The organism is Salana multivorans (assembly GCF_003751805.1).
Lineage (GTDB): Bacteria > Actinomycetota > Actinomycetes > Actinomycetales > Beutenbergiaceae > Salana > Salana multivorans.
In genome coordinates this window covers 687,352-800,914 of record NZ_RKHQ01000001.1, presented here as the reverse complement: position 1 = coordinate 800,914, position 113,563 = coordinate 687,352, and the positions used below count along the sequence as shown (strand labels likewise).

General features: G+C 74.0%; 101 protein-coding genes and 1 pseudogene (2 of these 102 running past the window's edge). 69 read left to right on the top strand and 33 right to left on the bottom strand.

Going from position 1 to position 113,563, the window contains the following annotated elements; all coding sequences use genetic code 11:
• Together metX and EDD28_RS03685 are read right to left on the bottom strand one after the other, a co-directional pair.
• On the bottom strand, positions 1-477 hold the 5' portion of the coding sequence (gene metX / locus EDD28_RS03690; protein ID WP_425469961.1) for a homoserine O-acetyltransferase MetX. The gene continues 762 nt to the left of window position 1, outside the view; the window shows 477 of its 1,239 coding nt (coding positions 1-477); the start codon lies at positions 475-477; its stop codon lies off the left edge, out of view.
• A 196-nt stretch (positions 478-673) separates the two neighbouring features.
• Positions 674-2,047, bottom strand: a pseudogene (locus EDD28_RS03685) (bifunctional o-acetylhomoserine/o-acetylserine sulfhydrylase); the annotation flags it as partial.
• Positions 2,048-2,370: 323 nt separating this feature from the next.
• Here EDD28_RS03685 and EDD28_RS03680 point away from each other — a divergent pair.
• On the top strand, positions 2,371-3,795 hold the full coding sequence (locus EDD28_RS03680) for a C40 family peptidase (protein WP_123738386.1): 1,425 nt from the start codon (positions 2,371-2,373) through the stop codon (positions 3,793-3,795).
• Positions 3,796-3,882: 87 nt separating this feature from the next.
• On the top strand, positions 3,883-4,320 hold the full coding sequence (locus EDD28_RS03675) for a DUF6918 family protein (RefSeq protein ID WP_123738385.1): 438 nt from the start codon (positions 3,883-3,885) through the stop codon (positions 4,318-4,320).
• Positions 4,321-4,406: 86 nt separating this feature from the next.
• Here EDD28_RS03675 and EDD28_RS03670 read toward each other — a convergent pair whose 3' ends face one another.
• Complete coding sequence (locus EDD28_RS03670; RefSeq protein WP_123738384.1) at positions 4,407-4,928, bottom strand: inorganic diphosphatase; 522 nt, start codon at positions 4,926-4,928, stop codon at positions 4,407-4,409.
• Between the two features lie 140 nt (positions 4,929-5,068).
• Between EDD28_RS03670 and dacB the strand changes: the two genes are divergently transcribed.
• The 4 genes from dacB to hpt all read left to right on the top strand — a co-directional run bounded on the left by dacB (position 5,069) and on the right by hpt (position 9,366).
• Positions 5,069-6,460, top strand: a complete 1,392-nt coding sequence (gene dacB, locus EDD28_RS03665) for a D-alanyl-D-alanine carboxypeptidase/D-alanyl-D-alanine endopeptidase (protein WP_123738383.1) — start codon at positions 5,069-5,071, stop codon at positions 6,458-6,460.
• A gap of 62 nt (positions 6,461-6,522) precedes the next feature.
• Positions 6,523-7,623 (top strand): zinc-dependent metalloprotease, encoded by a 1,101-nt coding sequence (locus tag EDD28_RS03660; RefSeq protein ID WP_123738382.1) that lies wholly within the window; start codon positions 6,523-6,525, stop codon positions 7,621-7,623.
• An 8-nt stretch (positions 7,624-7,631) separates the two neighbouring features.
• Positions 7,632-8,786 carry a tRNA lysidine(34) synthetase TilS gene (gene tilS / locus EDD28_RS03655; protein WP_123738381.1) on the top strand — a complete coding sequence of 385 codons (1,155 nt, stop codon included), beginning with the start codon at positions 7,632-7,634 and terminating at the stop codon, positions 8,784-8,786.
• A 1-nt stretch (position 8,787) separates the two neighbouring features.
• On the top strand, positions 8,788-9,366 hold the full coding sequence (gene hpt / locus EDD28_RS03650; RefSeq protein WP_123738380.1) for a hypoxanthine phosphoribosyltransferase: 579 nt from the start codon (positions 8,788-8,790) through the stop codon (positions 9,364-9,366).
• A gap of 45 nt (positions 9,367-9,411) precedes the next feature.
• Here hpt and EDD28_RS03645 read toward each other — a convergent pair whose 3' ends face one another.
• Positions 9,412-11,118 carry a DUF4265 domain-containing protein gene (locus tag EDD28_RS03645; RefSeq protein WP_123738379.1) on the bottom strand — a complete coding sequence of 569 codons (1,707 nt, stop codon included), beginning with the start codon at positions 11,116-11,118 and terminating at the stop codon, positions 9,412-9,414.
• A gap of 221 nt (positions 11,119-11,339) precedes the next feature.
• On the opposite strand from EDD28_RS03645, the gene ftsH reads away from it, so the two are divergent.
• The 5 genes from ftsH (at position 11,340) to EDD28_RS03620 (ending at position 18,019) form a co-directional block, all read left to right on the top strand.
• Entirely contained in the window at positions 11,340-13,394 is a 2,055-nt protein-coding gene (gene ftsH / locus EDD28_RS03640) for an ATP-dependent zinc metalloprotease FtsH (RefSeq protein WP_123738378.1), read from the top strand.
• Between the two features lie 113 nt (positions 13,395-13,507).
• The gene (locus EDD28_RS03635; protein WP_123738377.1) at positions 13,508-15,322 is read left to right on the top strand and encodes a hypothetical protein; all 1,815 of its coding nucleotides are present in this window, start codon (positions 13,508-13,510) and stop codon (positions 15,320-15,322) included.
• Between the two features lie 28 nt (positions 15,323-15,350).
• Positions 15,351-15,815: a DUF3180 domain-containing protein gene (locus tag EDD28_RS03630; protein WP_170169339.1), complete on the top strand. Its 465-nt coding sequence runs from the start codon at positions 15,351-15,353 to the stop codon at positions 15,813-15,815.
• Between the two features lie 30 nt (positions 15,816-15,845).
• Positions 15,846-16,358, top strand: coding sequence for a PH domain-containing protein (locus EDD28_RS03625; protein ID WP_123738375.1), 513 nt, complete (start codon positions 15,846-15,848; stop codon positions 16,356-16,358).
• A gap of 95 nt (positions 16,359-16,453) precedes the next feature.
• Positions 16,454-18,019, top strand: a complete 1,566-nt coding sequence (locus EDD28_RS03620; RefSeq protein WP_148059536.1) for a PH domain-containing protein — start codon at positions 16,454-16,456, stop codon at positions 18,017-18,019.
• A gap of 757 nt (positions 18,020-18,776) precedes the next feature.
• Here EDD28_RS03620 and EDD28_RS03615 read toward each other — a convergent pair.
• Positions 18,777-19,793, bottom strand: coding sequence for a LacI family DNA-binding transcriptional regulator (locus tag EDD28_RS03615; protein ID WP_245967899.1), 1,017 nt, complete (start codon positions 19,791-19,793; stop codon positions 18,777-18,779).
• Positions 19,794-20,016: 223 nt separating this feature from the next.
• On the opposite strand from EDD28_RS03615, the gene EDD28_RS03610 reads away from it, so the two are divergent.
• The 13 genes from EDD28_RS03610 to EDD28_RS03550 all read left to right on the top strand — a co-directional run bounded on the left by EDD28_RS03610 (position 20,017) and on the right by EDD28_RS03550 (position 39,388).
• A complete protein-coding gene (locus EDD28_RS03610) occupies positions 20,017-21,333 on the top strand; it encodes an extracellular solute-binding protein (RefSeq protein ID WP_123738372.1) in 1,317 nt (438 codons plus the stop codon).
• Positions 21,334-21,404: 71 nt separating this feature from the next.
• Entirely contained in the window at positions 21,405-22,283 is an 879-nt protein-coding gene (locus tag EDD28_RS03605; RefSeq protein ID WP_123738371.1) for a carbohydrate ABC transporter permease, read from the top strand.
• Positions 22,280-23,203: a carbohydrate ABC transporter permease gene (locus EDD28_RS03600; protein WP_123738370.1), complete on the top strand. Its 924-nt coding sequence runs from the start codon at positions 22,280-22,282 to the stop codon at positions 23,201-23,203. The genes EDD28_RS03605 and EDD28_RS03600 overlap by 4 nt, the downstream gene beginning before the upstream one ends.
• Positions 23,200-24,495 carry a glycoside hydrolase 5 family protein gene (locus EDD28_RS03595; protein WP_123738369.1) on the top strand — a complete coding sequence of 432 codons (1,296 nt, stop codon included), beginning with the start codon at positions 23,200-23,202 and terminating at the stop codon, positions 24,493-24,495. The genes EDD28_RS03600 and EDD28_RS03595 overlap by 4 nt, the downstream gene beginning before the upstream one ends.
• Before the next feature lie 162 nt (positions 24,496-24,657).
• On the top strand, positions 24,658-27,714 hold the full coding sequence (locus EDD28_RS03590; protein WP_123738368.1) for an alpha-mannosidase: 3,057 nt from the start codon (positions 24,658-24,660) through the stop codon (positions 27,712-27,714).
• A 13-nt stretch (positions 27,715-27,727) separates the two neighbouring features.
• Complete coding sequence (locus EDD28_RS03585; RefSeq protein WP_123738367.1) at positions 27,728-31,009, top strand: GH92 family glycosyl hydrolase; 3,282 nt, start codon at positions 27,728-27,730, stop codon at positions 31,007-31,009.
• A 564-nt stretch (positions 31,010-31,573) separates the two neighbouring features.
• Positions 31,574-32,314, top strand: coding sequence for a response regulator transcription factor (locus EDD28_RS03580; protein WP_123738366.1), 741 nt, complete (start codon positions 31,574-31,576; stop codon positions 32,312-32,314).
• Positions 32,311-34,023, top strand: coding sequence for a sensor histidine kinase (locus EDD28_RS03575; protein ID WP_123738365.1), 1,713 nt, complete (start codon positions 32,311-32,313; stop codon positions 34,021-34,023). The genes EDD28_RS03580 and EDD28_RS03575 overlap by 4 nt, the downstream gene beginning before the upstream one ends.
• A gap of 31 nt (positions 34,024-34,054) precedes the next feature.
• Entirely contained in the window at positions 34,055-35,953 is a 1,899-nt protein-coding gene (panC, locus tag EDD28_RS18190) for a pantoate--beta-alanine ligase (protein WP_123738364.1), read from the top strand.
• Positions 35,946-37,499, top strand: a complete 1,554-nt coding sequence (gene lysS / locus EDD28_RS03565) for a lysine--tRNA ligase (protein WP_170169338.1) — start codon at positions 35,946-35,948, stop codon at positions 37,497-37,499. Before panC ends, lysS begins: the two co-directional genes overlap by 8 nt.
• Positions 37,500-37,665: 166 nt before the next feature.
• Entirely contained in the window at positions 37,666-38,040 is a 375-nt protein-coding gene (locus EDD28_RS03560; RefSeq protein ID WP_123738363.1) for a hypothetical protein, read from the top strand.
• Between the two features lie 126 nt (positions 38,041-38,166).
• Complete coding sequence (locus EDD28_RS03555) at positions 38,167-38,496, top strand: histone-like nucleoid-structuring protein Lsr2 (protein WP_123738362.1); 330 nt, start codon at positions 38,167-38,169, stop codon at positions 38,494-38,496.
• Between the two features lie 154 nt (positions 38,497-38,650).
• Complete coding sequence (locus EDD28_RS03550; protein ID WP_123739904.1) at positions 38,651-39,388, top strand: phosphoglyceromutase; 738 nt, start codon at positions 38,651-38,653, stop codon at positions 39,386-39,388.
• 143 nt (positions 39,389-39,531) lie between these two features.
• Here the strand turns inward: EDD28_RS03550 and EDD28_RS03545 are convergent, their stop codons facing one another.
• The 4 genes from EDD28_RS03545 to EDD28_RS03530 form a co-directional block, all read right to left on the bottom strand.
• Positions 39,532-40,572: a Gfo/Idh/MocA family protein gene (locus EDD28_RS03545; RefSeq protein WP_123738361.1), complete on the bottom strand. Its 1,041-nt coding sequence runs from the start codon at positions 40,570-40,572 to the stop codon at positions 39,532-39,534.
• A complete protein-coding gene (locus EDD28_RS03540) occupies positions 40,565-41,383 on the bottom strand; it encodes an IclR family transcriptional regulator (protein ID WP_123738360.1) in 819 nt (272 codons plus the stop codon). The genes EDD28_RS03545 and EDD28_RS03540 overlap by 8 nt, the downstream gene beginning before the upstream one ends.
• 109 nt (positions 41,384-41,492) lie before the next feature.
• On the bottom strand, positions 41,493-42,254 hold the full coding sequence (locus tag EDD28_RS03535) for an MBL fold metallo-hydrolase (RefSeq protein ID WP_170169337.1): 762 nt from the start codon (positions 42,252-42,254) through the stop codon (positions 41,493-41,495).
• Positions 42,251-43,450 (bottom strand): M20 family metallopeptidase, encoded by a 1,200-nt coding sequence (locus tag EDD28_RS03530; RefSeq protein WP_170169336.1) that lies wholly within the window; start codon positions 43,448-43,450, stop codon positions 42,251-42,253. Before EDD28_RS03530 ends, EDD28_RS03535 begins: the two co-directional genes overlap by 4 nt.
• Before the next feature lie 118 nt (positions 43,451-43,568).
• Here EDD28_RS03530 and EDD28_RS03525 point away from each other — a divergent pair, with 118 nt between their 5' ends.
• Complete coding sequence (locus tag EDD28_RS03525) at positions 43,569-44,696, top strand: threonine synthase (RefSeq protein WP_170169335.1); 1,128 nt, start codon at positions 43,569-43,571, stop codon at positions 44,694-44,696.
• Positions 44,697-44,713: 17 nt separating this feature from the next.
• On the opposite strand, the gene EDD28_RS03520 is transcribed toward EDD28_RS03525, so the two are convergent.
• Positions 44,714-45,436, bottom strand: a complete 723-nt coding sequence (locus EDD28_RS03520) for a GntR family transcriptional regulator (protein WP_170169334.1) — start codon at positions 45,434-45,436, stop codon at positions 44,714-44,716.
• 190 nt (positions 45,437-45,626) lie between these two features.
• Between EDD28_RS03520 and EDD28_RS03515 the strand changes: the two genes are divergently transcribed.
• The 6 genes from EDD28_RS03515 (at position 45,627) to EDD28_RS03490 (ending at position 52,021) form a co-directional block, all read left to right on the top strand.
• Positions 45,627-46,985, top strand: a complete 1,359-nt coding sequence (locus tag EDD28_RS03515) for an ABC transporter substrate-binding protein (RefSeq protein ID WP_123738356.1) — start codon at positions 45,627-45,629, stop codon at positions 46,983-46,985.
• A gap of 92 nt (positions 46,986-47,077) precedes the next feature.
• Positions 47,078-47,929 (top strand): carbohydrate ABC transporter permease, encoded by an 852-nt coding sequence (locus EDD28_RS03510; protein WP_123738355.1) that lies wholly within the window; start codon positions 47,078-47,080, stop codon positions 47,927-47,929.
• Positions 47,929-48,771 carry a carbohydrate ABC transporter permease gene (locus tag EDD28_RS03505; RefSeq protein WP_123738354.1) on the top strand — a complete coding sequence of 281 codons (843 nt, stop codon included), beginning with the start codon at positions 47,929-47,931 and terminating at the stop codon, positions 48,769-48,771. Before EDD28_RS03510 ends, EDD28_RS03505 begins: the two co-directional genes overlap by 1 nt.
• Positions 48,768-49,517, top strand: a complete 750-nt coding sequence (locus tag EDD28_RS03500) for a sugar isomerase domain-containing protein (RefSeq protein WP_170169333.1) — start codon at positions 48,768-48,770, stop codon at positions 49,515-49,517. Before EDD28_RS03505 ends, EDD28_RS03500 begins: the two co-directional genes overlap by 4 nt.
• Positions 49,518-49,614: 97 nt before the next feature.
• Positions 49,615-50,559, top strand: coding sequence for a sugar phosphate isomerase/epimerase family protein (locus EDD28_RS03495; RefSeq protein ID WP_123738353.1), 945 nt, complete (start codon positions 49,615-49,617; stop codon positions 50,557-50,559).
• Positions 50,552-52,021 carry an FGGY family carbohydrate kinase gene (locus EDD28_RS03490; RefSeq protein WP_123738352.1) on the top strand — a complete coding sequence of 490 codons (1,470 nt, stop codon included), beginning with the start codon at positions 50,552-50,554 and terminating at the stop codon, positions 52,019-52,021. Before EDD28_RS03495 ends, EDD28_RS03490 begins: the two co-directional genes overlap by 8 nt.
• A gap of 123 nt (positions 52,022-52,144) precedes the next feature.
• On the opposite strand, the gene phoU is transcribed toward EDD28_RS03490, so the two are convergent.
• A complete protein-coding gene (gene phoU, locus EDD28_RS03485) occupies positions 52,145-52,816 on the bottom strand; it encodes a phosphate signaling complex protein PhoU (protein WP_123739901.1) in 672 nt (223 codons plus the stop codon).
• A 202-nt stretch (positions 52,817-53,018) separates the two neighbouring features.
• On the opposite strand from phoU, the gene EDD28_RS03480 reads away from it, so the two are divergent.
• Positions 53,019-54,284, top strand: a complete 1,266-nt coding sequence (locus EDD28_RS03480; RefSeq protein WP_245967898.1) for a sensor histidine kinase — start codon at positions 53,019-53,021, stop codon at positions 54,282-54,284.
• Positions 54,281-54,994, top strand: a complete 714-nt coding sequence (locus EDD28_RS03475; protein ID WP_123738350.1) for a response regulator — start codon at positions 54,281-54,283, stop codon at positions 54,992-54,994. Before EDD28_RS03480 ends, EDD28_RS03475 begins: the two co-directional genes overlap by 4 nt.
• A gap of 30 nt (positions 54,995-55,024) precedes the next feature.
• On the opposite strand, the gene EDD28_RS03470 is transcribed toward EDD28_RS03475, so the two are convergent.
• Positions 55,025-55,495 (bottom strand): hypothetical protein, encoded by a 471-nt coding sequence (locus EDD28_RS03470; RefSeq protein ID WP_123738349.1) that lies wholly within the window; start codon positions 55,493-55,495, stop codon positions 55,025-55,027.
• Positions 55,496-55,690: 195 nt separating this feature from the next.
• Between EDD28_RS03470 and EDD28_RS03465 the strand changes: the two genes are divergently transcribed.
• The 3 genes from EDD28_RS03465 (at position 55,691) to rlmB (ending at position 58,727) form a co-directional block, all read left to right on the top strand.
• Positions 55,691-56,173 carry a CarD family transcriptional regulator gene (locus EDD28_RS03465; protein ID WP_123738348.1) on the top strand — a complete coding sequence of 161 codons (483 nt, stop codon included), beginning with the start codon at positions 55,691-55,693 and terminating at the stop codon, positions 56,171-56,173.
• Positions 56,174-56,275: 102 nt separating this feature from the next.
• Positions 56,276-57,691 (top strand): cysteine--tRNA ligase, encoded by a 1,416-nt coding sequence (cysS, locus tag EDD28_RS03460; protein ID WP_123738347.1) that lies wholly within the window; start codon positions 56,276-56,278, stop codon positions 57,689-57,691.
• Between the two features lie 58 nt (positions 57,692-57,749).
• Positions 57,750-58,727 (top strand): 23S rRNA (guanosine(2251)-2'-O)-methyltransferase RlmB, encoded by a 978-nt coding sequence (gene rlmB / locus EDD28_RS03455; protein ID WP_123738346.1) that lies wholly within the window; start codon positions 57,750-57,752, stop codon positions 58,725-58,727.
• On the opposite strand, the gene EDD28_RS03450 is transcribed toward rlmB, so the two are convergent.
• On the bottom strand, positions 58,688-59,407 hold the full coding sequence (locus EDD28_RS03450) for a response regulator (RefSeq protein WP_123738345.1): 720 nt from the start codon (positions 59,405-59,407) through the stop codon (positions 58,688-58,690). The two genes, rlmB and EDD28_RS03450, sit on opposite strands and share 40 nt — an antisense overlap.
• Entirely contained in the window at positions 59,404-60,306 is a 903-nt protein-coding gene (locus tag EDD28_RS03445; RefSeq protein ID WP_211339103.1) for a sensor histidine kinase, read from the bottom strand. The genes EDD28_RS03450 and EDD28_RS03445 overlap by 4 nt, the downstream gene beginning before the upstream one ends.
• 131 nt (positions 60,307-60,437) lie before the next feature.
• Between EDD28_RS03445 and EDD28_RS03440 the strand changes: the two genes are divergently transcribed.
• From EDD28_RS03440 to EDD28_RS03430, 3 genes are read left to right on the top strand one after another with little or no spacing between them, the layout of a single operon-like run.
• Positions 60,438-61,142 (top strand): ABC transporter ATP-binding protein, encoded by a 705-nt coding sequence (locus EDD28_RS03440; RefSeq protein WP_123738343.1) that lies wholly within the window; start codon positions 60,438-60,440, stop codon positions 61,140-61,142.
• Positions 61,139-61,927 carry an ABC transporter permease gene (locus EDD28_RS03435; protein WP_123738342.1) on the top strand — a complete coding sequence of 263 codons (789 nt, stop codon included), beginning with the start codon at positions 61,139-61,141 and terminating at the stop codon, positions 61,925-61,927. Before EDD28_RS03440 ends, EDD28_RS03435 begins: the two co-directional genes overlap by 4 nt.
• The gene (locus EDD28_RS03430) at positions 61,924-62,664 is read left to right on the top strand and encodes an ABC transporter permease (RefSeq protein WP_123738341.1); all 741 of its coding nucleotides are present in this window, start codon (positions 61,924-61,926) and stop codon (positions 62,662-62,664) included. The genes EDD28_RS03435 and EDD28_RS03430 overlap by 4 nt, the downstream gene beginning before the upstream one ends.
• Positions 62,665-62,691: 27 nt before the next feature.
• Here the strand turns inward: EDD28_RS03430 and EDD28_RS03425 are convergent, their stop codons facing one another.
• The 5 genes from EDD28_RS03425 to EDD28_RS03405 all read right to left on the bottom strand — a co-directional run bounded on the left by EDD28_RS03425 (position 62,692) and on the right by EDD28_RS03405 (position 68,584).
• Positions 62,692-63,984 (bottom strand): DUF4032 domain-containing protein, encoded by a 1,293-nt coding sequence (locus tag EDD28_RS03425; RefSeq protein WP_123738340.1) that lies wholly within the window; start codon positions 63,982-63,984, stop codon positions 62,692-62,694.
• An 82-nt stretch (positions 63,985-64,066) separates the two neighbouring features.
• Positions 64,067-64,849 carry an ABC transporter ATP-binding protein gene (locus EDD28_RS03420; RefSeq protein WP_123738339.1) on the bottom strand — a complete coding sequence of 261 codons (783 nt, stop codon included), beginning with the start codon at positions 64,847-64,849 and terminating at the stop codon, positions 64,067-64,069.
• Positions 64,850-64,973: 124 nt separating this feature from the next.
• Positions 64,974-66,101 (bottom strand): ABC transporter ATP-binding protein, encoded by a 1,128-nt coding sequence (locus EDD28_RS03415; RefSeq protein WP_123738338.1) that lies wholly within the window; start codon positions 66,099-66,101, stop codon positions 64,974-64,976.
• A gap of 190 nt (positions 66,102-66,291) precedes the next feature.
• On the bottom strand, positions 66,292-67,128 hold the full coding sequence (gene otsB, locus EDD28_RS03410; RefSeq protein WP_123738337.1) for a trehalose-phosphatase: 837 nt from the start codon (positions 67,126-67,128) through the stop codon (positions 66,292-66,294).
• A complete protein-coding gene (locus EDD28_RS03405; RefSeq protein WP_245967897.1) occupies positions 67,121-68,584 on the bottom strand; it encodes an alpha,alpha-trehalose-phosphate synthase (UDP-forming) in 1,464 nt (487 codons plus the stop codon). The genes otsB and EDD28_RS03405 overlap by 8 nt, the downstream gene beginning before the upstream one ends.
• A 37-nt stretch (positions 68,585-68,621) precedes the next feature.
• Here EDD28_RS03405 and EDD28_RS03400 point away from each other — a divergent pair, with 37 nt between their 5' ends.
• Positions 68,622-70,337, top strand: coding sequence for a serine/threonine-protein kinase (locus EDD28_RS03400; protein ID WP_123738335.1), 1,716 nt, complete (start codon positions 68,622-68,624; stop codon positions 70,335-70,337).
• 173 nt (positions 70,338-70,510) lie between these two features.
• Here the strand turns inward: EDD28_RS03400 and EDD28_RS03395 are convergent, their stop codons facing one another.
• From EDD28_RS03395 to EDD28_RS03385, 3 genes are read right to left on the bottom strand one after another with little or no spacing between them, the layout of a single operon-like run.
• The gene (locus EDD28_RS03395; protein ID WP_123738334.1) at positions 70,511-71,173 is read right to left on the bottom strand and encodes a potassium channel family protein; all 663 of its coding nucleotides are present in this window, start codon (positions 71,171-71,173) and stop codon (positions 70,511-70,513) included.
• Positions 71,166-72,536, bottom strand: a complete 1,371-nt coding sequence (locus EDD28_RS03390) for a TrkH family potassium uptake protein (RefSeq protein ID WP_123738333.1) — start codon at positions 72,534-72,536, stop codon at positions 71,166-71,168. The genes EDD28_RS03395 and EDD28_RS03390 overlap by 8 nt, the downstream gene beginning before the upstream one ends.
• A complete protein-coding gene (locus EDD28_RS03385) occupies positions 72,536-73,144 on the bottom strand; it encodes a TetR/AcrR family transcriptional regulator (RefSeq protein ID WP_170169332.1) in 609 nt (202 codons plus the stop codon). The genes EDD28_RS03390 and EDD28_RS03385 overlap by 1 nt, the downstream gene beginning before the upstream one ends.
• 135 nt (positions 73,145-73,279) lie before the next feature.
• Here EDD28_RS03385 and EDD28_RS03380 point away from each other — a divergent pair, with 135 nt between their 5' ends.
• On the top strand, positions 73,280-74,728 hold the full coding sequence (locus tag EDD28_RS03380) for a serine hydrolase (protein ID WP_123738331.1): 1,449 nt from the start codon (positions 73,280-73,282) through the stop codon (positions 74,726-74,728).
• 101 nt (positions 74,729-74,829) lie between these two features.
• Here EDD28_RS03380 and EDD28_RS17240 read toward each other — a convergent pair whose 3' ends face one another.
• A complete protein-coding gene (locus EDD28_RS17240; RefSeq protein WP_170169331.1) occupies positions 74,830-75,123 on the bottom strand; it encodes a Fe-S cluster assembly protein HesB in 294 nt (97 codons plus the stop codon).
• Positions 75,124-75,424: 301 nt separating this feature from the next.
• Between EDD28_RS17240 and EDD28_RS03370 the strand changes: the two genes are divergently transcribed.
• Positions 75,425-76,675, top strand: coding sequence for an alpha-amylase family protein (locus EDD28_RS03370; RefSeq protein WP_245967896.1), 1,251 nt, complete (start codon positions 75,425-75,427; stop codon positions 76,673-76,675).
• On the opposite strand, the gene EDD28_RS03365 is transcribed toward EDD28_RS03370, so the two are convergent.
• On the bottom strand, positions 76,665-77,327 hold the full coding sequence (locus EDD28_RS03365) for a Type 1 glutamine amidotransferase-like domain-containing protein (protein WP_123738330.1): 663 nt from the start codon (positions 77,325-77,327) through the stop codon (positions 76,665-76,667). The two genes, EDD28_RS03370 and EDD28_RS03365, sit on opposite strands and share 11 nt — an antisense overlap.
• Before the next feature lie 143 nt (positions 77,328-77,470).
• Between EDD28_RS03365 and EDD28_RS03360 the strand changes: the two genes are divergently transcribed.
• The gene (locus EDD28_RS03360; protein ID WP_123738329.1) at positions 77,471-78,691 is read left to right on the top strand and encodes an acetoin utilization protein AcuC; all 1,221 of its coding nucleotides are present in this window, start codon (positions 77,471-77,473) and stop codon (positions 78,689-78,691) included.
• A 53-nt stretch (positions 78,692-78,744) separates the two neighbouring features.
• Here EDD28_RS03360 and EDD28_RS03355 read toward each other — a convergent pair whose 3' ends face one another.
• Both EDD28_RS03355 and EDD28_RS03350 read right to left on the bottom strand, forming a co-directional pair.
• Positions 78,745-80,112, bottom strand: a complete 1,368-nt coding sequence (locus tag EDD28_RS03355; RefSeq protein ID WP_123738328.1) for a glycoside hydrolase family 15 protein — start codon at positions 80,110-80,112, stop codon at positions 78,745-78,747.
• Between the two features lie 205 nt (positions 80,113-80,317).
• Complete coding sequence (locus tag EDD28_RS03350; protein WP_003792170.1) at positions 80,318-80,416, bottom strand: 30S ribosomal protein bS22; 99 nt, start codon at positions 80,414-80,416, stop codon at positions 80,318-80,320.
• 127 nt (positions 80,417-80,543) lie between these two features.
• Here EDD28_RS03350 and EDD28_RS03345 point away from each other — a divergent pair, with 127 nt between their 5' ends.
• Positions 80,544-80,939, top strand: a complete 396-nt coding sequence (locus EDD28_RS03345; protein ID WP_123738327.1) for a DUF6578 domain-containing protein — start codon at positions 80,544-80,546, stop codon at positions 80,937-80,939.
• Between the two features lie 5 nt (positions 80,940-80,944).
• Entirely contained in the window at positions 80,945-81,247 is a 303-nt protein-coding gene (locus tag EDD28_RS03340; protein ID WP_123738326.1) for a thiamine-binding protein, read from the top strand.
• Between the two features lie 45 nt (positions 81,248-81,292).
• On the opposite strand, the gene EDD28_RS03335 is transcribed toward EDD28_RS03340, so the two are convergent.
• Positions 81,293-82,840, bottom strand: coding sequence for a helix-turn-helix domain-containing protein (locus EDD28_RS03335; RefSeq protein WP_123738325.1), 1,548 nt, complete (start codon positions 82,838-82,840; stop codon positions 81,293-81,295).
• A gap of 153 nt (positions 82,841-82,993) precedes the next feature.
• Here EDD28_RS03335 and EDD28_RS03330 point away from each other — a divergent pair, with 153 nt between their 5' ends.
• A complete protein-coding gene (locus EDD28_RS03330; protein WP_123738324.1) occupies positions 82,994-83,239 on the top strand; it encodes a glutaredoxin family protein in 246 nt (81 codons plus the stop codon).
• Positions 83,240-83,319: 80 nt separating this feature from the next.
• Here EDD28_RS03330 and EDD28_RS03325 read toward each other — a convergent pair whose 3' ends face one another.
• A complete protein-coding gene (locus tag EDD28_RS03325; RefSeq protein WP_123738323.1) occupies positions 83,320-83,853 on the bottom strand; it encodes a YceI family protein in 534 nt (177 codons plus the stop codon).
• A 258-nt stretch (positions 83,854-84,111) separates the two neighbouring features.
• On the opposite strand from EDD28_RS03325, the gene EDD28_RS03320 reads away from it, so the two are divergent.
• From EDD28_RS03320 to ccsB, 6 genes are all read left to right on the top strand, one after another.
• Positions 84,112-84,645 carry a MarR family winged helix-turn-helix transcriptional regulator gene (locus tag EDD28_RS03320; RefSeq protein WP_123738322.1) on the top strand — a complete coding sequence of 178 codons (534 nt, stop codon included), beginning with the start codon at positions 84,112-84,114 and terminating at the stop codon, positions 84,643-84,645.
• A 94-nt stretch (positions 84,646-84,739) separates the two neighbouring features.
• Positions 84,740-85,405 carry a histidine phosphatase family protein gene (locus EDD28_RS03315; protein WP_123738321.1) on the top strand — a complete coding sequence of 222 codons (666 nt, stop codon included), beginning with the start codon at positions 84,740-84,742 and terminating at the stop codon, positions 85,403-85,405.
• Complete coding sequence (locus EDD28_RS03310; RefSeq protein WP_245967895.1) at positions 85,398-86,009, top strand: TlpA family protein disulfide reductase; 612 nt, start codon at positions 85,398-85,400, stop codon at positions 86,007-86,009. Before EDD28_RS03315 ends, EDD28_RS03310 begins: the two co-directional genes overlap by 8 nt.
• A gap of 2 nt (positions 86,010-86,011) precedes the next feature.
• Positions 86,012-86,785: a cytochrome c biogenesis CcdA family protein gene (locus EDD28_RS03305; RefSeq protein ID WP_123738320.1), complete on the top strand. Its 774-nt coding sequence runs from the start codon at positions 86,012-86,014 to the stop codon at positions 86,783-86,785.
• Positions 86,785-88,569: a cytochrome c biogenesis protein ResB gene (resB, locus tag EDD28_RS03300; RefSeq protein WP_123738319.1), complete on the top strand. Its 1,785-nt coding sequence runs from the start codon at positions 86,785-86,787 to the stop codon at positions 88,567-88,569. The genes EDD28_RS03305 and resB overlap by 1 nt, the downstream gene beginning before the upstream one ends.
• Positions 88,566-89,585: a c-type cytochrome biogenesis protein CcsB gene (ccsB, locus tag EDD28_RS03295; RefSeq protein ID WP_123738318.1), complete on the top strand. Its 1,020-nt coding sequence runs from the start codon at positions 88,566-88,568 to the stop codon at positions 89,583-89,585. The genes resB and ccsB overlap by 4 nt, the downstream gene beginning before the upstream one ends.
• A 697-nt stretch (positions 89,586-90,282) precedes the next feature.
• Here ccsB and EDD28_RS03290 read toward each other — a convergent pair.
• The gene (locus EDD28_RS03290; protein WP_123738317.1) at positions 90,283-90,663 is read right to left on the bottom strand and encodes a hypothetical protein; all 381 of its coding nucleotides are present in this window, start codon (positions 90,661-90,663) and stop codon (positions 90,283-90,285) included.
• Between the two features lie 78 nt (positions 90,664-90,741).
• Between EDD28_RS03290 and EDD28_RS03285 the strand changes: the two genes are divergently transcribed.
• Positions 90,742-91,230 carry a DUF4229 domain-containing protein gene (locus tag EDD28_RS03285; RefSeq protein ID WP_123738316.1) on the top strand — a complete coding sequence of 163 codons (489 nt, stop codon included), beginning with the start codon at positions 90,742-90,744 and terminating at the stop codon, positions 91,228-91,230.
• On the opposite strand, the gene EDD28_RS03280 is transcribed toward EDD28_RS03285, so the two are convergent.
• Both EDD28_RS03280 and EDD28_RS03275 read right to left on the bottom strand, forming a co-directional pair.
• Positions 91,111-92,040, bottom strand: a complete 930-nt coding sequence (locus EDD28_RS03280) for a 1,4-dihydroxy-2-naphthoate polyprenyltransferase (protein WP_123738315.1) — start codon at positions 92,038-92,040, stop codon at positions 91,111-91,113. The two genes, EDD28_RS03285 and EDD28_RS03280, sit on opposite strands and share 120 nt — an antisense overlap.
• Before the next feature lie 2 nt (positions 92,041-92,042).
• The gene (locus tag EDD28_RS03275; RefSeq protein ID WP_123738314.1) at positions 92,043-93,200 is read right to left on the bottom strand and encodes an AMP-binding enzyme; all 1,158 of its coding nucleotides are present in this window, start codon (positions 93,198-93,200) and stop codon (positions 92,043-92,045) included.
• Between the two features lie 32 nt (positions 93,201-93,232).
• Between EDD28_RS03275 and EDD28_RS03270 the strand changes: the two genes are divergently transcribed.
• The gene (locus EDD28_RS03270; RefSeq protein WP_123738313.1) at positions 93,233-94,318 is read left to right on the top strand and encodes a DUF3048 domain-containing protein; all 1,086 of its coding nucleotides are present in this window, start codon (positions 93,233-93,235) and stop codon (positions 94,316-94,318) included.
• Positions 94,319-94,372: 54 nt separating this feature from the next.
• Here EDD28_RS03270 and EDD28_RS03265 read toward each other — a convergent pair whose 3' ends face one another.
• Positions 94,373-95,371, bottom strand: coding sequence for a 1,4-dihydroxy-2-naphthoyl-CoA synthase (locus EDD28_RS03265; RefSeq protein WP_123738312.1), 999 nt, complete (start codon positions 95,369-95,371; stop codon positions 94,373-94,375).
• A gap of 75 nt (positions 95,372-95,446) precedes the next feature.
• Here EDD28_RS03265 and EDD28_RS03260 point away from each other — a divergent pair, with 75 nt between their 5' ends.
• The 5 genes from EDD28_RS03260 (at position 95,447) to EDD28_RS03245 (ending at position 101,081) form a co-directional block, all read left to right on the top strand.
• Positions 95,447-96,412, top strand: a complete 966-nt coding sequence (locus EDD28_RS03260; protein WP_123738311.1) for an o-succinylbenzoate synthase — start codon at positions 95,447-95,449, stop codon at positions 96,410-96,412.
• Positions 96,405-98,168 (top strand): 2-succinyl-5-enolpyruvyl-6-hydroxy-3-cyclohexene-1-carboxylic-acid synthase, encoded by a 1,764-nt coding sequence (menD, locus tag EDD28_RS03255; protein ID WP_123739898.1) that lies wholly within the window; start codon positions 96,405-96,407, stop codon positions 98,166-98,168. Before EDD28_RS03260 ends, menD begins: the two co-directional genes overlap by 8 nt.
• 146 nt (positions 98,169-98,314) lie before the next feature.
• Positions 98,315-98,857 carry a hypothetical protein gene (locus EDD28_RS17125; RefSeq protein ID WP_148059534.1) on the top strand — a complete coding sequence of 181 codons (543 nt, stop codon included), beginning with the start codon at positions 98,315-98,317 and terminating at the stop codon, positions 98,855-98,857.
• A 61-nt stretch (positions 98,858-98,918) separates the two neighbouring features.
• Positions 98,919-99,401, top strand: a complete 483-nt coding sequence (locus EDD28_RS03250) for a hypothetical protein (protein ID WP_148059533.1) — start codon at positions 98,919-98,921, stop codon at positions 99,399-99,401.
• A 114-nt stretch (positions 99,402-99,515) separates the two neighbouring features.
• Positions 99,516-101,081: a S1C family serine protease gene (locus tag EDD28_RS03245; protein WP_245967894.1), complete on the top strand. Its 1,566-nt coding sequence runs from the start codon at positions 99,516-99,518 to the stop codon at positions 101,079-101,081.
• A 180-nt stretch (positions 101,082-101,261) separates the two neighbouring features.
• Here EDD28_RS03245 and EDD28_RS03240 read toward each other — a convergent pair whose 3' ends face one another.
• Positions 101,262-102,623 carry an isochorismate synthase gene (locus EDD28_RS03240; protein ID WP_123738308.1) on the bottom strand — a complete coding sequence of 454 codons (1,362 nt, stop codon included), beginning with the start codon at positions 102,621-102,623 and terminating at the stop codon, positions 101,262-101,264.
• A gap of 39 nt (positions 102,624-102,662) precedes the next feature.
• Here EDD28_RS03240 and EDD28_RS03235 point away from each other — a divergent pair, with 39 nt between their 5' ends.
• From EDD28_RS03235 to nuoH, 10 genes are all read left to right on the top strand, one after another.
• Positions 102,663-103,355 carry a demethylmenaquinone methyltransferase gene (locus tag EDD28_RS03235; RefSeq protein ID WP_123738307.1) on the top strand — a complete coding sequence of 231 codons (693 nt, stop codon included), beginning with the start codon at positions 102,663-102,665 and terminating at the stop codon, positions 103,353-103,355.
• Positions 103,356-103,624: 269 nt separating this feature from the next.
• Positions 103,625-104,929: a geranylgeranyl reductase family protein gene (locus tag EDD28_RS03230; protein ID WP_211339101.1), complete on the top strand. Its 1,305-nt coding sequence runs from the start codon at positions 103,625-103,627 to the stop codon at positions 104,927-104,929.
• Positions 104,926-105,288: an NADH-quinone oxidoreductase subunit A gene (locus EDD28_RS03225; RefSeq protein ID WP_123738306.1), complete on the top strand. Its 363-nt coding sequence runs from the start codon at positions 104,926-104,928 to the stop codon at positions 105,286-105,288. Before EDD28_RS03230 ends, EDD28_RS03225 begins: the two co-directional genes overlap by 4 nt.
• 11 nt (positions 105,289-105,299) lie before the next feature.
• Positions 105,300-105,857 carry an NADH-quinone oxidoreductase subunit B gene (locus EDD28_RS03220; RefSeq protein WP_123738305.1) on the top strand — a complete coding sequence of 186 codons (558 nt, stop codon included), beginning with the start codon at positions 105,300-105,302 and terminating at the stop codon, positions 105,855-105,857.
• Positions 105,854-106,735, top strand: coding sequence for an NADH-quinone oxidoreductase subunit C (locus tag EDD28_RS03215; protein WP_123738304.1), 882 nt, complete (start codon positions 105,854-105,856; stop codon positions 106,733-106,735). The genes EDD28_RS03220 and EDD28_RS03215 overlap by 4 nt, the downstream gene beginning before the upstream one ends.
• Positions 106,732-108,123, top strand: a complete 1,392-nt coding sequence (locus EDD28_RS03210; RefSeq protein ID WP_123738303.1) for an NADH-quinone oxidoreductase subunit D — start codon at positions 106,732-106,734, stop codon at positions 108,121-108,123. The genes EDD28_RS03215 and EDD28_RS03210 overlap by 4 nt, the downstream gene beginning before the upstream one ends.
• A complete protein-coding gene (gene nuoE / locus EDD28_RS03205) occupies positions 108,120-109,061 on the top strand; it encodes an NADH-quinone oxidoreductase subunit NuoE (protein WP_170169330.1) in 942 nt (313 codons plus the stop codon). The genes EDD28_RS03210 and nuoE overlap by 4 nt, the downstream gene beginning before the upstream one ends.
• Positions 109,058-110,371: an NADH-quinone oxidoreductase subunit NuoF gene (gene nuoF / locus EDD28_RS03200; RefSeq protein ID WP_123738302.1), complete on the top strand. Its 1,314-nt coding sequence runs from the start codon at positions 109,058-109,060 to the stop codon at positions 110,369-110,371. The genes nuoE and nuoF overlap by 4 nt, the downstream gene beginning before the upstream one ends.
• Complete coding sequence (locus tag EDD28_RS03195) at positions 110,368-112,821, top strand: NADH-quinone oxidoreductase subunit G (RefSeq protein WP_123738301.1); 2,454 nt, start codon at positions 110,368-110,370, stop codon at positions 112,819-112,821. Before nuoF ends, EDD28_RS03195 begins: the two co-directional genes overlap by 4 nt.
• Positions 112,818-113,563, top strand: the 5' portion of a protein-coding gene (gene nuoH, locus EDD28_RS03190) for an NADH-quinone oxidoreductase subunit NuoH (protein WP_123738300.1). It continues 634 nt past the right edge of the window; 746 of the gene's 1,380 nt are visible here — the first part of the coding sequence; its start codon is at positions 112,818-112,820; its stop codon lies off the right edge, out of view. Before EDD28_RS03195 ends, nuoH begins: the two co-directional genes overlap by 4 nt.

Genomic DNA, 113,563 nt, shown 5'->3' with positions numbered 1-113,563 from the left:
GAGCGCGGGGAAGCGCGAGCCCCAGGCCTCGCCGTCGGACGCGGGTGACGCCGGCCCGGTCGACCCCTGGCACCCGCCGAGGACGTTGGGCGCCACGACGAAGTACCGGTTGGTGTCGATCGGCCGGCCGGGGCCGACCATGGCCTCCCACCAGCCCGGGGTCGGGTGGCCGTCGCCGACGGGACCGATGACGTGCGAGTCGCCGGTGAGGGCGTGCAGCACGAGCACCGCGTTGTCCCGCTCGGCGTTGAGCGTGCCCCACGTCTCGTAGGCGAGCGTCGCGCCGGTCAGCTCACCGCCGGCCTCGAGGTCGAGCGTCCCGACCTCGACGAACCTCCGCGACCCCACCGGGTCGCCCGGGCGCCAGGCGGCGGAGGCGGGCAGCGGTGAGTCGTCGGGCGTGCGCACCTGGCCCCGCGCCGAGGGCGCGAGGGCTCGCGCATCGGGGCGCCGGCGGCGCGCGGGGGGCTCACTCACCCCGGAATCGTACGGGTTCGCGCGGTCGGCACGATAGCCCGGCCCGTCCATCGCCTCCATCGCGCACCTCCGCCCGCGGTCCTCGGTCGTCGTCGCGCCGGGCCGTCGGACGCCGGCCCGGCGCGTGTGGGTCGTGCGTCGGGTCGTGCCGGGCCCGCGTCGAGCGGGCCCGGCACGACCGCGTCGCGATCGGTCCTCAGGCCCCGGCGGCGGCCGCGGCCTGGGAGACGTCGGTGCCGGTGGGCAGCGCCGCGACGGCCGCGAAGCCCTTCTCGAGGTCGGCGAGGATGTCGTCGATGTGCTCGAGGCCGACGGCCAGGCGCACGAGACCGGGCGCGACGCCGGCGGCGACCTGCGCCTCGGGCGAGAGCTGGCTGTGCGTCGTCGAGGCCGGGTGGATGACGAGCGAGCGGACGTCGCCGATGTTCGCGACGTTCGAGTGCAGCTCGAGCGCGGAGACGAACGCCTTGCCGGCCTCGGCCCCGCCGTCGATCTCGAACGCGAGGACCGCGCCGCCGCCCTTGGGGGCGTACTTGAGCTGGTTGGCGTGCCACGGCGAGGACTCGAGCCCGGAGTAGCTGACGGACAGGACGTCGTCCCGGCCCTCGAGCCACGTCGCGACCCGGGTCGCGTTCTCGACGTGCCGCTCCACGCGCAGCGAGAGCGTCTCGATCCCCTGCGCGATGAGGAACGCGTTGAACGGGCTCACGGCCGTGCCGAGGTCGCGCAGGAGCTGGACGCGCGCCTTGAGGATGTAGGAGAGGTTGACGCCGAACGCGCCGCCGACGCCGAGGTCGCGGGCGTAGACGAGGCCGTTGTAGGACGCGTCGGGCGTGTTGAAGCCGGGGAACCGGTCGGGGTGCTGCGCGTAGTCGAACGAGCCGCCGTCGACGATGACGCCGGCGATCGAGGTGCCGTGCCCGCCGAGGTACTTCGTCGCGGAGTGGACGACGACGTCGGCGCCCCACGCGAGCGGGTTCACGAGGTACGGCGTGCCGATGGTGTTGTCGACGACGAGCGGGACGCCGACCTCGTGCGCGACGCGGGCGACGCCCTCGATGTCGAGCACGTCGTTCTTCGGGTTGGGGATGGTCTCGCCGAAGAACAGCTTGGTGTTCTCGCGGGCGGCGGCGCGCCACTGCTCGAGGTCGTGCGGGTCGTCGACGAACGTGGTCTCGATGCCGAACTTCGGCAGCGAGTAGCGCAGCAGGTTGTAGGTGCCGCCGTAGAGCGACGGGCTCGCGACGACGTGGTCACCGGCCTCGGCGATGTTGAGGATCGCGAGCAGCTCGGCGGACTGGCCCGAGGAGAGCAGGAGCGCGCCGACGCCGCCCTCCAGCGCCGCGATGCGGTTCTCGACGGCCTCCTGCGTCGGGTTCGTGATGCGCGTGTAGATCGGGCCGAGCTCGGCGAGCGCGAACCGGTTGGCCGCCTGCTCCGCCGACTCGAACACGAACGAGGTGGTCTGGTAGATCGGCAGCGCGCGTGCGCCGGTGGTCGGGTCCGGCACCTGGCCGGCGTGGATCTGCTGGGTCTCGAACTTCCAGTCCGCGCTCATCGATCGTTCCTTCTGTTGCCTCGTTGCCTGGGCCCGTCGACCGTGTCGCCGGGGATTCCGTGGACGTCCGTCCGTCGGGACTCATCGGGACGGTAGACGACGGCGGGGTCGGGGGGCCGCGTGGGACGACGGTGTCTCGCGGGCTGAGATGAGGGCCTCCGAGAGGCCGAAAACTACACGCGTGTAATTTTTCCTCGGGTGATACTGGGCGTGTCGCGTTGACAAGACGGGCTTTCCGACTCTCAACCTTCACGCTAGAGTCGAAGGCAGATGGGCCGCTCGCGGCGGTCCTGACCGGCCGCCGGAGGCGGCGACCAGCCTCGACGGGAGCATCCATGGCACAGCCAGCCAGCCCGCGCCGCCGCGCGCTCCGGCTCACCGGAGTCGTCATCGCGACGGGGGCGCTCGTCGCCCCCCTCGCCATGAGCGCGGTGGCCGTCCCGGGGATGCCGTCGCAGTCGGAGCGTGACGCGGCGAGCGCCGCGGTCTCCTCCCAGGAGGGTCGCGTCGCGGCGATCGAGGGTCAGCTCGCGGACGCGGACGCCCGCGTCGCGGCGGCCGAGATGGAGGCGTCGATCGCGGCCGAGGCCTACAACACGGCCCAGGTCGAGGCGGACGCCGCGCAGGCGGACTACGACGCGGCCGCGTCGGAGAAGGCCGAGGCCGACGCCGAGCTCGAGGCGGCGCTGGACGACTTCGCCGCGATGGCGCTGGACATGTACCACTCCGGCGGCTCGCTCGCCGCGACCCAGGTGTGGGTCGGCGCGGACGGCTTCGAGGACGTGCTGCGGCGCACCGCCGCCTATGAGATCGCCTCCGTCCAGGTCGACGACGTGGTCGCCGACTCCGACGCCGCCCAGCGGCGCGCGGACCGCGCGTCGGCCGAGGCCGACCGCACGAAGACCGTGCTCGACCAGCGCCTCGCCCGGGCCGACGAGGCGGCGACGGCCGCCGACGCGGCGGTCGCCGAGGCGCTCGACGCCCAGTCCGCGCTGGACTCGCTCATGTCGAGCGCCGTGGTCGAGCTCGCGGCGCTGCGCCAGCACAGCGTCGACGTCGAGCGTCGCTACCAGGAGGGCCTGCTCGAGCAGCGCCGCCAGGCCGAGGCCGCAGCGCAGGAGCAGGCGCGCCAGGACGAGGCGTCGCGCGCCGGCAGCGCCCAGGGCTCGACCGGCGGGAGCTCGAACGGCTCCGGCTCCGGCAACGACGGTGGAACGACGTCGGAGGGCGGCGGCAGCAGCTCGGGTGGCTCGAACCCGGCCCCGGCCCCCACCTCGGACCCGGCGCCCGCGCCGCAGCCGACGAAGACCGCGGCGCCCCAGCCGACCCCCACGCCGACGCAGACCCAGCCGCCGGCCCCCAAGCCGACGCCGCCGCCCGCGCCCCCCGCGCCCAGCCGGACCGGCCAGGCGTTCGTCGACATGGCGCTGTCGCAGGTCGGCAAGCCGTACGTGCTCGGTGCGGCCGGTCCGAACAGCTACGACTGCTCCGGGCTCGTCCAGTGGTCGCTCAAGCAGCTCGGCGTCTCGATCCCGCGCACCTCGCGCGACCAGTGGTGGGCGACCACGCGCGTGAGCGAGGCCGACCTGCAGCCGGGCGACCTCATCTTCTACTCGAGCAACGGCTCGGCGAGCGGGATCTACCACGTCGCGATCTACACGGGCAGCGGGATGCGCGTGCACGCGCCGAGCCCCGGCAAGACCGTCGAGCACGTGAAGATCTGGAACACCAACATCATCGGCTACGGCCGCGTCCTCTAGCCCTCACCGGCGGCGCCCTCGGGGGCGGGCGGTGGGGCGCCGGAGGAGCGCACGTCGCTCCGGGTCGCGCTCGCTTAGCCTGGGGGAATGACCACGCTGCGTGAGGCGCTGACCGCGCCCGAGACCAAGCCCGCCGTCGTCGCCGACCTCGCGACGCTCATCGACTCCGAGATCTCCGGGCTCGGTGGCCTCACCGGGATCGCCATCAAGACGGCCTTCGCCGCCGCGAAGAAGAAGAACCCCGACATCGTCTCCCGGGTGGCGAGCGGCTACGTCGGCACGCTCGGCGACGCGCTCCAGCCCCTGTGGGAGCGGTTCCAGGCCGGCGGCGGTGGCGACTTCGGGGCGTTCCTCGTCGCGAACCAGGCCGAGGCCGAGAAGGCGATCATGACGGCCGTCGACGCGGCGGCCCCGTCCGGTGGCCAGGCCCGGGCGATGTACGACAAGTTCAAGCCGCAGGCCGCCAAGATCATGGTGGGCGCGCTGCCGCGGCTCGGGGCGCTGCTGCAGAAGCACGCCGGCTGACCGGCCGGCCGGCCGACAGCGAGACGGCCCCGGACGCGACGACTCGATCGTCGCGTCCGGGGCCGTTCCTCGTCCGGGAGGGTTGCTCAGTGGCCGGGGGCCTTCGAGCCGTGGTGCCCCTCGAGCCCGGCGGCCTTGGCCCGCTCGAACGAGCGCACGATCTCGGCCTCGGCCTCCTCGCGACCGACCCAGTGGGCGCCCTCGACCGACTTGCCCGGCTCCAGGTCCTTGTAGACCTCGAAGAAGTGCTGGATCTCGAGGCGGTGGAACTCCGAGACGTCGTCGATGTCGTCGCGCCAGGACGCGCGCTGGTCGCCGACCGGCACGCAGACCACCTTGTCGTCGCCGCCCATCTCGTCGCGCATGCGGAACATGCCGAGCGCGCGGCACTCGATGAGGCAGCCGGGGAACGTCGGCTCCTCCAGCAGCACGAGGGCGTCGAGCGGGTCGCCGTCCTCGCCGAGCGTGCCCTCGATGAAGCCGTAGTCGTCGGGGTAGCGCGTCGCGGTGAAGAGCATCCGGTCCAGCCGGATGCGACCGGACTCGTGGTCCACCTCGTACTTGTTGCGCTGTCCCTTGGGGATCTCGATCGTGACGTCGAACTTCACCGGTGCGTCCCATCTGCTCGCGCCCCGCCGCGGCCGGGAGCCGCAGCGCCGAGGCTGGCGTGACTACTGTTGATGACAGTCTGACGCACCCGGCCCCCGGGTACACAACGGCGGCACCGCGACCACACCGAGGAGGACCCATGGGCGCAGCGCGCACGGCGGTCGTGACCGCCTCCTGCGTCGTCCTCGTCGGCGCCCTCGGGGCGGGGTACGTCGCGGCCAACGCGCACGAGCTGGTGCCCGGCCCCTTCACCACGGCCGCGCCGTGGGAGGAGGCCACCCCGTTCCCGACGCCGAGCCTCCCGCCGCCGGCCGTGACGTCCTCCGTCATCCCCGCGTGGGAACCGGCGGCCCCCGTCCCGACCGCCGACGGCCTCACCCCGGCGCTCCAGACGCTGCTGACCTCGACGGAGATCGGGACGCCGCCGGGCGTCCTCGTCGTCGACGTCCTCACGGGCGAGGTGCTCGCGGACGCCGAGGGCAGCGTCCCGCGGCTGCCCGCCTCGACGACCAAGGTGCTGACCGGGGCAGCAGCCGTCGCGACGCTCGACCTCGACGACACGCTGGCGACGTCCGCCGCGCTCGCCGGAGCCGACGAGCTCTACCTGGTCGGCGGCGGCGACATGACACTCGCGGCCGGCACCGGCGACCCGGACGCCGTCGTCGGTCGGGCCGGCCTCGGCGACCTCGCCGAGCGGACCGCGGCCGCCCTGACCACGCGCGGCATCGCGTCGGTGACGCTCGCCTACGACGTCTCGCTGTTCGCCGAGGAGGCGCAGGCGCCCGGCTGGGGGCCGATCGACTTCTCCGGCGGGCACGTCACGACGATCCAGCCGCTCGGCATCGAGATCGGCCGCGTCGAGGGGCAGGTGCAACGCGACCTCAACCCAGCGCGCACCGCGGCCGGCACGTTCGCCGCCGCGCTGCGCGAGCGAGGCATCGAGGTCCGCGACGTCGTCAAGGGGACGACACCCGACGACGCCGCGACGCTCGCCAGCGTGCAGTCGGCTCCGCTCGGGGAGCTGCTCGACCTCACGCTCGCCGACTCCTCCAACACGCTCACCGAGGTGTTCGGACGCCTCGTCGCGATCGAGCGGGGCGAGCCGGCATCGTTCGCCGGGGCCACGGCCGCCGTCCTCGACACGATCGCCAACCTCGGCATCGACGTCTCCGGCACCTCGCTCGGCGACACCTCCGGCCTCTCGACGGAGAACCGCATCTCGCCGCGGCTCCTCGTCGACGTGCTGCGCAGGGCCGCGACCGACCCGGCGCTGAGCCGGCTCTCCGTCGCGCTGCCCGTCTCGGGCCTCGACGGCACGCTCGCCGACCGCTGGCTCGAGCCGGGGGTCGTCCGGGCGAAGACGGGGACGCTCGTCAGCGTCGTCTCGCTCGCCGGCTACGCCCCGACCGCCGACGGCCGGCTGCTCGCGTTCGCCGCGATGGCCGACGGGATCCCATACGCGGGGTCCTACGGCGCGCGCCTGCGCATCGACGAGTGGGTGAACTCGCTGCTCGCCTGCGGCTGTCGGTAGCTGCCGGGCGCAGGGGCCGGGTGCCGGTCGGTCGTGTCGGTGGTCGGTCGTAGGCTGGGCCGATGAAGGACGCCGTCGACTGGGACCTCGCCGTTCGTCGCGCCGGCGGCCTGGCCAAGGCCGGCCCACCGGTGGATGCGACGGGGCTGCGCGCGCTCGTCGCGTCGCTGCGGTCCGCCGCCGTCGACGCCCCCTCCTACGTCGCCGAGGTGACCGGTCTGGACGACGCCGCCGCGACGGCCGCCGACGGCACCGTCCTCGTCGTCGACCGCCCCCGCTGGGCCGAGGCCGCGACCGGCACGTTCCGCGCGATGGCCGGTGACGACCTGCCCGAGCCGCGGATCCCCGGCGCAGCCCGGGTGGCCGGCGAGCAGCTCGGCTGGGCGCTCGCCCTGCTGAGCACGCGCATCCTCGGCCAGTTCGACCCGTACGCGCCGGCGTCCGGACCCGGCACGCCGCCGGGCCGCCTCCTGCTCGTGGCCCCGAACGTCCTCGGGATCCAGCGCCAGATGGACGCCGACGCCGAGGACTTCCACCTCTGGGTCTGCCTGCACGAGCAGACCCACGCGGTCCAGTTCGCGGCCGCCCCCTGGCTCGCCGACCACCTGCGCGGCACGCTCACCTCGGTGCTGCGCTCGCAGATCGGCCGGCCGGGCGAGGACGCGGACGAGGCGACCGTCGTCGACGCCGGGACCGCGGGCGTCGACGAGCCCGCGACCGAGCCGGAGAGCGTGCTCCAGCGCGTGCTCGGCTCGCTCACCCGCCCGGGCTCGCTCCCGGGTCTCCTCGAGGCCGTCCTGCCGCCGGAGCAGCGGGCCGAGCTGGAGCGCGCCGTCGCCATCATGTCGCTGCTCGAGGGGCACGCGGACGTCGTCATGGACGCCGTCGGCCCGCGGGCGATCCCGTCCGTCCGGCAGATCCGCGCAAGCTTCGAGAAGCGCCGCGACGACCGCACCCTGTCCACCGTGCTCCTGCGCCGCGTCCTCGGCATGGACGCGAAGCTCGCGCAGTACCGCGACGGCGCCGCGTTCGTCCGCGGGGTGGTCGACGCCGTGGGCCACCCGGGGCTCAACCACGTCTGGGAGCGGCCGGAGCACCTGCCGCGCCCCGAGGAGATCGCGGACCCGGCCGCGTGGGTCGCCCGCGTCGTCGGGGCCGACTGACCCGAGCGATGCCCCGCCTCGACCCCGACGTCGCCCGCACGCGCTCGGCCGTCCGCGCCTGGCTCGACGCCGCCCCCGCCCACCGCGACGGTCTCGCGCTCGTCGCCTGCTCGGGCGGCCCGGACTCGCTCGCGCTGGCCGCCGCGCTCGCCTTCGAGACGCGGGACGGCGGGACCCCGGCCGGCGCGGTCGTCGTCGACCACGGCCTCCAGGACGGCTCGGCCGGCGTCGCGCAGGAGGCGGCGGCGCGCTGCCGGGCCCTCGGCCTCGACCCGGTGGTCGTGCGGCGCGTGGCCGTCGAGGTCGCCGGCGGACCCGAGGGCGCGGCCCGCTCCGCCCGGTACGCGGCCATCGAGGCGGTCGCGGCGGAGCTGGCGACGCCGGGCCGGCCGGTCCACGTGCTGCTCGCCCACACCGCCGACGACCAGGCCGAGACCGTGCTGCTGCGCCTCGCGCGGGGCAGCGGTGCGCGCTCGCTGGCCGGCATGCCCGCCGCCCGCGGCGTCCTCGTCCGTCCGCTGCTCGGGCTGCGGCGCGCCGAGCTGCGGCGGGCCTGCGTCGCCCAGGGGATCGCGTGGTGGGACGACCCGACCAACGCCGCCGACGGTCCGCTGCGCCGCGCCGACGGCGGGGACCCGCCGCGGGCCGCCGTCCGCCACCGCGTGCTGCCCGCGCTCGCCGACGCCCTCGGCGCCGACCCGGTGCCGGCGCTGGCCCGCACCGCCGACCTGCTCGCGCGGGACGCCGACCTGCTGGACGCGCTCGCCGCCGACGTCCTCGCCGGTGCGCGCGCGAGCGCCCGCGCCGGCGCTCACCGGCGAGCACCAACCGGAGCACCCGCCGGGTCGGGTGGCCCCGGCGGCCTCGATGCCGACGACCTCGACGTCGCCGCCCTCGCGGCGGCCCCCGCCCCGCTGCGCCTGCGGGCGCTGCGCTCGTGGCTCGTGGCGGCGGGCGCGCCGGCCGGCGCCCTCGGGCTCGCGCACGTCGGCGGCGTCGACGGGCTCGTGACCGCCTGGCGCGGCCAGCGCGGCGTCGACGTCCCGGGCGACCTGCGCGTCCAGCGGGTCACGGGCGCCGGCGAGGGCGCGCGTCTGCGGGTCGTGCCGCGCCAGGCTCCTGTGACACGCTTGGGGCGTGACCAACGAGCCGCAGGCCAGTGACATGTCAGCCACGTCCCCCGCCGCCTGGCGTCACCCCGAGGTGGGCGGCGACCTCGTCCGCGTCGTGGTGAGCGAGGAGGAGATCCGCAGCCGCCTCGGTGAGCTGGCCGCGCGGATCGACGAGGACTACGCCGGGAAGGAGCTGCTGCTCGTCGGCGTGCTCAAGGGCGCGGCGTTCGTCATGTCCGACCTCATGCGCCGGCTGACGCTCGACGTGTCGATGGACTGGATGGCCGTGTCCTCCTACGGTGCGAGCACGCAGTCCTCCGGCGTCGTGCGGATCCTCAAGGACCTCGACGCCGACATCACGGACCGGCACGTCCTCATCGTCGAGGACATCATCGACAGCGGCCTCACGCTGTCCTGGCTGGTCGACAACCTCTACTCGCGCGGTCCGGCGAGCATCGAGATCGCCACGCTCCTGCGCAAGCCGGAGGCCGTCAAGGTCGAGGTCGACGTGAAGTACCTCGGCTTCGACATCCCGAACGAGTTCGTCGTCGGCTACGGCCTCGACTACGCCGAGCGGTACCGGCAGCTCCCGTACGTCGCCGTCCTCGCGCCGCACGTCTACGGCGGCTGACGCCGGTCGCCCCCGCGGCGTCCGGCTCTCCCGGGGCGGCCCGCCCTAGGACTCGGGTGCCGAGAACCCGACTGCGCGCAGGGCGCCCTCGCGGACCGCGAGGACGTCGACGACGCTGCCGCGGCGCCGCGGCACGATCGCGTACGCGCGGACGCCGAGGTGGTGCTTGCGCAGGCACGTGAGCACGACGCGGGACGGCAGCGACGCGTCGAACGTGCGGGCCGAGATGCCCCGCGTCACGTACCACTGCACCGTCCGGACCGTCGCGGCGACCGTGTCGGGACGGGCGGCGACGGCGTTGATCGCGTCCGCGACCGTCTGCCGCTGGTCGCGCGGCATGTCCTCGGGCAGCAGGATGGCGATCGCCCCCGACGACGGCTGCTGCTGGTCGGCGACGTCGAGCCCGGTCGGCGAGGCGAGCCAGCCGTCGCTCGCGAACCGGCGACCGGCGCTGGCGCGGCGGAACCGGTTGACGGCGCCGGGGACGATCATCGCCGCGAGCCCGCCGACGAGCAGGACGGTGGTGGCGAACGGCGGGTACTCCTCGATGGTCCCGAGGCCGATCGCCAGCATCGCGATGCCGAGCAGCACGCCGAGGAACAGCTCGTGCCACCGGCGGCGGACCGTGAGGCGGCGCACGCCCCCGGGCGCCGCGAGGAGGTCGTGCAGCCGCTGGGTGCGCTCGGACAGCTTGGCCGTCGCGCTCGCGGACCCGCCCTCGCGGTAGTCGGGCTCGGCCGCCGGCGCGAGCACGAGCGGCCCGGTCGTCACGACCCGACCGCGACGGTGCAGCGGCAGCTCCTCATAGGTGGCCTCGGCGTAGCTGAAGCCGGTGAGCACGAGGTACGGGCCGACGCTCTCGACGCGGGCCGGCCCGACGACGAGCAGGCGGGTGCCGCGCGGCGCGCCGATCGTGAAGCTCTGCGAGTCCGACACCGTTCGGGCGACGTCGAGCGGGAGCCGCCCGAGGCCCGGCCACTGGACGACCGGGTCGGTCGCGTCGGCGAGCGTCGTCGTGAGGTAGGCGAGCACGCTCGCCGGCCAGCCCGGCGGGGCCGTGTCGACGCGGATGCCGTAGGACGCCATGAGGTCGGTCGGCAGCCCCGCCCGGCCCCACAGGTCCATCGTGCGGGCGTGCTCGTCGGTGCTGAGGGGGATGCTGCGCTCGACCAGGGTCGGCAGCAGGTTCTCCAGCGCGAGGGCGAGCTCGCCGCGCCCCACCTGGACGACGACGCGCTCGTGCCCCTCGCCCAGCTCCTCGGCGTGGGCATCGGCCAGCGCGCGGATGCCGGCGCCGAGCGCGGCCGCGTCGGCGGGGTCCGGGGCGACGACGGGCGGCTGCCGGGTGTCCAGCTCGAGCAGCCCGTCCTCCGCCAGCTCGGCCAGGCGGCCCATGACACCGGCGGCGACGGACGGCGCGACGTCGAGCGCGAGCAGGTTCTCCCCCTCGCGCTCGACGACCGCCCCGAGCCCGACGAGCTCCTCGACGAGCTCGGTGCGCGGGAGGTAGGAGCTGCCGAGCCAGACCAGGACCGTCCCGTGCCCGGAGCGCGACCACACCTCGTAGCCGTTCTCGACCGGGCGCAGGACGTCCCCGAGCGCGAGCCGCGGTCGGCGCAGCGGCACGGCGCACACCTCGACCAGCCCGTCGGGCAGCGTGCGGACGGGCAGCAGCTCGTTGCCCGCGAGGTACTCGGCGTCGGCCTTGAACCCCCAGGCGGGCGCCGGGTGGACCGTCGGTCGCTCGCTCATGGGGGTCAACCCTAGGGGGAGCGTCACGAGGTCGCGCTCGGTGGCGGGAACCGGTGGCCGGACCCCGACGTTGACTCACGTGGGCCCTCGTCCGGGTGCTCGCCCGGACGCTCGTCCTGCCCGTGGCGAACAACGGCGCATCGGACGGGGTGCGTGCGGCTGGGTCGTATAGCGTCGCCCCTGGTGTGTCCTACGAGAAGGGTGGGGGAGAGACCCCGCACATGAATGCCAAGAAGTTCGCCCGCGGTCCGCTGCTGTGGATCCTCCTGCCCATCGCCGTCCTCCTCCTCGGTCTGAGCCTCATCCGGCCGGGCGGTTTCGTGACGGTCGACACGTCCGAGGGGATCGCGCTGCTCCAGGGCAAGACCGTCGAGCAGGTCGAGATCACCGAGGGCTACAACCGGGTCCAGCTCACGCTCACGGAACCGTTCAAGGACGCCGACGACCGGGACCGCGGCACGCGCGTCCAGTTCGTCTACGTCGACCAGCAGGGTCAGCAGGTGGTCGACCTCGTCGCCGCCGCCGACCCGGCGAAGGGCTACAACTCGGTCGTCCCCTCGACGCCGTGGTGGTCGTCGCTGCTGTCGAGCTTCCTGTTCCTCGCGCTCGTCATCGGCGTGTTCTGGTTCGTCATGTCCCGCATGCAGGGCGGGAACTCCAAGATGATGAGCTTCGGCAAGTCGAAGGCTCGCCAGGTCAACAAGGAGAACCCGGACGTCACCTTCGCGGACGTCGCCGGGGTCGACGAGGCCGTCGAGGAGATGCAGGAGATCAAGGACTTCCTCTCCGACCCGGCCCGCTACCAGGCGCTCGGCGCGAAGATCCCGAAGGGCGTGCTGCTGTACGGCGCTCCCGGCACCGGCAAGACGCTGCTCGCCAAGGCCGTGGCCGGCGAGGCGGGCGTGCCGTTCTTCTCGATCTCCGGCTCGGACTTCGTCGAGATGTTCGTCGGCGTCGGCGCCTCGCGCGTCCGCGACCTGTTCGAGCAGGCCAAGGCGAACTCCCCGGCGATCATCTTCATCGACGAGATCGACGCGGTCGGGCGCCAGCGCGGCGCCGGCCTCGGCGGCGGGCACGACGAGCGCGAGCAGACGCTCAACCAGCTCCTCGTCGAGATGGACGGGTTCGAGAAGAACACCTCGGTCATCATGATCGCGGCCACCAACCGCCCCGACATCCTCGACCCCGCGCTCCTGCGGCCCGGCCGGTTCGACCGTCAGATCACGGTCGAGGCCCCCGACCTCAAGGGGCGCCTCGCCATCCTCCAGGTCCACGCCAAGGGCAAGCCGATGACGTCGGACGTCGACCTGGCGACCGTCGCGAAGCGCACGCCCGGCTTCTCCGGTGCCGACCTCGCGAACGTCCTCAACGAGGCGGCGCTGCTGACGGCTCGCTCGCACGCGCACCTGGTCGACAACCGCGCGCTCGACGAGGCCATCGACCGCGTCATGGGCGGCCCGCAGAAGCGCACCCGCGTCATGAACGAGTCGGAGCGCAAGGTCACCGCCTACCACGAGGGCGGGCACGCGCTCGTGGCCGCGGCCATGCGCTACACCGACCCCGTGACGAAGGTGACGATCCTGCCGCGCGCCCGCGCGCTGGGCTACACCGTCGTCATGCCGAGCGAGGACCGGTACTCAACGACGCGCAACGAGCTGCTCGACCAGCTCGCCTACGCGCTCGGCGGCCGCGTCGCCGAGGAGCTCGTCTTCCAGGACCCGACGACGGGCGCGTCGAACGACTTCGACAAGGCGACGAACATCGCCCGCAAGATGGTGACGCAGTTCGGGATGAGCGAGCGCGTCGGGACCGTCCGGCTCGGTCAGACCGACGGCGAGGTCTTCCTCGGCCGCGACTACGGCCACCAGCGCGACTACTCCGACGAGCTCGCCGGGATCGTCGACGAGGAGGTGCGCCGCCTCCTCGAGGGCGCGCACGAGGAGGCGTGGCAGGTGCTCACGCAGTACCGCGACGTCCTCGACGCCCTCGTGCTGGAGCTCCTCGAGAAGGAGACGCTCAACGAGAAGGAGCTCGCGGTCATCTTCGAGCCGGTCGTCAAGCGCGAGCCGCGGTCGGTCTGGCAGTCGGTGCCCGGCCGCGACGTGAGCTACCGCCCGCCGGTGCGCACGCCCGCCGAGATCGCGGCCGGCGCTCCGGAGATGCTGCCCCAGGACCAGGCCGCGGCCGCCGAGGACGAGCACCCCGCCGAGGCGATCGGCGAGATCCCGGCCGGTGGCACGGTCGGCTCGGCCGAGGGGCCGGTCGACCTCGACTGACGCCGGTCCACCCGCCGCACCCGCCCGGCGATCCGCCGGACGGGCGGCGGGATCCGGCGATCCCCGTGTGGCGTCCGCCACACGGATCCGCTCCCACGATCTAGGCTGGCGCTGTGACCGACACCTACCGAATCCTCGGCCTCGCGGGGCGCGGCGCACTGGGTGAGCCGGGCGACCACGAGCCCTTCCTCGCCGACATCGTCATCGACTCGGCCCACGAGCCGGACCTGGCCGCCGTCGCCTCGGCCGCGGCCGAGGCGCTCGCCGCGCCGACGTCCTCGCTCGCCGAGCGCGCCGACCGGATCGCCGCGGCGGTGCACGCGACGGACGGCGCTCTCGCCCGGGTCGTCGTGCTGCTCAACCGGCCGGAGGCCTCGCTCGGCGTGCCCGTCCAGGCCGTCGAGGTGTCGATCGAGCGCGCGGGGGCCACGGCGCCGTCGGCGGTCGTCGTGCCGGTGTCCGAGGGTGCTGGTGCTGGTGCTGGTGCGGTCGGGGTGGGCGCGGTCACCGCGGCGGCTCCCGAGCGCGAGGCGCCGGAGCCGGTCCTCGCGCCCGAGCCGCGGCCGGCTGACGCGCCGGAGCCGGTCGCCGAGCCGCCGGCCGTCGCCGCCGCCCTGCCGGCCATCGCGCCGGCCGTTGCCCCCGTCGTCGCTGCCGCCGCCCCCGTCGCCGCGTCGCCGGCCGCCGACTGGATCCCCGAGCCGACGGCGCCCCCCGTCCCCGTCCCGGCGTGGCCGCGGGTGAGCGAGGCGGCGCACCACGAGGCGGCCGCCGCGGGCGTCCCGACGCCGGACCGGACGGTCGAGGCCGACGACGAGGCGTTCGACGACGACGCCGAGGCGGCGCAGGACGACTTCGCCGAGATCGATCACGCCGTCGGCGCGGCGACCGGGCGCGCCGTCGGCGAGGCGGCCGAGGCGGACGACGCGGAGGGTGACGACGTCGCCGTCGGTCACCTCGCGGAGGTCGCGCAGGCCGACGAGGCGAGCGCCTCCGACGTCGAGGGCATCCAGGACGCGGAGCGGCTCGACGAGCACGACGAGGCGGATCGCCTGGCGACCGAGGCCGACGAGGAGATCGCCGCCGAGCCCGCCGTGAGCGCGTCGGCGCAGCACGCGGCGCTCGCCGTCGAGCCCGACGCCGAGCTCGTCGTCCCACCGCTCGTCCCGCCGGCGCTCGGCGTTCCCGCGGACGCCGGCCTCGGGGCGCAGGCCGCCCCGCCGGCGTGGGCGCGGGTCACGGAGGCGTCGCAGGACATCCCGCCCGAGGCGGACGAGGCCGCCGAGCCGACCCCCGACCAGGCGCTCGCGGCCGACGACGAGGCCACCGACGACGAGGCCGAGGCGGCGCAGGACGATCTCGACGCGATCGACGCCGATCTCGAGGTGGACGCCGTCAACCAGGCGCACCTCGGCGAGGTGCCCGTCCAGACCGTCGCCGCTCCCGTGCGGCGACCCTCGCGCAGCGCGCCGCTGCCGGGGCTGCTCGTCCTGTCCTCGACCGTCTCGGACGGCAAGCAGCAGCTCGCCGGTGTCGTCGGGGCGCTCCGGGCGGCCTCGGCGATCACGGTCACCGACGTCTCGCCCCTCGCGCGGACCGTGCGCGGCGGCGGCGAGCTCTACACGGCCATCGTCGCGATCAGCACGACCCAGCCGCCGCTGGAGCTCGAGGCGATGTGCCAGGACGCCGTCGTCGGCCGACAGGCGGAGGTCGAGGTGCTGAGCATCGAGGGGATGGTCGGCGAGTTCAACGGCGTCACCCTCCCGCTCCCCGGCGCGCACCAGAGCGCGGCCGTCCTCGCCCCGTGGGCACAGCTCCAGCCAGCCGCGGTCCTCCCCGGGCTCGGGGGCGGGCCGGTGTCGGTCCTCGCCCAGACGGCCCCCGATGCCGGCGACGTCAAGTGGCTCGCCCTCGACTGGCTCGAGTGAGCCGCGCGGTCACCGGGGTGAACCGGCGATGATCAAGGCGCGAGCGCTTCCCCTCGCCGGGACGGCGGTGAGCGCGTTCGTCGTCGTCCTCCTCGCGCTGCGCTGGCTGCAGTCCAGCGGCATCGTGCTGCCGCCGCCGGCGATCATCCCCGTGCTGGTCGGGGCGTTCGCCCTCGTCCTGCTCGTGCTCGGCTGGCGCGTGCGCTCGTTCGTCGCGGGGAAGTCGTCGATGGATGCGATCGCCGCGTCCCGGGTGGCCGCGCTCGCGGTGTCGGGCGCGTTCGTCGGCGCCGCGATGGTCGGCGCCGGCCTCGCCCAGGTCGTGGCGCTGCTCGACCAGCTCGGCGCCGCCGCGGCGCGGTCGGACGTCGTCGTCGGGGCCGTCACGGCGGCGCTCGCCGTCGGCCTCGTCGTCGTCGCCCTCCTGGTCCAGCACTGGTGCGAGGTGACGGACGACGACGACCCGACGGCTCCGCCCGGCACCGCCGCCTGAGATGTCGGCCGCGCCTGGCACGATGGAGCGATGAGCAACGAACCAGCCCCGCCGGGCGGCTCGGAGGACCCGTTCGCGCCCAGCGGCGTCACGTGGAACCGGGTGTCCCCGAAGCTGACCACCGCCCGCTACGTCACGGGTGCGATCTGGCTCGGCATCCCGTTCGTCGGCGCGGTCGTGCTCGGCGTGATCTTCGGTGGGTGGGTGTGGAGCGCCGCCGCCGTCCTCGCCCTCCTTGGCGCCTGGATCGCCTGGCTCGTGCCGCGACAGGTGCGCGCGTACGGGTACGCCGAGCGGGAGGACGACCTGCTGGTCCGCCGGGGCGTCATGTTCCGCTCGCTGGTCGCCGTGCCGTACGGCCGGATGCAGTTCACGGACGTGTCCTCGGGTCCGCTCACGCGCAAGCTCGGGATCGCCGAGGTCAAGCTCCACACGGCGTCGGCGAGCACGGACGCGACCATCCCCGGGCTGCCGGAGGCCGAGGCCGCGCGCGTGAAGGACCGGCTGACGCAGCTCGGCGAGGCACGACTGGCGGGGCTGTGAGCCGGCGGGAGCCCGAGCCCGGCAAACCGGCGACGGCACCCGGAGCGGCCGGACCGAACGGCGCGGGCGAGTCGGTCGACTCGACCGACCCAGCGATGCCGACCGGGGCGGGCGAGCCGCAGTGGCGGCGCGTCCACCGGATCACGCCGCTGCTCACGGCGTGGAAGTTCGCGGCCGCGCTCTTCGCGATCGTGCTGTTCCAGGTGGCCGACGACCTCGCCCGCGCGCCGCTGCCCGGCCTCACGCTGGTGGGCCTGGTCGCGGCCGGGATCGCGGTCGGCATCCTGATCTCGCTCGCCTACTCCTACGTCGCGTGGCGGCGGCTGTCCTACGCGATCACCGACGACGCGGTCCTCATGCGCAGCGGTGTCCTGTTCCGGCGGGAGCGCGCCTCGCGGCTCACGCGGATCCAGGCCGTCGAGGTGACGCAGCCGATCCTCGGTCGGCTGTTCGGCTTCGCCGCGATCACGATCGAGTCGGCGGGCGGGGCGGAGGCCAACCTGCGGCTCGCCTACCTGACCCACGACGAGGCCCGGGCCGTGCGGAACGAGATCCTCGCGCGCGCCGCGGGGCTCGACGTCTCGGTCCCCGTGGCGGACGACCTCGGCGACGGTGGTGACGGCGGCGGTCCCGAGGACGGTGGCGACGGCAGCGCTGGCGGCCTCGGCGATGACGACCTGGTCGCCGCGGGGGCGTCGGGCGGCGCGGGAGCGAGGAGGCTCGCTGCCGGCGGGCGCGAGGCGCCCGTCCGCGTCGCGCTGGCGCCGGAGGCCCCGGAGCGCGAGGTGCTGTCGGTTCCGCCGGGCCGGCTCGTCGGCTCGCTCGCCCTCAACGGACTGACGCTCGCGTTCGTCGTGTTCGCCGGCGTCCTGACGGGCTTCGCGATCTCGCTGCGGAGCACGGAGTTCCTGTTCGGCTGGCTGTTCGGTCTGCTCGGCGTCCTGTCCTACCTGTGGTCCCGGTTCTCGCGCGAGTTCGGCTTCCGGCTCGCGGTCTCGCCGGACGGGCTGCGGGTCAGGTCCGGGCTGCTCGAGACGCGGGCGCAGACCATTCCGCCGGGCCGGATCCAGGGCATCGGCATCTCCCAGGGGCCGCTGTGGCGCACGCGCGGCTGGTGGCGCGTCTCGCTGTCGCTGGCGACCGGCGGGACGGGGAGCGAGTCCGGCGACGCGTCGGCGGTGCTCCCCGACGTGCTGCTGCCCGTCGGCGGCCGGGAGGAGGTGCTGCGGGTCGTGCGCCTCGCGCTGCCGGGGATCACCGACGACGATGCGCAGACCCTCGTCACGGGCATGGTGGGCAGCGGCTCCGACGACGGCTGGACCATCTCGCCGCGTCGCGCCCGGTGGGTCGACCCGCTGGCCTGGCGTCGCAACGGCTTCCGGGTCGTGCCGTCGCTGCTGGCGATCCGGCGGGGTCGGATCTACCGTCAGCTCGATCTGGTCCCGCACGAGCGGACGCAGTCGCTCGGCATCTCCCAGGGGCCGCTCGAGCGTCGGCTGCGGCTCGTGTCGTTCCACGCCCACAGCTCGGGCGACCTGGAGCCGACGCTGCCGCACGTCGACCCGGCCGTGGCCGCCGACCTGCTGGCGGAGCAGTCGGAGCGCGCCCGCGCCGCGCGTCGCAGCGCCGGCCCCGAGCGCTGGATGCTCCCGACCCCCTGAGGCGGCCCAGACCGCGGCCCGCTGGGGCCCGCAGTTGGCCTCCGACCCCGTCCGGGCGTGGCCCCCGCGCCCGCGATGGCCCCGGTGGGGCCGGGTCCCGGGTGCGACCCGGTCTGGGTGTGGACACGGGCGCCGTGACCCTGGACTGGTTGCTGTGGCGCTGTCGACCCTGCGCCCGCGGTGGCCACCGTGGGGCCGGGTCCCTGGTGTGACCCGGTTCTGGTGTGGTCACCGGGGTGGCGGTGGCCACGGTGGGGCCGGGTCCCGGGTGTGACCCGGTCTGGGTGTGGACATGGGCGCCGTGGCCTCGGAGTGGTTGCTGTGGCGCTATCGACCCTGCCGCGGTGGCCACCGTGGGGCCGGGTCCCTGGTGTGATCCGGTTCTGGTGTGGTCACCGGGGTGGCGGTGGCCCCGGTGGGGCCGGGTCCCGGGTGTGACCCGGTCTGGGTGTGGACATGGGCGTCGTGACCCTGGATCGGTCGCTGTGGCGCTATCGACCCTGCCGCGGTGGCCACCGTGGGGCCGGGTGTCGGGTGTGATCCGGTTGTGGCGCGGGCACCGGGGTGGCGGTGGTCACCGTGGGGCCGGGTCCCGGGTGCGAGCCGGTTGTGGCGTGGTCACCGGGGAGGCGGTGGCCACGGTGGGGCCGGGTCCCGGGTTCGATCCGGTCCGGACGTGGTCACGGCGGTGGCGGTGGCCACGGCCGCGCCGCGTCGGCCGCACAGCACACCGGACCCGCACCCGAACCGTCCGACCTCAGCGCGCCGCCGGCGGGGCCGTCGAGTCGCGGACCGAGAGCGTCACGACCGGCCCGGGCTCCGACGCCACCGGCCCGTCGGCGTCGAGCTGGCGCAGCAGCAGCCGGGCCGCCCGCTCGCCGAACTCGACGGTGTCGCGGCTCATCGTCGTGAGCCGCGGGCGGACCAGCCGCGCCATGGCCGAGTCGTCGAACGACGCGATCGACAGGTCCCGCGGCACGCGGACCCCCATCTCCTGCGCCACCCCGAGCCCGGCGACGGCGAGCACGTCGGAGTCGAACACCACGGCGGTCGGCGGCGCCGGGCGCGAGAGCAGGTAGCGCGCCGCGTGGGCGCCCTCCGACTCGGAGTAGTCGGTCGCGATCACCTCGGCGGGCGCAGCGTCGCGCTCGGCGAGGAACGCGGCCATCGCGTTGGTCCGGCGCAGCGTGTGCTCGTACTTCTCAGGCCCCGAGACCCGCGCGATGCGCCGGTGACCGAGCGCCCACAGGTACTCCAGCAGCGACGTGGTGACGGCGCCGTCGTCGATCCAGACCGTCGGCGCCTGGCCGGGCGGCGAGGGGTGGTTGCCGAGCACGACGGCCGGCAGCCCGAGGGCGGCGAGCAGGTCGAGGCGCGCATCGCCCTGGCGGGGGTCGGTGAGCACGACGCCGTCGACGCGCCGGTCGCGGGTCCACTCGCGGTAGATCGCGAGCTCGTCCTCCAGGTCGGAGGCCACGAGCAGCGAGAGCGCGACGTGCTGCTCCTGCAGCCCGGCCTGGAGCCCGGCGATCAGGTCCGCGTAGAACGCCTCGGTGCCGAGCGAGCGCGCCGGTCGCTTGATGACGAGCCCGACGAGCCCGGCCCGCGCCCCGGTCAGCGCGCGCGCCGCGGAGTTCGGGCGCCAGCCCAGCTCCTTGGCCGCGGCGTGGATGCGGGCCCGCGTCTCGTCCGAGATCCCGGGTCGTCCGTTGAAGGCGTAGGAGACGGCGCTGGTCGAGACGCCGGCGCGATGCGCGACGTCGGCACTGGTCACTCGCGCGGCCTTCCCCACGTCCCGACGATAACGCTTCGGTCACGGTTCCACCGAACGGGCGGTTTCGGTCAACCGGGGTCTCGACTTACGCGGTTAAGTTCGCTAACGTCCCGACGCAGCGGCCGACTCACTACCGTTGGTGGGTCGGGCGTCACCTCAACTGAAGCGCGTCAGTCCTACGGGTAGATCCGCGGGTCCGGCGCCACAAACGAAGGAGTTTGAGATGGTGCAGACGCAGGCTGCTCGCACGCGGATCGGACGCGGCGTCGCCGTGCTCGCTGCCGCGGGCCTCGCGCTCGGAATGGCCGCGTGCGGCGACGGCGGCGGCGGTGGCGGCTCCACGTCCGGCGGCGACGGCGGCGGTGACGGCGAGATCACCGGGTCGATCACGTTCCAGACCTGGTCGCTCACCCCGACCTTCCAGGACTACCTCGACGGCGTCATCGCGGCGTTCGAGGAGGCCCACCCGGGGGCGAAGGTGACGCTCCAGGACCAGCCGGGTGACGGGTACGACCAGAAGGTCCTCACCCAGGCCGCGTCGAACTCGCTGCCCGACGTCATCAACCTGCCCCCCGACTTCGCCCTGCCGCTCGCGAAGGTCGACATGCTCGACAACCTGGCCGAGTCGGACCCCGGCATGGGCGACGTCTACGTGGCCGGCGGTATCGAGGCCTACCAGTTCCCGGGCCTCGACGGCACGTGGGCCTACCCGTGGTACCTCAACACGGACATCAACTACTGGAACACCGAGCTCATGACCGCGTGCGGCCTCGACCCGGCAAAGCTGCCGACGACCGACGCCGAGCTCTTCGACCAGGCGAAGACCTACAGCGAGAACTGCACGGACAGCTACCTCATGAGCCGCGCGCCGGGGGTCGAGGACTTCGCCCGCGCCGGCATCGAGGTCATCAACGCCGAGGGCACCGAGTTCACGTTCGCCACGCCGGAGGCCGCTGAGATCGTCGAGCGCTACGTCACGGCGTACCAGGAGGGCCTGCTGCCGAACTCGGTCCTGAACGACGACTACCTGGGCAACTCGACGATGTTCACCCAGGGCCAGGTCGCGTGGTCGACGGGTGGTGCCCCGGCGTACGCGAACTTCACCAAGGACAACCCCAGCCTGGAGGGCAAGATCGCCATCAACGCGGCGCTCGACGTCCCCTCGCTCTACGTCCAGGGCGTCGGCGTCTCGGCCCAGAGCAAGAACATCGCGACGGCCCGCGCCTTCGCGCAGTTCGTCACCAACGCCGACAACCAGAACGCCTTCGGCAAGATCGTGAGCGTCTTCCCGTCCACGATCGCCTCGGCGGACGACCCGTACTTCTCGGAGTCGGACGGCACGGTGAACGGTGACGCCAAGGTTCTCGCGTTCGAGTCGCTGAGCCGCGCGAAGGCGCTCATCCCGGTGCAGTTCAACTCGTCGATGGGCACGATCCTTCGCCAGCAGATCTCGCTCGCGATGCGCGGCGACATCCCGGCCGCCGACGCGCTCGATGCGGCGCAGAAGGAGATCAACCAGATGCTCGCGGACCAGGCCTGAGCACGTCGTGACCGTCCTGCGGTGACCGCGTCGCGCGGTCACCGCAGGGCCACCACTCGACGGAGAAACCGATGAAAGCACATCGCTGGTATGCGCCGTGGGTGCTCGTGGCGCCCGCGCTCCTGTGGCTGTTCGTCTTCACGATCTGGCCCTCGCTCAACACGATCCGCCTCTCCTTCACCAACGCGAAGCCGCTCGGCGGGAGCTTCAGCTGGGTCGGCGGGGCCAACTTCACCCGTCTGCTCGACGACCCCCAGCTCGGCCGGGCGCTGTTCAACAGCCTCTTCTTCATGGTGGTCTGCCTGCCGCTGCTGACGCTGCTCCCGCTGCTGCTCGCGGTCCTCGTCGAGAAGCCGCTGCGAGGGATCGCGTTCTTCCGCGTGGCCTACTACACGCCCGTCATCGCATCGGCCGTCGTCGTCGGCCTCATCTGGACCTGGCTGCTCAACGACCGAGGGATCTTCAACACGATCCTGCAGTCGATGAGGGTCATCTCCGAGCCGCTGCCGTTCCTGACCGAGCGCTGGCTCATCATCCTGAGCGCGGTCGCGGTGACCGTGTGGAAGGGGCTGGGCTACTACATGATCATCTACCTGGCCGCGCTCGGGAACATCGGCAAGGACCTGCACGAGGCGGCCTCGATGGACGGCGCCAACGCGGTCCGCCGGTTCTTCGCCGTGACCGTCCCCGGCGTGCGCAGCACGATGACGCTCATCGCGATGCTCATCTGCGTCGCGGCGCTGCGGGTGTTCTCCGAGATCTACGTCCTCACCGGCGGGACCGGTGGGGCCGGCGGCGAGGCGATGACGCTCGTCATGCTGATCCAGCGGTACTCCGGCGGGTTCGAGGGCAACCTCGGCTACGCCGCGGCACTGTCGATCGTCCTCTTCCTCGTCACCCTCGTCCCGATGGGGGCCATCGCCATCTACAACAGGAGGCAGGACTCATGAGCGTCCCGACGGCAGACAAGGCCCTCGAGGTCGACCTCCTGGAGACCAGGGCGGTCGGCGACCCCAAGCGCAAGCGGAAGAGCCTGAGCTTCGACTCGGTCTCCACGGGGGAGAAGGTCCTCCGGTACGTCTTCCTCGTCGTCATGCTCGTCGTGGCGGTGGGACCGTTCCTCTGGCAGTTCTCGACCTCGCTCAAGGGACCGCTGGAGGACATCTACTCCGCGAGCCTCTCGCTCATCCCCTCCCAGCCGACCATCGACAACTACATCGCGGTGTGGGACGCGATCCCGGTCTGGAAGTACATCGGGAACTCGCTCCTGGTGGCCGCGCTCGCGGTGGGCGGCAACGTGGTCTTCACCACGATGGCTGGCTTCGCGGTCGCGCGGATGAAGTTCGCCGGGAAGGGCTTCGTGATCGCCTGCTTCATGGGCGTCCTCATCCTCCCGGGCGAGGCGACGATCATCGCCCAGTTCGTGACGATCAAGAACCTCGGTCTCGCCGACCAGCTCCTCGGCGTCGCCCTGCCGGGCATGGTCGGGGCGCTCAACGTGCTCCTCATGTGGAACGCCTTCCGGATCATCCCCAAGGAGATCGACGAGGCGGCCGTCGTCGACGGCGCGACGGTGTGGAGCCGGCTCAAGGACATCCACCTGCCCGCCGTGCGCGGCACGATGGCCGTCATCGCGATCTTCGCGTTCATCGGCGCGTGGGACGACTTCCTGTGGCCCCTCATCGTGCTGACGACGCCGGACCGGTTCACCCTCACCATCGGGCTGCAGTACCTCGCCGGGACGTTCTCCACCAACCAGCGGATCATCGCCGCCGGCACGATGGTCGCGTTCATCCCGATCGCCATCCTGTTCGCCTCCCTCCAGCGCTACTTCTTCATGGGCGTCGAGGAAGGCGGCGTCAAGGGATGAGGTTCGGCGTCAACTACACCCCGTCCCAGGGGTGGTTCCACTCGTGGCTCGATCTCGACCACGCGGCGATCGCGCGCGACTTCGCCCAGATCGCCGGACTCGGCCTCGATCACGTGCGGATCTTCCCGCTGTGGCCGATCGTCCAGCCCAACCGCACGCTCGTGCGGTCGGCGGCCCTGCGGGAGATCCGCGAGGTGGTCGACCTCGCGGGCGAGGCGGGCCTCGACGTGGAGGTTGACGCGATCCAGGGGCACCTGTCCAGCTTCGACTTCCTGCCGAGCTGGCTCGCGACCTGGCACGACCGGAACATGTTCACGTCCCCGGACGTGGTCGGCTCCCTCGCCGACTACGTCCGGGCCGTGAGCTCCAGCGTCGCGGACGCGCCCAACCTGCTCGGGGTCTCGGTGGGCAACGAGGTCAACCAGTTCGCCGCGCGACCTCACCCGCACCCGCACGAGGCCGCTCCCGCGCAGGTCACGCACTGGCTCGACGCCATGATCGGGGCCGCGCGGGAGGGGCTGGGCGGGGCCGCTCCGGCGGCCGGCGTCACGCACTCGATGTACGACGCGTCCTGGTACGACGACCGCCAGCCGTTCCTGCCCGACCACGCCGCCGAGCTGGGCGACCTCACCGTCACCCACTCGTGGGTGTTCAACGGGGCGGCCCAGCGCCACGGCCCGCTCGGCTCCGGCTCGGTCCGGCACGCCGAGTACCTCCTGCGGCTCTCGGCGGCCTGGCACCGCGACCCGGACCGTCGGCTGTGGCTGCAGGAGGTCGGGGCGCCGACCAACGTCGTCCCGGTCGACGACGCGCCCGAGTTCGTCGAGCGCACCGTGCGGAACGCGGCGACCGTCCCCGGGCTGTGGGGCATCACCTGGTGGTGCTCCCACGACGTCGCCGGCTCGCTGGCCGACTTCCCGCCGCTCGAGTACGACCTCGGCCTGCTCACCAGCGACGGCGAGGTCAAGCCGACGGGACGCCGCTTCGCCGAGCTGGCCGAGCGTCGCGACGAGCTCGTCCCGACGACCGGTCCTGGCCCGGCGCTCGTGCTCGACGACTCCGACCCGGCAACCTATCGGGCCCAGCTCGGCCCGGGCGGGAGCTTCTTCGAGGCGTGGAACGCCGCGGCGAGCGAGACGGGCGCCGGGCCCCGCGTCGTCCTGCGCAGCAGACTCGCCGAGGGGCTCGATCTGGACGCCCGGGGGATCGTAGAGTTGCGGCCGGTGGCCGTGGCCGCACCCGAGCCGATCGACGTGCTCCACCCCGCGGTGACCCCGACGCCGGCTCTCTAGCGGCCCACCGGCGGCACGAGCGGTCCGTCCGACCCGTCCCGGCGGCACCGGCCGGCACCACCCCGCCGCAGCACCCCAGCACCACCCGTCCCAGCACCATCCAGCACCACTGCGCACCACCCCGTTCCCGCACCGCCAGCACCACTTTCTCCGGAGGAATCCGTGCACGACGACATCGAGCTCACGCGCGGCCGCGTCCGCCGTGTGCTCACCGAGCGCATCGTCCCCGCCATCCATGGGGCTCGCGCCGAGGTCGAGCTCGCCTGGCACGAGCTGGACGGCGAACCCGTCCCGCCGGCCGACGGCCTCGCCCTCGACTACACGCCAACCGAGGTCGGCACTCCGTGGGGACCGGCGTGGGGCACGACGTGGTTCCGCGTCACGGGGACCGTCCCGCGGGAGTGGGCCGGGCGGCGGGTCGAGCTGCTCGCCGACCTCGGGTTCGACGTCAACATGACGGGGTTCCAGGCCGAGGCGCTCGTCTACCGTCCGGACGGCACCCCGGTGAAGTCGCTCAACCCCCGCAACCAATACGTCACGGTGGCCCGGGAGGCCGAGGGCGGCGAGCGCGTCGAGCTCTACCTCGAGGCGGCGTCCAACCCCGTCCTGCTCGACTACCACCCCTTCCTGCCCACGCGGGAGGGTGATGTCCGCACGTCGTCGCCCCGCCAGCTCTACCGGACCCGGACCATCGAGCTCGGCGTGTTCGAGCCCGAGGTGTTCGAGCTGGCGATGGACCTCGACGTGCTGCTCGAGCTCCAGGCGGAGCTGCCCCAGGGACCGCGCCGCGCCAGGATCCAGCAGGGTCTCGACGACGCGCTCGACGTCCTCGACCTCCAGGACGTCGCCGGGACGGCCGCGCGCTCCCGCGCGGTCCTCGCGCCGGTCCTGGCCGCGAGCGCCGGCGAGTCGGAGCACCGCATCTCGGCGGTCGGGCACGCCCACATCGACTCGGCGTGGCTGTGGCCCGTCCGGGAGACGATCCGCAAGGTGGCCAGGACGTCGTCGTCGATGGCCGAGCTGATCGACGAGACGGACGACTTCGTCTTCGGCATGTCGAGCGCGCAGCAGTACGCGTGGCTCAAGGAGCACCGGCCCGAGGTCTACGCGCGGGTCAAGGACGCCGTGGCCGCCGGTCGGTTCCTCCCGCTGGGCGGCATGTGGGTCGAGAGCGACACCGTCATGCCGAGCGGTGAGGCGCTCGTGCGCCAGCTCGTCTACGGCCAGCAGTTCTTCGAGACCGAGTTCGGCATGCGCTGCAAGGGCGTGTGGCTGCCGGACAGCTTCGGCTACTCCCCGGCCCTGCCGCAGCTCATCGTCCGCGCCGGCTTCGACTGGTTCTTCACGCAGAAGATCTCGTGGAACCAGGTCAACGTCTTCCCGCACCACACCTTCCTGTGGGAGGGGATCGACGGCAGCCGCGTGTTCACGCACTTCCCGCCGATGGACACCTACAACTCCCAGCTCTCGGGGATGGAGGTCGCGAAGGCCTCGCGCCAGTTCCGGGAGTCCCGCGTCGCGACCGGCTCGATCGCCCCGGTCGGCTGGGGCGACGGCGGCGGTGGCACGACGCGTGAGATGGTCGGCCGGGCCGCGCGCCTGCGCGACCTCGAGGGCAGCGCCCGCGTCGCGTGGGAGCACCCCGACGCGTTCTACGAGCGGGCGATGGCCGAGCTGTCCGAGCCGCCGGTGTGGGTCGGGGAGCTCTACCTCGAGCTGCACCGCGCGACGCTCACCTCCCAGCACCGCACGAAGCAGGGCAACCGCCGGTGCGAGTGGCTGCTCGCTGAGGCCGAGCTGTGGTCGACCCAGGCGGCGCTCGAGGCGGACCACGCCTTCCCGCACGACGAGCTCGAGGCGCTGTGGCGCCAGGTGCTGCTCCAGCAGTTCCACGACATCCTCCCGGGCACCTCGATCGCGTGGGTGCACCGCGAGGCCGTCGCCGAGTACGAGCGGATCGAGGCCGCGGCGACCGAGCTGATCGAGCGGGCGCTGGCCGCGCTGGTCGGTGCCGGCGACCGCGAGATCGCCGTCAACCCGGCCGCGTTCGACCGCGGCGCGGTCCCGGCGGGCGGTGCGCTGCCCCGGGAGGAGGTCGCCGCCGCCTCGGGCGACGTCGCGCCCGTCACCCTGGTCGATGACGGGGACGGCGGGTTCGTCCTGGCCAACGGCCTCGTCGAGGTGCGCGTCAGCGCCCAGGGGACGGTCACGTCCGCCCGTGACCTCGCGACCGGCCACGACGTCATCGCGCCGGGCGCCGAGGGCAACCTGTTCCAGCTCCACCAGGACTTCCCCAACATGTGGGACGCCTGGGACGTCGACCGGCACTACCGCAACATGATGACGGTGCTGCGCAAGGACGCGACGCTCACGGGCGAGCTGGTGGACGGACGCGCCGTCCTCACGCTGACGCGCCCGTTCTCGGCCTCCTCGCTCACGCAGGCCATCGTCCTCGAGCCGGGCTCGCGGACCGTGCTGTTCGAGACCGAGGTCGACTGGCACGAGACCGAGAAGTTCCTCAAGGTCGCGTTCCCGCTCGACGTCCGCGCCGCGGAGACGCTCGCCGAGACCCAGTACGGCTACCAGCGGCGCGTCACGCACACGAACACGAGCTGGGAGGCCGCGAAGTTCGAGGCCTCGATGCACCGGTACGTGCTGGCGGCCGAGGAGTCGGCACCGGGCGAGGCCATCGGCGCTGCCCTGGTCAACGACTCGCTCTACGGCCACGACGTCACGCGCGACGCGTCCGGCGCCGACGTGACGACGACGATGCGGCTCTCGCTCCTGCGCGCGCCGCGCTTCCCCGACCCGGAGACGGACCAGGGCGTCCAGACGATGACCTACGGGCTCGTCGTCGGGGCGGACGTCGCGGCGGCGACGTCCGCCGGGGCGCTGCTGAGCTCTCCGGAGCGGGTGGTGCGCGGCGAGCACGGCATCCGCCCGCTGGTCGTCACGACCGGTGACGGCGTCGTCCTGTCGAACGTCACGCTGGCCCACGACCGCTCCGGCGACGTCGTGGTCCGGGTGTACGAGGCGTACGGGCGTCGTGCCCGCGGCACGCTGACGGTCCGCGGCGAGTTCGCCTCGGTCGACGAGGTCTCGTTGCTGGAGGACTCGATCGGCGGGGTCGACGGGGCCGACCTCAGCGGCGGCCACGCGTCGATCGACCTGACGCTGCGGCCGTTCGAGGTCCGCACGCTCCGACTCGCTCGCGCCTGAGCCCCGCGGTCCGATGAGCACCGATCTCGACCCGTCCGCGCACCCGGTCCAGCCGTTCCGGGCGTCGACGCCGACCCTGCTGGACGCCGGGCGGCGCACCGTCACCATCGCCGAGGGCGCCTGGCCCGTCACGCCGTCGACCCGGCTGAGCTACCGGGTGCGGCCCGAGCTGGACGACGACCTCGCCGTCCGCCCGTCGACGTTCGTCGCCGTGGACGCCGAGCTCGACGACGGGACGCTGCTCAGCTCCCTCGGCGCCCGCGACCACCGGGGCTTCGCCCTGACCCCGGCCGGTCAGGGCGAGGCCGAGGTGCTCTACCCGCGGCAGTGGAACCACGTCGAGTGCGCGGTGGGGGCCGTGGCCGCCGGGCGCACCGTCGTCCGGCTGCTCGGCGTGCTCGACCCGCCCGACCCGGCGGCCGGGTCCACCCTCGGCTCGGCCGCCGGGTCGCGGGTGGCGGCGCTGCTCGCCGACGTCCGTCTCGACCCGGAGCCGCCGGCGCGGGTCGGGGACGACGGCCGGGTGGCCGTCGAGGACGTCGTCGACCTCGTCGACACGCGTCGCGGGACGAACGCCGGCCCGGTGTTCTCGCGCGGCAACACGATCCCGGCGGCCGCGGTGCCGAACGGCTTCACGCTCGTCACGCCGATGACCACGTGGTCGTGCGACTGGCCGTACGCGTGGCACGACGACCCGTCCACGCGCCCCGTGCTGCGCGGGATCGCGCTCGCGCACCAGCCGAGCCCGTGGATGGGCGACCGCGACCAGCTCGTGCTCGCACCGTCCTGGGGAGCCGCCGACGACGGGCTGGCCGACGACGGGCTGGCCGACGACGGGCCGGCCGCCGGCACGTTCTCCCACGACGCCGAGGTCGCCCGCCCCCACAGCTACGAGGTCGTCCTCGACTCCGGCGCGCGGGTCACGGCCGTGCCGTCCGACCACGGCGCGCTGCTCCGCCTCGCCCCGCCGGCCGCTGCTGGGGCCGGTGAGACGGAGCTGCGCCTCGAGCTCGGCACCGTCGACCAGGACTGCTCGTTCCAGCTCGACACCGCGACCTCGACCGTGCGCGGCTGGGTCGACGGCGGGAGCCGGCTCAGCGTCGGCGTGAGCCGGATGTTCGTCGTCGCTCGCGTCGAGATCCCCGACGGCGAGCCCGTTCGCGGCGGCGCCCGCGACGGCGGGCCCGGCCGGGCGCCGGGCCACCGCGTCGTCGTCGTGCCGGGCGGCGGTGCGACGGTCCGTGTCGGCACCTCCTTCCTGAGCATCGCGCAGGCCGAGCACGCCCTCGACCTCGAGCTGGGCGATGCCACGCCCCAGGAGCAGGCCGCCCGCGTGCGGGCGGCCTGGACCGAGCGGCTCGGGGTGCTGGAGCTCGCCGGCGCGCGCCGGGAGGAGCTGGTGAGCGCCTACGGCGGGCTCTACCGGGTCAACCTCTACCCGACCGCCCACCACGAGAACGTCGGGACCGCCGAGGCCCCGGAGCACGTCCACGCCAGCCCCGTGCTGCCCGCGGCGTCGGCCTCGACCGATACCGAGACCGGCGCAACGATCCGCCCGGGGCGCGCCTACGTCAACCACGGCTTCTGGGACACCTACCGGACCGTGTGGCCGCTCTACGCGCTCGTGTACCCCGACCTGGCGGCCGAGCTGGCCGACGGGTTCGTCGAGATGTTCCGCTCGGCCGGGTGGACCTCGCGCTGGCCGTCGCCCGGCTACGCGGACCTCATGACGGGGACGAGCTCGGACGTCGCCTTCGCCGACCTCGCCGTCAAGGGCGTGCCGCTGCTCGACCCCGTCGCGACGTACCGCGCGGGGCTGCGCAACGCGACGGCGCTGCCGCCGTCGCCGGCGGTCGGGCGCAAGGACCTGCGCGAGGGTGCCTACCGCGGCTTCCCCTCCTCGGCGCTGCACGAGGCGGTGTCCTGGGCGGTCGAGGCGGCGCTGAACGACGCGGCGCTCGCGGCGCAGGCCGAGCTGCTCGCGGCGGACGCCGACGTGCCGGCGCGCGACGTCGAGCGCCTGCGCACCGAGGCCCGCTACCTGCGGCGACGCTCGCTCGCCTATCGCGCCGGGTTCGACGCGGCCACGGGCTTCTTCCGGTCCCGCGACGCCGGTGGCGCCCTCGCCGACGGGTTCGACCCGCTCTCCTGGGGCGGCGACTACACCGAGACGAACGCCTGGAGCTACGCCTTCCCGGCGCCGCACGACGGTGCCGGCCTCGCCGCCCTGCACGGCGGGCCGGACGGGCTCGGCGCCCGGCTCGACGAGTACCTCGCGACCCCGGAGCTCGCGGACCGGCCGGGCAGCTACGACGACGTCATCCACGAGATGACCGAGGCCCGCGACGTCCGCCGCGGTCAGCTCGGCCTCAGCAACCAGCCGGCGCACCACATCCCGTTCATGTATGCGTTCGCCCGCCGGCCGGGAGACGCGTCGGCGCTCGTCCGCGACGCGCTGCGCCGGCTGTTCGGCGGGTCCGAGCTCGGCCAGGGGTACCCCGGCGACGAGGACGACGGCGAGATGTCCGCCTGGTACCTGTGGGCGCTGACGGGGCTGTACCCGCTGCAGGTCGGGGCGCCGCGGTACGTGCTCACGGCGCCCGGCGTGCCGCGCGTGACGTGGCACCTGCCGGGCGGTGACCTCGTCGTCTCCGCTGAGCCGGGTGAGGCCGGCGACGCGTGCGATGCCGGTGACGCGGGTGATGCCGGCGGCGCGGTCGGCGCCGAGGGCCGGGTCGCGTTCGACGCGGCGACGCGGATCGCCGGGCTGCGGGTGGACGGTCGCGCGCACGACGCGTCGTGGCTCGCGCACGAGGCGGTGGCCAGCGGCGCCCACCTCGACGTCGAGGTGACGGCGGGGCCGTCGGCCTGGGCGACCGGTGCCGACGCCGTCCCGCCGTCCGTCGAGGGCTGGCGGGAGGGACCGTGGCGCGACCTCGCCCGCGGTGGCGGAACGCTCACGGACGACGAGGTCGGCCGGAGCGTGGTCGCGCTCGGACCGGACGGAGCCGGAGGCGTCTGCGAGATCGACGGGGCGGACGGGGCGATGGTCCCGGCGCTGTACACGCTGACGTGCGGGCCGGACCCGACCGCGGCTCCGCGCTCGTGGCGGTGCGAGGCGTCGGTCGACGGTGCGGCGTGGACGGTCCTCGACGAACGGCTCGACGAGGCGTTCGACTGGCCGTGGCAGCTGCGCCCGTTCGCGTTCGGCCGTCCCGTGCCTCCCGGCGCGCGCTGGTTCCGCCTCGTGGCGCTCACACCGGGCGAGGTCGCGCAGCTCCAGCTCCTCGGCTGAGCCGACGGCGGCGATGTGTGCCTCGCGTCCGAGATGCGTCGTGTGCGTCGGACTCGTCGGGGGTCGACGGAGCTCTGACCAGGCGCGACGCTCGAGGTCGGGTGATCGCGATGCGACGTGCACGAATCCACTGCGACTCCATCCGCCCCGGCGCCCCCGGTCGGGCACCCCATCGCCCCTGACGGCCTGACGGCCTGACGGCCCGGCGCCTCGGCGATCCGGAGACCCGGCGACCCAACGCCTCGGCGACCCGGCGGCACTGTGTCGCGCGAGCTCCGCGCCAGCGGTTCGGAGTGCCCTCGGTCCCGCGACCGGCCGAGTTCGCACACGTCGCTTCTCCCGTCGCCGGCCCGGTGCCCTGACCAGGCACGATGCTGAGGGCCGCCCCCTCGCGATCCGACGCCCACGACGCTTCTCGAACACCGACGGTGCCGCCAGGATCGAGCACCGACGGTGCCGCCAGGATCGAGCCCCGACCGCGCTCCAGGATCGGTCCGCCCATCGCACAGCAAGGTCACAGGAACGGCTCAGCCGGCCCAGGGGCTCGGCCTGCATGATGGACGCATGACGAACCCTGACCAGGCCGGCGCGACGGCCGACGTCCTCACGCGCACCGACGGCTCGCCCCTGCGAGTCCTCGTCGTGGACGACGAGGACTCGCTCCGCGAGCTGCTCGCCTCGGTGCTGCGGTACGAGGGCTGGCGGGTCGACACGGCGGCCGACGGTCACCAGGCGCTCCGGATCGCCCGGGAGCTGGACCCGGACGTCGTCGTGCTCGACGTCATGATGCCCGGCATCGACGGCTTCGAGGTCCTGCGTCGGCTCCGCACGACGAGCCGGGTCCCCGTGCTGTTCCTCACGGCGCGCGACGCGCTCGCCGACCGCGTCCACGGGCTCACCGCCGGCGGCGACGACTACGTGACGAAGCCGTTCAGCCTGGAGGAGGTCGTCGCCCGGCTGCGCGCCCTTCTGCGCCGCTCGGGCGCGCTCGCGCAGCGCCCCGACGCCGTCCTGGAGGTCGGCGACCTCACCCTCGACGAGGACTCGCACGAGGTGCGCCGCGGCGGGGATGAGATCACGCTCACCGCGACCGAGTTCGAGCTGCTGCGCTACCTCATGCGCAACCCCCGCCGTGTGCTCAGCAAGGCGCAGATCCTCGACCACGTGTGGCAGTACGACTTCGGCGGGCAGGCGAACATCGTCGAGCTCTACATCTCCTACCTGCGGCGGAAGATCGACGCGGGCCGCGAGCCGATGATCCACACCCTGCGCGGCGCGGGGTACGTCCTCAAGCCGGCGACGTGACCGCGGCCCTGCCCGGTCGTCGGCCACCGCGGCGCCTGCGCACCCAGCTCACGGCCGTCGTCGTGCTGACGGCGCTCGCGCTGGCGCTCGCGCTCGGGCTCGTCTCGACGCTCGCGCTGCGCTCGTCGCTGCTGGAACGGATCGACGCCCAGCTCGTCGCCGCGAGCGACCGCGGACGCGACGTGCTGCCGTCCGGCGGCACGCCCGTCCCGCTCCCCACGCCCGACGCGGCCGGCCCGGCCGGCGACGACCCGACGGGCGACGGCCCGGTCGGTGACGACCCGGCCGCCGGCGACCAGGGCGACGGCCCGACGCCGAACGGCTTCCCGGGCACCGGCATCCCGCCGGGCCTCGCGGTGCGGGGGCAGGCGGCCGGGACCGTCGTCGTCGAGGTCCGCGGCGGTGAGGTGGTCGACGCCGGCTACCTCGACGAGACCGGCGCCGTCGTCGAGCTGACGGCCGAGCAGGCCGACGCGCTGCTCGCGGCCACCGCCCAGCCGGGGTGGGTCGACGTGCCGGGTCTCGGGCGCTACCGCGCCGTCGCCGCCGAGCGGCCGACCCGTCCGGCCGGCGGCGCTGACGACGCGGGCTCGACGGGCGACGTCGCCGTGACCGCGCTGCCCTGGTCGGACGCGGCCGCGACGCTCGAGCGCTACGTCGTCGTCGAGGTGATCGTCGGCTCGCTCGCCGTCGTGCTCGCCGCGCTCGCCGCGACCGCCGTCGTGCGGCGCTCGCTTCGTCCGCTCGACCGCGTCGCCGCCACCGCCCAGCGCGTCTCCGAGCTGCCGCTGGACCGCGGTGCGGCCGAGATCGCCGAGCGCGTCCCCGCCCGCGACACCGACGAGCGCACCGAGATCGGCATGGTCGGCGCCGCGGTCAACCGGATGCTCGGGCACGTCGAGAGCTCGCTCGCCGCGCGGCACGCCTCCGAGCTCAAGGTGCGCGCGTTCGTCGCCGACGCGAGCCACGAGCTGCGCACCCCGCTCGCCTCGATCCGCGGCTACTCCGAGCTCGTGCTGCGCCGCGACCGCTCGGGCCGGGGGACCGACGCCGGAGCCGTCCACCTGGACGACGCCACGCGGCACGCCGTCGAGCGGATCGCGTCCGAGGGCGGGCGGATGCAGGGACTCGTCGAGGACCTGCTCCTCCTCGCGCGCCTCGACGCGGGGCGCGAGCTCGAGCTCGCGCCCGTCGACCTGGTCGCCGTCGTTGCCGAGGTGGTGAGCGACGCGCACGCCGCCGGGCCGCGCCACCTCTGGCAGCTCGACCTGCCCGGCGACGGCGACACCGACGCCGGTGACGACGCCGACGTCGACCGCGACACCGACCCCGACATCGGCGACCTGCCCCTGGTCCTCGCCGACGAGGCGCGGCTGCGCCAGGTGCTCGTCAACCTCACCGCGAACGCGCGCGTGCACACGCCGCCGGGGACCCGGGTCCGCGTCGGCGTCGCGGCGGACCCGGCGGCCCGCGAGGTCCTCGTCTCCGTCCGCGACGACGGCCCCGGCATCCCGCCCGAGCTCGCCGACACGCTGTTCGACCGGTTCACCCGCGGCGAGACTTCCCGCACCCGCGACGCCGACTCGCCGTCGTCGACCGGCCTGGGGCTCGCGATCGCCGAGGCCATCGTCGAGGCGCACGGCGGCAGCATCACGGTGCGCTCGGTCCCGGGCGACACCTGCGTCGAGGTCCGGCTGCCGGCCGCCTGACCCGCGCCCCGGAACGGGGCAGGATGGTCCGGTGAACTCGAGCAGCACCAAGCCCGGCCGGCTCGCCGTCGGCATCCTCGGGGCCGGCCGCGTCGGCGCCGTCCTCGGCAACGCGCTGCGGGCGGAGGGACACGAGGTCGTCGCGGTCTCGGGCGCCTCGCCCGAGACCCGCGAGCGCGTCGAGGCACTCCTGCCCGGCGTGCCCCTGCTCGACCTCGTCGAGGTCGCCCGCCGCGCCGACCTCGTCCTCGTGTGCGTCCCGGACGACGCGATCGCCGACGTCGTCGCCTGGGTCGCCCAGCAGGGCGGCTTCCGTCCGGGTCAGCTCGTCGTCCACACCAGCGGCCGGCACGGTACCGGCGTCCTGCGTCCGGCGCTCGCGGCCGGTGCGATCCCGCTCGCGATCCACCCGGCGATGACGTTCACGGGCACGTCGCTCGACCTCGCCCGCCTCGTCGGCACCCCGTTCGCCGTCACCGCCGCCGCGCCGGTCCAGCCGATCGGCCAGGCCCTCGTCGTCGAGCTCGGCGGCGAGCCCGTGCTCCTGCCGGAGGACAGCCGCGCCGGCTACCACGCGGCCCTCGCGCACGCGAGCAACCACCTCGTGACGCTGCTGGTCCAGGCCCAGGAGATCCTGCGCGCCGCCGGCGTCACCGGCACGGCGCCGAGCGGGGAGGAGCAGGACGCGGCCGGCGGGCTGCTCGGGCCGCTCGCGCGGGCCGCGCTCGACGGCGCGCTCGGCTCGGGCGCCGCCGCGCTCACGGGCCCGGTCAGCCGCGGCGACGCGGGCACCGTCGCCGAGCACCTCGCGGCGATCGAGGCCCTCGTCGGACCCGACGGCGCGGAGCGCGCGCTGCTCACCTACCGCGCCCTCGCGGACGCGACCGCCGTGCTCGCGGAGCACGAGCGGCGGATCGACCCCGACCGGGCCGCTGCGATCCGCCGCCTGCTCCGGGAGAGCGAGGACGCCGGTGACGCGGCCGGCGTCGGCACCGGCGTCCAGCCGGCGAGCGTCGCCGTCCTCCACACGATCACCGACCTGCGGGCGGCACGCCGGCGCCTGGCCGGAACGGTCGCCGTCGTCCCGACGATGGGGGCGCTCCACGAGGGGCACCTCGCCCTCGTCCGGGCGGCGCGCGGCGTGGCCGACCACGTCGTCGTCACCGTGTTCGTCAACCCGACACAGTTCGGCGACCCCGGCGACCTCGCCGCCTACCCGCGCACGCTCGACGCTGACGTCGCGTCGCTCGCCGCCCTCGGCGCGGACGCGCCGGACCTCGTCTTCGCGCCGAGTGCGCACGAGATGTACCCCGAGGGTGCGACCCGGGTGACGATCGACCCCGGGCCGGTCGCGAACGCGCTCGAGGGGGCCTCCCGCCCGGGGCACTTCGCCGGCGTGCTCACGGTCGTGTCGAAGCTGTTCCACCTCGTTCGGCCGGACGTCGCCGTGTTCGGGCAGAAGGACGCGCAGCAGCTCGCGCTCGTCCAGCGGATGGTGCGCGACCTCGATCTCGACCTGTGGGTGCTCGAGGTGCCGATCGTTCGCGAGCCGGACGGGCTGGCGCTCTCCAGCCGGAACGTCCGCCTCACCCCGGACGGCCGGCGACGCGCCCTCGCGCTGTCCAGGTCCGTCGCCGTCGCGCAGCGGCTCGCGGCGGCCGGGGCGGACCTGGCCCAGGTGCTCGCGGCGGCGCGGGCCGAGCTGGACGACGTCGAGGTCGACTACGCGACCGTCGTCGATCCGGAGACGTACCTGGAGCTGCGTCCCGACGTGACCGGTGATCGGCGCGCCGGGACGGATGCCGTCGGGCCCGGCGGTCGCGCGGCCGAGCCGCGCTACGTCGTCGCCGCGCTGGTCGACGGCGTCCGGCTCATCGACAACGGACCCGTCGCTCTCGGGTCCGGCTCGGTATCCTCTCCGGGTGACTGAGCAGCCCTCCACCACGCCCGCACCCGCCGCCGAGGACGTCGAGACGATCGAGACGGAGCACCTCGACGCCGACCCCGAGCAGGTCCGGGTGCGCAAGGAGAAGCGCGAGCGCCTGCTGGCCTCCGGCCGCGAGCCCTACCCGGTGTCCGTCCCGGTCACCACGACGATCGCGGCGGTCCGCGAGGAGCACGCGGGCCTCGAGCCGGGCGAGGAGACGGACGTCGTCGTCGGCGTCGCGGGCCGGGTCATGCACCTGCGCAACACGGGCAGGCTGTGCTTCGCCGCGATCGCCGACGGCGAGGGCCGCACGCTCCAGGTGATGCTCTCCCTCGCCGAGGTCGGCGAGGACTCGCTGGCGGACTTCAAGGCCGACGTCGACCTCGGCGACTTCTTGTTCGCCCGGGGGCGCGTCATCTCCTCGCGCCGAGGCGAGCTGTCGATCATGGCGGACGGGTGGCAGCTCGCCGCCAAGTCGCTGCGCCCGCTCCCGACGCTGCACAAGGAGACGAGCGAGGAGACCCGCGTCCGGCGGCGGTACCTCGACCTCATCGCGCGCCCCGAGGCGCGGGACATGGTGCGGGTCCGGGCCGGCGTCGTGCGCTCGCTGCGCGACTCCTTCCACCGTCGGGGCTACCTCGAGGTGGAGACGCCGATCCTGCAGACGCAGGCCGGCGGCGCGGCGGCGCGGCCGTTCGTCACGCACATGAACGCGTTCGACGTCGACCTCGTCATGCGGATCGCGACCGAGCTGTTCCTCAAGCAGGCGGTGGTCGGCGGGGTCGAGCGCGTCTTCGAGATCGGGCGGCAGTTCCGCAACGAGGGCGTCGACTCCTCGCACAGCCCCGAGTTCTCCTCGCTCGAGGCGTACGAGGCCTGGTCGGACTACGACGGGATGGCCGTCCTCACGCGCGAGCTCGTCCAGGAGGCGGCGCAGGAGGTGTTCGGCTCGACGACCGTGACGCTCGCCGACGGCACCGAGTACGACCTCGGCGGGGAGTGGACGACGCTCTCGCTCTACGACGCCGTCAGCTCCGCGCTCGGTGAGGCCGTGACGCCCGAGACGCAGCTGGACACGCTCGTCGAGTACGCCGAGCGGGTCGGGCTCGAGGTCGCGACGACGAAGGCGCCGACCCCCGGCAAGCTCGTCGAGCTGCTGTTCGAGCACCTCGTGGGCGACCACCTGGTGGCGCCGACGTTCGTGCGGGACTTCCCGGTCGACACCTCGCCGCTGACCCGGGCGCACCGCTCGCGGCCGGGGATGACCGAGAAGTGGGACCTGTACGTGCGCGGGTTCGAGCTCGCGACCGCCTACTCCGAGCTCATCGACCCGGTCGTGCAGCGCGAGCGGTTCGAGGCGCAGGCCCTCCTGGCCGCCGCGGGCGACCCCGAGGCGATGCACGTCGACGAGGACTTCCTGCGCGCCGTCGAGCACGCGCTCCCGCCGCTCGGCGGGATGGGCATGGGAATCGACCGGCTGCTCATGGCGCTCACCGGTCGCGGTATCCGAGAGACCATCCTGTTCCCGCTGGTGAAGCCGACGGCATAGAAACCGAGTAGCCGACCGAATTGTCGGCCGGTTCCCGCTGCATCCTGATTCCATCTTTCCGCTACCCCGAGGTGGCGCACTGATGCGCATCACCCGCTGGGTGCGGACGACGGCGGGGCGAGGCCGCGGCCCGCCCGGCGTCGCGGCGCGCGGTTAGGCTGGGGGCATGTGGGACGACCTCGGGACCTCGCTCGGCGCACTCATCCCGTCGATCGGGGTGCTCGCCGTCTTCCTCCTCGTCGTGCGGGCCATGGTGCTGGCGGATCGGCGGGAACGCAGCCAGCGGCTGCGCGAGGAGGCCCTGCTCGACCGCGAGCTGCGTGAGCGAGCCGCAGGCGAGGCCGCGCCGGGCGGGCCCGGCGCGAGTGGCGTCGCCGACGCCGAAGCCGTCGCTGACGGCCGGGTGGGCGTCGACCCGGCCGGCGGGGCGGCGGAGCCCGGCGCGAGCGGGGTCGCGCCCGTGGAGCCCGGCGTTCCGGTCGCGGCGGCATTCCCAGCCGACTCCCAGAATCGCGAGCCGGTCGCCGGCGACAATCGTTAGCCGCGAGAATTACGGCCCCCGTCGCGCGACACCTTCTCGAGAGATTGCCCCGGGTGTTTGACATTCTGCTTGCACAGGGGGATTGTTGACCCGTTCGTGCACAATCCCTATTACTGGAGGCGACACATGGTGCAGAAGATCAGCTACGTCCTCATCGACGACATTGACGGCGGCGAGGCGGCGGAGTCCGTCACGTTCGGCCTCGACGGTGTGACGTACGAGATCGATCTGTCCGTCGAGAATGCGGCCAAGCTGCGCGAGGACCTCGCGGGCTGGATCGGCGCGGCCCGCCGCAGCGGTGGTCGTCGCGGTGCGACGCCCGCGCGGGGCAAGGCACGCTCGTCCAGCGGTGATGCGGCGGCGATCCGCGCCTGGGCGCAGGCCAACGGCCACACGGTCAGCCCGCGCGGGCGCATCCCCGCGGAGATCCGCGCCGCGTACGAGGCGGCCAACTGACGTCTCGTCAGGCGTTCGACACGCGCTCGATGGCCCGGCCGGCTCACCCGGCCGGGCCATCGTCGTTCCGTCGTCGTTCCCGGGGCGCGACCGCGGGTGACCACTGGGTAGAACGGCCCGTCCGCCGCTCGGGGAGTGCGCCATGATGGTGACCATGACGTACACCCTTGTCCTGCTCCGCCACGGCGAGAGCGACTGGAACGCGAAGAACCTCTTCACCGGCTGGGTCGACGTGCCCCTGTCGGAGAAGGGCGTCGAGGAGGCCGCGCGCGGCGGCCGGCTCCTCGCCGAGAACGGCGTCCTGCCCGACGTCGTCCACACCTCCCTCCTGCGCCGCGCGATCACGACGGCGAACCTGGCCCTCAACGAGGCCGACCGCCACTGGATCCCCGTCAAGCGCTCCTGGCGGCTCAACGAGCGTCACTACGGTGCGCTCCAGGGCAAGGACAAGAAGCAGACGCTCGAGGAGTACGGCGAGGAGCAGTTCATGCTCTGGCGCCGCTCCTACGACGTGCCGCCGCCGGACATCGAGCTCGGCTCCGAGTTCTCCCAGGACGGCGACCCGCGCTACGCCGGTGAGGCCATCCCGCGCGCCGAGGCGCTCAAGCAGGTCCTCGACCGCGCGCTCCCGTACTGGGAGGCCGAGATCGTCCCCGACCTCAAGGCCGGCAAGACCGTCCTCGTCGCGGCGCACGGCAACTCGCTGCGCGCGCTGGTCAAGCACCTCGACGGGATCGACGACGCCACGATCGCCGGGCTCAACATCCCCACGGGCATCCCGCTGGTCTACGAGCTCGACGAGAACCTGGTGCCCGTGACGAAGGGCGGGACGTACCTCGACCCCGAGGCCGCCGCCGACGCCATCAAGGCCGTCGCCAACCAGGGACGCTGACCCCGGGGCGATCGCCCGGGTCGACCCCGGGGCGATCTCGCCCGCCGGACCCGAGGGGCCGGACGCCGCACCGGCGTCCGGCCCCTCGGCCGTCCGGCGCGTCCGGCGCGCGGGCCGTGTCCGCCGCGTCAGGGGATGCCGCGCTACCCCGGGATCGTCACGACCGCGCCCGACTCGGCCGACTCGACGATGGCCGCGGCGAGCTCGACGCTCCACAGCGCCTCGCGGTGCGGCATCCGCGCGGGCGGGCGCTCGCCGCGGAACACCGCGAGCGCCTCGGCGACCTCGGCGGCCAGCGCTCCGCCGACGCGCCCCGCCACCTCCGGCCACAGGGTGAGGTCGGGGGTCGTCGCGCCGGTGTCGGTCCACTCCGTGAGCGAGTCGTTGACCAGGCGCTGCTTCGCCACGCCCCGGGAGCCGATCACCTCGCACTCGGCCGCGATGGTCCCGTCCAGCTCGAGGACCCCGGCGAGCGTCCCCGGCGCGCCGTCGGGGACCGCCCAGGCCGACTCGATCGTCGCGGTGACCCCCGAGTCGAAGGCGACCAGCGCCGAGACGACGCTCGCGGCCGCCCGGCCGGCGGCTGCGCTGCGCTGGGCGACGACGCGCACCGGCCGCGCCGAGGCCAGGTAGATCGCGAGGTCGACGTCGTGGATGCACGACTCCCAGACCGGGTCGACCCGGTCGCCGAACGACTCGAACCAGGCGCGGGAGAAGTCGCGCCGCAGGCGCAGGGTCCACAGCGTGCCAAGCCGGCCCGCGTCGACGGCGTCGCGCAGGCGGACGTAGGGCTGGGCGAACCGGGAGACGTGGCCAGCGAACGCCGTCAGGCCGCGGGCCTCCGCGGTCGCGACGACGGCGGCCGCGTCGGCCGGCCGCATCGCGAACGGCTTCTCGACGAACACGTGGCACCCGGCCCGGAGCGCCTCGAGGGCCAGGGGAACGTGGGTGTCCTCGGTCGAGGCGACGACCACGGCGTCGGCCGACCCGGGCCGGAGGACCTCGGACAGGTCCGAGCCGAAGGAGGCGCCGTGGCGCGCGGCCAGCGCCTCGGCACGCCTCGCGTCCGGGTCGACGACGCCGACGATCCGCGCGCCGGCCTCGCTCCAGGTGCGGGCGTGGAGCGCGCCGAAGCGACCGGCGCCGGCCAGGACGACGCGCGTGGGACCGGCGACGTCAGCCATCGGAGCGGTCGTCGGTCGGCAGGTCCGGGCCGTTGGCCGGGTGGCCGAGCGCCGAGGAGACCCGGTCGGCCGAGGCCCTGACCAGTCCCCCCAGCTCCTCGCGGCGCTCCCGGTCGAACCGCACGGCGGGGACGGCGACGTCGATCGCCGCGATGGCGGCGCCCTCGCTGTCGAAGATCGGCGCACCGAGCGCGACGATGCCCGGTGCCGACTCCCCGTCGTCGATGGAGTAGCCGCGCTCGCGCGTCCGGTCGAGCTCCTCGGGGTCCCACGCGGGGAGCGGCCCGAGCTGCGCCTCGCTCGCCGTGACGACCTGGCGGACGACCTCGGCGGGGGAGTTGGCGAGGAGCGCCCGGCCCAGCGCCGTCGTCAGCGCCGGAGCCGTCCCGCCGATCCGCGTCATGACCTGGACGGGGTGCGTCGAGCCCAGCTTGTCGACGTACACGATGTGCGGCGCGGCGAGCGTCCCGAGGTGGCACGCCTCGCCGGTCGCGTCGCGCAGCTCCGAGAGGACCGGGAGGGCCTCGACGCGGAAGTCGAGGCCGCCGAGGAACCCCCGCGCGAGCACCAGGGTGGCGGGACCGAGCGCGTGCCTGCCGTCGACGGTCTCGCGCGTGAGGCGGTGACGCCGCAGCGCGCCGAGCAGCCGGTGCGCCGTCGGGGCGGAGATGTCCGTCCCTCGCGCGAGGTCGGTGAGACTCGTCCCCGTCGGCGAGGCGGCGAGCGCGAGCAGGATGCGGATCGTCCGGTCGACGGCGCGCAGGCCGTCGGGTCCGCTCCGTCGTCCGGGGCCGTCGGTCGGCTGGTTCACGCATCGACTCCTCTGGTCTGGTTGGCCGTCGTCGACGACATGGTGGCACGGTGGCGGGCTGCTCCGGCGCCGCGCGCGGCGCCGGCGGGACGGGGTCGAGGCGCGGCCGTCACAGGCCGTACCCGGGTGCCGGCAGGTGGTTGGGCGGCGGCAGGAGCGCGGCGAACGACGCGGCCGCGCGCCGGAGGTCGGCGCCGGCCCCGCCGAGCACGACCGCCCCGTGGCCGGGGAGCAGGTCGTCGACGTCCCGGCTGGCGAGGTGGGCGACCGTCTCCGCGTAGGCGAGCGGCCGGCAGTCGGCGATCGCCTGGATCGCGATGCGCCCGCCGGCGAAGACGACGTCGCCGGCCAGCAGCGACGAGCGACCCTCCCGCGTGAGCAGCACGGCGACGTGGCCGTCGCAGTGACCGGGGGTGTCGAGCACCTCGAGCGTCCCCCACGCGAGCGGGAGGGTCGCGGGCGCCGGCTCGACCGTCGGGGCCGGGGCGAGCGCGAGATCCGGGGGGTAGACCCCGGCGGTGCGAGCCCGGGCGAGGCTGGTCGCCTCGTCGTCACCCACGCGGAGCGCCGCGCCGGTGACGGGGCTGGCGAGCACGCGCAGACCCCGGTCCAGCGCCGCGGCCGCGCCCCCGGCGTGGTCGGCGTGGTAGTGCGTCACCACCAGTCCCGAGAGCCCCGCGGGGTCCGCCACCTCGGCGACGTTGCCGAGCCACCGGTCGGAGCCGAGTCCCGTGCCCGCGTCGACCAGCCAGCCCTCCCCGTCCCGCCACAGCAGGTACTGGGCGCAGTCGTGGCGGTCGGTGAACGCCGGCGACCCGGGGTCGCAGCTCCCGACCAGCCAGATGTCGGGCGCGACCTCGACGGCGCTCACGCCTCGGCCCCCGCCAGGTAGTGCCGGGCGAGGGCGTCGTAGATCGCCACCGCCTCGTCGAGCTGGCCGACCCCGACGCGCTCGTTCGCCCCGTGCGCGGAGCTGATCCAGCCCGGGCCGAGGCTCGCGATGGTCGGGATGCCGCCGGTGCCGAGGAACGACGTCGCGTCGGTCGCCCCGGGGAACGCCGTGAACGGCGCGGGGGCGCCGAGCACCTCGGCGGTCGCGACGCGCGCGGCCCGGGCGACCGCCGCGCCCGGGGACAGCTCGACCGCGTCGATCCACCCCTGGGCCGAGTCCTTGTAGCGGATGTCCGCGTGGGCGCGGTCGCCGACGACCTCCTCGACCAGGGCGGCCACCTCGGCGTGCAGGACGCGCTGGTCCATCCCCGGCACGAGGCGGATCTCGATCCCGATGCTGCACCACCCGGGCCAGACGCCCCAGCTCACCCCCGAGCGCGCGAAGATGCCCGGGTTCACGGTCGGCGCGCAGGCCACCTCGCCGGGCGTGGTGACGGTGGGGCGGAACTCCTCGAACGCGTGGAGCAGGTCGGCGGCGACGAGGGTCGCGTTGCGGCCGAGGATGGGGGAGAGGCCGGAGTGGCCCTGCGTCGTCGTGATCTCGACGTCGAAGCAGCACAGCCCGCGGGAGACCAGGTGGATGCCCTCCCACGCCCGGGTGATCCCGCTGGGCTCGCCGATCACGACGGCGTCGAGCGGCGGGAGCAGACCCGCCTCCACGAGCGCCTTGGCCCCGGCGTCGGACCCCTGCTCCTCGTCGGCGCTCAGGAGCAGCGTGACGCGTCCGGTGGCCGTGGCCGGCCCGGTCGCGAGGCGGTCGAGCGCGACCATCATGGCCGCGACACCGCCCTTCATGTCCGTGACACCGAGACCGTAGGCGTCGTCGCCGTCGACGGTGAGCTCGAGCGGCGGCGTGCGCCACTGGGCGAGGGCGTCGCCGATCGGCTTGGTGTCGAGGTGACCGGACAGACCGAGGTGGCGCTCGCCGCCGAGGTCGAGCGTGACGAGGACGTTCGGGCGTCCGGCCACGGGCTCCAGCACCGTCGTCGCGTAGCCGCGCCGGGTGGCCCAGTCGTGGACGAAGCGCGCGATCTCGGGCTCGAGGGCCCCGGGATTCTGCGAGTCGATCTCGACCAGCGCTCGGGTGAGCTCGAGCACGTCCACGACGACCTCCACGGTGAGAGTCGGATGAGAGGGCCTCGGCTGACAGGTGACAACCGGGCGACCGTGCGTCATGCTAGCTTTTGGAATCCGCTTCCACAAGGAAGCTCCCGCGACGGCGAGGGAGAGCGGCATGGTGAGGACGGCGCGTCCGTGGCGTCTGGTCTGCGTCGAGTGCGACCGGGCGACCGACGACGTCGCCTACGAGTGCCCGGACTGCGCCGGGACGCTGCTCGCCGCCCCGGAGCCGCCCGTCTCGCGCGGCCGGGCCGACCTCCTGGTCGACGTCGGCGAGTGCGTCGACCTCGGGCAGGGTGACACACCGCTGGTCCCGGTCGCGGGGCGCCCCGGCGTCCTGGCCAAGCTCGAGTCGCTCAACCCGACGCTGTCGTTCAAGGACCGGGCGATGTCGCTCGGCGCGGCGCTCGCGGTCCGGCTCGGGGCGCGCGGCCTCGTCGTCGCGTCGACGGGGAACGCCGCCGTCTCCGCCGCGGCCTACGCCGCCGCGGCGGGGCTGCGCTGCCGGGTGGTCGTCGGCTCCGCCTCGCACGCCGGGCGCAAGCTGGCGGCCTGCGCCGCCTACGGTGCCGAGGTGGCCGAGGTCGAGGGGGACTACTCGGACGCCTACGCGCGAGCGGCGGCGGAGGAGGGCGACGGCTGGGTCAACGTCTCGACCACCTACCGCAACCCGATCCTGGCCGAGGCGTACCGGCTGATCGCGTTCGAGCTCCTCGACCAGCTCGGCGTCGAGCCCGCCGTCGTCGTCGTGCCGATCGGCGCCGGGCCGCTGCTGCGCGGGATCGAGCGGGGGTTCGCGGACGCCGTCTGCCTCGGCCTCGTGGCCAGGGTGCCGCGGCTGGTCGGAGTCCAGGCGGCGGCCATGGCGCCCATCGCGCGGTTCTGGGCCGGCGCGTCGCTCGCCGACCTGCGCGGGAGCTCGTGGTCGGCCACGTCGGCGACCGCGATCGCCGACCCCCTGCGCGGCTACGAGTCGGCGGCGGCCATCACGGCCGCCGCGGTCGGCAGGACGGGCGGGGAGGTGGTCGCCGTCGGCGAGGGCGCGATCAGCGAGGCCGTCGGCGAGCTCGCCGCCTCGGGCGTGTGGGTCGAGCCCGGGGCCGCGACGGCCCTCGCGGCGAGCGACGCCCTCGGCCTGGGCGGCGCGGGCGAGCGGCGCGGGACCGAGCGGCACGTCGACCCCGGTGGCCCGGTGGTCCTCATGCTGACGGGACACGGTGCGAAGGCGCAGGGCCCGGCGTGAGCCGGGGCGGACGGGCGTCAGATCGCCGCGCCGGCCGGTCGGGGGTTCGTCTCGATGAGGCTGCGCACCTCGTAGCGGTCGAACCGGTAGCGCGTGCGCGCGTGCTGGACCGGGCGGCCCGTGACGTCGGAGAACAGGTCGATGATCTCGAGCGCCGGCGAGCCCGGCGGCAGCTCGAGCAGCTCGCACTCGCGCCCCCCCGCGACGACGGCCCGGACCGAGCGCTCGCTGCTGCGGGGCTCGGCTCCCGACGCCACGAGGATCTCGTGGACCGACTGGTCGAGCCGCCCCGCGAGGAGCTGCTCCGCGACCCGCTCCGGGAACAGGCTGACCTCGTGGCAGATCGGCTCCCCGTCGGCGCAGCGCAGGCGCTCGACCAGCAGCGTGCTCTCGCCGGGGCGGATGCCGAGCGCGGCGACGGTCTCGAGGTCGGGCACGACGCGCTCGACCCGCAGCACGGTCGAGGACGGCTCGAGCCCGCGCCGGCGCATGTCGACGGTGAACGACGTGAGCGTCGGTCCCATCGACACCGTCGGGCGGGTGACGAACGTCCCGCGCCCGGCCGTCCGGTTCACCCAGCCGTCGTCGACGAGCTGACCCAGCGCCTGGCGCACGGTCATGACGCTGACGCCGAACTCGTGGGCGAGCGTCCGCTCCGGCGGCAGGCGCGAGCCGGCGGCGAGCTGCTGGCAGCGGCGCCGCAGCTCGCGGGCGATCGTCACGTACTTCGGTGTGGACATGGCTCTCATAGTGGTCCATCCCTGGCTCGTCGTACGCCGCGTCGTGCGCGGAGCCGCGGGCGAGCCGTCGGTCTTCCCAGACCTCCGTCTTTGCTCTAGAGTAATCCGCGTGCCGCTCTAGAGCAGCACGCGGTCATGCGACCGGTGCACGGTGGCGCCGGCGCCCGACTATTCACAGAGAGGTGAAGGTATGCGTAACCGCTTCATCATCCCGATCGCGGCGGCGGTCGCCGCCGGATCGCTGATCCTCGCCGGCTGCTCGGGTTCTCCCTCGGGCTCGGCGAGCACGGACCCGGGAGGCGGGGCACAGTCCGGTGGCGGCGCCACCGGCTCGACGGAGCCGCTGATCCTCTGGCACATGGAGAGCGTCCCCACGCGGGTCGAGGCGTGGAACACACTGATCGACCAGTACAACGCCACCGACCCCGCGTACCCCGTCCAGGCGCAGGTGCAGGAGTGGGACTCGGTGTACCAGGGGATCGCGGCCGCCGCGCAGGCCGGCAACCAGCCGGACATCCTCTTCGCGATCCCCGACTTCGCGACCTACGTGCGCAACCTCGGTCTCGGTCAGCCCGTGACGAGCACGGTCGAGGAGCTGGACGGCGAGTACGACTTCCTGGACGCGGCGACCGCCGCCTACACCGACGGTGGCGAGGTGTGGGCCGTCCCGCTCTACGGCATGGTGCAGATGCTCTGGTACAACCGCGACAGCTTCGAGGCCGCCGGCCTCGAGGCGCCGACGACGTGGGACGAGCTGCGGGCGGCCGCCGAGAGGCTGACGCAGGACGGGCAGAGCGGCATCGCGCTGCCGGCCGGCAAGAACCTCGCGTCCGACCAGGTGCTGTACAGCTTCATGGTCACGGGCGGCGCGGGGAACTGGTTCACCGAGGACGGCGAGGTGGACTTCGACACCCCGGAGACCGTCGCGGCGCTCCAGCTCTACAAGGACCTGCTCGCGTTCTCGCCCAAGGACTCCGCCAGCTTCGCCTGGGGCGAGCCGCAGGCGGCGTTCAACAGCGGCGCGGCCGCGATGGCCGTCGAGAAGGGCCAGTACCTCGCGCCGTGGGAGGCCGAGTCCGGCCTCGCGCCCGACCGCCTCGGCTGCGCGCCGATCCCCGTCAAGGACGAGGGCGGCCAGCCCGGGAGCATCTACTACTCCAACGGCGCCATGGTCCTCGCCGACGACCAGGCTCGCCAGGACGGCGCCGCAGCGTTCCTGAGCTGGCTGATGCTGCCGGAGAACTACGGGCCGTTCCTCGAGGCCGAGCCGGGTCTGTTCCTCCCCGTCACGACGGACGAGGCCCAGATCTCCGCCTGGCGCTCCAACGAGATCATCGACACCTACTCCGAGTGCGTCGACGCGATGCTCGACCAGTCGAAGACCGGCGCGCTCTTCGGGTTCGTCGACGGCCAGTACATCGAGCGCATCGGTGACATCTCCGGCCAGAACATCCTCGCCCAGGCCATCCAGCGGATGTACGTCTCCGGCGAGTCAGCCGAGGATGCGGCAGCGTGGGCGCAGGCCGAGATGGACAAGGCCCTCAGCTAGCCGTGGCCAGCGATGCAGCACGGGTGACGGGTTCCGCGCGGGTGCGCGGGGCCCGTCACCCCCGGCCACGGGGCCGGCTGGGACCGAGGGAGATGGCGCTGGGCTACGCGCTCGTCGCGCCGATCGTCGTCATCATGCTCGTGGTGATCGCCTACCCGCTCCTCAACGCGGTCTGGACGAGCCTGCGCGACCAGCGGCTCATCGGGAGCGACTCCGACTTCGTCGCGTTCGAGACCTACGCCAAGGTCGTCGGCGATCCGTCCTTCTGGGCCGCCCTGCGGCGCTCCGGGCTCTGGCTGATCGGCAACATGGCGGTGCAGACCGTCCTCGCCTTCGGCGCCGCGCTGCTCATGCAGCGGCGCGGCTGGTGGGCTCGCTCGGCGCGCGTCTGGGTGATGCTGCCGTGGGTCGTGCCCACCGTGGCGGTCACGATCATCTGGCAGTGGATGCTCAACTCCAGCTACGGGGTCGTGTACAAGGCGTTCGAGGCCGTCGGGATCGACCTCGGCTCCCCGTTCGGCAACCCGGTCTGGGCGCTGCCGGTCATCATCCTCGTCAACAGCTGGCACTGGTTCCCGCTCACGGCCGTCGTCGTCTACGGCGCCCTCGCGACGGTGCCCGGCGAGGTGATCGAGGCGGCGACGATCGACGGCGCCAACGCGTGGCAGACCTTCTGGGCCGTCACGTTCCCCCTGCTGCAACCCGTCCTGTTCGCCGTCGCCCTCGTCGGCTCGCTCTGGTCGTTCAACATCCTCGACACGATCTTCCTCATCACCGAGGGTGGTCCGGCCGACGCGACGACGACGCTGCCGGTCTACGTCTACAACACCGCGTTCAGCGCGTTCCGGGCCAGCGAGGCGGCTGCCGCCAGCGTGCTCACGGTGATCGTGCTCGGCATCGCCGCGCTGCTGTTCGTCCGGTTCGCGCGGCCGAAGGAGCTGTGATGTCCGCACTCACCACACCGGGACGCGCGGTGCGCGCCATCCCGCGGGTCGTCGTCATGGCGCTGCTCACGCTCGTCGTGCTCGGGCCGATCTACTGGATCACGGTCTCGAGCTTCAAGCCCCGCAGCGAGCTCATCAGCACCAGCCCGACGCTCCTGCCGCGCGAGTGGACGCTGGAGAACTTCGAGCGGCTCTTCGCGACGACGAAGTACCCGCTGTTCCTCTCCAACAGCTTCGTGGTCGCGATCGGGACGACGGTCGTGACGCTCGTGGTGTCGATCGCCGCGGCCTACGGCCTCGACCGGCTCAGGGTGCCCGGCGCCGGGAAGATCTCGGGCGTCGTGCTCCTGTCCTACATGATCCCCGGCACGCTGCTCATCGTCCCGCTGTACGTCACGCTCGCCCAGCTCGGGCTCATCGACAGCCACGCCGGCCTGGTGCTCGTCAACGTCGCGTTCACGGCGCCCTTCTGCACGTGGCTCCTGCGGGGGTTCATCCTCGCCATCCCGATCGAGATCGACGAGGCGGCCGCCCTCGACGGAGCCGGTCCCCTGCGGACCATGTTCCAGATCGTCCTGCCGCTGCTGCTGCCGGGTGTCGCGACGGTCGCGGTCTACTCGTTCGTCTTCTCCTGGACCGAGTTCGTGTTCGCGTCGCAGTTCATCATGTCGGACGGTCTCGACACGCTGCCCGTGGGGCTCAAGGCGATCATCGGGCAGTACACGGTCGACTGGGGGCTCGTGACCTCCGCGACGCTGTTCACGCTCCTGCCGACCGTCCTGCTGTTCCTGGCCGTCGGGCGCTTCTTCGTCGGCGGTCTGATCGCGGGGGCGACCAAGTGAGCGCCGCCGTCGACGCCGTGGAGACGGCCGAGGTCAGGTACCTCACGGTGGTCGAGGAGACGCTCCGGGCCGCCGTCGAGCTCAACCTCGAGGCGGTCGCGGATGCGGCCGCGCTCGTCTCGGCGGCCTTCGCCCGCGACGGTCAGCTCTTCGTCTTCGGGTCGGGACACTCCCACGTGTTCGCCGAGGAGGCGTTCTACCGGGCGGGCGGAGCGGCGCGCGTGTGTCCCGTCCTCGTGCCGCGGCACATGCTCCACGAGGGCGCGGTGCTCAGCACGCGGCTGGAGCGCGAGCGCGGGCACGGCGCGGCCGTCCTGGAGGGGTACGACCTCGTCGGCGGCCGGGACGTCCTGCTCGTGGTGTCCAACTCGGGCACGAACGCCCTCCCGCTGGAGGTCGCGACGATCGCGAGGGAGCGCGGCGTCGACCTGATCGCCATCACCTCGATCGCGTACGCCGAGTCCAAGCCGGGCCCCCGGCTGCACGAGATCGCCGACGTCGTCCTCGACAACCTGTGCCCCCCGGGGGACGCGTTCATCGAGATCGCGCCGGGCCTGCCCCGCGTCGGCCCCGGCTCGAGCGTCGTCGGGCTCGCCCTGCTCAACGCGGTGGTCGTCGCCGCCCTCGCTTCGCAGGTGTCCGCCGGCGTGGAGCCGGAGATCTACCTCAGCGCCGGCATGCCGGACGCCCTGCGGCACAACGCGGAGCTCGCCGAACGGCTCGCCCCCCGCAACCCCCACCTCTAGGGCGTCCCGACCGGGACGTCCCGACCGGCCGCCAGCGGCTCGGTCCCATCGTTCGGTTCATCGACAGGCGCCGCAGGGCGCCGGAAGGAGTGTCACCGTGAAGATCAGCTTCGAGGTCTGGCCCAACATGCCCTGGGGTCGGCTGGAGGCCGCCGGGCCCGCCTGGAACTCCTGGGGCGACCTGTCGTCGCCGGAGACGGTGCGCAAGGTCGCCGAGTACGGCTACGACGGGGTCGACTTCCTGCTCGGGCACCTCATGAACGTCCCGTCGGAGCAGTTCGACGAGAACCTGCGCGCGACCCGCGCCGCCGCGGACGAGGCCGGCCTGGAGATCTTCTACGTCGCCAACCACACGACGTTCGTCAGCCCCCGCGAGTACGACCGCGAGCGGGGGATCGCCAGCTTCAAGAAGGCGCTCGACGCCGCCAAGGTGCTCGGTGCCCGGTCCGCGTGCACGCTGCTCGGCGACGGCTTCTACGACCCGCCGCTCAACGTCCTGATGAGCCGGAAGGAGGCGTGGCGCCAGGCCAAGGAGGCCATCACGGAGGTGGCGCTGTACGCCAAGGACCTCGGCCTCAACGTCAGCATCGAGCTGCTGCAGGGGACGATCCTCAACAAGGTCGAGCTCGTGGAGCGGATGTTCGACGAGATCGCGATGGACAACCTCCGCGTCACGATGGACACCGGCGCGCTGTACGTCGCCGTCAAGCCGTTCATGTCGGTCCGGGACGCGTTCCGGCGGCTGGCCCCGTACATCGACATCGTCCAGATCAAGGACGAGGTCGGTCTCCCGACCATCGTCGGCACGAACCACATCTGGTTCGGCGGCGGTCTCGTCGACTTCCGGGAGACCTTCGACGCCCTCGCGGAGATCGGCTTCGACGGCTGCGTCAGCGTCGAGTGGGAGGGCTGGCAGGTCGGCGGGCAGATCGGCGTCGGCGAGCCCGCCGGCATCGGCCTGGCCAACTTCGACCGGGTCGCCGAGGAGTCGCTCGAGTTCCTGCGCGAGTACGGGTTCACGACCGCGCGCGAGCGTGCGTGACACCACCCCCGTCGTCCTGGGGATCGACCTCGGGACGACGGGGGTGAAGGTCGTCGCCGTCGACGTCGGGAGGGGTGTCGTCGGCACGGAGTCGGCTGAGCACCCGACGCGGCACCCCGGAGCGGACGGGCACGAGCAGGACCCCGATCGCTGGTGGTCGGCGACGTGCGCGGCCTCGCGACGCCTGCTTCGACGACTGGCGGACGAGGGGAGGCCGGTCGTTCCGGCGGCGGTCGGCCTCGCGGGTCAGATGCACTCGCTGCTGCTGCTCGACGGCTCCACCCGTCCCGTGCGCCCGGCGATGACGTGGGCCGACCGGCGCGTCGGGGCCGCGACGGCCCGCCTCGCCCGCTCACCCCGGTTCGAGGCCGTGACGGGCAACGCCCCCGTCGACGCCTTCACGGCGCCCAAGCTCGCGTGGCTCGCCGAGCACGAGCCGGACGCGCTCGCCCGGGCCCGGCACCTGGTCCTCGCCAAGGACTGGCTCGGGCTCCGCCTCACCGGGGAGCTGGCGACGGACCCGACCGACGCGCTCGGCACGCTCCTGTGGGACCCGGCGGGCGCCCGGTGGGACGAGGAGCTGTTCGGGCTGTGCGGGGCCGACGCCCGTCTCGGGGTGTCCGTGCTGGCGTCGGCGGCCGTCCGGGGACGGGTGACACGGGCGGCCGCGGCTGAGACGGGCATCCCCGAGGGAACGCCCGTCGTCACGGGGGCCGGCGACGTGTCGGCCGCCGCGATGGGCGGCGGCGCCCGCCTCGGCGGTGGCCTGTGCCTCAACGTCGGGACCGCGGCCCAGGTGATGGGCGCGGCGCCGGACCTGCGGCCGGGTCTCGGCTTCGTGTTCGGCTCGGCCGACGGCGCCGGCTTCGTGCGGATGGCCTCCGTCTACGCCGCCGGCGCCAGCGTCCGCGCCTTCGAGCGGGACGAGCTCGACGGCGGGGCGATCGGACCGGCGGCGGCGGGCGCGCCGGCCGGGGCGCGTGGCCTGTCCTACCTGCCGTACATGTTCGGGATCGTGGTGCCGCGCAAGGACGACACCGTGCGAGGCGGCTTCGTCGGGAGCGCGCCGGAGCACACGCCGGCCGAGCGCGCGGGCGCGGTGCTGGAAGGGGTCGCGTTCGCGTGCGCCGACGTGGTCGAGGCGGTCGCCGAGCAGACCGGCGCGCGGGGGACGCTGACCGTCGTCGGCGGCGTCGCCTCCTCGCCCCGGTTCCGGGCCGCGCTGGCCGCGACGGTCGGCCTCCGGGTGCGGCACGTGCCTGCCGCGGGGTCGCCGCTCGCGGCCGCGATGCTGGCCGGGACCGGCAGCGGCCTGCTGGCCGGGCCGGAGGAGCTGCTCGCGCTGGTGCCCGGGGAGTGGGTGGACCCGGGGCCGGAGGCCGGGGAGTACCGCGGGGCCCGGGCACGATTCCGGGGGCGGGTCGAGGAGATGCTGGCCGCGGCGGCACGCGACGGGCGCTGAGCCCACCGAGCCCGCCGACTCCGTGGCGCGCACCACGACCACGACCACTCCCACCGCGCCCGGGGCCGGTCGAGGCTCCGAGCGGAGCCGCGACCGGCGACCGGGTGGCGGGAGCGGGGACGCTCAGCGCGCGGGAGCCGTGTGGGCGACCGCGTCGCCCGTCACGAGGAAGAGGATGCGCCGCGCGACGGCGACCCCGTGGTCGCCGAACCGCTCCAGGTAGCGACCGAGCAGCGTGATGTCGACGATCTCCTGGGGGGTGAGGCTGTGGTCGGCGGCCGAGGGCGCGAGCACGAGCCGGAACGTGTCGCGGTGGAGGGCGTCGAGCCGGTCGTCGTCCTCGAGGACGCGCGCCGCGAGCGACACGTCGTGCCCCTCGAGCAGGTCCACGACGTCGGTGGCGACGGCGCGCGCCGACGACGTCAGCTCCTCGAACGTCGGCCGAGCCACCTCCGGGATCGCCTGCTCGGGGAACCGCCCGCGCGCCACCTCGGCGACGTGCCGGGCGAGGTCGCCCATCCGCTCGATCGTTGCGGACAGCCGCAGGCCCGTGACCACGACGCGCAGGTCGGTCGCGACCGGCTGCTGGCGGGCGAGCAGCGTGATGCACTGCTGCTCGAGGTCCTCCTGGAGCCGGTCGATCGCGCGGTCGCCGTCGATCACCCGCTCGGCGAGCTCGAGGTCGGGGGAGAGCAGCGCGCTCGTCGCCCCCTCGAGCGCCTCGCGCACGAGACGCGCCATCGCGACCAGGTCGTCGCCGACCTGCTCCAGGTCCTGCTGGAAGATCTCCCGCATCCACATGCTCCTCGTCCGCGGCGGCCGGGGTGTCTCCCCGGCGCATACGCGGGCAAGCCTGACACCCGGGGGTGGTCGCCCGGCACGCGCTCGATGAACGGTCGATGACGTGAGGATGAACTCCTTGGCCCCCGCGCGCTCCCGACCGTCGTCGGCCGCCGGCGGGGCCTTCGCGCCTCGCGGGAGCCCCTACCCTCGAGGGGTGGACGTGCTCGACCTCGTGACGGCGATCGGCCTGGCCGCGCTCGTCGTCGTCGTCGGGATCCTCGCCTTCCGCGTGAGCAACCCGCCCGAGCCGGCCCGGCCGGCCGGCTCCGACGGCGACGCGGACGGCGACGACCTCGCCCGCCTGCTCGCCGCCGTGCGGTCGGCCTCCGTCATGCTGGACGCCGGCGACCGGGTCGTGCGCGCGACGCCGGCCGCCTACGCGCTCGGGGTGGCGCGCGCGGGGGCGATCGCGCTGCCGGAGGTCACGGCGCTCGTCGCCGAGGTGCGCCGCGACGGCGGCTCGCGCGAGGTCCAGCTCAACGTCTCCCGCGGCACGTCGCCGGGCATGATCCGGCTCGTCCTGCGGATCCAGGTCATCGCGCTCGCGGCGGAGCGGGTGCTCGTCCTCGCCGAGGACCGGACGGCCGCGCTGCGGCTGGACCAGGTGCGCCGCGACTTCGTCGCGAACGTCTCGCACGAGCTCAAGACGCCGGTCGGCGCGATCGCGCTGCTCGCGGAGACGCTGGCCGAGGCCGCCGACGACCCCGAGGCGGTCACGCACTTCGCCGGGCGGCTCGGTGTCGAGGCGCGCCGGCTCGCCGGGCTCGTCCAGGACATCATCGACCTCTCCCGCCTGCAGGACTCCGCCGCGGCGCACGAACCCGAGCCCGTGGCGATCGCCGACGTCGTCGCCGAGGCCGTCGCGCGGTGCGAGGTCGAGGCGGGCGCCCGGGACATCGTGGTGGCCGCCCAGGTCATGGGCTCGCCCGAGGTGTTCGGCGACCGGGGGCTGCTCGTCACCGCGGTGCGCAACCTCGTGGACAACGCGCTGCGCTACTCCGACGGAGGCACCCGCGTCTCGGTCGTCGCCCGGGTCGGCGGCACCGGGACCCCGGGGGAGGGCACGGCCGAGATCAGCGTCATCGACCAGGGCATCGGCATGGACCCGGCCGTGCTGCCCCGCGTGTTCGAGCGGTTCTACCGGGTCGACCCCGCGCGCTCGCGCGAGACCGGGGGCACGGGCCTCGGCCTGTCCATCGTCAAGCACATCGCGGCCGACCACGGCGGCGAGGTCACCGTGTGGTCCCAGCTCGGCCGCGGCTCGACCTTCACCCTGCGGCTGCCGCTGGCCGAGGGGCCGGCCGCGTCCTCGGACCCCGGCACCGCGGGAGCCTCGCGCGCCGCGGCCAGCGACACCACCACGGCGCCACCGGCGGGGAGGAACCCCCGCACCGCACCGGACCCAGGAGGGACCCCATGACGCGCATCCTGCTCGTGGAGGACGAGGAGTCCTACCGCGCACCGCTCGCCTACCGGCTCGAGAAGGACGGCTACGAGGTGATCGAGGCCGCCACCGGGACCGAGGCGGTCGAGCTGTTCGCCGACCGCGGCGCCGACCTCGTGCTGCTCGACCTCATGCTGCCCGGGCTCGACGGCGTCCAGGTCTGCCAGGAGCTGCGCCGCACCAGCGACGTCCCCGTCATCATGGTGACCGCCAAGGACGAGGAGATCGACAAGGTCGTCGGTCTCGAGGTCGGCGCCGACGACTACGTCACCAAGCCCTACTCCTACCGCGAGCTGCTGGCGCGGATCCGCGCGGTGCTCCGGCGGCGCGGTCCGGCCGGGGGCTCCGGCGGGGCCGGCGCCGAGCTGGACCTCGACGACGACGAGAACCTCGTGGTCGGGCGGATCCAGCTCGACGTCGGGCGGCACGAGGTCCGGGTCGACGGCGCGGTCGTGCCGATGCCACTGCGGGAGTTCGAGCTGCTCGAGCTGCTGCTGCGCAACCCTGACCGGGTGCTCACCCGCGGCCAGCTCATCGACCGGATCTGGGGCGCCGACTACGTCGGCGACACCAAGACGCTCGACGTCCACATCAAGCGGCTGCGGGCCAAGGTCGAGGAGGACCCGGGGGAGCCGCGCACGATCGTGACGGTGCGGGGGCTCGGGTACAAGCTCGTCGGGCGGTAGGCGGCGCGACCGTCCGGCCGCGCGCGGGACTCAGGGGACGAGGTCGCGGTACTCGTCGAGCGTGCCGTCCAGCACGGGGACCTGGAGCGTGACGACGCCCTGGGACGGCGTGGAGAACGTCATCGCGACGGTCGATCCCGGAGCGCCGGGGACGTTCGGGAGCACCAGGTCGGAGGTCCGGGAGCCGTCGAGCAGGACGGTGGAGCTCGCGGGGACGGTGATCGTCGACGCGTCGCCGTCCGCGAACCCGACCTGGATCTCGACGTCCTCGCCGGTGCCGTTCGTGAGGCCGCCGACGACGCGCGCGTCGCCGCCCTCCTCGGCCGCGAGCAGGAGCACGTTCTCGCCGCGGATCGGTGCGCCGTCCTCCCACGAGACGCGGATGCCGTCGCTCGCGCCGTACGGGTTGTGGGTGAGCACGGGCGAGCAGGCGGCGATCGAGATCGCGGCGAGCGCGCCGGCGGCGACGACGGCGAGGCGGCGGGCGGGCGCGAGGGACATGGTTCCTCCGTGGGACTGGCTGATGGGTCAACCGTACCGATATCCGCACGCGGGCGCGGCCGACGACCGCGCGCGCGTGGACGCACCTCACACGCACGCCCGTGACCTGCGCAAACACCCGGGCGGTGGAGTATTTGTGTGCAATCTCTGGAAAAACCGCGTGGTATCCTTGACTCCGGAAAGGGGAGTCCCTACATGACTTTTGAGGTCGGCGAGACTGTCGTCTATCCGCACCACGGTGCGGCGCTCATCGAGAAGATCTCCACCCGGGTGCTGCGCGGTGAGGAGAAGATCTACCTCACGCTCCGCGTCGCCCAGGGCGACCTCGTGATCGAGGTTCCGGCCGAGAACATCGACCTCGTCGGTGTTCGGGACGTGGTGGGCCAGGAAGGGCTCGAGCGCGTCTTCGAGGTGCTGCGCGCCGAGTACACCGAGGAGCCGACGAACTGGTCCCGCCGGTTCAAGGCCAATGTCGAGAAGATCGCCTCCGGTGACGTCATCAAGGTCGCCGAGGTCGTGCGGGACCTGTCCCGCCGCGATCAGGGCCGCGGTCTCTCGGCCGGGGAGAAGCGCATGCTCGCCCGCGCCCGTCAGATCCTCGTCTCGGAGCTCGCGCTCGCGAAGAAGACCGAGGAGGAGCAGGCCGAGGCCATCCTCGACGAGGTCCTCGCGTCCTAGTCCGGCCCCGGCGCCCGTCGCGGGTGTCCGTGCCGACGCGCAGCGCGTGAGACGGGCGGCGGCGGGCGAGGGCTTCGCCGCCGTTCTCGGTAGGGTGTGTCGGTGAGCCTGCGCCTGTACGACTCCGCGTCGCGGAGCCAGCGAGACTTCGTGCCCCTGACACCCGGTCGGGTCGGCATGTACGTCTGCGGCGCCACGGTGCAGGGGGAGCCCCACGTCGGGCACCTGCGCTCGGCCATCGCCTTCGACGTCCTCGTGCGCTGGCTGCGGCGCAGCGGCTACGAGGTGACGCTCGTCCGCAACGTCACGGACATCGACGACAAGATCCTCCAGAAGGCCGCGGCGAACGACGCCGCGTGGTGGGCGTGGGCCTACCGCTACGAGCGCGAGTTCTCCGCCGCCTACGACGCGCTCGGCGTCCTGCCGCCCAGCTACGAGCCGCGGGCCACGGGGCACGTGCCCGAGATGATCGCGCTCATGGAGCTCCTCGTGGCGCGCGGGCACGCCTACCGGGGCGCGGAGGGCAACGTCTGGTTCGACGTCCGCTCGCTGCCCGACTACGGCTCGCTCACGCACCAGCGGCTGGAGAACCTCGAGCCGGACGACGACGCCTCCCCCGAGAAGCGCTCCCCGCAGGACTTCGCCCTGTGGAAGGCGGCACGCCCCGGAGAGCCGGCGACGGCCTCGTGGGACACCCCGTTCGGTCGCGGCAGGCCCGGCTGGCACCTCGAGTGCTCCGCGATGGCGCAGCGCTACCTCGGCGACACCTTCGACATCCACGGCGGCGGCATCGACCTGCGCTTCCCCCACCACGAGAACGAGCAGGCGCAGAGCCACGCCGCCGGGTACCCGTTCGCGCGGTACTGGCTGCACAACGCCTGGGTCACCTCGGGCGGGGAGAAGATGAGCAAGTCGCTCGGCAACTACCTCTCCGTCCCCAACGTGCTCGCCCGGGCCGGCGCCCCCGTCCTGCGGCTCGCGCTCGCCGGCGTCCACTACCGCTCGACCGTCGAGTTCTCCGACGAGACGCTGGCCGACGCGGCCGCGGCCTGGGAGCGGTTCTCCGGCTTCGTGACCCGCGCGACCGAGGTCGCCGGGGAGGCCGCGCTCGAGGAGGTGGCCGCGGCGGACCTGCCGGCCGAGTTCGTCGCCGCGATGGACGACGACGTCAACGTCGCCGCGGCCCTCGCCGTCGTGCACGAGTGGCTGCGCCGCGGGAACACCGCACTCGCCGCCGGCGACACCGCCGCCGCGGGAGCGGCGGCGCTCGTCCTGCGAGCGATGCTCGACGTCCTCGGGCTCGACCCGCTCGCGCCGCGGTGGCGCGCGTCGAGCGACGGGGACGGCGCCGCCCGCGACGCGCTCGACGTCCTCGTGACGGCGGCGCTCGAGGAGCGGGCGAGCGCCCGGGCGGACCGGGACTGGTCCCGGGCCGACGAGCTGCGCGACCGGCTCGCGGCGGCCGGCGTGGTCGTCGAGGACGGACCCGACGGCGCGCGCTGGAGCGTCCGCGGCTGACGAGGCCGGGGCGAGGGCGGCGAGCCGTGAGTGTGAGACCGATGGCAGGAGAGAAGTGATGGCGGGGAACTCCCAGCGACGGGGCGCGGTGCGCAAGCCGGGCTCGAAGAAGGGCGCGCGCGTCGGCACGGGCGGCCACGGCCGACAGGCGCTCGAGGGGCGCGGCCCGACGCCGAAGGCGGTCGACCGCGTCGGGCACCCGGCCGCGCGCCGGGCGGCGGCCGCGGCCAAGCGCGACGCGACCAAGCCCAAGCAGGGCCGTCCGGCGGGCTCGGCCCGCGCCCGCGGCCACGAGATCGTCGTCGGCCGCAACGCCGTCGTCGAGGCGCTCCGAGCCGGGGCGCCCGCGCGGTCGCTGCACGTGGCCGCGAGCGTCGAGGCGGACGACCGGGTGCGCGAGATCCTCCGGCTCGCGACCGGTTCCGGCCTGCCGCTCATCGAGACCACCAAGACCGACCTCGACGTCATGAGCGATCGCGCCGTGCACCAGGGCGTGCTGCTGACGATCGAGGAGTACACCTACGCCGAGCCGCTCGACCTGGTCGACGCGGCCGAGGCGGCCGGCGTCCCCGCGCTGGTCGTGGCGCTCGACGGCATCACGGACCCGCGCAACCTCGGGGCGATCATCCGCTCCGCCGGTGCGTTCGGGGCCAGCGGCGTCCTCGTCCCCGAGCGGCGCTCGGCCGGCGTCAACGCCGCCGCCTGGAAGACCTCGGCCGGCGCCGCCGCCCGCGTGCCGGTCGCGCGCGCGACGAACCTCGTGCGCGCGCTGCAGGACCTCAAGGAGGCCGGCTGCTTCGTCGTCGGGCTGGACGGCGACGGCTCGACCGACATCGCCGACCTCGCGGTCGCCGACGGACCGGTCGTGCTCGTGGCCGGGTCGGAGGGCAAGGGCCTGTCCCGGCTGGTCCGGCAGAACTGCGACGTCGTCGCGGCGATCCCGATCGCCTCGTCCGTCGAGTCGCTCAACGCCTCGGTCGCGGCGTCGCTCGCGCTCTACGAGGTGGCGCGCCAGCGCGAGGCCGCGACGTCCTGACCGCCCTCGCCCGCCCGGACGAGGCCGTGGTCGTAGGCCGCGATGACGAGCTGTGCCCGGTCGCGCGCCGCGAGCTTGGCCAGCAGGTTGCCGACGTGCGTCTTGACGGTGCCCATCGAGATGACGAGCGCCTCGGCGATCTCGTGGTTGGACAGGCCGCGGCCGACCAGCGTGAGCACCTCGGTCTCGCGCTCCGTCAGGGTGGCCGGTCGCCGCGGCCCCGACCGCGTCGACCGGGCGGTCCCGTCGAGGTAGTGGGCGACGAGGCGGGTGAGGATTGTCGGGGCGAACAGCGACTCCCCGGCGTGCGTGCGGCGGACCGCGTCGACGAGCAGCTCGGGCTCGCTGTCCTTGAGCAGGAACCCGCTCGCGCCGCCGCGCAGGGCGAGGTTCACGTAGGAGTCCAGCTCGAACATGCTGAGCACGAGGACCCGGGTGCCGGTGAGCGCGGGGTCCGTCGTGATCCGTCGCGTGGCCTCGAGCCCGTCGCCGCCGGGCATGCGGATGTCCATGAGCACGACGTCGGGCCGCGTCCGGACGGCCTGCGCGACCGCGTCCTCACCCGTCGCCGCCTCGGCGACGACGGCGAGGTCCCGCGCGCCCTCGAGGATGACGCGCAGGCTGTGCCGGATGAGCGGCTCGTCGTCGACGACGAGGACGCGGACGGGGGCGGCGGTCATCGCGCGGCCGGCTCCCCGGCGTCCGGCAGCCGCGCCGCGAGGCGGAACCCGGACCCGCGCGTCCCGGCCTCCAGCGTGCCGTCCATGGCCGCGACGCGCTCGGCCAGCCCGGCCAGGCCGTGGCCGGCGCCCGGGTGCGGCCGCCACCCGGGGACCGGTCCGTCGTCGTCGACCACGACGACCACACCGCCCGGCTCGCGGCGCACGTCGACCCGCGCCGCGGTCGGCCCCGCGTGGCGGGCGACGTTCGCCAGCCCCTCGCGGACGACGGCGCACACGGCGACCTGCGCCCCGGCGGTGACGGAACCCGCCGACGCGTCCGTCAGCGTCGCGCGGACCCCGGTGGCGCCGGTCGCGGCCACGATGGCCGGCAGGTCGGCGAGGGTGTCGGCCGGGCGCAGCGGCGCCTCGGCCTCGGGGTCGCGGAGCACGGTGAGCATCCGGCGCAGCTCGTGCGTCGCGCGCCGGCCGGCGCGCTCGATGTCGGCGAGGGCCTGGACGCGCTCGGCGTCGCCGTCCGGCCCGGCGACGGTCCGCGCCGCGGCCGCGCGCAGCGTCACCAGGCCCAGGCCGTGCGAGGCGAGGTCGTGCAGGTCCCGCGCGATCCGCAGCCGCTCGGCGTGCACCGCGCGCTCCGCCGCCCACGCCGTGAGCTCGTGCTCGTAGTCGCGGCGCTGCGCCCGCGTGCGCAGGGCCGCCCAGGTGAGCACGACGGCGGTGACGACGAGCGTGAACGCGAGCGTCACGGTCGTCGCCGGTGGGTGGTCGACCCCCACCGTCGCGAGGACGGCGATCAGGACGGCGAGCCCGCCGAGCGCGATCGGCCACACGCGTGAGCGCAGGACGGGACGGTCCCGCGGGCCGTCGGGCCCGTCGATCGTCCGGTCGAGTGGCTGCACCCGGTCGAGTGTAGGAGCGCGGGTCGCCCGGCACATCGGACCAGGGTCCGACGGACCGGGGTCGCAGCCGCGCCGCGAGGTCCTGACCCCGGCCCGATGACGCCGGCGGCCGCACCGGGTGGGCTGGGGGCATGCTCACCATCGACGAACTCGTCAAGCACCACGGTCCCCGCGCCGTCCTCGACCGCGTCAGCTTCGAGGCCCGACCGGGCCGCGTCACCGCCTTCCTCGGGCCGAACGGCGCCGGGAAGTCGTCGACGCTGCGCGTCCTGCTCGGCCTCGACCGCGCCGACGGCGGCCGCGCCCTCGTCGGAGGCCGGCCCTACCGCGACCTGCGGGCGCCCCTGCGCACGGTCGGGTCGATGCTCGACGGGTCGGGCGCCCACCGCTCGCGGCGGGCGCGGGACCACCTCGCCTGGGTGGCGCGGAGCAACGGCATCCCGCGGCGGCGGGTCGACCAGGCGCTCGCGGCGGTCGGGCTGGCCGAGCACGCCCGGATGCGCGTCGGCCGCTACTCACTCGGGATGGGACAGCGGCTCGGGCTGGCCACCGCGCTGCTCGGCGAGCCCGAGGTGCTCGTGCTGGACGAGCCGGTCAACGGCCTCGACCCCGAGGGCATCCGGTGGATCCGGGGGCTGCTGCGGGGGCACGCCGACGACGGTGGGACGGTCCTGCTGTCGAGCCACCTCATGAGCGAGGTCGCGGGCCTCGCCGACGACCTCGTCGTCATCGCCGGGGGCCGCGTCGTCGCCGCCGGCGGCCTGGCCGAGGTCACGGCCGGGCACGCCGACCTGGAGGAGGCGTTCTTCGCGCTCACCGACGGGGGTGCCCGATGACGTTCCCGCGCTCGCTGCTGGCCGAGCTGCACAAGTGCCTCACGCTCCCGGCCGTCTGGGCCGGGGCGGCGGTCGCGATGCTCGGGTCCATCGCCCTCACGGTGCTCAACGCGACGACGTCGCGCTCCGCGCTCGCCTCCGGGCACCCCGAGATGCTGGCGGACTCCTCGCCGTTCGAGACCGCCTTCGCCGCGATGCCGCTGGGGACGGTCGGCGCGGTCGTCATCGGCGTCGTCGTCATGGGCAGCGAGTACACCGCGAACAGCCAGGACGCCGGGGGCGGTCGGCAGATCGGCACCACCCTGACGGCCGTGCCCCGGCGGATCGGCCTGCTGCTCGCGAAGGCGGGCGCCGTCGTCGTCCTCGTCGTGGGGATCGCCGCCGTGACGCTGCCGACGACGGTCCTGATCGCGCGGCTCCTCATGGGCGACCTGGCCGTCGAGCACGTGGCGGTCGACGCGGCCGTGACGCGCTGCCTCGGCGGCACCCTCTACTGGACGCTGACGGGACTCATCGCGCTCGCGATCACGACGCTGACGCGCAGCGGCGTCATCCCGCTCATCGTGCTCGTGATGAACAGCTCGCTCGTCTCGTTCTCGCTCCTGCTGACCAACGTCACGCCGCTGGCGCACTGGCTGCCGGACATGGCCGGACGCCGGCTGTTCGACGGGCCGTACACGCTCGAGGGCGGGCTGGACGCCGGGCCGGGCACGCTCGTCATGGCCGGGTGGACGGTGGCGCTGCTCGCCGTCGCCGCGCTCGTGCTGCGCAGGCGGGACGCATGAGACGGGCGCTCGCGGCCGAGCTCGACAAGCTCCGGACCCTGCCGATCGTCCTGCTCACGGTCCTCGGGACGGTGCTGGCCGGCGCCGTGCTGGGGGCGGCGCTCGCGGCGTCGGCCGTCGACGGCGGCTGGGACGTCGACGCGGTGGACGCGACGCTCCAGGCGGTCCCGTTCGTCCAGGCCGGGTTCGTGCTGCTCGGCGTGCTGCCCGTCGCGCACGAGTACGCCGGCAGCCAGATCCGGACGAGCCTCGCCGCGGTGCCGGACCGGTCCCTCCTGCTGGTCGCCAAGACCGCGGCGACCCTGCTGGTCGCGTGCGTCACGGCCGTCGGGACGGTCGCCGCCACGCTGGCCGCCGCGTGGGTGGTGCTCGACCGCGCGGCCGGGGACTCCTCCGACGGCGCCGGGTCGGACGGGGGGCCCGGCGAGGTCGTCCGGTCCGCCGCCGGGGCCGCCGGGTACCTCGTGCTGATCGCGATGCTCGCCCTCGCGGTCGCGCTGCTGCTGCGGCACCTCGTGCCGGCGCTGGTCGGGACGCTCGCGCTCGTCCTCGTCGTCTCCCCGCTCCTCGCGATGCGGACGGACGTCGCGCGCTGGCTGCCCGACCGGGCGGCGCAGCAGCTCTACGACGCGAGCGACACGGTGCTGACGCCGGGGACCGGCGCGCTCGTCGCCCTCGGCTGGGTCGTGGCGATCGGGGCGGTCGGCGGCGCGCGCCTGGTCCGTCGCGACGCCTGAGCCCGCGCCGCGCTCGGCGGCGAGCGGTCAGCCCAGGATCATGTCGTCGTCGATGACGTCGTCGTCGGGCTCGTCCTCGCCGTCGAGCGCGCGCAGCGTCGCGGTGTCCAGGCCGATGATGGCCTGCTCGTCGGGGCGGTGCGCGAGCACGTGCTCGATGTAGTCGGGCGTGATCTGCGCGAGCGTGAGGTCGGTCTGACCCTCTTGCGACTTGTACCAGCGGTGCTCGAGCAGCTCGTGGAAGATCTCGGCCGGCTCGAGCTTCCCGCGCAGCTCGCGCGGGACCGCCCGGATCGCCGGCTCGAACACGTTGGTGAGCCAGTCGTGGGCGACGAACGCCTCGTCCTCGCCCTGGCGGTCGGTCGCGACTCGGTAGGAGTCGAGGTCGTTGAGGAGGCGGCGCGCCTGGTTCTCCTGCACGTCGAGGCCCGTGAGCCGCATGAGCCGCCGGTGGTGGTGCCCGGCGTCGACGACCTTCGGCTGGATCCGGATCCGGGTGCCGTCGATGTCCGTCGACATGTCGAGCTCGTCGACGTCGAACCCGAGGTCGTTGAGCCGGTCGATCCGCGCCTGGACCCGCCAGAGCTCGCCCGGCTCGAACCACTCCGAGGTCGTCAGCTCCTGCCACAGCTCGTCGTAGCGCACGACGAGCATGTCGCCGACCGTGATGATGTCGACGGTGGAGTCGAGGATCTCGCCCGCCTCGAGGTCCATCAGCTCGCCGATGACGTTGACGCGGGCGATCTCGAGGTCGTAGGCGCGCTGGCCGTCGGTGAGCCTCTCGTGCAGGTCACCGGTCTCGGCGTCGACGAGGTACGCGGCGAACGCGCCCGCGTCACGCCGGAACAGCGTGTTGGACAGCGACACGTCGCCCCAGTAGAAGCCGTTGAGGTGCAGGCGGACGAGCAGCACGGCGAGCGCGTCGACGAGGCGGGTCGCCGTGTCGGGTCGCAGGTACTGCGAGAACAGCGCGCGGTAGGGCAGCGAGAACGGGAGATGCTCGGTGATGAGCGCCGGGGTGAGCGGCTCGCCGTCGATCGACTTGCGGCCCGACACGACGCCGACGGGCTCGACGGCGGGGAGCTGGAGCCGCTCGAGCTGACGCAGCAGCTCGTACTCGCGGAAGGCGACGGACTCGCCGATCTCCTTGATCGCGATGACGCGGCCCGAGAGCCGGACGAACCGCACGACGTGCCGGGAGATGCCGCGCGGGAGTGCGGCGAGCAGGTCCTCGGGCCAGTTCTCGAGCGGGAGCTGCCACGGGAGCGTGAGGAGCGCCGGGTCCGGCGACGCGGCGGTGATCTGCAGACGGTTCGACACGTTGTTCCGTTCGGTCCGAAGGGCCTGGGAAGCTGCCCGGGTGCTGGGCGTGACGGCCGCGGGCGGAGCCGTCGGCGCCGGGTCAGCGCAGACGCTGCGCCGTGAGCGGCGCGGCCTGACGGAGGTCGACGACGACGGGGTGGCGTCCCTTGATGAGCACCTCGCGCAGCGGGCCGGACGCGACGAACGTGCCGTCGGCGAGCACGTGGACCGTCTCGCACAGGCGCTCGACGGCCTCGAGGTCGTGGCTCACGACGAGCACGGAGATCCCGAGGTCCTGGGCGAGCGTGCCGAGCCGGCGCAGCACCTCGGCGCGCAGGCCGGGGTCGATCGCGGTCAGCGGCTCGTCGAGGAGGAGCACGTCGGGCCGCGTGGCGAGGGCGTGGGCGAGCGCGACGCGCTGCTTCTCCCCGCCGGACAGCGTCGCGATCGCGCGGCCCGAGTAGGACGCGTTGAGCGCGACGAAGTTGAGCAGGCTCTCGACCGTCGTCGGGTGCGTCCGGCCGGCGCGGCGCGCCTCCTTGAGGGCTCCGGAGAGGTAGCTCTGCACGGTGAGCCGCGGGTCGCGGAGCAGGATGCCGTTCTGCGACACGGAGCGGACGGAGCCGGCGAAGCGGTGCTTGTCCTTGCGGGCGAGCTTGCCGGGCAGGGGCTTGCCGTGGAAGGACACGCGGCCCGACGACGGCGTGATGACGCCGCGGAGCGCGTTGATGAGCGTCGTCTTGCCGGCGCCCGACGGGCCGATGACGCCGACGGGTGCCGCCCCCGCGCGCAGCTCGAGGTCGACGCCGCGCAGCACGGGCTCGTATCCGTAGGAGACCCCGAGGTCGTACGCCGCGAGGACCGTCTCACCTGCTGTTGCCATGACTTCATTCTCCCCGATGCTCGGTGCGGTCTGAGCACGTACTCACGCGCGCGCCAGCCGCCGGACGCCACGAGGGCGGCCCCGAACGGGACCGCCCTCGTGGTGACTGCTGAGTGCGACGAGGTCAGTTGGGCAGACGCTCGCCGGTCGAGGCGGAGAAGTTGTGCTGCTCGCCCGGACGGATCTTGACCCAGACGTGCTCGCCCTTCTCGGGAACCCGACGCGGGTCGACGCGGACGATGATCTGCGCGTCCCCGGCGCCGGAGGAGATGGCCTCGGCGCCCGGCGTGCCGGCCGCGAGCTGACCGTAGACGAACGCGTCCGAGCCGAGCTCCTCGACGAGGTTGACCTCGACCGGGAACGCGGCCTCGCCGCCCTCGGTGGACAGGTCCAGCGACTCCGGACGGAAGCCGATCTGGATCTTGCCGCCGTCGGCGTCGGTGACCGCCGCGAGCGTCTCGCGCGACAGCGGGATGATGGCGCGGCCGAGGCGAGCGCTGTTCCCGTCGATGTCGAACGTGCCGATGTTCATGGCCGGGGAGCCGATGAAGCCGGCGACGAACACGTTCTGCGGCGTGTCGTACATCTCGCGCGGGGTGCCGACCTGCTGGAGCAGGCCGTCCTTGAGGACCGCGATGCGGTCACCCATCGTGAGGGCCTCGGTCTGGTCGTGCGTCACGTAGACCGTGGTGACCTCGAGACGACGCTGGAGCGCGGCGATCTGAGTGCGGGTCTGGACGCGGAGCTTGGCGTCGAGGTTCGACAGCGGCTCGTCCATGAGGAACACCTGCGGGTTACGCACGATGGCGCGGCCCATGGCGACGCGCTGACGCTGACCACCGGAGAGGGCCTTCGGCTTGCGGTCGAGGTACTGCTCGAGGTCGAGGATCTTGGCGGCGTCCTCGACGCGGCTGCGGATCTCCGCCTTGGGCGTGCCGGCGATCTTGAGCGCGAAGCCCATGTTGTCGGCCACGGACATGTGCGGGTACAGCGCGTAGTTCTGGAACACCATCGCGATGTCGCGGTCCTTCGGCTGCACGTCGGTGACGTCGCGGTCGCCGATGAGGATGCGGCCGGAGTTGACGTCCTCCAGGCCGGCGAGCATGCGCAGCGAGGTGGACTTGCCGCAGCCCGAGGGGCCGACGAGGACGAGGAACTCGCCGTCAGCGATCTCGAGGTTGAGCGAGTCGACCGAGGGACGCGTCGCGCCGGGGTAGATGCGCGTTGCGTGGTCGTAGGTCACGGTGGCCATGGGGGGCCCTTCCCTTCACCGGCAGGTACGTGCCGGACGATCCGTTGTGAAGAGTGGCAGCGACTGCGCTGTCACGTCGAGGCACAGGCAGCACCGCGACGGGCTCATCATGGCACACCGGCGCCACCGGCTGCTGTGAGGTTGCTCACGTTGCGAGACGGACCCGCCGGTGCCCGGTGGCCCGAGCGGGTCAGCGGGCGTCCAGCAGGCGACGCAGCAGGTCGACGACGGCGGCCTCGTCCGGGACGCGCAGTCGCGCCGCCGTCTCTCCGGCGCCCACCTTGACCCCGAGGTCGCCGGGTCGCAGGGCGCGCAGCGCGTCCTCGTCCGTCCGGTCGTCGCCGGCGAACAGCAGCGCGACCTCGGAGTCCGGCACCCCGGCCCGCCGCGCGGCCGTCTCGCGCACCCACGCGACGCCGTCGGCCTTGGTCACGCTCACCACCGCGATCTCGACGACGGCCTTGCCCGTGATCGTGTGGGTCCCCGGGAGCGTCGCCGGACCGGCCAGCGCCGCGCGCTCCGCCGCCTCGGCGTCGCTCGCGGCCGCCTGGCGCGTGTGCAGCGCCCGCGCGTACGGCTTCCGCTCGACCCACACGCCGCTCGCGCTCGACGCGATGGTGCTCAGGCCGTCGTCCAGCCGCTCGAGCAGGCGCGCCTCGTCGTCGTCGAGCTCGGCCGGCGTGGTCTCGGCCAGCGGGCCGTCCTCGCCCTCGCCCGTGACCTCCGAGTGCTCGGCCCCGTGCGAGGTCGCGAGCAGGGTGCCGCGCGGCGGCCGCGCCAGGCGCAGGATGTCCGGCAGCCGCCGTCCCGAGACCAGCGCCAGCGTCATGCCGGGCGCGGCGGCGATGCGCGCGAGCACCGCGTCGGCCCCGTCGACCATCCGCACGGCCATCGGGTCCGAGCCGAGCGGTGCGAGCACCCCGTCGAAGTCGAGCGCGACCGCGACGTGGGGCCGGGCGGCGAGCGCCGCGACCGCGTCGTCGATCCCGTCCCGCGCCGCGTCCGACGCGGCCACCGACTCAACCATGCTGCTCCCGTCCGACTCCGCTGCGCAGCGCCTCGAGGAAGGACGCCGCCCACGACTGGACGTCGTTGTCGAGGACCTTGCGCCGCAGCGAGCGCATCCGGCGCCGCTTCTCGCGCGGGTGCATCTCGATCGCGTACATGATCGCGCGCTTGAGGCCGTCGATGTCGTGCGGGTTGACGAGGACGGCCTGCGTCAGCTCGTCGGCGGCGCCGGCGAACTCGGACAGGACGAGCACGCCGTCCAGGTCGACCCGCGCCGCGACGTACTCCTTGGCGACGAGGTTCATGCCGTCGCGCAGCGCCGTCACGAGCATGACGTCGGCCGCGCGGTAGAGCGCGACCATCTCCTCCAGCGGGTAGGAGTGGTGCAGGTAGTGGATGGCGGCGCGACCGAGCGCGCCGTGGTCGCCGTTGATCCGCCCGACGGTCACCTCGACCTCGTCGCGCAGCACCCGGTAGGACTCGACGGCTTCGCGGGAGGGCGAGGCGACCTGGACGAGCTGGACCCCCGGCGCCGAGACCCGCCCCTCGTCGAGCAGCTCGCCGAAGGCCTTGAGCCGGTGCCCGATGCCCTTGGTGTAGTCGAGCCGGTCGACGCCCAGCAGGAGGACGTCGGGGTCGCCGAGGTCGTGCCGGATCTCCTTGGCGCGCTCGATGATCTCGGGCGAGTGCGCGAGCTGCGAGATCGCGGTCGTGTCGATGGAGATGGGGAACGCGTCGACCCGCACCTGGCGGTCGGGCCGGGTCCACCGGCCGCCGATCGTGACGACGTGACCCCGCGTGGTCAGGTCGGTGAACCGGCGGACGGAGCGCAGGATGTTCCCCGCGTCGCTCGCGCGCTGGGTCCCGATGAGGTCGGCGCCGAGCAGGCCCTCGAGCACCTGGCGTCGCCACGGGAGCTGGGCGAAGATCTCCGGCGGCGGGAACGGGATGTGCAGGAAGAAGCCGATCCGCAGGTCGGGCCGCAGGGTGCGCAGGAGCTGCGGGACGAGCATGAGCTGGTAGTCCTGCACCCACACGGTCGCGCCGTTCGCCGCCGTGCGCGCCGTCTCGGTCGCGAACCGGCGGTTGACGGCGACGTAGGCGTTCCACCACTGCCGGTGGAACTGGGGGTCGACGACGGCGTCGTGCAGCAGCGGCCAGAGCGTCCCGTTGGAGAAGCCCTCGTAGTACAGCTCGACGTCCTGCTCGCTCAGCGTCACCGGGGTGAGCGCGATGTCGTCGTCGACGTACGGCTCCAGCTCGAGACCGGGCGTCCCGGCCCAGCCGACCCAGGCGCCGTCGGTCTCCCGCATGAGCGGCGCGAGCGCCGTGACGAGCCCGCCGGGGGCGCGCTCGGAGGTGATCGTGCCGTCGTCGGCGACCGTGACGTCCACCGGCAGGCGGTTGGCGACGACGACGAAGTCCGCTGACGCGGGCATCCCGTCGGGCTGGGGGTCCTTCGCTGAACTGCTCATCTCTCCACCGTAGGTCAGCCCAGGCTAGGTTCGACCCGTGGCAGGTGAAGGTGACGTCGTCGGCGGGTACACGCTCGTGCGTCGGCTCGGCGCCGGCGGGATGGGCGCCGTCTGGGAGGCGCGGGGCGACGGCGGCGACGGCACGCCCGTCGCGCTCAAGCTGCTCCACCCCGGGATCAGCTCCGATCCCGACGCGCGCGCCCGCCTGGCGCGCGAGGTGGCGAACCTCAACCGGCTGCGCGGGACCAAGGTGTCCCGGGTGCTGGACGCCGAGCTGGATGCCGACGTGCCGTTCATCGTCACCGAGCTCGTCGAGGGGCTGACCCTCGAGGACTCCGTGAGCCAGGAGGGCGCGTTCGACCCGGTGGACCTCTACCCGCTCGCCACCGGCCTCGCGGAGGTCGTGACGCAGGTGCACCGGGTCGGCCTCGTGCACCGGGACATCAAGCCCGGCAACGTCATGGTGACGTACGACGGCCCGGTCCTCATCGACTTCGGCATCGCGCAGATCGTCGAGGACACGCGGCTCACGCACACGGGGTTCGTCACCGGGACGCCGGGCTACCTCGACCCGGCGACGCTCTCGGGCGGCGAGCTCGGCGCCGACGGCGACTGGTACTCCTTCGCCGCGGTGCTGCTGTTCGCCGCCACCGGGCGCGCCCCGTTCGGGCGCGAGCGGATGGAGGTCGTCCTCGCGCGGATGACGGCGGGGCAGCCCGACGTCGCGGGGCTGCCGGGTCAGGTCGCGCAGGCGTTCACCGCGGCGCTCGCGCTCCGCCCGGCCGACCGGCCCCAGCCCGGGGCGCTCCTGCGCGTGCTGCGCCGCTGGGCCGAGGGCAGGTCGGTCGCCGGAACCCAGCCGGCCGCCGGCACTCCCGGGACCGCGGGGATGCCCGCGACGGCGGGCGTGCCCGCGTCCTCGACGCTGCCGGCCCCCAGCTACCCGCCACCCTCGTACGCGCCGGGCGGCGGCGTGGTGAGCGGCGCGCCCGGTGGCGCCTCGGCCGGCTCCGCGTCGTTCCCGGGCGTCCCCGCGCCGACGCCCGCGGAGCAGTCCCGGCTCGTTCCCGGGCCCCTCGGCCCGATGGCGTCCGGACCGTTCGGGCTCCCCGGGCAGCGCGTGCCGGAGCCCTGGGAGCTGCCGCCGCCGACGCGGAGCTGGCTCGTGCTCGCGGTCGGCGCGCTCCTCGTGGCCGGCTCGGTCGTCCTGCCCGGCGTCGCGGTGGTCGTCTCCGTCGTCGGCTTCGTGCTGCTGACCACGGCCGGGCTCATGGAGCGGCGCACGCGCCGGCGCCGGCTCGCGGCCGGCCGGCGCTCGTCGGACCCGTGGGTGGCGACGGCGTGGTCGGTGCCGCTGCTCGCGCTCGGCCTGCTGACCTCGCTCGTGCCGCTGCTCATCGGGACGGTCGCGGCGGCGTGCGTGTGGTGGATCGGCTCGAACCTCGTGCTGACGGACTTCCTCGGCACGGTGCCGGCACCGGCCGGTGCGTTCGTCACGCCCGTCGCCCTCGCGTGCGGGCTCGTCGCGGCGTGGTGGGTCCCGCTCGCCGAGGTCACGCGGCTCGGCGCCCGGGCGTGCTGGGCCCTGCTGGCCCCGACGCGCGGCAGCACCCGCGTGTGGGGGTTGGCGCTCGGCGGCGTCGGCGTGGTGCTCGTGCTCTACGCGCTCGGCAGCGGCGCGTTCGACGGCGCCGCGTCCGAGACCGGCGTCTCCTGGTGGCCGCTCCCGGCACCGCCCGACGTCTGGGGCTGAACCGGCGAGCTCTCAGCCGTCCGTCTGCTGCGCGCGCCGGGCCGTCCGCTCTCCGCGGATCGGCGCACTCGTCCCGGCGGCCGGTGGCGCCGCGCGTGGCCCTGACCTGCGCCGACGCCCGACGACCGCGTGTGCCGTCGCGACCGATCCGCACGGGGCGGACCCCCGGCGGGCTAGGGCCGGGCGGCGAAGCGCTCGAGCAGCGTCGAGTCGCCGGAGACGATGAGCACGTCGGTCGGGTCGATCCGGGTCTCGTCCGTCGCGTACTGGAACGGCTGGCCGGGGGGCTTGACCCCGATGATCGTGACGCCGTAGCGCTTGCGCACCTGCGCCTGGCCGACCGTGAAGCCCCACAGCTCCTTCGGCGGGGCCATCTTGACGATGGCGAACCCGTCCTCCATCTCGATGTAGTCGAGCATCTTCCCCGACACGAGGTGGGCGACGCGCAGGCCGGCGTCGTACTCCGGGTAGACGACGTGGTGCGCCCCGATGCGCCGCAGGATGCGTCCGTGCTCGGCGGAGATGGCCTTGGCCCAGATCTGCGGCACCTCGAAGTCGACGAGGTTGCCGGTGATGAGGACGCTCGCCTCGAGGTGCGTGCCGACCCCGACCACCGCGGTGTGGAAGTCGCGCACACCGAGCTGCTCGAGCGCCTCGGGGTTGGTGGCGTCCGCCTCGACCAGCGGGATCCGCCCGGACCACGTGCGGATCAGCTCGGGGTCCCGCTCGACGCCGAGCACCCGGCGATCGAGGTGGTCGAGCGTGCCGGCGAGCGCCGAGCCGAACCGGCCGAGCCCGATGACGAGCACGGAGTCCTTGTCGATGGAGTCAGCCAATGATCGGCCTTTCTTCTGGGAGGCGGATGACCCGCCGCCGGGAGCGAAGCGCGATGGCGGCCGCGAGGGTCATGGTGCCGGTGCGGCCGAAGAACATGAGCGCGGCGAGGACGATCTTGCCGCCGTCGGGCAGGGCCGGGGTGATCCCGGTGGACAGACCGCACGTCGCGAACGCCGAGATCACCTCGAACAGGATGACGTCGAGCGTGAGGTCGGTCATCCAGAGGAGGAACAGCGTCGCGACGCCGACGACCGTCGCGCCGATGAACGACACCGCCACCGCGAGGCGCAGCGTCGAGCGGTCGATCCGACGACCGAAGGCGTCGATGTCCCGGTCGCCGCGCGCCTCGGCGATGATCGCGAGGAGCATGACGGCCAGCGTCGTCACCTTGATGCCGCCCGCCGTCGACGCCGAGCCGCCGCCGACGAACATGAGCGCGTCCGTGAGGAACCACGTCGCCTCGCGCATCTCGCCAACGCCGATGGTGGAGAACCCCGACGAGCGCGGCATGACGCCGGCGAACAGCGAGCCGAGGATGCGCGTCGGGACGGGCTCGCTGCCGAGCGTCTGCGGGTTGAACCACTCGAACGAGCCGATGAGCAGGACGCCGATCACGACGAGCGCGGACGACATGGCGAGCGTCAGCTTCGTGTGCAGCGCGATCCGGTGGAGGCTGTACCGGTTCTGCCAGAGGTTGAGGATGACGGGGAAGCCGATCGCCCCGATGAACGTCCCGACGATCATCGGCAGGCACATCCACCAGTCGCCGACGTACGGCGCCATGCCCTCCGGCAGGATGACGAAGCCCGCGTTGTTGAACGTGGAGATCGCCAGGAACGTCGCCTCCCACGCCGCCCGGCCGACCGGGACACCGAGCGTGAGGAACCGCGGGAACAGCACGAGCGCGAGCAGCACCTCGATCGCCACGGACGCGGCGATGACCGCCCGGATGAGGCTGCCCACCTCGCCGAGCCTGTTCGTCTTGGTCTCGCTCGCGGTGAGGAGGCGCTGCGTCAGGCCGATCCGCCGGGAGACGGCGAGACCGAGGATCGAGGCGAGCGTCATGACGCCGAGGCCGCCGACCTTGATCGCGACCGCCAGGACCACCTGGCCGTAGGCCGACCAGTAGGTCGCGGTGTCGACCACCGTCAGGCCGGTGACGCACACGGCCGACGTCGCGGTGAACAGCGCGGTGATGAGGGAGGGTCGCTCGCCCGTCGCCGTCGCGGCGGGCGTCCAGAGCAGGAACGTCACCGTGAGGACGACGCCGGCGAACACCGTGACGGCCAGGCGCGCGGGGGAGTGGCGGGCGATCCGGTCGACGAGGTCGCGCCCCGCGGCGAGCGGTGTGGGGATCTCCACTAGCGCCCCCAGTCCCCGAGGCCGCCCTGGAGCGAGCCGAGGACGGTGGTGACGACGGCCGGCCGCTCGTCCTCCCGGCTGCCGCGGCGGACCCACTCGCGTGTGACGCCGTCGAGCAGCGCGACGTGACCGGCGAGCGCGTAGTGACGCTCCGGCCGCGGGTCGGGGTGGAGGAAGCCGGCGAGCCGGTCGAGGTGGGCGACGCGCGCGGCCGCGCGGGCCAGCTCGGCCTCGGTCGGCTCGGCGCCGACGCCGTCGAGCGCGCTCGCCCAGGCGCCGGGGTGGCGTGCGGCGTGGGTGAGGTGGGCGTCGACGACGACCCGGACCCGGTCGCGCGCGCCGCTGCCGGCGGGGAGCGCGTCCAGCGCGGCCGTGACGGCGTCGTCGAGCTCCGCGAGCCGGTGGGCGACGGACGCGGCGTAGAGGTCGGCCTTGGTGGGGAAGTAGTGGTAGACGAGCGGCTCGGAGGAGTCCGAGGCGCGGGCGACGTCGGCGACCGTCACCTGGTCGAACGGCCGCTCGTCGAACCCCGCGCACGCCGCCGCTACGATGGCGGCGCGGCGCTGCTCGGCGCTCAGGCGCCGGCGGCGATCGGGCGCGGAGGTCACGCCCGACACCCTAGACCGAGCGCCGCCCGAGGCCCGTGCGCCGCGTCCGAGCATCAGGCCGTCTCCGTCACGTGGCTCCCGTCGTTCATACCCCCGGCGGAGGTGTCGGGTGGCTCGGGATGATGGGGTGGAGGCATGGACATCTCCACCACCCCCGTCCGCCCCCCGTCCACCACGGCTCGCCGACGCGTGGCCGCCGCGCTCGCCCTCGGCGTGCTCGTCCCGGTCCTCGCGGCGTGCGGCGACGCGACCGATCCCGAGTCGCCGGTGTCGAGCGCGTCGACCGCCGCGTCGCCAGCGTCGTCCGACGCGACGGATGCCGCCGACGTCGACCCGGTCGAGGTCCCGGACACCGCCGTCGGGCGCGAGGTGAGCTGGGTGCTCGGCGCGATCGACCCGGCGACGCCCGTGACGGCGGAGGACGCGGCGGCGCACCTCGGCGAGGCCGCCAGCGCCGCGATCTCGGGTGAGGAGCTCGTGGTGGCGTTCGCGCAGGTCGCGGCGTCGGGGCCGTGGCGCGTCGTGAGCTACACGGGGACCGAGACCGAGGCGGTCGCCACGATCCGGTCGCCGGCCGACGACGAGCTCGACCTCACGGTGACGCTCGACGAGGCGGGCCTCGTCTCGGCCCTGCTGTTCGCGCCGGCGTTCGAGCGGACGCCGGCGACGTCCTGGGAGGAGCTGACCGCGGCCGTGGCGGCGATGCCGGCCGAGACGACGCTCGTGGTCGTCGACGTCACCGACCCCGCCGCGCCGAGCGAGGTGTTCGCGGCCGGGGACGAGGTCGCCGCGCCCATCGGCTCGGTGTTCAAGCTGTACGTGCTGGGCGCCGTCGTGCAGGCGGTGGCCGACGGCACGCTGAGCTGGGACGACACCGTGACGGTGACGGACGCGCTGCGCAGCCTGCCGAGCGGCGAGCTGCAGAACGAGCCGGCGGGGACGAGCGTCACGGTGCGCGAGGCGGCCCAGGCCATGATCGAGATCTCCGACAACACGGCGACCGACCTGCTCATCGACGCCGTCGGGCGCGCGGCGGTCGAGGACCAGCTCGTCGCGATGGGGCACTCCGACCCCGGGCTGAACCGGCCGTTCCTCATGACGCGCGAGCTGTTCTGGATCGGCTGGGGCGACGACGGCGCCTACCGCGAGCGCTGGGCCGGCGCGGACGAGGCGGGGCGGCGCGCGCTGCTCGCGGAGCTCCCGGAGGGTCCCCCCGAGATCGCGACCGTGCTCGACGAGGTCGTGTGGCCCGACGGCGCGGACTGGTTCGCGACACCGGACGACATCGTCGCGGCCCACGTCGCGCTCGGCCGACTCGCCGAGACACCGGCGGGCGAGCCGCTGGCGCAGATCCTCGGCACCAACCCGGGGTTCGCGCCCGACCAGGTCGCCGAGTTCGACACCGTCGCGTTCAAGGGCGGCAGCTCGACCGGCGAGCTGGCGCTGACGTGGCGGCTCACGACGTCGGACGCCGCCTGGGTGGTCGTGCTCCAGGCCCGGTCGGAGGACCCGGCCGCGACGGCCGACCCGCGGCCCTACGTCGGGGCGGCCGGCGACGCGGTCGCGCTGCTCGACGTGGGCTGAGGGCGCGGGCCGGACAGCGGTGCGGCCGGGGACGCGGGGGAGCGTCCCCGGCCGCTGACCTCGCGCGTCGCAGCAGGGGGAGGTGCGACGTCAGCGAGGCCTCACACCGACTTTGGTGTGAGCACGAAGCCCGGCTCCGCGTCCGGCGTCGGGGCCGGTGCGGTGTCGAGCACGAGCTCGTCGAGCTGGTCGGCGGCGTCCGCGTCGACGAACACCGGGGTCCCGGTGGTCTGGATGACCTGGTCCGTCGACTCGGGCGCCGGGGTGAGCGCGAGCTCGAGGCCACCGGGCTGGACGGCGGACCGGGCGATCCGGAGCCCGCCGCCGGCGGGGAGGTCGGCGCGGGTGGCGACGTCGTCGACGGCGCTCTGGGCGTTCTCGGTCAGGGTCAGCATGGGTGACTCCTCTCGATCGCGAGGCTCGCGGACGGTCCGCGGGCGTCCCTCCACACGAACACCCCGAGCGCGAGGTGGCAAGGGTCCCGGTCTCATCGTGAGACAGGTGTCTCGAACAACGGGATGCCCTGCCGCACCCCCTCGACGCGGTCGGCCGCGCGACGTACCGTGCGCTCCTGCTGTGCCGCACCTCACCGGGACCCCGTTGCTGAGGTTGACTCAACGCGAGTATGCTCGCGGTAGTTGAGTAACACTCAGTAGCGCCGGTCGCTCGACCGGCCCGCATCAGCAGGAGGTCGCGATGACACCGGTCCCGATGGCCAACGAGGCCCCGGCCTGGACCCAGCACGTCATGTGGTGGCAGGTCTACCCGCTCGGCGTCGACGGTCGCGACGTCCGCGGCGAGCACGTCCCGGCCGGCCCCGGTGAGGGACTGGCCCGGCTGCACCCCTACCTCGACCACCTGGTGTCGCTCGGGCTCAACGGGCTCGCCCTCGGCCCGGTCTTCGCGAGCAGCACGCACGGCTACGACACGCTCGACCACCGCGCGATCGACCCCCGGCTCGGGACGCGCGAGGACTTCGACGCGCTCGTCGCCGCGTGCCGCGAGCGCGGCATCCGCATCCTGCTCGACGGCGTGTTCAACCACGTGGGCGAGCACCACGAGCTGGCCCGTCGCGCGATCGCCGAGGGGCCGGGCGGGGAGTACGCGGACTGGTTCCGGATCGACTGGCACGCCGACGGCGGCCCCCGGTTCGCGGACTTCGAGGGGCACGGCTCGCTGGTCGCCCTCAACCACGCGAACCCGGCCGTGCAGGACTGGGTCGCGGGGATCATGTCCTTCTGGCTGGCCGCCGGTGCGGACGGGTGGCGCCTCGACGCCGCCTACGCCGTCGACCCGGAGCTCTGGGCCGCCGTGCTGCCGCGGGTGCGGGCCGAGCACCCGGACGCGTGGATCGTCGGCGAGATGATCCACGGCGACTACGCGGCGTACGCCGAGCGCGCGACGCTGGACTCGGTCACCGAGTACGAGCTGTGGAAGGCGATCTGGAGCAGCCTGCGATCCGAGAACTTCTTCGAGCTCGACTGGACCCTGCGCCGCCACGAGGACCTGCTCGCGTCGATGGTGCCGATGACCTTCGTCGGGAACCACGACGTCACGCGGATCGCGAGCCAGGTCGGGGTGGACCGGAGCTCCCTCGCGCTCGCGATCCTCGCGACCGTCGGCGGCATCCCGTCGATCTACTACGGCGACGAGCTGGGCTGGCAGGCCGTCAAGGAGGACCGGCTCGGCGGCGACGACGCCGTGCGCCCGGCGCTGCCCGCCGACCCGGCCGAGCTGGCGGGCGAGACGTGGCTGCTCGACGTCCACCGCGAGCTGATCGGCCTGCGCAGGCGGCACCCGTGGCTCGTGCGCGCCCGCGTCGTCGTCGACGACCTCAGCAACACCCGGCTCGCCTACCGGGCGGTGGCCCGGGACGGCGAGGGCGAGCTGCGCGTCGTGCTCGAGCTGCTCCCCGACGGTGGGGGCAGGTACGAGATCACCGAGTGAGCTGGAACCAGCGCCCCTCGGAGACCACCTCCGCGTGGCCGTCGACGACCCGGATCGCCGTCTGCTCGTCGATCGCGTAGGCGGGGCCGCCGATGTCGGCCGCCCAGCGCTCGGCGGCCTCCAGCGTGTTCGTGGGGAACGCGTCGAGGTGCGGGAAGATCGAGAACTCGACGACGCCCAGCGTGCGGTCGTCCGGGGCGCCGGCCCACTCGACGAAGAGGTCGCCGATCCGCGGGGTCATCACCATGCTGCCGGCGCTGACGCCGACCCAGACGGTGTCCGGCAGCGACGGGAACAGGTCGGCCAGCCCGGACTTGCGCAGCCAGTGGCCGAGGTAGGTCGCGTCGCCGCCGTCGACCAGCAGCACGTCGGCCCCGCGCACCCACGGCTCCCAGCGCTCGCGTCCGATCGACGGCAGGGCGGTGAGCTCGAGCGCTCCCAGCGAGGCCCAGCCGAGGCCCGTGAGGTGCCGGAACGACGGTTCGGCTGCCAGCAGGCCGCGGACCGACGCCGGCCCGCACATCGGGTGCCCCCACTGCGCCGTCGGGACGCACAGGGCGTGGCACTCCTCGATCGGCTTGCCGAGGAGGTCCGTGAGCGCCGCGCGGATGGTCGGGTTCGTGACGCCGCCCGACGTCAGCAGGAGCTTCACGGCATGCCTCCGGAGTCGTCGGTCGATCTGCTGTCCGCCCCGGCCGGGTGGGGCCGGCGCGTGGGGGGATCCTGTCACCCGGGCCGCGGCAGCGTCCATCGTCGGCGGCGGGCTACCCTGGCGGGCAGCGCACGGAGGTGAGGATGACGACGTCCACGCGACACGAGACAGCGCAGCTCCACCCGGCCGGCGGGCTGGTCCGCCGGCCGACGGCAGGTTTCGCGTGGGCGAACGACCTTCCCCGCTACGACTTCGGTCCCGGCCACCCGATGGCGCCGATCCGGCTGGAGCTGACGCGCGAGCTCGTCCGCTGGCTGCGGATCCCCGGCCTCGTCGACGTGCCCGTCCCCGACGTCCCCGACGAGCTGCTGGAGCTCGTCCACGACCCGGCCTTCGTCGCCGCCGTGCAGGCGGGCGCGGTCGGCATCCGGTCGGCCGAGTTCGGGCTCGGCACCGACGACAACCCGGTCTTCCCCGAGATCCACACGGCCTCCAGCCGGATCGTCGGCTCGACCGTCGCGGCGGCGCGCAGCGTCTGGACGGGGCAGGTGCCGCGCGCGGTGTCGATCGCCGGCGGGATGCACCACGCGATGCCGGCGAGGGCGTCGGGGTTCTGCGTGTACAACGACGTCGGCGTCGCGATCCGCTGGCTGCTCGACAACGGCGCACGCCGCGTGGCGTACGTCGACCTCGACGCGCACCACGGCGACGGCGTCGAGCGCATCTTCTGGGACGACCCGCGCGTGCTCACCATCTCGGTGCACGAGTCGGGCCTCACGCTGTTCCCCGGCACCGGGTTCCCCTACGAGACGGGCGGCCCCGGCGCCGAGGGGCTCGCCGTCAACGTCGCGCTGCCGGCGCGGACGCGCGGGGACGCGTGGCTGCGCGCGATCGACGCGGTCGTGCCGCCGCTCGTCGAGGAGTTCGCGCCCGACGTCCTGGTCTCCCAGCACGGCGCCGACGCGCACGGCAGCGACCCGCTGACCAACCTCCGGGTGAGCGTCGACCACCAGCTCGCCGGCGCGCGGATGATGCGCGACCTCGCGGACCGGTTCGCCGCCGGGCGCTGGGTCGCCACGGGCGGCGGCGGGTACACGGTCGTCGAGGTGGTGCCGCGCGTGTGGGCCGGCCTGGCCGCCGTCGCCGCCGGTCTCGACCCCGACCTTGGCCAGCGACTGCCGCTGCGCTGGCGGCTCGACGTGTCCGAGCGCGGGCTGCCAGCCCCGCTGATGTGGGGCGACGGGGAGACGGTGACGCTGCGGCCCTTCTCGGCCGGCTACGACCCCGCCGACGACGTGGACCGCGCCATCGTCGCCACGCGCCACGCGGTGTTCCCCCACCGCGGGCTCGACCCCGGCTGGTAGCCCGGGCGGCGCGAGGAGCGACGCGGACGACCGCGAACGTGGGGTTGCGTCGGTCACGGGTGGTCGTCGAGCGCGCACACCGCGAGGACGAGGTTGGCCGCCGACCACGCCAGCGGCGCGACGGCGGCGGGGGACCCGTCGGCCAGCACCTTCTCCGGGATCGCCCCCGAGGCCGTTCGATGCTCGAGCGTCCAGTCGATCAGCTCGCGCGCGAGCTCCTCCTCGCCCGCGCTCGCGGCGGTCAGCGCGTACAGCGTCGTCTCCGGCGTCCAGGAGATCCCGTCGTGCCGCCAGGTCGCGCCCGGCGCGACGCCGCCCGAGACCCGCGACATGTCCGCGACGGAGGCGAGCCACGCGTCCTCGGCGCCCTCGGTCCCCGAGCCGATCGGGGGCAGGAGGAACGCCGTCGCCGCGTCGCGCCCGTCGGTGAACGCCGAGCCGCCGGAGCGCCGGAAGTCGGGGCCGAACCTGTCGACGACGGCCTCCCGCACCAGGTCGGCGCGGACCCCGGCCGCCGTCGCGTCCCGCGTCCCGATGACGGGTGCCAGCTCTCGCGCCGCCTCGAGGCCGGCGAGCACGACGGCCGCCGTCCCCAGCGTCAGGTCCGTCTCCACGCGCTCCCAGTAGTCGGAGGACGGCGGCGGCAGGTGGCCGTCGTCGTCCGTCGCCGCCAGGAGGGTGCCGGTCGCCCGGTCGAGGAGGGGACGCAGGTGCCGCCGCGCGTCGTCGAGGGCGATGCGGTCGTCGGTCGCGTCGTCGGCCAGGACCGAGGCCGCGGCCCAGAGCACCCACCCGGCGCCGTCGAGCTGGTCCGCGCGAGCGTCGGGCACCCCGTCGCCGGTCGGCAGGTAGCGAGCGGCGAACGTGTCGCCGTGCTCGGTGGTCGCGTCGGCGAGGAAGGCGAGGATCTCGACGGCGTCCGTCCAGTGCCCCGTCCGGGCCAGCGCGACCGCGACGAACGCCGCGTCCCGCGGCCACACGTAGCGCCAGCGGTCCTCCCACCCCGCGACCACCGCGCCGGGGGCGTGCGGCTCCCGGCCCTCGATCTGTGCGCCGACGAGGGCGTGGATGTCGAGGAGCGCCTGCGCGACGGCCTCGGCGTCGGACCCCGTGCCGCAGGTCTCACCGGCCGCGAGCCACGCGCGATGTTCGGCCGCGACCGCGAGGCTCGCCTCGTCGTCGGCCGTGGCGAGCACGCGCGAGCCCGGGTGGTAGACGGCGGCGGTGCCGGCCGGGAGCTCGTGCAGGAGGCCGGTGCCGTCGACGTGGACGCCGTCCTGGTAGAGGTCGATCCGGGCCGTCGGTCGCATCGGCGCCCCGGCGAGCGCGACGACGAGCGCACCGGTGACGGCCACGGCGAGGGTGCGCAGGACGCGCGCGACGAGAGGGTCGCCCGTCCGCAGGTGTCGCACCGTTGCCACCCGCCGACCGTACCCCGCGCCGCGACGGCCGCGGGCGAGATGTCGGGAGGTTCAGCCCCGCGGGCGCGAGGTTCCGCCGAGAGGATGGCCGAGGCCCCGCCCGGGGGCGGAGTCGCCCGGCCGAGAGGCCGGTGCGGGAGCCCGGAACGCGCAAGGGCCCCGCCGATGTCCGGCGGGGCCCTCGCTCGTCGTCGCTAGGACGGCGTCACTTCTTGTTGCGACGCTGGTGGCGCGTCTTGCGAAGCAGCTTGCGGTGCTTCTTCTTCGCCATGCGCTTGCGGCGCTTCTTGATGACGGAACCCATGGGTACCTCACTCGACTCGGACGGGATGACGGACTCCACCGCGACGTGGAGCCCGAGAGTCCCGGAGAAGTGCGTCGCGTGGAAACGAATCCCCAGCATCCTACCGTGCGCGTGGCAGGCTGGTCGCATGCTCCTCGTGTGGGTCGATGCGTGGCAGATGCAGTGCTGCGGCGACCCGTTCGCGGTCGGCTCCCGCGTCGCGTGGACGCTGAGCGAGCCGGATCGCGAGTGGTTGGCCTCCGTCCTCGGCGACGACGCGGCCCGGCGCGTGACCCACCGGGAGGAGCATCACGGCGGGCTGTCGGACGACACGGAGGCAACGGTCGGCGTCGTCACGCGGATCCGGGCCGTGAGCAGCGGCTTCGGGCCGGACCCGAGCGGCGTCGGTGCGACGCCCGTGCACGTCCCGGTCCCCGGCACCGCATCGGTCGTCGACGTGTCCGACGCCGACGGCTGGCACCCCGAGACGGATGATGTCCGCTTCACCGGCTACCTCGTCGACGTTCGACGAGCCGAAAGGTAGGAACCATGCTCGTTGCCTTCTCCGTCGCTCCGCTCGGTGCGGGCGAGTCCGTCGCCGAGGCGGTGGCCGACGCGGTCGCGGTCGTGCGCGCCTCCGGGCTGCCCAACCGCACGTCCGCCATGTTCACGGAGGTCGAGGGGGAGTGGGACGAGGTGATGGACGTGGTGCGCCGCGCGACCGAGGCCGTCGGGCGCCACGGGCACCGCGTCTCGCTCGTGCTCAAGGCCGACATCCGCCCGGGCTTCACGGGCCAGCTCGACGCGAAGGTCGAGCGCGTCGAGGCGGAGCTCGCCGGTCGCGGGGACTGACCGCCGCCGGGCCGGCGCGCGACGGCCCGGCGCCCGCGACGGGAGTCAGTCCTGGAAGGTGTCGATCTGCGCGCCGAGCTCGATGAGCCGGTCGGCGAGCTGCTCGTACCCGCGACGGATGATGTCGACCCCGCGCAGCACCGACGTGCCCTTGGCCGCGAGCATCGCGAGCAGGATGACGACGGCCGGGCGCAGCGCCGGCGGGCAGCTGATCTCGGCACCGGACCAGTGGGTCGGGCCGTCCACGTCGAGACGGTGCGGGTCGAGCAGCCGGACGTTGGCACCGAGGCGCGTGAGGTCCGTGAGGTGGATGGCGCGGTTGTCGTACACCCAGTCGTGGATCGTCGTGTGCCCGTCGGCGCACGCGGCGATGAGCGCGAAGAACGGCAGGTTGTCGATGTTCAGCCCGGGGAACGGCATCGGGTGGATCTTGTCGATCGGCGCCTTGAGCTCGCTCGGGTGGACCGTGATGTCGACGAGTCGCGTCCGCCCGTTGAGCGCCATGTACTCGGGGGAGAGGGAGTAGCGCAGGCCCATCTCGGACAGCACCGCGAGCTCGATCTCCATGAACTCGATCGGCACCCGCGCGACGGTGATCTCGGAGTCCGTCACGATGCCGGCCGTGAGCAGGCTCATCGCCTCGACCGGGTCCTCGGACACGTGGTACTCGACGTCGGCGTCGATGTGGCTGCGGCCGCGGACCGTGAGCGTCGTCGAGCCGATGCCCTCGATCTCGACGCCGAGCAGCTCAAGGTAGAAGCACAGGTCCTGGACCATGTAGTTCGGGGAGGCGTTGCGGATGACCGTGACGCCGTCCCGGCCGGCGGCCGCCATGATCGCGTTCTCGGTCACGGTGTCGCCGCGCTCGGTCAGCACGACGCGGACCGGCTCGCCGTCGTCGGGCGCCACGACGGCGCGGTACTCGCCGGCGCTCGCGGTCACGTCGAGGCCGAACGGGCGCAGCGCGATCATGTGCGGCTCGACGGTGCGCGTGCCCAGGTCGCAGCCCCCGGCGTAGGGCAGCTCGAACGTCGGCTGCTGGCCGAGCAGCGGGCCGAAGAACATGATGATCGAGCGGGTGCGCCGGGCCGCGTCGTCGTCGATCCCGGACAGGTCGAGCTCCGCCGGGCGGCGGATCTCGAGGTCGCGGCTGCCCTCGACCCACTCGACCTCGACGCCGATCGACTGGAGGACCGCGACGATCCGGTCGACCTCGACGATGTTCGCGACGCCGCGCAGCACCGTGCGCCCGCGGTTGAGCAGCGACGCGCACAGCAGCGCGACGGCCGCGTTCTTGGAGGAGTTGACCGTGATGGTGCCCGACAGCGTGCGGCCGCCGTGGACGCGCAGGTGCGTCGGGCGCTGCGGGGTGTTCGCGATGGGCAGGAGGCCGGCGTCGAGCGCGGCGGAGATGCGCGCGAGCATGTCGACCGAGAGGTTCTGACTGCCCTGCTCGATGCGCGCGATGGCGCTCTGGGAGGTGCTGAGCCGCTCGGCGAGCTGCGCCTGGGTCAGGCCCTTGTTCTGGCGGGCGCCCCGGATGAGCGAGCCGATCTCGGCGAGCGGGGTGGTCGAGTCCTCAAGGGTCGTCATGAGGAGAGATCGTATCCTTCTCGGGAGATAAGTGGGGCCCCAGGATGTGAAGATTCCGGGCGTACCCGCCGAGAACATGCGTCTGATGATCTACGTCACGTCGCGCGGGGCTGGCGGCACCGGCGCGCCGCGGGCTCGTCCTAGGGTTGGCGCGTGAACGGGACCGACGTCAGGGTGCTGCTGGTCGAGCGCGCCGGCTGCCACCTGTGCGCCGACGCGCACGCCGTGCTGGACGCCGTGACGGCGGCGACGGGGGTGGGCTGGGCGAGCGTCGACGTCGACTCCTCGCCCGACCTGCTCGACGCCTACGGGGAGCTGGTGCCGGTGGTGCTCGTCGACGGGCACGAGCGGGGGCACTGGCGGCTCGATCGGGCCGTCGTGGAGGCGGCGCTGCGCTGAGGCGCGCCCCGACGTGACGAAGGACGGCCCCCGTCCCGGCGCGTCGCGCGCCGGGACGGGGGCCGTCCCCGGGGAGGTGCTCAGCCCTGCTTGACGGCCGAGATCTCGATGGCGATCTTCACCTTGTCCGAGAGCAGGAGGCCGCCGGCCTCGAGCGGCGCGTTCCAGGTGATCCCGAAGTCGGACCGGGCGAGCTCGGTCTCGGCGGAGAAGCCGATCCGGTCGTTGCCGTAGGCGTCCTTGGCGGCGCCGTTGTACTCGACCTCCAGCGTGACCGGCTTGGTGACGCCGTTGATGGTGAGGTCGCCCGTGAGCGTCCCCTCCTCGCCGCTGAAGGAGACGGCCGTCGAGGCGAACGTCCACTCCGGGTTCACGTCGATGCTGAAGAAGTCCGAGGACTTGAGGTGGCCGTCGCGCTGCTCGTTGCCCGTGTCGACCGAGGCCGCCTTGATGGTGGCGGTGGCCGAGGACGTCGCGAGGTCGTCGGCCACGACGATCTGGCCGTCGAACTCGTTGAAGACGCCGCGGACCTTCGCGATCCCGGCGTGACGGATGGTGAAGCCGACCTCGGAGTGCGAGGCGTCGATGGCATAGGTGCCGGCGGGGATGGTCATGGCTGCTCCTCGAGCGAGTGCGGGTCGGCGCGCGGCCGACTGATTGAACACTCAAGTTCTAGCACCATTCGGTTGTAGGGACAACCAATCGCGCCGAGTGTGAGCGACCTCACCCGTCCGCGCTCGCCGGCGCCCCCGCGCCGCGGCCGTCCCCGGCCCGCCTAGGACCAAGGGCTGAGGGGGAGGCCCCGCGCCGTCGTTACCGTGGCGTGGACACCCGCTCGCATTCGCGGCCACCCGCGGGAGAGGACGGTCCTGATGCTCGTCGCCGACCACGGCAAGGCACCCGTGCCGATCGACGGGGCCGGCGACGTCGAGCCCCACTGGCTCGACCCGGGGCAGCAGCGCGACTGGCGCGCCACCATCACCGGCATGACGTTCCTCATGCGGGCGCTGAGCACCGACCTCGAGCTCGAGGTCGGCCTGTCGATGGCGGAGTACGAGCTCCTCGTGCGGCTGTCGGAGGCCGGGTGCGAGGGCGTGCGGATGGCGGAGCTCGCCGAGCAGGTGGCGCACTCCCGCAGCAGGGTCACGCACACGATCGCCCGGCTCGAGCGGTCCGACCTGGTCGAGCGGCTGCCCGCGCGGGACGACCGCCGCGGCGTCCTCGCCCGCATCACCCCCGAGGGGTGGGCGCTGCTCGCCGAGGCCGCGCCCCGGCACGTGGCCTCGGTGCGGGCGCGGCTGGTGGACGTCGTGACCCCCGAGCAGCTCCACGCGCTCGGCGACGTCATGCGCTCGACCCTGCACGCCGCCGGCCTCGAGATCTCGGAGCCCGCCGTCCTGCCGTAGCGAGCCGGCGCCGACGCCGGCCGTCGGGTCGCGGTCGTCCACGGGGCGGTCGCCGCCGGGCCCAGGGGTCCGCCGGGGGTGCGAGACTAGTCGGATGCCGCGTACCACCGTCCACCTCGTGCGCCACGGCGAGGTCCACAACCCTGACGGCATCCTCTACGGACGCCTGCCCGGGTACGGGCTGTCGGAGCGAGGCCACGCCATGGCGCGACTCGTCGCGGAGGCGTTCACGTCCCCCGGCTCCCGGCCGGGCGACGGTCACGACGTCACCTACGTCGTGGCGTCCCCGTTGCAGCGGGCGCAGGAGACGGCCGCGCCGCTGGCCCGCGCGCTCGGCCTCGAGGTCGCCACCGACGACCGGTTGATCGAGGCGGACAACGTCCTGGAGGGGCGCCGGCTGGCCGGCGCCGGCGTGCGCGAGCTGCTCGATCCCGCGATTCTGCGGCACCTCTACAACCCGTTCTCGCCGTCCTGGGGGGAGCCGTTCGCGCAGCAGCGCGACCGCGTGCTCGCCGCCGTCGCCGCGGCCCGTCGCGTCGCCGAGGGGCACGAGGCCGTGCTCGTGTCGCACCAGTCCCCGATCTGGGCCGTGCGTCGCGCGCTCCAGGGCAAGCCGCTGTGGCACGACCCGCGCTCCCGGGAGTGCTCCCTCGCGTCGGTCACGTCGCTCACGTTCGACGGCGACCGCCTCGTCGACCACACCTACTCCGAGCCGGCCGCCTCCCTCCTGCCGGGTGCGTCGGCGGTGCCCGGTGCGTAGCGGCGCCCGTCGGCGGACGGCCGCGACCGGGGCGGCAGCGCTCCTCGCCGTCGCGACGCTGCTCGCCGGCTGCTCCGGCTCGTCGGCTCCGGCGGACGACCCGGAGGTCGCCGAGGCCGGCTACCAGGCCGGCGACGGCAGCATCACGCTGTTCGCGCCGGCCGACCGGACGGAGGCGGTCGAGCTCGCGGGCGTCACCTTCGACGGTGTCGAGCTCGACCTCGCCGACTACCGGGGCGACGTCGTGCTCCTCAACTTCTGGTACGCGGACTGCCCGCCGTGCCGGGTCGAGGCGCCCGACCTGGCGGCGCTCGCCACGGACTACGCCGACCGGGGCCTGCGGGTGGTCGGGATCAACGCCCGCGACGACGCCGACCGCGTCGCCTCCTTCACCGAGAGCTTCGGCATCACCTACCCGATGCTGGAGGACTCCGACGCCTCCGCCGTGTCCGCCCTCCAGGGCGTGGTGCCGCTCAGCGCGTACCCGACCACCGTCGTGCTCGACCGCGAGGGCCGCCCGGCCGCGCGCGTGCTCGGACTCACGGATGCCGCGACGCTGGGCGGTCTCGTCGACGACGTCCTCGCCGAGTCGTCGCGGGGGTAGTCGTGGACGGCCTCGGCGCGTGGTTCCAGGAGACGGTCCTGTCCGGACCGCTCCTCGTCGCGCTGCCCGTCGCCCTGCTCGCCGGCCTCGTCTCGTTCGCCTCGCCCTGCGTGCTGCCGCTCGTCCCCGGCTACCTCGGGTACGTCGGCGGCATGGCCGGCGCGGACCTCGAGACGATCGGTGGTGCCGAGGGACGGGCGAAGCGTCGCCTGCTCGCCGGCGTGCTGCTGTTCGTCGCCGGGTTCTCGGTCGTGTTCGTCGGGCTGAGCCTCGTGTTCGTGCAGATCGGCGTCGCCCTCACCCCGTGGCTCGACGTGGTCACGCGCGTGCTGGGGGTCGTCGTCGTCCTCATGGGCCTCGCGTTCCTCGGCTGGATCCCGTTCCTCGCCGAGGACCGGCGGCTGCGGCTCGCGCCGCGCACGGGCCTCGCGGGCGCGGGGCTGCTCGGGGTGACGTTCGGCCTCGGCTGGGCCCCCTGCATCGGCCCGACGCTCGCCGCCATCACGATCCTCGCCCTGCCGACGGGGTCGCCCGCCCGCGGCGCGATCCTCGCGCTGGTGTACTGCCTCGGCCTCGGGCTGCCGTTCCTCCTCCTTGCCCTCGCGTTCCAGCGGTTCGCGGGTGCCATGTCGTTCCTGCGCCGGCACCGTCTTGCGATCATGCGGATCGGCGGCGCCATGCTCGTCCTCGTCGGGCTCGCTCTCGTCACCGGGGTCTGGGGACGGCTGATCGCCGTCGTCCAGGGCTGGGTCGGCGGGTTCGTGACGGTCGTCTGATGGCCCGGCGCGGTGGATATCGGCCCGAGGGCCTCGTCGTCATCGGCGAGGCCGACACCGAGGCGGCCGCGGCGCCGGGCGAGGGTGCGGCGCCCGATGGGGGCGCGGCGCCCGGCGCGGGCGACGGTGCTGGGGACGGCGCCGGCGCCACCGTGGCGCGCGGCACCGGCTGGGGCTGGCGCGAGTGGGGCCGGTGGGGCTGGCGCCAGCTCACCTCGATGCGCGTCGCGCTCCTCCTGCTCATGCTGCTCGCGATCGCGGCCGTGCCCGGGGCCGTGCTGCCGCAGCGGCTCCAGGACGCGGCCGGCGTCGCGCAGTACTTCACCGACCACCCGTCGCTCGCGCCGTGGCTGGACCGGTTCTCGCTGTTCGACGTCTACACGTCGCCGTGGTTCGCCGCGATCTACCTGCTGCTGTTCATCAGCCTCGTCGGCTGCATCGTGCCGCGCGCGTTCGAGCACGCGCGCGTGCTGCGACAGCCGCCGCCGCGCGCGCCGCGCCGGTTCACCCGGTTCCCGGCGCACACGGCGTTCGCGTCCGGGCTCCCCCTGGACGACGCCGTGGCGCAGGCGCGCCGCGGGCTGCGCGGGTATCGCCTGCGGGAGGAGTCGGTCGGCTCCGGCGACGCCCGCGTCGTCAGCATCTCCGGGGAGCGCGGCTACCTGCGCGAGGTCGGCAACATCGTGTTCCACCTCGCGCTCGTCGGCCTGCTCGTCTCGATGGCGTACGGGTCGCTCGTCCACTACCGCGGTCAGGTCATCATCGTCGAGGGCGAGACCTTCGCGAACTCGCGCCTCGCCTACGACTCCTTCGACACGGGCGCCTGGTTCGACGAGGACTCGCTCGGCGACTTCCGGCTGCGGCTGGACTCCTTCCACGCCGTGTTCCTGCCGAACGGGCAGGCCGACGACTTCCGCGCGGACGTCGCGGTGATCGACGCCGACGGGGCGGAGCGCCCCGCGTCGATCAAGGTGAACGAGCCGCTGCGCGTCGGCGGTGCGAGCGTCTACCTCATGGGGAACGGCTACGCGCCGAAGATCCAGGTGCACGACGCGGCGGGCAAGCTCGCCTTCTCCGCCACCGTCCCGTTCATCCCCACCAGCAACACGAGCTACGTCTCGCACGGCGTCGTCAAGGTCGCGGACACCTCGACCGGCACGCAGATCGGGCTCAACGGCTGGTTCCTGCCCGCGGCCCAGATCATCGACGACGGCGCGTTCGCCGACTCCACCGCGCCGACGCCGGACGACCCGGCGCTCCTGCTCGAGGTCTGGTCCGGTGACCTGGGCCTCGACCTCGGGGTGCCGCAGAACGTCTACCAGCTCGACACGTCGCGGATGACGCAGTCGGTCCGCGAGATCGACGACGGGGCCGGTGGCACGACGACGGCGCCCGTGCGCGTCGAGGTCCGGCCGGGGGAGACGGTCGACCTGCCGGACGGGCTGGGCACCGTGACGTTCGAGTCGCTGCCCCGGTTCGTCGGCCTCGACCTGCGCTACGACCCGACGCTCGGATGGGTGCTCGGGTTCGCGCTCGCCGCCATCGTCGGGCTGACGGGCTCCCTGTTCCTGCCGCGCCGCCGGGTGTTCGTGCGCCTCGGCCTCGACCCGCGGGGCCGTACAGTTGGCACCGCCGCGGCCTTGGCCCGCGGCGACGACCCCGGGCTCGCCAGGGAGCTCCAGCGCGTGACCGGCTGGGCCCGGACGGCGCCGCGGACCGCTGCGACCGATACTGCTTCGACCGCCGCCACCACCGCGGCCACCGCCGACGAGGAGTCCTCATGACGGGTCAGCTCAGCCTCTACTTCGTCACGTTCGCACTGACGGCCTACCTGATCTCGGCCGTCAGCTTCGCGATCGACCTGACCCGGCGGGCGCCCGTGCGGCCGACTCGGGCCCGTTCCCTCGTCGGCGTCGGTGCCGGCGGCGCGGACGAGGCTGCCGCGGGTGGCTCGCTCGGCCGGGACGCCGGGATCGACGTGGTCGTCGACGCGGCGGACGCCGGCTCCACGTCGGACCCCGTGCCCGGTGCGGTGTCGCGGCGCGCGGCCGGGATCGGCATGTCGACGTTCCTCGCCGGGACGGCGCTGCTGCTCGCCGGTGTGGTGACGCGCGGCATCGCGGCGGGCCGCGTCCCGTGGGCGAACATGTACGAGTTCACGCTCATGTCCGTGCTCGTGGCGTCCGTGGTGTTCCTCGCCATCCAGCGCCGGACCGACGTGCGCTACCTCGGCACGTTCCTCGCCGGGCTGGCCGTTCTGTTTCTCTTCCTCGCGCTCACGGTGCTCTACCTCGACCCGGCCTCGGTGCAGCCGGCTCTGCAGAACTACTGGCTCGTCATCCATGTCTCGATCGCGACGTCGGCCGTCGGTCTCTCGACCGTCGGTGCCGTCACGAGCGCGCTCCAGCTCGTCAAGGACCGGTACGAGAGCCGCGGCACGCAGCCGCGGGCGGCCTGGGGCCGACGGATCGTGGCGTCGCTGCCGGCGCCGGAGTCGCTGGAGCGGCTCGCCTACCGGATCAACGCGGTCGCCTTCGTCATGTGGACCTTCACGCTCGTCTCGGGTGCCATCTGGGCCGAGCACGCGTGGGGCCGGTTCTGGGGCTGGGACGCCAAGGAGGTCTGGACCTTCGTCACCTGGGTGATCTACGCGGCGTACCTCCACGCGCGGGCCACGCGGGGCTGGGAGGGGCGCCGGGCCGCCTGGTTCTCGGTCGCCGGGTTCCTGTCGATCATCGTCAACTACTGGATCATCAACCAGTTCGCGAACTCGCTGCACGGGTACAGCGGCCTCGGCTGAGCCGCCGCTGCCGCCATCGGTGCCGGGGGCTTGGTGCCGGTGCGGGTGCTTGCTGGGTGCCCGGTGCCGGGTGCTGGGTGCCGCCCGAGGGGGCCGGGCGATCTGGCAGCCGCGGAGGATGCGGCGCGGACGGGGCACAGGGGCAACGGTGCCGCACCCTTGCGGCCGAGATGCATCGTGTGCGACGCGCCCGAGACGAGGTGACAGCCGCGTCGTCCCAGGTCAGGGGCCCGTGCCGTTGCGCGGGCGTACGTCGCACACGAAACGGCCGGGGAGCGCGACGCGGACGGTCGCCGTGTGCCGTGGTCGCCACTGGTTTGAGCGGACGGCCGCATGCCAGCCTGCCGGGGCAGGCGGATTGGGTGGTCGCGGCGTCCCGTGCCCCCGATCCGGAGCATGCGGGTGGCGCGTCGCGCACGGCCCGCGTCGTCCCGGTGTCGTGTACGACGCTTCGGTGATGCGCGTCGTGCCTGGTCAGGGCGTTGGCCGCGGTCGTCGAGCGCGACGCACACGATGCTTCTTCGCGTGAGTGTGTGCCTCGGCGCCGGCGCTGCTGGCCCGCGCCTGACGCTGGCGCCCTCGTCGCGTCGGCCGCTCGTGCCGCCGACGGCGCTCCGAGGCTCGTGCCCCCGGTCCCGGCTGGGCCCCACGCCCGGCGAGGCCTCACACGCCGCGGAGCCTCAGACGCCGCGGGGCCTCAGACGCCCCGGGCGGGGGGATCGATCGTGTCGTCGCGGTCGCCGCCCTCGGCCCGCCCGCCCCGCTCTCCCTGCTCGGCCGGGTCGATCTCGTCGGAGCTCGTCGGCTCCGCCTCCGCGACCTCGGCACCGTCCGACGCCGTCTCGGCGGCCTGGCGCGCCGCAGCGCTCCGTCGCGCCTCCTCCAGCTCGCGCTGGCGGCGCTCCTCGCGCAGCCGACGGTCGAGCTGGGCGAGGAACACGGGGTCGTCGTCGGGCGCCGGGCGCGGGGGAGCCGGCGGCGCGCTCGGCCCGGGTCCCGTGCGGCCACGCTGGATCAGCCAGACGAGGGTGTAGACCACCACCCCGATGACGAGGAGGAACAGGAGCAGGCGCGGCATCGCTCCAGCCTACGTCGGTGGGACGGCCGACGCCCCGACCGCCGGTCGCGCCGGTGGTTGCCGCCGTAGGCTGACCGGGTGCGTCCCGTCGTCATGTACTCGCTCTACCGCCTGCTCGTGCTGCTCGGAAGCCTGGGGATCGTGTACCTCCTCGGCATGCGGGGCTGGTGGTGGCTGCTGATCTCGGTCGTGGTGGCCGCGGCCGTCGCCTACCTCGCGCTGCCGCGTCCGCGCGCGGCGGCCGCCGCGGCGCTCGCCGAGCGAGCGACGGAGCGGGCCGCGACCCGCGGTGCCCGCGGGAACGAGGGGATCGACGAGGCGGCCGAGGACGCCGCGCTCGACCTCGTCCCGGAGCCGGCGCCCGAGACACCGGCGGTGCCGAGCACTCCCGAGACCTCGGCCGACCCGTCGACCGCTCGGACCGGCCGGATCGAGCGGACCGCAGCCTCAGCCGCCGACGAGCCCGCCGTCCGGCCCGCCCCACCACAGGGCGAAGGCGAACGCGAGGCCGACCATGAGCTCGAGTCGCCCGACGTCCCGCAGGATGCTCACGAGCCCCGGACCTGACAGCCCCGCCCGGACGATCCGCGCGAGCTGCAGCGCGACCGGCGCCAGCGTGAGCACGAGCAGCGGTGCCAGCGCGAGCGGCATCCCGGGCGCGGGCAGGGCGAGGAGCACCGCGGCCAGCGCGCACGCGAAGGGGGTCAGCACCATGCCGGCGAACACCGTCCGCGCGCGCGTCTCGCCGAGCCGGACGGCCAGCGTGTGCTTGCCGGCGACGGTGTCCGTCGCGACGTCGCGCAGGTTGTTCACCATGAGCAGCGCGCACGCCAGCGAGCCCATCGCCACGGCCGCGCACACGGCCCCGCCGGTGAGCGCGCCGGCCTGCGCGTAGGTCGTCCCGAGCGTCGCTACGAGCCCGAAGAACACGAACACCATGACCTCACCGAGCCCGAGGTAGCCGTACGGGCGTTTCCCGCCGGTGTAGCCCCAGGTCGCGAGCAGCGCGAGCGCGCCGACGCCGAGCAGCCACCAGAACCCCGTCACCCAGCAGAGCAGGACGCCGAGCGCGGCGGCGACGACACCGGTCGCCAGGGCCGCGAGCTTGACCGCGCGCGGCGTCGCGGCGCCCGAGCCGACCAGCCGCATGGGTCCGACGCGTCGCTCGTCGTCGGTGCCGCGAACCCCGTCGGAGTAGTCGTTGGCGTAGTTGACCGCGATCTGCAGCGTCAGCGCGAGCAGTGCGCACAGGAGCGCCGGCAGCCAGCGGAACGAGCCCATCCCGGCCGCGGCGCCGGTCCCGGCCAGCACGGGCGCCACCGCGGCCGGCAGCGTCCTCGGGCGCGCACCGGCCGCCCACTCGCCAAGCGTTGCCATTCTCAGTCCTCTCCACCGGTCGCGGGGTGATGGCCCGCGCGAGGGGTGCCGCTCGCGTCCGTCTGCGCGAACCTCGCGACGAGCGCCCGCCGGTCGATCTTCCCCGGACCCCGCAGCGGAAGCGAATCCTCGCCCGCGAGCACGCGCTTCGGCACGCTCGCCGCCCCGAGGCGGTCGCGGATCGCGCCCCGCACGTCCTCGGCCACGCCGGCCGCCGTCCCGGGGTCAACCCGCAGCGCGAGGCAGACGAGCTGGCCCCATTCCGGGTCGGGCACCCCGACGGCCGCCGCCTCGGCGACGCCCTCGACCGCGAGCGCCGCGGCCTCGACGGCGTGCGGGTCGACGTTGACCCCGCCCGAGACGATGACGTCGTCCCGCCGGCCCAGCACGCGCAGCCGCCGGCCGCCCGCGGTCTGCTCCCACCGGCCGCGGTCGTTGGTGAGGACCTCGCCGTCGAACGGCTCCAGCCCGCGCGCCGTCACGTAGCCGAGGGCCACCTGGTCACCCCGCAGCCGGATGCGCCCGTCGTCGTCGATCGCCACGCTCGTGCCGCGCAGCGGGACGCCGTCGTACACGCACCCACCGGCCGTCTCCGTCATCCCGTACGTGGTGACGACGGGGACGCGGGCCGCTCGCGCCCGGGCGAGCAGGGGCTCGGGGGCCGCGGCGCCACCGAGCAGGACCGCGTCGAGCGAGGCGGCGGCGGTCGCCGCCCCGGCGTCGGCGAGGACGCGGTGCAGCTGGGTCGGCACGAGCGAGCCGTACCGGCGCAGGCCGGGGGGAGTCGCGTCGTGCAGCAGGGCGACGTCGCGCGCGAAGCCCGCGGCCGTGAAGGCGCCGGCGTGACCGCGGACGAGGGGAGCGCCGGCGGTCAGCGCGCGCGCCCGGACCATGAGGCCCGCGACGTGGTCGTCGGGCAGCGAGAGCAGCCACGCGCCGGGGCCGCCGAGCCGCTCGTCCGTCGCGGCGACGGCGTGCGCGATGGTGGCCGGGCCGAGCGCGACGACGCTCGGTGCCCCGCCCGTCGACCCCGAGGTCGCGCAGTAGACCCCGGCCCCCGCGACCACGGGCAGGTCGAGCCCCCGCGCGGATCCGAGCCGGAGCAGCCGGCGTCCCGCGAGGACCTCCGCGAGCGCCTCGTCGGGGGTGTCATGGGCCACCCGACCAGGGTAGGGCGTGGCACAGTTGGGACGTGGCTACCTCTCGCACCCGCACGCGCCCCGCCAGCACGCGCCAGCGCGGCCTCGCCGTCGTCGCGACCCTCCTCGCGGCCGGGCTCGCGCTCACCGCGTGCTCGAAGGAGCCCGAGGTCATCCAGCCGACGGACCCGCCCGTCACGGTCGACCCCGAGGTCCAGGTGGACAAGACGGCCGCGCCCGAGGCGGCGCCCGTGTGGCCGCTCACCGGCCTGCCGGGCGACGTGGTCGAGCGTCCGGTGCTCGCGGTCAAGGTGGAGACGACGCGTCCCGCGCGACCGCAGGCGGGCATCAACGTCGCCGACGTGCTGTGGGAGGAGATGATCGAGGGCGGCGAGACGCGCCTCCTCGCGATGTTCCACTCCTCGCTGCCCGAGCAGGTCGGCCCGATCCGGTCGGTGCGTCCGATGGACGGCGGGATCGTCGGTCCGACCGGCGGGCTCCTGGCGTTCTCCGGCGGTCAGCCGCAGTTCATCCAGCAGGTGATCGACGACGGCGTCCAGGTCACGATCGGCGACCAGGGCGGCCCGGGCATGTACCGGGTCGACTTCCGCCGGACGCCGTACAACCTGTACGGGAACCCGGCCGAGATGATCACGGTCGCGGACGGGAACCGGAACCTGACGCCGCCGGCGCCCTTCACGTTCGCCGCGACCCCGGCCGCGGCGACGGCTGCGGCGAACGGGACCGAGGCGACCGAGATCGTCGCGAAGTTCCCGGCGCAGAAGTCGAGCTGGAACTGGGACGGCAGCCGCTGGCTCCGCTCGATGAGCGACGCGCCGCACACCGTCGACACCGGCGAGCAGATCGCCGCCGACAACGTGGTCGTGCTGCGTGTCAACATCCGCGACACCGGTGCCAAGGACCCGATCGGCACGGCCGTCTACGAGACGATCATGGTCGACTCCGGTGAGGCTCTCGTGGCCACGGGCGGTCGGACGGTGTCGGGGACGTGGTCCAAGGCGGGCATCTCGGACCCGATCGTCCTGACCGGCGCGGACGGCCAGGTCATCACGCTCGCGCCCGGGCAGACGTTCATCGAGCTGCTGCCCTACGACAGCTCCTCGCTCACCGTCTCCTGACCTGACCCGACCGGGACTCGACCTGACGGGACCGCGACAGGTCCCAGGACCCTCTCAGGACACGTGGGGGAAGCCCGACCAGTCGGGTGCGCGCCGCTCGAGGAACGCGTCCCGTCCCTCGACGGCCTCGTCGGTCTGGTACGCCAGCCGCGTCGCCTCACCGGCGAAGACCTGCTGTCCGGCGAGCCCGTCGTCGGCGAGGTTGAAGGCGAACTTGAGCATGCGGATCGCCTGCGGCGACTTCGTCGCGATCGTCGCGGCGTACTCCAGCGCGACCTCCTCCAGCCGGTCGTGGTCGACCGCCTCGTTGATCGCGCCCCACCGCTCCGCGTCCTCGGCCGAGTAGCGGCGGGCGAGGAAGAAGATCTCCCGCGCGCGCTTCTGCCCGACCTGGCGCGCGAGCAGCGCGGAGCCGTAGCCGGCGTCGAACGACCCGACGTTCGCGTCGGTCTGCATGAACGCGGCGTGCTCGCGGCTCGCGATCGCGAGGTCGGCGACGACGAAGAGCGAGTGCCCCCCGCCGGCGGCCCAGCCGTTGACCACCGCGACGACGACCTTCGGCATGGTCCGGATGAGCCGCTGCACCTCGAGGATGTGCAGCCGGCCGGCGCGCGCCGGGTCGACGCTCTCGCGGGTCTCCCCGACGGGGTTGCCGGCGTCGTCCGTCTCGGCGTACTGGTAGCCGGATCGCCCGCGCACGCGCTGGTCCCCGCCCGAGCAGAAGGCGTGGCCGCCGTCCCTGGGGCTCGGGCCGTTGCCGGTGAGCAGGACGGTCCCGACGCCCGGGTCGAGCCGCGCGTGGTCGAGCGCGCGGTAGAGCTCGTCGACCGTGTGCGGGCGGAAGGCGTTGCGCACCTCGGGCCGGTCGAAGGCGATCCGGACGACGGGGAGGTCGCGCTGCGAGACGACCGCGCCGGCCTCGTCGACCTCGCGGGCGACCCCCCGGTGGTAGGTGATGTCGGTGAGGTCGAACCCCTCGACCTCGCGCCAGCTCACGGGGTCGAAGGTGTCGGAGACCTTCGCGGGCGGGGGAGTCGGTGCGTGCGCGCTCACGCCAGCCAACGTACCCGTCGCGGTGCCCGCCCGGGGGCTCGGGCCGTCCGGTCGAGGCGTCACTAGGCTGGCGGGGTGCCTCGCGACGTCCTCGTCTACTCCTCGCGGCTGCGCACGCGCTTCCGCGGGATCACGGTCCGCGACGGCGTCCTCCTGCGCGGCGACGCCGGGTGGGGGGAGTTCTCCCCGTTCTGGGACTACGACGACGCCGAGAGTTCGGCGTGGCTCGCCGCGGCCCGCGAGACCGCCGACCTCGGCTGGCCGGCGCAGCTGCGTTCCAGCGTCCCGGTCAACGTGACCGTCCCGGCCGTCGACCCCGAGCGTGCCCACGCGATCGTCACCGGCTCCGGCGGCTGCACGACGGCGAAGGTCAAGGTCGCCGAGCCCGGGCAGGGCCTCGCCGAGACCGAGGCCCGGCTCGAGGCGGTCCGCGACGCCCTCGGCCCGGCCGGTCGGATCCGGATCGACGCCAACGGCGGCTGGACGCGCGACGAGGCGCTGACCTCGCTCGCCCGGCTCGACCGGGCGGCCGGCGGCCTCGAGTACGTCGAGCAGCCGTGCGCCTCGGTCGCCGACCTGGCCGCCGTGCGCCGCGCGCAGTCCGTGCCCGTCGCGGCCGACGAGTCGATCCGCCGCGCCGCCGACCCGCTCGCCGTGCGACGGGCCGAGGCCGCCGACGTCGTCGTGCTCAAGGTCCAGCCCCTCGGCGGCGTGCGCGCGTGCCTGCGCCTCGCCGAGGAGGTCGGGCTGCCCGTCGTCGTGTCGTCGGCGCTGGAGTCGAGCGTCGGCATCGCCGCGGGTCTGGCGCTCGCGGCCGCGCTGCCCGAGCTGCCGTACGCCTGCGGGCTCGCGACGGTCCACCTGTTCGAGCGGGACGTCGCCGCGGCGCCGCTGCTCCCCGTCGGCGGCGAGCTGCCGGTGCCGGCGTCGCCGGCAGCCGTCGCGCCGCTCGCCGTCACGCCCCCCGACGTGCTCGGTGCGGACGTCGCGACCCGCGAGCGCTGGCTCGCCCGGCTCGACGCGGTGGGCTCCCGTGCCTGAGCCCCGCGACCCGGCGCCGAGCCAGGCGCTCGCCGAGGCGGTCGTCGCGGCGCTCGCGACGGGCGGCGTCCGCGACGTCGTCCTCGCTCCCGGCTCCCGCAGCGCACCGATGGCGTACGCGCTGCTCGCCGCCGAGGACGCGGGCGCGCTGCGGCTGCACGTCAGCATCGACGAGCGCTCCGCCGGCTTCGTCGCGCTCGGCCTCGCGGTCGCGACCGGCCGTCCGGTCCCGGTGGTCGTCACGTCGGGCTCGGCGGTCGCGAACCTGCACCCGGCTCTTCTCGAGGCGGCCCACCAGCGCGTGCCGCTCGTGGTCGTCTCGTGCGACCGCCCGGCCGAGCTCGTGCGGCGCGGCGGGTCGCAGACGATGGAGCACGTCGGCGTCTTCGGCTCGCCCGACGGTGTCGCGGGCGGGATCTCCCGGCCCCGCGCCACGGCCGACCTGACCGCGGCGGACCTCGCCTCGGTCACCCTCCTCGACCTGCTCGGCGTCGCTCGCGGCCCGCTGCCCGGCCCGGTCCACCTCAACGTCGCGTTCGCCGACCCGCTCGTGCCCGTGCCTCCCGTCCGCTCCGTGCGGATCGAGGCGCCGAGCGACGCCGCCGACGGCACCTCCAGCGCGGCGTCGGCGCCGGTCCGGGCGCCGGAGGTCCGGGTGGCCACTGGATCGATCCGCACGGAGCGGACACCCCGGACGGTCATGCTCGCCGGTGACGGCGCCGTGCGCGGCGGTCGGCCCGACCTGCCAGCCGCCTGGCCCGTGCTTGCGGAGCCAACGGTCGACCTGCCCGGGGCGCTCGGCTCGGTCCCGGTCCTGCTCGACGCGCTCGGGGACGACGTCGAGCGCGTCGTGGTGCTCGGACGTCCGACGCTCTCGCGCCAGCAGACCGCGCTGCTCGCGCGGCCGGACGTGGAGGTGGTCCTCGTCGACCCGCCCGGTCACGCCTGGCTCGACGGGCCCGGCGCCCGGCACGTGCCGGCGGGCTGGCTGGCGGACGAGGTCGAGGAGAGCCGCGCGGCGGGCGACGCGGACGGTCCCGGCTGGTCGGACCGCTGGCACGCCGCGGCGCGGGCGGTCGCCGCCGAGCTGGACGCCGAGGTCGAGCTGGCGCTCGCCGGCGCGCCGATCGAGGGCTGGACGGCCGCGCGGCTCGTCTCCCGCGCGGCGGCACGCGACGGTGGTCTGCTCGTGGCCGGGGCGTCCATGGCGATCCGGCAGCTCGACCTCGCGGGCCTCCCCGCGGCGCGGGTGGTGAGCAACCGGGGGCTGGCCGGCATCGACGGCACGGTGAGCACGGCGCTCGGCCACGCGCTGGCTGCGGACGTCGGGCCGGCGGCGGGGGACCGCCCCGTGCGCGCCCTGCTCGGCGACCTCACGCTGCAGCACGACCTCGGCGGCCTCGTCCGGGGGCGGCTCGAGCGGCCGGTCGACCTCCAGCTCGTCGTCCTCGCCGACGACGGCGGGTCGATCTTCGCCACGCTCGAGCACGGCCGACCGGAGCTCGCCGCGGCGCACGAGCGGGTGTTCGCGACGCCGCAGGCGCTCGATCTCGCGGCCGTCGCGGCCGGTGTCGGCGCCCGGCACGTGCTGGTCGACGACGCGTCCGGACTCGCGGCCGCGCTCACCGGCGTCGGCCGTGGGATCGAGATCGTCGAGGTGCGGCTGAGCCGTTCGGGGGCCGCCGAGCGACGTCGCGCCCTGCACCGGCGACTGGTCGACCTCGTCCGCACGATGTCGGCGGGAGGAGCTGCGTAGTTCCTCGACGAGGGCGGCGACGGCACGTGACCTGGGTGCTGCGCCGGACGAGGTCTGTTTCAGTTGCGACCAGGGCACTCTCTCAGTAACATTCCAGCCAACCGCTTTGTGATGAGGTTTTGCCCAGTCGAACGAGGGAGTTCGAGTTGTACGCCAGAACGATCGCGACGACACTCGCCACCACTGTCTTGCTTGGCCTCGGCGCAAGTGCCGCGCAGGCACACAGCTACGCGTCGGTGGCCGAGCATGGGCCGAGCGCTCCCGGGAACGGGACGGAGCTCGATCCCGATGAGGTCGCCACTGTCGTGACCGAGACCTATGACGTGATGCCAGGAGGCGGAACGGTTGGCTCCGTGTACGAGACGGACCCCCCTTCCGGGCCGACTCCTTTTGCGACGTGGGGATCCAGCTATGCGATCAGTACTGAGACCGCGTGGCTCTACTACAAGGGCCGAGCAAAGGCTGCAGGAAATGTCTTCCAAGGGCAGCGGATCGTCAAGGTATGCATCTGGTACAGCCAGGGAAGTCAGAACATCTCGGGGACGGTGTGCTCCTCGGCGTCGAGCAACGGAGGGTCCTGGATCGCTGGCGCCGAGAAGTCGGTGAGCGCCTGGGACAATCTGAGTGTGAATTGGCCGCAGACGCGATTCAACATCGAGACCACGCGGATAAACCCGAACATCTACTAGGCGGACGAGTCCGCCACCCACCTCGTTGACGGCGGTGGACTGCTGGAGGAGGATGACTGCGATGGACAGGGCAGAGACCGTGGGATGGCGACTTGCGCTGGGATCCCTCGTGGTGGGGGCGCTTCTGGTCCAGGTGGTGCTGATCCCGCTCGTCGCTCGCTCGCTCGCCTCCACCTATCCCGACCTCGCGGACCTCTTCTTCGCATACACGTGGTGGGCGATCGGGGCCATGTGCGGGGTGCAGGCCGCACTCCTGGTCCTGTGGCGTCTCGTGGGTCTCGCTGCGGAAAGGACCCTGACGCCTTCTCGGCTCACGCGCCTGACCGGTATCGCCGCGATCTTCTTCTCCCTTGCGGCGACTGCGTTCGCGTGCTTGTTCCTGCACGTTGGGCTCGTCGCTCGTCTTGGGAGTCCGTCCGTCCTCCTGGGGCTCCTCGCCTCTCTCGCGCTGGCGCTCCTGTCCCCCGTCGTGATTCGCACGACGGGCGGCCTCGTGGCGCGCGCGGGAAAGGGACCAGCTCAGGTCGTGCGCCGCGCGACCTGAGCGCCGGCGGGCGCCGCACGCCCCAGGAACCTCCCAGGAACCGCCCAGCGTCGGCCAAGGTCGACGGGGTTGACTCGTTCGCAGATGAAGTCCCCGTCCGCGAATGGAGTCGAGATGGACAACCAGCCCGTCGTCCCGCCGGTCTACCCCCCGGTCCGGCGTTCCGGCGATGCGACCCCTCCGACGGCCTCGCCCGCCCAGCAGGAGCAGCACGCTCCGCAGGGTCAGGCCGGCGCGTCGTTCTCCTGGTCCGGCCAGGCCCAGCCCGCCCAGGCGCAGCCCGGCCAGGCGCAGGCCCCGACGGGTCATGACCCGCAAGGCCCGTCGCTCCCGTACGGCCAGGCGCCGGCCACCACCCTGCCGCTCGCCGCCGTCCCCGCCTCGACCGGCTCGGTGCCCCCGACGGCGCCCGCCGACCCCGGCGTCGCGTCCGCGGGCCGGCAGCCGACCCCGCGGCGGATGTGGCCGGCCGTCGCCGCCTCGGCGCTGCTCGCCGCGGTGCTGGCGTCAGGCGGCACCGCCCTCGCGACCGGCGCCCTCGGCAACGGCAACGCGGGGAGCTCCTACGCGGGTCTCGGGGCGACCACCCCCGTGGCCGTCAGCTCGACGACCGACGTCCAGTGGCAGGCCATCGCCGCGCAGGTGCGCGACTCGGTCGTCGCGATCTCCGTCACGACGGCGCAGGGCGGCGCGGCCGGCTCGGGCGTCGTCATCGACGCCGACGGCGGCTACGTCGTCACGAACAACCACGTCGTCTCGGGCGCCACCGCCGGGGGCATCTCGGTGACCCTCGCCGACGGCCGCATCTTCGCGGCGACGGTGGTGGGGACGGACCCGACGACGGACATCGCCGTCATCCGCCTCACCGACGCCCCGAGCGACCTCGTGGCCTCCCCGTGGGGCGACTCCTCGCACGTCGTGGTCGGCGACGACGTCATGGCGGTCGGCAACCCGCTCGGCCTGGCGAGCACCGTGACCACGGGCATCGTCTCGGCCGTCGACCGGCCGGTCGCGACCACGGGCGAGAGCTCGGACACGGCGGTCGTGACGAACGCGATCCAGATCGACGCGGCGATCAACCCCGGCAACTCCGGCGGCCCGCTGTTCAACACCGCCGGCGAGGTCATCGGCATCAACTCCTCGATCGCCTCGACGGCCTCCTCGGCGCAGCAGGCCGGCAGCATCGGCCTCGGCTTCGCCATCCCGTCGAACCAGGCCAAGGCCGTGGCGGAGCAGCTCATCGCGACGGGCGTCGCGCAGCACGCCTACCTCGGCGTCACCCTCTCGGACGGCACGGCGACCGCCGACGGCGTCACGCGCGCCGGGGCGAAGGTCGAGTCGGTGGCGAGCGGCACCCCCGCGGCCGAGGCCGGCCTGCGGGCCGGCGACGTGGTCGTCGGGATCAACGCCAAGGCGGTCGGTGGCGCCGAGTCGCTCACCGGGTTCGTCCGGCAGTTCGGCGCCGGCGACGAGGTGACGCTCACCGTCGTGCGCGGCGGCGAGGCGATGGACGTCAACGTCACGCTCGCCGAGCGTCCCGTCGAGACCGACCAGAGCGACTCGGGCCAGAGCGACTCGGGCCAGGGCGATTCCGGCCAGGGCGATTCCGGCCAGGACGGCGGCAGCCTGCCGAGCTTCCCGGGCTTCCCCAACCTGCCCGGGTTCGGCGGCAACGGCTGAGCCGGCCGCAGCAGACCCGCGCGGGTGGAGGTCAGGCCGCCCGCGCTGCCGGTGAGACGGAGGTCAGGCCGTCTCGCCCGACGAGGCCCGGACCTCGCGACATCGATCGCGAGGGACCGGGCCTCGTCGCATGCGGGGGTCGAGCTCGGCGCTCGGACGGGTCGGGCTCGACGTCGGCGGTCAGCGCAGCGCCTGGCGGACCGGCTCGAACTTCGCCTCGGTCTCGTCCAGCTCCGACTGCGGGTCGGACGCCGCGACGATGCCGCAGCCGGCGAACACGCGGATCCGGCGCGGGTCGTCCGACTCGATCCGTCCGCAGCGCAGCGCGATGCAGAACTCGCCGTCGCCGTCGGCGCCGAGCCAGCCGACCGGGCCCGCGTACCGGCCGCGCGGCATCCCCTCGATCTCGCGGACGAGGCTGACGGCGACCCGCGTCGGGGTCCCGCCGACGGCCGCGGTCGGGTGGAGGGCGGCCGCGAGCCGCAGGACGGACGGGAGCGCCCCGGCGCGGTCCGGCGCGTCGCTGGCGTCGCCGGGGGCGAGCACCGCCGTCACGTCCGTCGCCAGGTGCATGACGTTGGGCAGGTGGAGCACGCTCGGCACCTCGGGCACGTTCGCCGACGCGACGAACGGCTCCAGCGCCTCGGCGAGCGACGCCACGGCCAGCTCGTGCTCCTCGAGGTCCTTGGACGAGCGCGCCAGCGCCGCGGCGTGCGCGAGGTCGGCCTCGTCGTTGCCGGTGCGCCGGATCGTGCCCGCCAGCACGCGCGAGGCGACGAGGCCGCGCTCGCGCCGGACCAGCAGCTCGGGGGTGGCGCCGACGAGCGAGTCGACCGCGAACGTCCACGTCGTGGGGTAGGCCCGGGCGAACCGGGTGGTGAGGGCCCGCAGGTCGAGCGGCTCGCTCGCTACGGCGACCGCGTCCCGCGCGAGCACGATCTTCGCCGCGTCGCCGCGCCGGATCCGCGCGACCGCGTCGGCCACGCGGGCCATCCAGTCCTCGCCGGAGTGGGCGCCCGGCTCCCAGGTCACGTCCCGCGGCTCGCGCACCGGCGAGCGCGGTCCGGCGAGCGCACCGGTCACGCCGGGGTCGTCGCCGACGCCCGCGTCCGTCCCATCGGCGGCGTCGACGAGCGTGACCCACGCGCGCACGCCGCCGGGGGTCTGTCGCCGCCCGACCAGCACGCGGGGGACGACGAGCGTCCCGCCCGACGGGTCCTCGTCGTCGAACGCGAACGAGCCGAACGCGACGAGCCCGGTGCCGGGCAGGTTGACCTCGTCAACCACGGTGCTGGCGGCGGCGAGCTCGCGCAGCCGCGCGTCGGCCGTCAGCATGCGTCCCTCGCCGCGGGTGTCGATCCGCGCGGCCTCGCCCCACGCCACCATGCCCTCGTCGCGGCGCAGCCAGACGAGCGTGTCCGGCCCCCCGTCCGGCAGCAGCGCGAGGAGGTCGCCCGGGTCGTCGATCTCGAGGGTGCGCACGGACACCCGCGCCGGCGCGAGCGCGCGGGAGGGCGATTCGCTGGTGGCGGCCTCGGACATCGCGGCCAGCCTACGCCGCGGAGATGGGAGGATCGTCCTATGGCCCGCGCCCAGCTCGACAAGGATCCCGCCGCCGTCGCCGAGATGTTCGACGACGTCGCGCGCCGCTACGACCTCACCAACGACATCCTGTCCGTCGGGCAGGACCGGGCCTGGCGCCGAGCCACCGTTCGTGCCATCGACGCGGCGCCGGGGGAGCGCGTGCTCGACCTCGCGGCCGGTACCGGGACGTCGACGGCCGCGCTCGCGGACCGGGGCGTCGACGCCGTCGCGTGCGACTTCTCGACGGGGATGGTGTTCGAGGGCAAGCGACGCCGCCCCGACCTGGCGTTCGTCGCCGGCGACGCCACCGCGCTGCCGTTCGCCGACGACACGTTCGACGCCGTGACGATCTCGTTCGGGCTGCGCAACGTGAGCCCGGCCGTCCAGGGGCTGCGGGAGATGCTCCGCGTCACGCGCCCGGGCGGCCGGATCGTCGTGTGCGAGTTCTCCACCCCGCCGGTCGGGATCGTCGACCAGGGCTACCGGCTGTTCCTGCGCACCGTCCTCACGCCGGTCTCGCGCACCTTCAGCTCCAACCCGGAGGCCTACGACTACCTCGAGGAGTCGATCCTCGACTGGCCGGACCAGGAGGGCGTCGCCGCGCTCCTGCACGAGGCCGGCTGGCGGTCGGTGTCCTACCGCAACCTCAGCCTCGGGATCGTCGCCCTGCACCGGGCCGTCAAGCCCTGAGTCGACCCTGACCTTGGTCCCGAAATTCGGGCCTCAGGTGTAGCGAAAATAGGCCGAGCGCGAGGCCGCGACACGTGGTTAGGTAAGCCTTGGGAGACACCCCCGGAGGGCCTAACTAGAGTGAAAACGGTCTGCGCGCGAGACGCCGTCAGCCGCGTGCTCGGACCTCGGATTTTCGGCACACCGTGCCGCGGGACGCCGCCTCGGCGACGGCCCGGGCGGCACGTTCAGGCAGGACATGGCACAGGCAGGACAGCGAGGTGATGACGATGGCAGCCGCGACTGCTAGCGCCGACGTCATCGTCGTCGGCGCGGGTCCCGGTGGAGCCGCGACGGCGCACTACCTCGCCCAGCGCGGGCTCGACGTCGTCGTGCTGGAGAAGGCCACCTTCCCGCGCGACAAGATCTGCGGCGACGGCCTCACGCCGCGCGCGGTCGCCGAGCTCATCTCGATGGGCGTGCCGATCCGCGAGGACGACGGCTGGCTGCGCAACGTCGGGCTGCGCGTCGTCGGCGGCGGGCACCGGATCGAGATGCCGTGGCCGGAGCTCGAGACCGTCCCGAGCTACGGCCTCACCCGCACCCGCGAGGACCTGGACGAGACCCTCGCCCGCCACGCGGTCGCCAGCGGGGCCAGGCTCCTCGAGGGGCACAGCGTGACCGGCGCGGTCCGCTCCGACGACGGCCGGATCACGGGCGTCACCGTCAAGCGCGTCGACGCGCGCGGTCGCGCGACCGGTGAGCCCGAGCTGACCTTCACCGCCCCCTACGTCGTCGACGCCGGTGGGGTCGCCGCCCGGCTGGCCACGAGCGTCGGGCGCGAGAAGCTGGCGAGCCGCCCGCTCGGCGTCGCCGTCCGCACCTACTTCCGCACGCCCGAGGGCACGCCGCGGGCCGACGACGACATGATGGAGTCCCACCTCGAGCTGTGGGACGGCAAGCCGGGGGAGTCGGCGCTCCTGCCCGGCTACGGCTGGATCTTCGCGCTCGGCAACGGTCTGGCGAACGTCGGCCTCGGCAGCGTCTCCTCGGACGCCAAGGCGACGACGATCAACTACCGCGACGTGTTCGCGCGCTGGATCGCCAACGTCCCGCAGGAGTGGGGCTTCACGCCCGAGAACCAGGTCGGTCCCGTGCGCAGCGCCGCCCTGCCGATGGCGTTCAACCGCAAGCCGCTCTACGCGGACGGCCTGCTCCTGGTCGGCGACTCCGGCGGCATGGTGAGCCCGTTCAACGGCGAGGGCATCGCCTACGCGATGCAGGCCGGCCGGTTCGCCGCCGACGTCATCGCCCAGGCGCTCGCGCGTCCCGACGCGGCCAGCCGGGAGCGCGCGATGCAGGCGTACCCGCGCCTCATGCGGGCCGAGCTCGGCGGCTACTACGCCCTTGGCAAGCAGTTCGTGAAGATCATCGAGCACCCGCGCGTCATGCGCGTCTGCACGAAGTACGGGCTGCCCCGCCCGACGCTCATGAAGTTCGTCCACAAGCTCTTGTCGGACTCCTACGACCGGACGGGCGGCGACGCCATGGACCGGATCATCACCGCACTGACGAAGGTGGTGCCTGCGGCATGACCAATCCCTACACTCCGATCCTCGTCATGATGGGGGTCGCGGCCCTGCTCGCCCTCGGGGGCGTCGGCGCCAGCGCGATCATCGGGCCGCGCGTGTACTCGCGCGCCAAGCTCGAGGCGTACGAGTGCGGCATCCAGCCGACGCCGCACGCCGTCGGTCACGGCCGGTTCAACATCAAGTACTACCTCGTCGCGATGACGTTCATCATCTTCGACATCGAGGTGGTCTTCCTGTACCCGTGGGCCGTCGCCTTCCACGACCTGGCCGTCTTCGGGATCGTCGCGATGATGGGCTTCCTCGCCCTCATCACCGTCCCCTACATCTACGAGTGGCGCCGCGGCGCCCTGAACTGGGACTGAGGGAGGCGGACATGGGACGCGGTATCGAGGAGCAGGCTCCCGGCTTCGCACTGGGCGCGATCGGCGACATCGTCGGGCTGGCCCGCAAGGCGTCGATGTGGCCCGTCACGATGGGGCTCGCGTGCTGCGCCATCGAGATGATGGCGACGGGCACGCCCCGTTTCGACATCTCCCGGTTCGGCATGGAGGTCTTCCGGGCCTCCCCGCGCCACGCGGACCTCATGATCGTCTCGGGCCGGCTGTCGCAGAAGATGGCCCCCATCGTGCGTCAGGTCTACGACCAGATGTCCGAGCCGAAGTGGGTCCTGTCGATGGGCGCCTGCGCGTCCTCCGGCGGGATGTTCAACAACTACGCGATCGTCCAGGGCGTCGACCACGTCGTCCCCGTCGACATCTACCTGCCCGGCTGCCCGCCGCGCCCGGAGATGCTGCTGAACGCGATCCTCGAGCTGCACGAGCAGGTCAAGAAGGCGCCGCTCGGCGCCCGCCGGGACGAGATCGCCCGTCGCGTCGAGGCCGCGGCGCTCGCCGCCACCCCGACGCACGCCCAGAAGGGGCTGCTCGCATGAGCACCGACACCCCGGGGAGCAAGGCGAACCCGCCCGAGGAGACGCGCCCCGACGCGCCGTCGTCCGCCGTGCCCGAGGCTCCGGCTGCCGCCCCGACCGACCCCGCCGCCGTCACGTCCGGCGAGCTGGACGACGCGGGCGAGGTCGTCGAGGGGGGCCCGGTGGTGCCGGGCGGGTTGCCCGAGCCGGCCCCCGCGCTGGAGGACCAGGCCCGCGGCGACCTCGTCGCCACCCGCCAGGGCCTGTTCGGCAACACGGACACGGGCGACACGTCCGGCTTCCGCGGTCTCCAGGTCTCCGTCGTCATCGACGTCCCGACCGAGCGGCCCTACGGCGGCTGGTTCGACGAGGTCGTCGACATCCTCGCCGAGGTGCTCGAGGACAACGGGATCGCCTACGGGGCGGCCGTGCGCAAGGTCGTCGTCGACCGCGGCGAGCTGACGCTCGAGATCGCGCGCGAGCACCTCGTGACGGTCTGCCGCCTCCTGCGCGACGAGCAGGACCTGCGCTTCGACCTGTCGCTCGGCGTCAGCGGGGTGCACTACCCGGAGGACGCCGGCCGCGAGCTGCACGCCGTCTACCACCTGCGCTCCATCACGAACGGTCCCCGGCTGCTGCGGCTCGAGGTCGCCGTGCCGGACGCCGACCCGCACGTCCCGTCGACGACGAACGTCTACCCGGTCAACGACTGGCACGAGCGCGAGACCTGGGACTTCTTCGGGATCATCTTCGACGGCCACCCCGGCCTCGCCCGCATCGCGATGCCGGACGACTGGGTCGGCCACCCCCAGCGCAAGGACTACCCGCTGGGCGGCATCCCCGTCGAGTACAAGGGCGCCACCGTGCCCCCCGCCGACCAGCGGAGGTCCTACCGATGAGCACGGCTCACCACACGTCCCGGACCGGCCGCGTCGACGGCGCGACCGAGTCCACGTTCGTCGACGGCGTCGAGGAGGACCTCGACGGCGCCGCGTCGTTCACCGCGCACGGCGGCGACTGGGCGCAGATCGCCGAGGAGGCGGCCCGGCTCGGCGAGGAGCGGATCGTCGTCAACATGGGTCCCCAGCACCCGTCGACGCACGGCGTGCTCCGGCTCATCATCGAGCTCGACGGCGAGACCGTCCGCGAGGCCCGGGTCGGCATCGGCTACCTGCACACGGGCATCGAGAAGAACATGGAGTTCCGCACGTGGACCCAGGGCGTGACGTACTGCACGCGCATGGACTACGTCGCCCCGTTCTTCCAGGAGGTCGCCTACTGCCTCGGCGTCGAGAAGCTCCTCGGCATCGAGGCGCCTGAGCGCGCCACGCTCGTCCGCGTCCTGCTCATGGAGCTGCAGCGCGCCGCGTCGCACCTCGTCGCGATCGGCACGGGCGGCAACGAGCTCGGCGCGACGACGATCATGACGGAGGCGTTCACCGCCCGCGAGGAGATCCTCAAGATCTTCGAGCTCGTCTCGGGCCTGCGGATGAACCACGCGTACATCCGCCCGGGCGGGCTCGCCCAGGACATCCCGCCGGGGACGACCGCGGCCATCCGCGAGATGATGCCGCGGTTCTTCCAGTACGTCGGCCACCTGCACAAGCTGATCGACGCGAACCCGATCATGAAGGGCCGCGCCATCGGGATCGGCTACCTGCCGCTCTCGACGGCGATGTCGCTCGGGGTGACGGGGCCGATCCTGCGCTCCGCCGGCCTCCCGTTCGACCTGCGCAAGGACGACCCGTACTGCGGGTACGAGACCTACGACTTCAAGGTCCCGACCTCCTCCGACGCCGACGCCTTCTCGCGGATCCTGCTCCGGTTCGACGAGATCGACGAGTCGATGCGCATCGTCGAGCAGGTCATGGACCGGATCGACGCGCAGGACAGGGCCGGCGGCAGCCACCCGGTCATGGTCGCCGACCCCGAGGTGCGCTGGCCGGCCCAGCTCGCCATCGGCCCGGACGGCCAGGGCACCTCCGCCGCCCACATCCGCGAGATCATGGGCCACTCGATGGAGTCGCTCATCCACCACTTCAAGCTGGTGACCGAGGGCTTCCGCGTCCCGGCCGGCCAGGTGTTCGTCGACGTCGAGCACGCCAAGGGCAACCTGGGCGTCCACCTCGTCTCCGACGGCGCGACGCGTCCCTACCGCGCCCACTTCCGTGATCCGTCCTTCACCAACCTCCAGTCGCTGGCGGCCATGTGCGAGGGCGGGCAGATCGCCGACGTCGTCGTGGCAGTCGCCTCGATCGACCCCGTCCTGGGAGGTGTCGACCGATGACCGACGACCTGTACCTGGCGGACGCCATGGCCGCATCGGCCGTCGCGACCCCGTCCGGCGGACCCTCGGGCTACGACCCGGCGACCGAGGCGCGGCTGCGCGAGGACAGCGCGGCGATCATCGCGCGCTACCCCGAGCCCCGCAGCGCGCTGCTGCCGATGCTCCACCTCATCCAGTCGGTCGACTCGTTCGTCTCGCCCCGCGGCATCGCGCTGTGCGCCGAGCTGCTGGACCTGAGCCGCGCCGAGGTCTCGGCCGTCGCGACGTTCTACAGCCAGTACAAGCGCAAGCCGAACGGCAGCTACACGGTTGGCGTCTGCACGAACACGCTGTGCGCCGTCATGGGCGGCGACGCGGTCTACGACGCCGTCAGCTCCCACCTCGGGATCGGCAACGACGAGACGACGGACGACGGCGCCATCACGCTCGAGCGGATCGAGTGCAACGCCGCCTGCGACTACGCCCCGGTCGTCATGGTCAACTGGGAGTTCTTCGACAACATGACCCCGGCCCGCGCGGTCGAGGTGGTCGACGAGCTGCGCTCCGGGACGCCGGTCCGGGCCGACCGCGGCCCCGTCGTGCAGGACTTCAGGTCCGTCTCGAGGGTCCTGGCCGGGTTCGAGGACGGCCTGGTCGACGACGGCCCGGCCGGCGGCGCCCCGACGCTCGTCGGCCTCGAGATCTCGCGCGAGCGGCACTGGGCCGCCCCGGCCTACCCGGCCGGATCGCCCGGCGCCGAGGCGGCCGCGGAGCCGCGGGCGGCCACCGGCGAGCCGACCTCGGACGCGACGACGGCCGAGGCGGCCGACGACGCCGGCGTCGGCGGGCCGGGCTCGAGCGCCGAGCACGCCGAGCCGATCGGCGAGGCCGAGGCCAGCGGCGCGGACAACCGCGGCGAGCCCGATCAGCAGGGTGAGACCTCTGGGAGCGAGTCATGACCGACGTGCTGACCCCCGTCCTGTCGGACATCTGGGACGCCGAGGCGTCCTGGACGCTCCAGACCTACCGCGAGCACGGCGGGTACCGCGCGCTCGCGATCGCGAACGACATGGCCCCGGGTGACATCGTCAACCTGGTGAAGGGGTCGAACCTGCGCGGCCGCGGCGGCGCCGGCTTCCCGACCGGCCTCAAGTGGAGCTTCCTCCCCCCGCCGGACGGCGGCCCCCGCTACCTCGTCGTCAACGCGGACGAGTCCGAGCCGGGGACGTGCAAGGACATCCCGCTCATGATGGCCAACCCCCACGTCCTCGTCGAGGGCGTGGCGATCACCTCGCGCGCGATCGGCTGCGACCACGCGTTCATCTACCTGCGCGGCGAGGTCGTCCAGGTCTACCGCCGCCTGCTCGCCGCCGTTCGCGAGGCGAGCGACGCCGGGCTGCTCGGCGACCTCAGGGTCACGGTCCACGCGGGCGCCGGCGCCTACATCTGCGGCGAGGAGACGGCGCTGCTCGACTCGCTCGAGGGCCGCCGCGGCCAGCCCCGGCTCAAGCCGCCGTTCCCCGCCGTCGCGGGCCTGTACGCCCGCCCGACGGTGGTCAACAACGTCGAGTCGATCGCGTCGGTGCCGGGCATCGTCCTCGGTGGCGCCGAGTGGTTCTCCGGGCTCGGCACGGCCAAGAGCTCCGGGCACGGCATCTTCTCCCTCTCCGGCCACGTCGAGCGCCCCGGCCAGTACGAGGCGCCCATGGGCATCACGCTGCGCGAGCTGCTCGAGCTGGCCGGGGGCATCCGCAGGGGCCACCGGCTCAAGTTCTGGACCCCGGGCGGCTCCTCCACGCCGATCCTCACGCAGGAGCACCTCGACGTCCCGCTCGACTTCGACTCGGTGGCCGCCGCCGGCTCGATGCTCGGCACGCGCGCGCTGCAGATCTTCGACGAGACGGTCTCGGTCGTGCGGGCCGTGACGCGCTGGATCGACTTCTACAAGCACGAGTCGTGCGGCAAGTGCACCCCGTGCCGCGAGGGCACCTACTGGATGCAGCAGCTCATGCACCGCCTGGAGGCGGGGCAGGGGACGCCCGAGGACATCCAGACGCTCGACGACGTCGCGAACAACATCTTCGGCCGCAGCTTCTGCGCGCTCGGCGACGCCGCGACGACGCCGGTCACGAGCGGTCTGCAGCACTTCCGCGACGAGTTCGAGGCGGGCTGCCACACCCCGGCGTGGGAGCTCTTCCCGCCGGAGGCCAGCGCGCTGGAGAGCGTGACCTCGAACCCCGCCCGTACCCCCAAGGAGGTCACGGCATGACGACGACGCAGCCCACGCCGGCTACGCAGCTCGTGCCGCTCGTCGAGGTGACGATCGACGGCTTCACCACCGAGGTGCCCAAGGGCACGCTCGTCATCCGGGCGGCCGAGGACCTCGGGATCGCCATCCCGCGCTTCTGCGACCACCCGCTGCTCAAGCCGGCCGGCGCCTGCCGCCAGTGCCTCGTCGAGGTCGCGATGCCGGACCGCGAGGGCACCCTGCGCCCGATGCCGAAGCCGCAGGCCTCCTGCACGCTCGAGGTCTCCCCTGGCATGGTCGTCAACACGCAGATGACCAGCGAGGTCGCGGACAAGGCGCAGGAGGGGGTGATGGAGTTCCTCCTCATCAACCACCCCCTCGACTGCCCCATCTGCGACAAGGGCGGCGAGTGCCCGCTGCAGAACCAGGCGATGACGGCCGGCCGCGAGGTCAGCCGGTTCCACGGCGTCAAGCGGACCTACCCGAAGCCGATCTCGGTCTCGACCCAGATCCTCCTCGACCGCGAGCGCTGCATCCTGTGCCAGCGGTGCACCCGGTTCTCCGACGAGATCGCCGGCGACCCGTTCATCGACCTGCAGATGCGGGGCGCGCGCCAGCAGATCGGCGTGTTCGACGCCGAGGTGCTCGGCTTCACGGGTAGCTCGCCCGTGGGACCGGCCGAGCTCGACGAGTCCGGTCAGCCGTTCGCCTCCTACTTCTCGGGCAACACGATCCAGATCTGCCCGGTCGGCGCGCTCACCTCGGCGAGCTACCGCTTCCGCGCCCGCCCGTTCGACCTCGTCTCCGCCCCGTCGATCGCCGAGCACGACGCCTGTGGCGCCGCGATCCGCGTCGACCACCGCCGCGGCGTCGTCCTGCGTCGACTCGCCGGCGAGGACATGGCCGTCAACGAGGAGTGGGTCAGCGACAAGGACCGGTTCGCCTTCCGCTGGCAGGCGGCGCCCGACCGGCTGCTCGCGCCGCTCGTCCGGGAGAACCCGGACGGGACGGGCGACCTCGTCGAGACGAGCTGGGGCGACGCGCTCGACGTCGCCGCGACGCTGCTCGCGCAGCGCCGCGGTCGTCTCGCAGCCCTGCCGGGCGGCCGCCTCACCTACGAGGACGCGCTCGCCTGGAGCTCCTTCACCCGCGGCGTCCTCGGCACGAACGACGTCGACTTCCGCTCCCGCGCCTACGGCAGCTCCGAGGAGGCCGACTTCCTGGCCGCGCGCGTCGCCGCGTCCGGGATCGGCGTCACGTACGGGGACCTGGAGAACGCCGACGTCCTGCTCGTCGGCCTCGAGCCGGAGGACGAGGCGGCGACGATCTTCCTGCGGCTGCGCAAGGCTGTCCTCGCCGGCGGCACCCGCGTCCGGACGGTCGCCCCGTTCCTGTCCCGCGGCTCGACCAAGATGCACGCGACGCTCCTGCCCGCGGCGCCCGGCACCGAGCCCGAGGTGCTGGCCTCGGTGACGGAGCTCGGCGGGGAGGGACGCCTCGGCGTCGTCCTCGTCGGCGAGCGGCTCGCCGCCGTCCGCGGCGGTCTCGCCGCGGCGGCCGAGCTGGCGACGCGCACGGGCGCCCGCCTCGCGTGGGTCCCGCGCCGCGCCGGCGACCGCGCCGCCGTCGAGGCCGGCCTGCTGCCGCAGCTCCTGCCCGGCGGCCGCCCCGTGGCCGACCAGGCCGCGCGCGCCGAGATCGCCGCAGCCTGGGGCGCCCCGGTGCCCGAGACGCCGGGGCGCGACCTCGTCGGGATCCTCGCCGCCCTCGCCTCCGGCGAGCTCGCCGGCGTCGTGATCGGCGGTGTCGAGCTGTCCGACCTGCCCGACCCGGACGCGGCCCGCGCCGCGCTCGAGGCGGTCCGCGCCGCCGGCGGGATCGTCGTCTCGCTCGAGGTCCGCGCGTCGGAGGTCACCGAGCTGGCCGACGTCGTGCTCCCCGTGGCGCCGCCCGTCGAGAAGGCCGGCACGTTCCTCACCTGGGAGGGCCGGCCGCGCCGGTTCGACGAGGTGTTCGAGACGCCGGCCCGCAGCGACGCCGAGGTCATCCGGATGCTCTGCGACGAGCTCGGCGTGACGCTCACCGCCACCGAGCCGCAGCTCTGGCGCGGCGAGCGCGTCGCGCTCGGCGCGGCCCAGCCCGGCCCGGTGCCGGCGCCCGGCGAGGGTCAGGCGGTGCTCGCCACGTGGCGGCTCCTGCTCGACGCCGGTCGCGGCCAGGACTTCGAGCCGCACCTGGCCGGGACGGCGCGCCGCCCGGTCGCGATGATGTCGCGGGCGACGGCGGACGCGCTCGGCGTCGCCGACTCCCCGACGGTGCGGCTGCGCGGCCCGCGCGGCGAGGCGGAGTACCCGCTCGTCGTCGCCGGCGTGGTCGACGGTGTCGTGTGGGTGCCGGCCGACCCGAGGGACTTCCCCTCGACCGCCCATCTCGGCGTCCGCGCCGGAGAGATCGTGGAGGTGGCCAAGTGAACGCCGTCAACCATGGCGTCGTCGCCGACTTCAGCAACGACACCTGGTGGATCTGGGTCATCAAGGCCGTCGGGATCCTCGTCTTCCTGCTGCTCAACGTGCTGCTCGCCATCTGGGCCGAGCGGCGCGTGCTCGGCCGGATGCAGGTGCGGCCCGGCCCGAACACCCACGGTCCGCTCGGCCTGTTCCAGTCGCTCGCCGACGCGATCAAGCTCCTCCTCAAGGAGGACATGATCGTCAAGGCGGCCGACAAGTTCGTCTACATCCTCGCGCCGCTCATCACGGTGTTCGCCTCGCTGCTCATCTTCGCGGTCATCCCGATGGGCCCCGAGGTCAGCATGTTCGGCGTCCTCACGCCGCTGCAGCTCACCGACATGCCGGTCGCGGTGCTCTACATCCTGGCCGTCGCCTCGTTCGGCGTGTACGGGATCATGCTCGGCGGCTGGGCCTCCGGCTCCACGTACCCGCTGCTCGGCTCCGTCCGCGGCACCGCGCAGGTGATCTCCTACGAGCTGGCCATGGGCCTCTCGCTCGTGAGCGTGTTCGTGGTCTCCGGGTCGATGTCGACCTCGGCGATCGTCGAGGCGCAGACGAACTTCTGGTGGGCGCTGGCCCTCCTACCGGCGTTCCTCGTCTACATCGTCTCGATGGTCGGTGAGGTCAACCGCCTCCCGTTCGACCTGCCCGAGGCCGAGGGGGAGCTGGTCGCCGGTCACATGACCGAGTACTCCTCGATGAAGTT

Excerpts from the sequence above, each read along its gene's own strand:
- EDD28_RS03680 (WP_123738386.1), top strand. The coding sequence starts at position 2,371 with ATGGCACAGCCAGCCAGCCCGCGCCGCCGCGCGCTCCGGCTCACCGGA.
- EDD28_RS03675 (WP_123738385.1), top strand. The coding sequence starts at position 3,883 with ATGACCACGCTGCGTGAGGCGCTGACCGCGCCCGAGACCAAGCCCGCC.
- dacB (WP_123738383.1), top strand. The coding sequence starts at position 5,069 with ATGGGCGCAGCGCGCACGGCGGTCGTGACCGCCTCCTGCGTCGTCCTC.
- EDD28_RS03660 (WP_123738382.1), top strand. The coding sequence starts at position 6,523 with ATGAAGGACGCCGTCGACTGGGACCTCGCCGTTCGTCGCGCCGGCGGC.
- tilS (WP_123738381.1), top strand. The coding sequence starts at position 7,632 with ATGCCCCGCCTCGACCCCGACGTCGCCCGCACGCGCTCGGCCGTCCGC.
- hpt (WP_123738380.1), top strand. The coding sequence starts at position 8,788 with ATGTCAGCCACGTCCCCCGCCGCCTGGCGTCACCCCGAGGTGGGCGGC.
- EDD28_RS03645 (WP_123738379.1), bottom strand. The coding sequence starts at position 11,118 with ATGAGCGAGCGACCGACGGTCCACCCGGCGCCCGCCTGGGGGTTCAAG.
- ftsH (WP_123738378.1), top strand. The coding sequence starts at position 11,340 with ATGAATGCCAAGAAGTTCGCCCGCGGTCCGCTGCTGTGGATCCTCCTG.
- EDD28_RS03630 (WP_170169339.1), top strand. The coding sequence starts at position 15,351 with ATGATCAAGGCGCGAGCGCTTCCCCTCGCCGGGACGGCGGTGAGCGCG.
- EDD28_RS03625 (WP_123738375.1), top strand. The coding sequence starts at position 15,846 with ATGAGCAACGAACCAGCCCCGCCGGGCGGCTCGGAGGACCCGTTCGCG.
- EDD28_RS03620 (WP_148059536.1), top strand. The coding sequence starts at position 16,454 with ATGCCGACCGGGGCGGGCGAGCCGCAGTGGCGGCGCGTCCACCGGATC.
- EDD28_RS03610 (WP_123738372.1), top strand. The coding sequence starts at position 20,017 with ATGGTGCAGACGCAGGCTGCTCGCACGCGGATCGGACGCGGCGTCGCC.
- EDD28_RS03605 (WP_123738371.1), top strand. The coding sequence starts at position 21,405 with ATGAAAGCACATCGCTGGTATGCGCCGTGGGTGCTCGTGGCGCCCGCG.
- EDD28_RS03600 (WP_123738370.1), top strand. The coding sequence starts at position 22,280 with ATGAGCGTCCCGACGGCAGACAAGGCCCTCGAGGTCGACCTCCTGGAG.
- EDD28_RS03595 (WP_123738369.1), top strand. The coding sequence starts at position 23,200 with ATGAGGTTCGGCGTCAACTACACCCCGTCCCAGGGGTGGTTCCACTCG.
- EDD28_RS03585 (WP_123738367.1), top strand. The coding sequence starts at position 27,728 with ATGAGCACCGATCTCGACCCGTCCGCGCACCCGGTCCAGCCGTTCCGG.
- EDD28_RS03580 (WP_123738366.1), top strand. The coding sequence starts at position 31,574 with ATGACGAACCCTGACCAGGCCGGCGCGACGGCCGACGTCCTCACGCGC.
- EDD28_RS03560 (WP_123738363.1), top strand. The coding sequence starts at position 37,666 with ATGTGGGACGACCTCGGGACCTCGCTCGGCGCACTCATCCCGTCGATC.
- EDD28_RS03555 (WP_123738362.1), top strand. The coding sequence starts at position 38,167 with ATGGTGCAGAAGATCAGCTACGTCCTCATCGACGACATTGACGGCGGC.
- EDD28_RS03550 (WP_123739904.1), top strand. The coding sequence starts at position 38,651 with ATGACGTACACCCTTGTCCTGCTCCGCCACGGCGAGAGCGACTGGAAC.
- EDD28_RS03545 (WP_123738361.1), bottom strand. The coding sequence starts at position 40,572 with ATGGCTGACGTCGCCGGTCCCACGCGCGTCGTCCTGGCCGGCGCCGGT.
- EDD28_RS03525 (WP_170169335.1), top strand. The coding sequence starts at position 43,569 with ATGGTGAGGACGGCGCGTCCGTGGCGTCTGGTCTGCGTCGAGTGCGAC.
- EDD28_RS03520 (WP_170169334.1), bottom strand. The coding sequence starts at position 45,436 with ATGTCCACACCGAAGTACGTGACGATCGCCCGCGAGCTGCGGCGCCGC.
- EDD28_RS03515 (WP_123738356.1), top strand. The coding sequence starts at position 45,627 with ATGCGTAACCGCTTCATCATCCCGATCGCGGCGGCGGTCGCCGCCGGA.
- EDD28_RS03510 (WP_123738355.1), top strand. The coding sequence starts at position 47,078 with ATGGCGCTGGGCTACGCGCTCGTCGCGCCGATCGTCGTCATCATGCTC.
- EDD28_RS03505 (WP_123738354.1), top strand. The coding sequence starts at position 47,929 with ATGTCCGCACTCACCACACCGGGACGCGCGGTGCGCGCCATCCCGCGG.
- phoU (WP_123739901.1), bottom strand. The coding sequence starts at position 52,816 with ATGCGGGAGATCTTCCAGCAGGACCTGGAGCAGGTCGGCGACGACCTG.
- EDD28_RS03475 (WP_123738350.1), top strand. The coding sequence starts at position 54,281 with ATGACGCGCATCCTGCTCGTGGAGGACGAGGAGTCCTACCGCGCACCG.
- EDD28_RS03470 (WP_123738349.1), bottom strand. The coding sequence starts at position 55,495 with ATGTCCCTCGCGCCCGCCCGCCGCCTCGCCGTCGTCGCCGCCGGCGCG.
- EDD28_RS03465 (WP_123738348.1), top strand. The coding sequence starts at position 55,691 with ATGACTTTTGAGGTCGGCGAGACTGTCGTCTATCCGCACCACGGTGCG.
- rlmB (WP_123738346.1), top strand. The coding sequence starts at position 57,750 with ATGGCGGGGAACTCCCAGCGACGGGGCGCGGTGCGCAAGCCGGGCTCG.
- EDD28_RS03450 (WP_123738345.1), bottom strand. The coding sequence starts at position 59,407 with ATGACCGCCGCCCCCGTCCGCGTCCTCGTCGTCGACGACGAGCCGCTC.
- EDD28_RS03440 (WP_123738343.1), top strand. The coding sequence starts at position 60,438 with ATGCTCACCATCGACGAACTCGTCAAGCACCACGGTCCCCGCGCCGTC.
- EDD28_RS03435 (WP_123738342.1), top strand. The coding sequence starts at position 61,139 with ATGACGTTCCCGCGCTCGCTGCTGGCCGAGCTGCACAAGTGCCTCACG.
- EDD28_RS03430 (WP_123738341.1), top strand. The coding sequence starts at position 61,924 with ATGAGACGGGCGCTCGCGGCCGAGCTCGACAAGCTCCGGACCCTGCCG.
- EDD28_RS03420 (WP_123738339.1), bottom strand. The coding sequence starts at position 64,849 with ATGGCAACAGCAGGTGAGACGGTCCTCGCGGCGTACGACCTCGGGGTC.
- EDD28_RS03415 (WP_123738338.1), bottom strand. The coding sequence starts at position 66,101 with ATGGCCACCGTGACCTACGACCACGCAACGCGCATCTACCCCGGCGCG.
- otsB (WP_123738337.1), bottom strand. The coding sequence starts at position 67,128 with ATGGTTGAGTCGGTGGCCGCGTCGGACGCGGCGCGGGACGGGATCGAC.
- EDD28_RS03405 (WP_245967897.1), bottom strand. The coding sequence starts at position 68,584 with ATGAGCAGTTCAGCGAAGGACCCCCAGCCCGACGGGATGCCCGCGTCA.
- EDD28_RS03380 (WP_123738331.1), top strand. The coding sequence starts at position 73,280 with ATGGACATCTCCACCACCCCCGTCCGCCCCCCGTCCACCACGGCTCGC.
- EDD28_RS17240 (WP_170169331.1), bottom strand. The coding sequence starts at position 75,123 with ATGCTGACCCTGACCGAGAACGCCCAGAGCGCCGTCGACGACGTCGCC.
- EDD28_RS03370 (WP_245967896.1), top strand. The coding sequence starts at position 75,425 with ATGACACCGGTCCCGATGGCCAACGAGGCCCCGGCCTGGACCCAGCAC.
- EDD28_RS03360 (WP_123738329.1), top strand. The coding sequence starts at position 77,471 with ATGACGACGTCCACGCGACACGAGACAGCGCAGCTCCACCCGGCCGGC.
- EDD28_RS03350 (WP_003792170.1), bottom strand. The coding sequence starts at position 80,416 with ATGGGTTCCGTCATCAAGAAGCGCCGCAAGCGCATGGCGAAGAAGAAG.
- EDD28_RS03345 (WP_123738327.1), top strand. The coding sequence starts at position 80,544 with ATGCTCCTCGTGTGGGTCGATGCGTGGCAGATGCAGTGCTGCGGCGAC.
- EDD28_RS03340 (WP_123738326.1), top strand. The coding sequence starts at position 80,945 with ATGCTCGTTGCCTTCTCCGTCGCTCCGCTCGGTGCGGGCGAGTCCGTC.
- EDD28_RS03335 (WP_123738325.1), bottom strand. The coding sequence starts at position 82,840 with ATGACGACCCTTGAGGACTCGACCACCCCGCTCGCCGAGATCGGCTCG.
- EDD28_RS03325 (WP_123738323.1), bottom strand. The coding sequence starts at position 83,853 with ATGACCATCCCCGCCGGCACCTATGCCATCGACGCCTCGCACTCCGAG.
- EDD28_RS03320 (WP_123738322.1), top strand. The coding sequence starts at position 84,112 with ATGCTCGTCGCCGACCACGGCAAGGCACCCGTGCCGATCGACGGGGCC.
- EDD28_RS03315 (WP_123738321.1), top strand. The coding sequence starts at position 84,740 with ATGCCGCGTACCACCGTCCACCTCGTGCGCCACGGCGAGGTCCACAAC.
- resB (WP_123738319.1), top strand. The coding sequence starts at position 86,785 with ATGGCCCGGCGCGGTGGATATCGGCCCGAGGGCCTCGTCGTCATCGGC.
- ccsB (WP_123738318.1), top strand. The coding sequence starts at position 88,566 with ATGACGGGTCAGCTCAGCCTCTACTTCGTCACGTTCGCACTGACGGCC.
- EDD28_RS03290 (WP_123738317.1), bottom strand. The coding sequence starts at position 90,663 with ATGCCGCGCCTGCTCCTGTTCCTCCTCGTCATCGGGGTGGTGGTCTAC.
- EDD28_RS03280 (WP_123738315.1), bottom strand. The coding sequence starts at position 92,040 with ATGGCAACGCTTGGCGAGTGGGCGGCCGGTGCGCGCCCGAGGACGCTG.
- EDD28_RS03250 (WP_148059533.1), top strand. The coding sequence starts at position 98,919 with ATGGACAGGGCAGAGACCGTGGGATGGCGACTTGCGCTGGGATCCCTC.
- EDD28_RS03245 (WP_245967894.1), top strand. The coding sequence starts at position 99,516 with ATGGACAACCAGCCCGTCGTCCCGCCGGTCTACCCCCCGGTCCGGCGT.
- EDD28_RS03240 (WP_123738308.1), bottom strand. The coding sequence starts at position 102,623 with ATGTCCGAGGCCGCCACCAGCGAATCGCCCTCCCGCGCGCTCGCGCCG.
- EDD28_RS03235 (WP_123738307.1), top strand. The coding sequence starts at position 102,663 with ATGGCCCGCGCCCAGCTCGACAAGGATCCCGCCGCCGTCGCCGAGATG.
- EDD28_RS03230 (WP_211339101.1), top strand. The coding sequence starts at position 103,625 with ATGGCAGCCGCGACTGCTAGCGCCGACGTCATCGTCGTCGGCGCGGGT.
- EDD28_RS03225 (WP_123738306.1), top strand. The coding sequence starts at position 104,926 with ATGACCAATCCCTACACTCCGATCCTCGTCATGATGGGGGTCGCGGCC.
- EDD28_RS03220 (WP_123738305.1), top strand. The coding sequence starts at position 105,300 with ATGGGACGCGGTATCGAGGAGCAGGCTCCCGGCTTCGCACTGGGCGCG.
- EDD28_RS03215 (WP_123738304.1), top strand. The coding sequence starts at position 105,854 with ATGAGCACCGACACCCCGGGGAGCAAGGCGAACCCGCCCGAGGAGACG.
- EDD28_RS03210 (WP_123738303.1), top strand. The coding sequence starts at position 106,732 with ATGAGCACGGCTCACCACACGTCCCGGACCGGCCGCGTCGACGGCGCG.
- nuoE (WP_170169330.1), top strand. The coding sequence starts at position 108,120 with ATGACCGACGACCTGTACCTGGCGGACGCCATGGCCGCATCGGCCGTC.
- nuoF (WP_123738302.1), top strand. The coding sequence starts at position 109,058 with ATGACCGACGTGCTGACCCCCGTCCTGTCGGACATCTGGGACGCCGAG.
- EDD28_RS03195 (WP_123738301.1), top strand. The coding sequence starts at position 110,368 with ATGACGACGACGCAGCCCACGCCGGCTACGCAGCTCGTGCCGCTCGTC.